Origin of the sequence: uncultured Parabacteroides sp., from assembly GCF_902493135.1 — a bacterium.
Lineage (GTDB): Bacteria > Bacteroidota > Bacteroidia > Bacteroidales > Tannerellaceae > Parabacteroides.
Map to the genome: position 1 here is coordinate 1 of NZ_CABUOD010000010.1, position 115,343 is coordinate 115,343.

Sequence of the window (115,343 nt, forward strand, 5' to 3'; positions counted from 1 at the left end):
AGCGCCCGGAGCGTCTGCTGTTTGAGCGAAGCGAGTTTCAGACGCGACAGCGAACCGGAGGGAACGAAGTAGCGAGACAGGTTAAGCCGTGAACTTTTGGTTACTTTTCTTTCAAGAGAAAAGTAACAGATAAATCATCATTCATATAAACACCATATACCATGAAAACATTATTTATTTTTATATCTCTATTCTTTGCCGTATCATTGTCCGCCCGGCAACGCGATAGCCGGGTCCGTGAATATCTTCCTCCCGTACGCATCGTTTGGCAACAGGAAAGCCGGCTGATAAAGGGGGCAGACCATTTGCTTCTTCCCGGAAACGGACAAACCAATCTTGTGAATCATAACATCTGTAAGCTTTCGAGTACCGACCGGCAACATCCTGCCATCCTCCTTGATTTTGGAAAAGAGCTGCAAGGCGGCTTGCAAATCGTTACCGGTATGCCGGCTTCGCATGAACCTGTCGCCGTCCGCATCCGTTTGGGTGAGTCGGTAAGCGAAGCCATGTGCGATATTGACGGGGTGAACGGCGCTTCCAACGATCATGCCATGCGCGATTTCACCATTCGCCTGCCTTGGTTGGGGGTCATGGAAGTGGGTAATTCCGGATTTCGGTTTGCCCGGATTGATCTTTTGGACGATTCCGCCGAGTTGCATATTAAAGAAATACGTGCCATCTCCGTTTTTAGGGACATCCCATATAAAGGCTCATTTCGTTGCAACGACGAACGGTTGAACCGGATTTGGCAGACCGGTGCTTATACGGTGCATTTGAATATGCAGGAGTATATTTGGGACGGCATCAAACGTGACCGTTTGGTCTGGATTGGCGATTTGCATCCGGAAGTGATGACGGTCAACACTGTTTTCGGATATAACGAGGTGATACCGAAAAGCCTTGACTTGATCCGCGACGCTACGCCGTTGCCCGGATGGATGAACGGGATGTGCAGCTACTCCATCTGGTGGCTGCTGATCCAGCGCGACTGGTACTACTATCAGGGTGACTTGGCTTACTTGAAGGAACAGAAAGACTATCTGACCGGTTTGCTCCGTCTCCTGATCTCCAAAGTCGGTGAAGACGGTGTGGAGAAGCTCGACGGAGGAGGGCGTTTCCTCGATTGGCCGTCCAGTGAAAATCCGGTTGCCATCGATGCCGGCTTGCAAGCCTTGATGCTGCAAGCGATGAAGGCCGGAAACGAACTTTGTGAAGTGCTGGGCGAAGATGCGTTGGCTGCCGAATGCGAAGCTGTTTCTAAGAGAATGGTCAAAGCCGCTTCGAAGGTGATAAAACCTTTCCTGAAATCCGGTGTCGCACCGGACGCGCCGGGATCGAAACAGGCGGCTTCCTTGTTGGCGCTGGCAGGATTGATGAAGCCGGAAGAGGCCGATCGGAAATATCTCTCGGTCAATGGAGGGCATGGGTTCTCTACCTTCTATGGCTATTATATGCTTCGTGCGATGGCCGCCGCCGGCAATTATCAGGGAGCGATCGACGTGATACGCCAATTTTGGGGCGCGATGCTCGATTTGGGTGCAACTACTTTCTGGGAAGATTTCAACTTGGACTGGTTGCCCGGTGCTTCCCGCATCGACGAACCGGTTCCGGCAGGCAAGAAAGACATTCATGGCGGTTACGGGGGGTATTGTTATAAAGGTTTCCGCCATAGCCTTTGTCACGGCTGGGCTTCCGGCCCGACCTCCTGGCTGAGCGAATATGTGTTGGGTGTCCAGGTTGTGGAACCGGGCTGCCACGTTGTCCGGATCACACCGCATTTAGGTGACTTGGAGTGGGTGGAAGGAACGTTCCCGACTCCTTACGGCGTGATCGGCATCCGCCATGAAAAAGGCGCTGATGGGAAAGTCCGGAGCCGGATCGATGCTCCGTCCGAAGTAAAAATAGAACGATAATCAAATCAGAAAAAGATATGGGAAAGAAAAACACATTGTTGATCTGCTCGCTTGCCTTCCTCTCGTTGATAGGTTGTAAAGGTAAAAACGAGCTTACGGTTCCGGTGAACCTGCGAACCGAATACTTGCGCGAACCGATCGGTTTGGATACGAAAAATCCCCGTTTCACCTGGGAATACAAAGGAGGTGAGAAGAACTTCCTGGCTTCCCGTTCGGAAATCCGCATCGGGACCTCGCCGGATAACCTGCAACCCTACACCGGCGATATGGCATTGGAACCGCATACCCGTTACTATTGGAACGTGACGGTATGGGACCGGGACGGAGACATCTGCGAGACTTCGGAAACGGCTACTTTCGAGACAGCCAAGTTCGAGCCGTCCGACTGGTCGGGAAAATGGATAACCGACAGCCACGACAAGGAATTCGAGCCGGCCCCCATGTTCCGCAAAGCCTTTACATTGGGCAAAGAGATCGATGAAGCCCGCGTCTATGTGGCTGCCGCCGGTTACTACGACCTGTTTATCAACGGCAAACGGGTAGGAGAGAACTACCTCGATCCGGGCTATACGCATTTCGACAAACGGATCCTGTACGTGACGCACGATGTATCATCCTTGTTGAAGAAAGGCGAAAATGCTATCGCTTCGGTGTTGGGCAACGGCTGGCACAACGTACAGTCCAAGGCCGTCTGGAATTTCGAGACCGCCCGTTGGCGCAACCGTCCCCGGATGCTCTGCGAACTGCGCCTCCGCTATACCGACGGCACGACCGAGGTCATCGCCACCGACGAAAGCTGGCGTACGGCGACCGGTCCCTATACCTATAACAATATCTATAGTGGCGACAAATACGACGCCACGTTGGAAGAAAACGGTTGGAACGCCGAAGGTTTCGACGACGGCAAATGGGCTCCGGTACAGGTTACGGAAGCTCCGGCACCCTTGTTGGCCGCCCAGCAGATGCCGGGTATCCGGATTACGGAAGAATTGCCGCCTGTCTCGATGAAGAAGTTCAGTGACAAACTCTATGTATTCTCTTTCGAAAAGAACTTTGCCGGCCTGTCCCGCCTGAAAGTGAAAGGCGCTCGCGGCACGCGGATCACCTTGAAGCATGGAGAGTTGCTGAAAGCGGACGGCCGTCTGGAACCGGGAAATATCGATGTCTATTATCATCCCGTGAAACCGGGCGAGGTCTTCCAGATGGATGTCTTCACGCTGAAAGGAACGGGTGAGGAGGAAGTCTTCATGCCTTCGTTCGCCTATCATGGTTTTCAGCATGTGGAAGTCGAGAGCTCGGCTCCTGTAACCCTGACAAAAGAGAGCCTGACCGGACTGTTCATGCATACGGCGGTTCAGCCCGTCGGCTCCTTCGCCTGCTCCGATCCGTTGCTGAACAAGATATGGAAGGCGACCATGGAGGCCTACCGCAGCAACCTGCACAGCATCCCGACCGATTGTCCGCAGCGTGAAAAGAACGGCTGGACGGCCGATGCGCATGTCGCGATCGACCTCGGCCTGTTGGGCTTCGACGGTATCACCTTGTATGAGAAATGGATGAACGACTTCATCGACAACCAGCGCGAAGCCGGTGAAATCTCCGGCATTATCCCGTCAAGCGGCTGGGGATACGGCGAATGGCCCGGTCCGGTATGGGATGCCGCCATGTTTATCATCCCGAACGCCCTGTATAACTATTATGGCGAGACACGCAGTATCGAGAACCTGTATCCTACGATGTTGCGCTATCTGGATTACCTGAAAGCAAAAGAGAAGGACGGCGGCTACCTGACCTTCGGCCTGGGAGACTGGGTGTACTGGAAGTCTACGACCGACAATACCTATACCTCTACCGCCTATTATTATCTGGATTACACCTTGATGGCCCGTTTCGCCGGCCTGTTGGGTAAAGATGCCGCTCCTTACCGGCAGAAAGCCGATGAGTTGAAAGACTTGGTCAACCGTAAATTCTTCAATCCCGAAACGGGAGTCTATGCCGAAGGAACCCAGACGGCACAGGCGATCGCCCTCTATTTGGGTATCGTACCGGAAGGGAAGGAGCAGTTGGTCGCCGATAAACTTTGCGAGGTCGTGCGTGCCAACAACCATTTCCTCGATTTCGGCCTGCTCGGAAGCAAGTCGGTTCCGGCCATGCTGACCCGCTACGGCTATGTCGAGGATGCCATGAAGATGATTACGAAGACGGAAGCTCCTTCCTGGGGCTATTGGGTGGAAACGATGGGATATACGACGCTGCCTGAAACCTGGACATTGAGTCCTGAGTTCCGCGACGCCTCCCTGAACCATGTCTTTATGGGAGATGTCTCTGCCTGGATGATGAACCAGCTTGCCGGTATCAATTACGATGCTGCCGGACCCGGTTTCCGCCATATTCTGATTACCCCTCATTTCGTGGAAGGAATGGATTGGGCGAAAGGTGAGTATCATTCCGTACGCGGATTGATTTCGAGCGAATGGAAACGGGAGGGAGGCAAAGTCACCCTTACCGTGACGATCCCGTCCGGCTGTACGGCGGATATCCGTGTCGGCGATAAGACGGAAACGGTCGGTTCGGGTACGTATGTTAACACTTTTTAGGAAGGGGTGTGTCAACCGAGGCATCCTCACCTGTAGGGAAGCCTCGGTTGACACCTGTGGGGAAGCCTCGGTTGATACCTGTGGGGATCGAGGCTTCCCCACCTATAGGGACACCACGGTCGACACCTATGGGGATCGAGGTACCCCCACCCGCGGGGCACAGGGATCCTCACCTATGCCGCCTTCTTGTTTATGTTGAACTGTAAATTTAGATTAAGATGAGAAAGTATCTATTGCTATTATTGTTGGCCGGGTGGTTCGTTTCCGGCCGGGCCGAATCCGGCTGGAAAGCCCATTGGATCAATACGGAACGTTGCCAGAGCGCGACGAATACCTGGCTGGCTTTCCGTAAAACCGTCCATATAGACAAGGTTCCGCAAACACTTACCGCCCGCATCGCTGCCGATAGCAAATATTGGTTGTGGATAAACGGCCGTTTGGTCGTCTTCGAAGGCGGATTGAAACGGGGACCTTCTCCTTATGATACCTATTACGATCCGGTCGAGATCGCTCCTTATCTGCAAAACGGCGAGAATACGATTGCCGTGCTGGTCTGGCATTTCGGCAAGAGCGGGTTCAGCCATGTGAACAGCGGGCTGGCGGCTTTGCTGTTCGAAGCGGTCGCTCCTGGCATCGAGATCGTTTCCGACAAGAGCTGGCAATGCGCCGTATATGATGCCTATCAGAATACGGGTGCTCCCTATCCGAATTTCCGCCTGCCGGAAAGCAACATCCGTTTCGATGCCCGGATGGAGATGTCCGGATGGAACCGGCCCGGCTATACGGGCAGGATGCCGAATGCCGAGGTGATTTCGCCTGTCGGGGTCGCCCCTTTAGGCAAGTTGGTCGAGCGTCCGATACCCTTATGGAAAGACTACGGCTTGAAACCGTATGTCAGTGTCCGCCGGTCGGCTGCCGGCGATACGCTTTATTGCCGCTTGCCTTATAACAGCCAGGTGACTCCTTACCTGAAGGTGGAAGCTCCTGCCGGCAAGGTGATCCATATCCGGACGGACAACTATGAGGGCGGCTCCCAATACAACGTCCGCGCCGAATATGTCACGCGTGACGGCGTGCAGGAATATGAGAGTTTTGGCTGGATGAACGGCCACGAGATGCTGTATATCCTGCCGGAAGGCGTGAAGGTGTTGGATGTGAAATTCCGGGAGACCGGCTACAATGCCGAATTTACGGGTTCTTTCAGTTGCAACGATCCGTTTATGGACGAACTCTGGAAACGTTCGGCCCGCACCTTGTATATCACGATGCGCGACAGTTATATGGATTGTCCGGATCGCGAACGGGCGCAATGGTGGGGCGACGAGGTGAACGAATTGGGCGAGGCTTTCTATGCCCTTTCTCCCTCCAGCCATAAGCTGGCGCTGAAAGGCATCCACGAGCTGATGAACTGGCAACGCGAAGACGGCGTGATCTTCGCTCCGGCCCCGGCGGGCAACTGGCGGAAGGAACTGCCGTTGCAAATGCTGGCTTCGGTGGGCTGGTACGGTTTCTATACCCAGTATTATTATAGTGGCGACAGCAGTTTCGTCGCCGGTATTTACGACCGCATGCACCGCTACCTGCACGAGGTATGGCAAGTCGACAAGAGCGGCCTGGTCGTCGAGCGCGACGGCGATTGGAGCTGGGGTGACTGGGGCGAGAACATCGACATGGGCGTATTGTCCAATTGCTGGTACTACTTGGCGTTGAAGGCAGAGAAGGCTTTTGCCCTCCAACTCGGCAAGACGGCCGATGCCGGCAAGATCAGCCGCATGATGTACAGCATCGAGAAATGCTTCGACACGAAGTTCTGGACAGGATCAGCCTATCGTTCCCCCGGCTATAAGGGAGAAACGGACGACCGTGCGCAGGCGATGGCTGTCGTTTCCGGCTTGGCTTCCGCCGATAAATACCCTGCCTTAGTTAAAGTCTTGAAGAAGGAATATCATGCCAGCCCGTATATGGAGAAGTATGTGCTCGAAGCCTTGTTCCAGATGAATGAACCGGCGTTTGCCTTAGAGAGGATCAAACAGCGTTATGCGAAAATGATGAATTACCCCGAATATACGACCCTGTTCGAAGGCTGGGGAATCGGCCCGGACGGTTTCGGCGGCGGCACGATCAACCATGCCTGGAGCGGCGGCCCGCTTACGCTGCTGAGCCAGAAAGTATGCGGCATTGAACCAACTTCCCCAGGTTTCCGCTCCTTCAAAGTCTGTCCGCAGATGGGAACTCTGACCGATGCCTCCGCCACGATCGACACGCATTTCGGCAAGATCGAGGTGTCGCTGAAACGGAAGGGAAAAAAGATACAAGTCGCCCTTTCCGTCCCCGAAGGGACGGCTGCCGAAGTCCCGGTGTCGAAAAGCCGGATGAAACGGTTGGAAGCAGGCGAACACTCGTTTGTCATTCCTGTGTTATAATATTGTCATTCCGGAATAAAGTAAGGAAAAGAGGGCGTTCAGCCCTCTTTTTTGCGTATATACACTTTGTGTTTCCCGCTGCCTGAGAAGGTGATCCCGCTGGATGGGGCATGGCGGAAACGTTGTAGTTCCAATGTCGCGCTTGTCCGTTTCAGCCCGGTGATGCGCATATAGTCGGACACGTGCATGACGTGATGCTCATCCAAAAACCGTAAAGCCTGTGCGAGGCGCTCCTCCTCTGCGTAGGGCGACGACTTGATGCGGCTTGTCCCGCCACGCGTGAGCTTGCACCGCCGGTTGGTGTCGCGCACTAATTTCTTGTCCGCCCGGAAGCTGACTCCGTTCACCTTAAGGCTCTGTGCGTTCCGTTGCGGCTCTCCTTCCGCCAACGTGTCTATCTCTTTGTCTTTCACTACACCTAATTTGGGTTTGAACGTCCCGATCCCTTCGAGTGTCACCGACCGTCCGTCAGCCATGCACCGTGCCAGTTGTTCCGCCACGGCGGTCATTACCGACACCACACTTGCCCGGCTCAGCCCCGATCCGGGATAGGCGATCTCATCCATAAATTGGTTCGCGTCGATGTTTTCTTCTATCTTCATCCTGTAGTACACGCGCTTCTCGCCTTTATCGTTGAGGTCGCTCATTTCCTGTGTGATATATCTTGCCATGCCTGCTGTATATGAATTGTTTTGCTTGCTATAGGAATATCCTTTCGCTCCTTGCATACCAATACTTATTTGCCGTATTATTTCCAAATCTTAACCACTGATTATATAATCAGTGCCACAGATTACAGAATAGTTGGGCATAAAAATTTGTTTTTCAGTCCGGATACACACTTTTGCATAAAACAAGAAAGCCTCTCTGGGTGTGTCGGTTGGTGGCATACCCAGAGAGGCTTGTGTGTCATTGCGGGAGCCGGGCTATTCTATCACCCAGCTTTCTATATTCCTGTCTTTCGTGCTGAAGTTTACTCTGACTTTGGTTATCGGCAGATTGCATAAGGCGAACCGGTCCGGGTAGTTTTTCAGATCGATTTGCTTGATGGCATCCCGGGCTGTCCCGTCCAACTTCATTTTCATTATATAGAGGTCGCTCATTGTGCGTATCACTAGGTCTATCCGTCCCTTAGAAGTGTGCACTTCCACATCGGCGTAGGCGCCCAACAAGGTGAAGATGATATATCAATGTCTCCATAGCGTATTTTCTTATATACTCTTACAAAGCTATCATTTATTCCTTACAATACAAATGGTTGTATAAAGATTAACTTTGCAGTGGATGGTAGGGGGAGAATGGTTTGTTTTTGTGGCTTGTGGAAAAAGTTTATGTACTAAAAGTAGTATAGTAACTAAAAAAATGGTAGTTTTGCCATGTCTCCCTCACGCCGAAGCCAGATCTGCTAAGGCTGGCCGGATGGGAGGGACGCATATACATAAAGGCGTTTACTGAACGCTTTGGTTTTGACGCTATAAGAATCTCGCAAATTCAAACTGTTCGTTAATAACAAAGCAATGGTGAATGCCCCTTGGGTGTATTATATACTACCGTGATTGATTCTACGCTTGAAGGCAGGCGTGGAAGCATAAAGGGGTAGGTTATATATTCACATCGGCGTGGGGCTTTCGACGTTGCTCGTTTCGACGAACAGGGCAATGCGAGAGCCTTTATAGCGTGGAACGGGCGACAGGACTGGCTCCACGTTTTGTGTATATAGCTATCTATATTATTATGAATCTTCGCCAAGGTAGCCAAGCGGAATAATCTCGTATTAACGATGAATGACGAAGTATTATTAAACTATTTACAAAAAGCTCGTGAAGAGTATTATTTGTCTGGAAGCGAGACCGAGAAAAATCGTATAGGAACTACCTTACGTTCCTGGGCTAAAAACTTGGATAATGAGCACAACTTCGGATTAAATGATAGTGCTGTCAGTGGTTTATTTAGTCATGGCCGTGTTAAAGTAGATTTGGATCACTCTATTGAAGTCCTAAGTAATAAAATTCAAAGGTCGAACGAATTATGAAGATTAAGATATTATCTTTTAGTTCCACGATCAGCGCATGTTTATCTTTCTTGTTAATGATTGCTTGTGATAATAGCATTCAAAAGAGAGATGGGAGTGGAAATGTGGCGTTCTTAGCTTACCATTTGTCTACTTCGTCCCTTTCTATCATGTGTTGGAAGGGAAAGGGGATTCCTAAAGACACTGACCAGGCTTATGTCTGGTACAAAAAAGCAGCAGATCAAGGTCTCGATGAAGTTAAGTCTATGCTTAAATATTTTAAATAAATTCACAGGGAACATTTGTTTTTTGCACATTTGATTCTTTATTATTAATCTCGCCAAAGTGGCCAAATGATAAAATCTATGGAAGTTATCTTATTGATAATCATAATTTGCTTTGTTGTATATTGTTGTATCAAAGGAATTATTAAGATAGAAAAAAATGAGACAAGGCATCAAGTCTATGATGATATTGAGGAAAAACCTTCTGTAGCTACAGATTACAAGGAGGTTGAAGAAACAATAGATGATCCTGTCCCTGTTTTTCCGGAAATAGAAGAACTTTCCCAAAAAGCGGTGAATGAAATAAGAGATCCGTTTATGATAGAAGAAGATACAGGATATAGTATGTATTTGAATAGTGTTTATAAACTGGAAGTATCCGATATTCAAAAGTTTGCTCGAGAAGAAGCTAAGACCCTACCTCCTCCTCCAGGAAGGGGCAAGATTCCATTGAAAGACGAAATAGAAATGTTTCAATATGTAAAATCGTACGCTAACATGCATTATGCAAAAATTCAATATGCCATTGAAAATCTGATGTGGTGTGAAAATCCGGGTAGTATTCGGATTGTAGATTGGGGGTGCGGTGTAGGATTGGCTACTATTAGTTTCTTAGAGGTAACTCAACTTGATAATTGCTCTTTTTATACGTTGATAGAACCAAGCGAAGTGTCGCTTAAGAGAGCTGCATTACATACAAAGCTGTTTCACGAACAGCAATCTAATCGAAAGTTTGAATGTCGGACGATATGTAAAGAATTTGACGAGTTGTCAGATATTGATGTTATACAATCATTAGAGTTTGGAAATATTACTGTACATTTGTTTTCAAACGTGTTGGATGTGGAAAGCTATGATATGATGCGTTTGGCATATTTGATAAAAAGAACTCAAATAGGGAAAAATGTCTTTATTTGTGTAAGCCCATACCAAACAGTCCAACTTTGTAATCGGATAGATGATTTTGTAATGTCTTTTTCTGATTGTTCCGATTTTCAAATAATTTGTAGTGACGAATCAAAGAAAGAAGATCAGGTATGGTCTTGTAATTCTTTGTTTAAAGGATATCAGTGCTATAATGATTGTGAACAATGTAATAGTAAGTGGACAAAAATAGTCAGAGTGTTTTCTGTTAATTTGTAATTGTATGAATAGTAATAGAAAAGAGATAATGATATTAGAAAGTGGAGAGGCTGTTCCTGTTTTCTCGCCAGTTATAGTTTCAGCTAGTCGTTCTACAGATATACCTGCTTTTTATGCAGATTGGTTTTTCAATCGGTTAAAAGAGGGATATTCTTGTTGGAAAAATCCATTTTGCGGAAATAAAAAGTATGCAATTTCGTATTGCAATACTCGTTTCATTGTTTTTTGGTCAAAAAACCCATTGAATTTATTGAATTATATAAATACCCTTGAAGAACGTCATATAAGTTGTTATATACAATATACTTTGAATGATTATGAAGACGAGAAGTTAGAAAAAGGTGTGCCACCTTTGGTGCAACGTATTGATACATTCAAACGATTAGTTGATCGGCTTGGGGTGGGGCGTGTAGTATGGAGGTTTGACCCATTGATTCTTACAGATAAAATTTCGCAAGAAGATTTATTAAGAAAAATCGAGAACATAGGTGATAAGTTAAAAGGGTATACTGAAAAATTGGTTTTTAGTTATGCTGATATTCTTTTATATGGCCGTGTAGAAAAGAATTTGAGAAAAAATGAGATACAATATATTGATTGGACTCCAAGCATGATGTCCGATTTTGCGCAAAAGTTGTCTTCTCTTAATAAAAAATGGAATTATATATTAGCTACATGCGGTGAAAAAAAGGATTATGAACAATATGGAATAAAAGCCAATAAGTGTATAGATGATGACTTAATAATACGTTTTGCATATAATGACAATGTATTGATGAAACATTTAGGCGTAGAAATTAGAAAAACAGGAATGGATTTGTTTGATAACTCTATTCCTGATGGAGCATTGGATTTGGGCAATGGATTATATGCTCTTAAAAGGTATGAGAAAGCCAAAGGACAGCGTGCTCTTTGTCAGTGCATTGAGAGCAAGGATATAGGAGAATATAATACTTGTCCTCATTTATGTGAATATTGCTATGCGAATGCGAATAAAGATAGTGCCATTCGGAATTATAACGTGCATAAGCAAAATCCATATTCTGAAACAATAACAGGGTACTAATGGATAGAAATATGAGAATGAAAACAGATAAGCCAACGAAAGAAGAACTGATAACTCGCCTAAAGGAAATAGCGAGAGATGACATAATTGTTCATGTGCCGCAAAGGAGTGCGATGTGTTATAGTCCGTGCGCTACGCCTTGGATAGAACACACCTGTGATATTTGCGGTCAATCAGCAGAAATGAGTGGATGGTCTCGTGATTATGAATTGATTAACCAACATGTGCAAGAAATGAATGAACTTGGATATCAGGCAGAGTCGAGAGATATTTGTCCGGAGTGTATGAAAAAGCAAATTCTTAGTAATTCGTACGACACAAAGGATTTGTCACCTGTTTATTGGAGTAATATGTATCGAGCTTTTTACTTTAGAACAGCAGAAAGTGAGCCGTATCATATTGCCCTCTCTTCTGATTTAAATTCATACAGAGCCGTTCTCTATTACTTAAAAGACAATCGTTTTTATTCCAGCGATCATGGTGACATGGAATTGCTAAGGGATAATATAAAGTGCATCGAAAAAATGACAGGCATTCATATAAGCGAAGGTATGCAAGAAGGTAAAACTCCGGAGCAATTAATCGGGGAATTAGAAGAGTCTCTTTCGGAAAAAAAACAATGGGAATCAATACGAGAGCAGAATAAACAGAAGTATAACGAAGAAGACGATTTACCATTCTAATGGCAACTCAAATACCCAAATCAGTCGTTCTTGAATTGACTTATAGATGTAATCACAAGTGCCTTTTTTGTTCATGTCCTTGGTATGCCCCCAATTCAACTTATAATAAAGGAAGAGAACTTTCTCTGGATGAGTGGCAAAAAGCTATATTAAAGTTGTTTAATTTGGAAGTGGAAACGTTCTCTATTTCGGGAGGGGAGGCTTTATTAAAGGAAAATTTAGCGGAAATCTTGACTTATATCCGAGAAGAGGGAGACAAAAGAGGTTTACATTACCCTATAGTGTTGATCTCTAATGGACGGATAATGAATGAGAATTGGCTTCTGCTGTTTAAAAAGCTCGATGTTCAACTGAGTATGAGTCTGCCTGGATATTCGACATTCGCAGAACATACCCAAGTGGATAATGCCGATGGTGTTTTATACTGGTTCTCAAAAGCCAAAGAGATTGGTGTACACGCGATGGTGAATGTTACAGTAACAAAGAAGAATTATGAGGAACTGTTCGAAACCATATCTTTAGGATTGATCAATGGTGCAGACGGACTTTTGCTAAACCGCTTTTTGCCAGGTGGACGGGGATTGGAATATATTGAAGAACTTTCATTGTCTAACGAGCAACTCAATGGTATGCTTGATACCGCTGAAGAGGTACTTTCACTCTCAAATCGCTATGGGCATGTCGGAACTGAGATTGCGTTATGTTCTATTCTTGATCCCCAGAAATACAAAAGATTAGGGATTGGATATCAATGTGCGGCGGTAAAAGGGTTCTTCGTGGTTGGACCATCCGGTGAAATCAGGACATGTAACCATTCGTCTAAAATTGTGGGACATATATTCTCTCAAAGCTTGATTACAGATGTCGATTATTGGAATTTGTTTGCAGATAGTTCTTATAAGCCAAAAGGCTGTTCACTATGCCACAGAGTATCATCATGCGATTGCGGGTGTAGGGAAGTCGCTCGTATCATAAATGGAGATGCAACAGGTGTTGATCCATCGTTAAGGATTGGACCTGTTTGCAGGCTTTGAAAGCCGGGAACATGTGACGGAAGAGATGGTCAGCAGTTTGCAAAATTGGGAGAAGCATAAGTTGGGAAAATAAAACCATGTTAAGCGATATATTACTTTGGAATAAAATCGGGCGAATCGTGACACAAGTGCATAAGGCATTGGACATCACACCTGAAAGAGCTTTTGATCTCTTCTATGAGTCGAAGACCTGCGAGCGGCTACATGATCCGCAGGATTATCTCTATCTGATGGGTGACTTATACATCGTAGACGAACTCATACTGGAATTGCAGGGGAGATGAAATAGGATAAAAACTGCATTTAAACCATCTTTTCTAACAATCCAAACCAATATATATGTTGTACAGCATCCTTATATTGCCTACTTTTGCGCCCAAGTAGGAATAGGTTTTATCAAGAGAGATGGCAAAGAGAAAAAGCGTAAGGAAACCGCGGAAAAAGGTTCAGAAGACTTCAGGCTTCCTTTCCACAGTGAAGTGGATGTTTATGGGGGCGTGTATCGTGGTGGCTTGTTTTATAGGGTTTCTGTTCATATATGATTACTTTGCTCCGGCGACCGGACATGAACCGGCGGCTTTGGAGAAAAAGGGACAGGAGGCAGTTTCATCTAAAAAAGCTGTAAACACTCTGAAAGAAAAGACACCGGAAAAGTCGCCAGTGAAGAAAGTTCCTGCAAAAGAAACCGCTGCCAATAAAGCTCCAGCCAAATCTTCCACAAAGACATTTAAGATCCCCGCAAATACGGAGATACCCCGCTTAAAGGCAAAACGCCGGGAGCAGGTTATCAAGCATGAAGGATATACGGTCTCTTACAATTCCGAATATCGGATTGCCAACTGGGTCGCATACGAACTGACGGCGACGGAGGCCAAAAGCAAAAAGACGGAACGCTCTAACAAGTTTGTGTCCGACCCGCAGGTCAAAGGCGCGACGGCAACCAATGAAGATTATACACGTACCGGTTATGACCGGGGGCATCTGGCTCCGGCAGGCGACATGAAATGGTCTGCTAAAGCCATGCGTGAGTCTTTCTACCTGAGTAATATCTGCCCGCAGAAACCGAAATTGAACCGGGGCATCTGGAAAGACCTGGAGGAACAGTGCCGCTTGTGGGCGTTGGAGAACGGTTCGCTTTTGATCGTTACGGGTCCCGTCATTACAAACGATATGAAACGGTTAGGGAAAAACAGGGTGGCGATCCCCAAATCTTTTTATAAAGTAATATGTTATCATACGGGAGAAGGTTACAAAGGTATCGGATTCCTTTTCGAAAACAGGGATTATAAGGATAATTCACTGAAAACGATGGCAATTCCTATCGATAGCGTGGAGAAGGTGACAGATATTGATTTCTTCCCGTCTATCCCGGACGATCAGGAAAAAGAAATGGAGAAGGCGGTCGATTGGAGCAGTTGGTCGTTTTAATGCATATATCCGAAAAATTATCGGAGGGCAGCCTTTGAAATCCTGTGGAAACCGGAACAATCGATTTTAAAAGAATGTTGTATTCTTAAGGTGTAAAGGCCTGGGTATGCAATTAATAATCAGAATATAATAATGACAAATAACTAAATGAAAGTTATCATGAATGGTAAATTAATCCCCGTTTTTGTATTGGCAGCATTGATGTCGTGTAGTCAGCCGCCGGTGAAGGAGCAAGGTCCCCGTCCGGTGAAGCTGGCGGAAGTGACCTCTTTGAATCTTGTGGAAAAGTCGTTTAGCGGCGTCGTATCGCCGGACCAGTTCAGTGACCTAGCCTTTAAGATGTCCGGACCGCTGATTTCGCTGAATGTGGATGAAGGGCAAAAAGTCCGTACGGGACAGGTCGTGGCAGAGATCGATCCGCAGGATTTCAAATGGGAATATGAAGCGAAGAAAGCCTCTTTCCAAACGGCCGAAGCACAATTGCAACGTGCCAGGAAACTGTTATCCAAACAGGCAATTTCCAAGCAGGAATATGAAACGACCGAAGCCTCTTATTCAAATGCAAAGGCTGCGTTCGAATATGCACAGAACCAGTTGGAACAAACCAAACTGCGTGCTCCGTTCGATGGATTTATCCAGAAGAAATATGTAGAGAATTATCAGAAAGTGCAGGCCGGACAAGGGATCGTTTGCCTCATCAACCCGGACAAGTTGCAGATCCAGTTCACGATGCCGGAGACGAACATCACCTATTTCTCTACTCCTTACCAGATATATGTGGAATTCGACAACTACAAAGGCATCCGTTTCAAAGCGAAGGTCAAGGAATATGTGGAAGCGTCTCCCGATGGTTCGGGCGTTCCCGTCTTCCTGTATATCGACGATCCCGAATTCAATCTGAACAAATACAAGGTCGCCGTTGGTTTTTCTTGCCGCGTGGTCCTGAATATCGAAAGCGAGAGCTTTAACGAGGGAGCGGTGTTGGCACCTCTCTCGGCTATTGTCGCCAGTGAAGAAAACAACGACAAATTTGTGTTTGTCTATAATGCCCAGTCGCAAAAGGTGGAACGTCGCCGGATTGAAGAAGCCGGACTGGTCGGAAAAGACGATGTTATCGTTCTCAAGGGCCTGAATGCCGGCGAACAGGTGGTTTCCGCCGGAGCTACCCGTCTGGTTGAAGGGCAACAGGTAAAAGTATTAACAGATTAAGTTGATAAATAATGAATCTTCCAGTATATTCCTTAGAGAATAAGAAGATTATATATTTCTTTTTGGCCATCATGCTGATCGGGGGTATATATTCTTTCTTTAAATTGCCGAAGAAGGAGGACTCGCCTTTCGTAATCAAGCAGGCTGTTTTGGTTACGCAATATCCGGGCGCTACTCCTCAAGAGGTGGAGAAATTGATAACGGAGCCTATCGAACGGGAAATTCAGTCCATGTCGGATGTCTTTCAGATCAAGTCTGAATCTTATTTCGGCATGTCGAAGATCTCGATCGAATTGCAGCCGACTTTGGCGCCGGATTACATGCCGGTCAAATGGGACGAGTTGCGTCGTAAAGTGGCGAATATCCAGCCCCGCCTTCCGAGTGGCGCCTCCGCCATTAATGTGAGTGACGACTTCGGGGACGTGTTCGGTATCTATTACGCTCTGACTGCCGATGAAGGCTTTACCTACGACGATATGCGCGATTGGGCGCAGAAGATCAAGACCGAGCTGACGCCTATCCAGGGCGTGCAGAAGGTCTATCTGTTTGCAGAACAGACGCAGGTCGTGAATGTGCGTATCTCCGTACCCAAGCTGGCAAACTTGGGGATCGACCCGAACTCGATCCAGCAGGTCCTGCAAACCCAGAACCTGTTGGTCAACACGGGTGAGATCATGACCGGGACCTATCAGCTTCGCGTGCGTGCCGAAGGTACGTATAAAAGTATACAGGACATACGCGACCAGTTGATTGTCACCAAAGGCGGCGGCGAAGTCCGTCTGGGTGATATCGCCACTATCGAACGGGGCTATATGGACCCGCCTACCAACCTGATGCGCGTGGATGGCAAACGGGCCATCGGCATCGGTGTGGCTACGGGAGCGAAAGATGACGTCGTGGCAGTCGGTAATGCGGTTGCCGCCCATCTGAAAGAGATGGAGCAACTTTTCCCGATCGGTATGGACTTGAAAACCATCTATCCGGAAAACCAGATTGCCAACGAAGCGAATAACGGGTTTATCCTGAACCTGATCGAATCGTTGCTCATCGTAATTGTGATTATCTTCCTGGTGATGGGATCGCGTGCCGGTATGCTGGTGGGCAGTTCGCTGCTTTTCTCGGTTGGCGGCACGTTGCTGATCATGTTGATCTGGGGCGTCGGACTGAACCGTACGTCGCTTGCGGCTTTCATCATTGCGATGGGTATGTTGGTGGATAACGCGATCGTGGTGACCGATAATGCGCAGGTCGGCATCAAGCGCGGCCTGTCACGCTACCAGGCGTTGGTCGACGGGGCTACCAAGCCGCAATGGGCGTTGCTGGGTGCGACCTTCATCGCTGTTTGCTCTTTCCTGCCGATGTACTTGGCGCCGGCTTCCGTGGCCGAGATTGTCAAGCCGTTGTTTATCGTGCTTGCCGTGTCTCTCGGACTGAGCTGGGTATTGGCTTTGACGCAGACAACGACTTTCGGTAGCTTTATCCTGAAGGAAGCCAAGCCGGGAGAGGCAAAAGACCCGTACGACACGAAGTTGTACCATAAGTTCGAGCATGTGTTGGGCCGCCTGATCAAGCGTCGTTATCTGACGCTCGCTTCGGTTGTGGCGACTTTGTTTCTGTCCTTGTTCATCATGGGGATTATGCCGCAGAGCTTCTTCCCGATCATGAACAAGCCCTATTTCCGTGCCGACCTGATCTTCCCGGAAGGGTATGGGATCGACGATGTGGAAAGGAATGTGATCAAGATAGAGGAATATCTTAAGAATAACGAGAATATCAAATCCTATTCGTTCACGTTGGGGGGCTCGCCGGTGCGTTATTACCTGGCAAGTTCATCTATCGGTCCGAAACCGAACTTCGCCAATGTCTTGATCGAGACCAAGAACGCGAAGGATGCGCAGAGCGAGGAAAACAAGTTCTATGAATATATGGTAGCCAACTATCCGGACATCCTGACGCGTTCCGCTTTGTTCGCATTGTCTCCAGTGCCTGATGCAGCCATCGAGATCGGCTTCGTCGGCGATAATATCGATACGTTGGTGGCGTTGACGCAGCGTGCGCAGGAGATCGCCCGCAAGAACGACATGGTGATGGAAGTGCGTAACAGTTGGGGAAACAAGGTTCCGGTATGGAAGCCGTTGTACTCGCAGGAAAAAGGTCTCCGCTTGGGTATCACCCGCCAGCAGATGGCCTATTCGCTTCGTTCGGCTACCAACGGCGTGCCTTTAGGCGAATATCGCGAGGGGGATGTGTTTATGCCGATCCTGCTGAAAGATGCCGACCGGGATTCCATGAACCTGAACGACATCAAGACCTTGCCGGTCTACAGCGCCAAAGGGCGTTCTGTCAAAGTAGAGCAGGTGATCGACGATTTCTCGCTCGATTACGAGTACAGTGTCGTGAAGCGTTACAATCGCCAACGTTATATGATGATGCAATGCGAACCGAAACGCGGCGCCAATACGATGGCTGCTTTCAACCAGTTGTGGCAGGAGATCCAGCAGGAGGTACAGGTTCCCGAAGGATATAAACTGCAATACTTCGGCGAACAGTCCGAACAGGATAAGGGCAACAAGGCGATTGCCGCCAATATCCCGTTGATGTTCGGCCTGATCTATGTCACCCTGTTGTTCCTCTTCCCGAAATATTACCGGAAGCCGGTCTTGATCATGTGTATGTTGCCGTTGATCTTCATCGGTGTGGTACTGGGATTGCTGGTGTTCGGCAAGTCGCTCGATTTCTTTGCCATGCTCGGTCTGTTAGGTCTGATCGGTATGAATATCAAGAATGCGATCGTACTGGTGGACGAAATCGGATTGCAGCTCAACAGTGGCTTGGCGCCGGTCAATGCTGTTATCGAGGCTACGAAGACGCGTATCGTTCCGGTGACGATGGCTTCGGGAACGACGATCTTAGGTATGTTGCCGTTGTTGGGCGATGCCATGTTTGCCGGTATGGCGGCGACGATTATGGGAGGTCTGTTCGTTTCGACCATCCTGACCATTTTCGTGCTTCCGGTGACCTATTGTATATTCTTTAAGATTAAATCGGTATAATAAAATGAGAACTCAAATAATTATCGGTTGCATGCTGTTGGGGGGGTTATCTGTGGGAGCACAGGAAAAGCCTGTCACGGCTGCAGACTACAAGCAGAAAGTGCTTGAGTATAGCCGTCAGATCAAACAGAGTGCGGAAGAACGTATTGCGATGCAGCATGCTATCAAGGCGGCCAAGACCGCTTTCTTCCCGGCTGTCGATTTCTCCGGCAGCTACCAGTATCGTATCAATAAGTACGACTTGGATTTCGGGCCGGGCATGTCGGTCGAAATGGATCACAACACCTATAGCTTGGGAGCTACCGTAAGCCAGCCGATCTATGCCGGCGGACAAATCTACAACAATTACAAGGCCGCCCAGATACAGGGAGAGATCGCTTCCGAAGCGGAAGACCTGACGACGGATAATATCGTGTATGCCGCCGACCTGAACTACTGGTCTGCCGCTGCCCGTAAGGGCATGTACGATGTCATGTGCCAGTATGTCGATATCGTGCAGGAACTGGCAAACGTGCTGACTACCCGTTTCAATGACGGACAGATCAGCAAGACCGACCTCTTGCAGGTACAGTCCCGTTTGAAAGAAGCGGAATTGAACAAAAGTGCTGCCTACAAGGACTATCAGATCGCCTTGCAGAACCTCAACGTGCTGATGGGGGTTCCTCCTATGACGCCGGTAGAGATTGCCGATGCCATCACGATGGTCCAGCCGTTGCCTATGCACATAGGGGAGGAGGCCGCTTTGCAGAACCGGCCGGATTTCACGATCTCCCGATTGAATATCGAATACCAGAAACGGCAGATCAACTTGTCGAAAGCCAAATATAATCCGACACTGGCGATCGGTTTCCAGGGAACCTGGGGCACTCCGATGCTGAACGTGAAAGGTTCCGACCAGCTTTGGACACCAGCCGTGTTCGCCTCCCTCAAGATACCTTTGTTCCGTTGGGGCGCCCGTTTCAAAGAGGTCAATTCCCAGAAAGCCATCTTGCGCAGCAAGGAGTATGCGATGGATTATGTACGTGACCAGATTTCCCAGGAGGTAGCCAATTCCTGGACCAGCCTGACGGAAAACACGAAGCAGATCGATGTCGCCGAAGAGGCCTGCAAGATCGCCGAAGAAAACCTCGACCTGAATACGTTCAGCTATAACGAGGGGAAACTTCCGATCCTCGACGTCCTTTCCGCCCAGCTTTCCTGGATTCAGTCTTATAGCAGCCTGATCCAGACCTGGTATCAGCAGAAAGCATCCCTTGCCCAGTATAATAAGGCGGTGGGTATTCGTCGCTTGCAGTAATCGGAAAACACCTTTATTACAATTTTTTAGGCACGGATTTCACGGAAAACACGGATGAATTTATTTTCTTTCCGTGTTTTCCGTGAAATCCGTGCCTAAATTATATTCGCTCAGCGAGTGGACTTTAGTCTGATAATGATTGATTACCGGAACTCTTTTTTCAGTTCCGTGACCCATTTCAGGATGCGTTCTTCCGTCTGCTCGGACTGGTTCTCGATGTCGAGGGCGAGTCCCAGGAAATGCCCTTCCTTGACGGCTCGTGATTGGGTGAAGTGGTAATCGCTGACAGGCATGAAGCCGACCAGTTCCGCGTTGCTCTTGATAAAGGCTTCCGCCAGAATGCCGATTCCATCGACAAAATTGTCGGGATAGCGTTCCTGGTCGCCGAGGCCGAAGAGGGCGACTTTCTTGCCCGTCATGTCGATGGATTCTATTTCCGGTAGAAACTCGTCCCAGTAGGTCGGCAGTTCCCCGTCGAACCAGGTGGAAGTTCCGGCAATGATGTTGTCGAACGATTCGAATTCCTCGCGTGTCGCCCCTTCGATCGGGATCAGGACGACCTCGTTTTCCGCGAAGGCTTCTTGTATTTTCAAGGCGACTACGGCTGTTTTAGCGGTTATGCCACCATAGAATAAACCTATTTTCTTCATTCTGTGTACTGTTTATAAGAGACGGATTGCCCCGTCTCTTTCATTAATATTCTAATAATGTTTTTGCAGCGTTGTAGATCCGTTCTTCACCCGGCAGGATCGCCTTTTCGAGGACCGGATGGAAACCGACAGGGGTAAAGGTGGAACCGACGCGCTGGATCGGAGCGTCCAGATAGCGGAACATCTCCGTCCCGATGATTCCGGCTATTTCCGCACCGAAACCGGAGAACACCTTGTCTTCATGTACGATCAGCACCTTGCCGGTCTTTTTCACGGAGGCGAAGATCGTTTCCGTATCGAGCGGGATCAGCGAGCGGATGTCGATCACTTCCACCTCCCAGTCATGCTCTTTCTTCAGCTTTTCGGCGACAGTCAGGCAGAAATGTGTCGTATTGCCATACGTGATCACGCTCAGGTCGCTACCCGGCCGGCGGATGCGGGCTTTTCCGAAAGGAACTTCGAAGTCTTCCGGCACGAAACCGGCCGCTTCAACCGAATTATATTGCGCTTTCGGTTCGAGAAAGACGGTGAAGCCCTTCGAACGTATGCTGGTGCGCAACAATCCAGCCGCATCGTCGGCAAACGAAGGATAGACGATGCGGGCCCCCGGAATGGAGGTCAGCGCTCCTTCGATCGTCTGCGAATGGTAGAGTCCGCCGCCGATATAACCGCCCGATGCCAGGCGGAGCGTCAGGTTAGGGGTGAACTGCCCGTTGCTTCGCCAGTATTCGTGTGTACATTCGACGTATTGCTCGATGGCCGGCCAGAAGTAATCGGCAAATTCGGCTCCTTCTACCACGACGTGTATTTTCGGGTCGAAGCGGCACATGCCGTTGGCCGTGCCCACAATGTAGTCTTCGGCGATGGGAGCATTGAAGATACGTTTCGGCCCGAACTCCTGTTGCATGCCTTTGGTGACGTTGAACACGCCGCCTTTGTCTTTGTTAGCCACGTCCTGTCCCCACAGGAATGTATTCGGGTTATGGCGGAATTCAGCTTTTAGTGTTTCGTTGATTGCGGTTACCAGTGTTTTCTTTTCGCCATTTTCTTCTTTGTGTGTGCCGTCTGTATATTTCTGCGGTTGGTAAGGTTCGGGCAGGACATAGTCGTAGATCGTTGCAGGATCGGGTTCGGGAGCCGCCATCGCTTTGCGGTTGGCAGCGCTCAGGTCTTTTTTCGCCTGCGCTTCTATCTGCTTCAGTTCCTCTTCGGTCAGGCGATTGTAACGGAGCAGCATACGGCGGAATTTTTGCAGCGGATCGGCTGTTTTCACGTAGGCAAGTTCGTTTTCATCGCGATACAAAGTCTGCTTGTCGGAGTTCGAATGGGAGCCGATGCGCACGCAGTTTGCATGGACGATCACCGGATTATGCGTATTGATCGCATGTTCGCGGGCTTCGGTCATGGCGTTCATCGAGTCGAAAACGTCTTTCCCGTTGCAGTGGATGATGCGCAGGTTCTTGAAGCCGGAGAAGTTGTCGGCTACCTTGCGGTTGGCCGTCTGGTCCTTTTTGGGGACGGAGATGCCGTAGCCGTTGTCCTGCAAGACGAAGATAACGGGGAGCTGCTCGTTGCTCGCCCCGTTGATGGCTTCGTAGACGTAGCCTTCGGAAGTGGCGGACTCGCCGTGCGAAGTGATCGCAACGCCCTTATGATCGTAATAGACCATTGCGCGGGCGACACCTACGGCGTGCAGGTCGTGTGTCCCGGTCGCCGAGGATATGTTCTCGATATGCCACTCCGGCTTGGCGAAATGGTTGGACATGTGCCGTCCGCCGCTGGACGGATCGGTCGCTTTCGAGATGCCGTTCAGGATGATTTCTTCCGCCGTCATTCCGGCGGACAGGACGGTCAGCATATCGCGGTAATAGGGAAAGAGGTAATCCTCTCCCTGGTGGAATACCTGCCCGATGGCGAGCTGGATGCCGTCATGTCCGGCATAAGGGGCATGATAGGACCAGCCTAAGGACTGGAGCAGGTAAGAAGGCGCCTTTTCATCGAGCGCCCTGCCGAGACTCATCAGGTAATACCATTTGCGAAGGGTCTCGGTATCGGTCGTTTTTATATCGTATCGTTTCATACTTTATTATTTTAGTTGTTTACAGTTTCCTCGGTAAGAAACTTTTATTTCCTCGGCAGGGAACTCTCGTTTCCCAGGCAGGAAATTGTAGTTCCCTCGGCAGGAAACGCGAGTTTCCTACAGAGGGGAACTATAATATGTTGTTTGTTAGCGATTAATATCCTACTTATCCCACTCTTCCAGATAATCCGCAACCCGCCGCAAGAACTCGCCGCCGAGGGCGCCGTTGATGATCCGGTGATCGTACGACAGGGACAGGTACATCTTGTGGCGGATTGCGATCGTATCTCCTTCGGGTGTCTCCACGACGGCCGGTTTCTTTTCGATGAAGCCGACGCCTAAGATGGCCACCTGCGGCTGGTTGATGATCGGCGTACCGAACAGGCTCTTGAACGAACCGAAGTTGGTGATCGTGAAAGTTCCGCCTTGTATATCGTCCGGCATCAGTTTACCCGTGCGTGCTTTGGCGGCAAGGCTGTCGATGCTGCCGGCAAGGCCGTTCAGATTCAACTTGTCCGCATCGTGTATGACCGGAACGATCAGGTTGCCGTCCGGCAGCGACACGGCGATACCCAGGTTGATATGCTTTTTCAGAATGACCTTGTAACCGTCTACCGATGCGTTCACGTATGGGAATTCAGCCAATGCCTTGGCCGTGGCTTCGGCAATGGCAGGCATATAGGTGAGCGCCACGCCTTCGCGTTTGAAGAAGGCCTCTTTCACGCGGCTGCGCCATTTGACGAGGCGGGTAACGTCGGCTTCGACAACGGTCGTAACGTGAGGAGACACTTTTTTCGACATTACCATGTGGTCGGATATGATACGGGCAACGTGGTCCATTTCGACCGTTTCGTCTCCGGTGACAGATGCCGGATTGCGTTGATCGTCGATGGTGGGCGGCGTTGACTGGTGACGGTGTCCACCGTCGACCGTTGACGACGCGTTGCGTTGATCGTTGACGGTGGGCTGCGTCGACGGTTGGCGCAAGTTTTCGGTTTCACTTTGTGGAGCTACTCCGCTTTTCTTCGTCGTTATATAGTCTTTGATATCTTTTTTGCTGAGACGCCCTTCGTAGCCGGTTCCCGGAATGGCATCCAGTTCGGCTTGCGATATTTTGGCTTCCTTCGCCAGTTGCAGCACGATGGGAGAATACCATCTTCCGTCTTCTTCCTTGGATGATTTGACGGGCGGGGCGGGTTCTGCCGGGGCAGACTGTACCGTTGTGCTTTCGTTGCTTTTGGCCGCTGCGGGAGCGGGGCTTTCGGGAGCTTCTTCCTCTTCGCCTTCCAACCGGATCAGGGCGACGGTTGTGCCGACGGCCACCGTATCGCCTTCGGCAAACAGCAGTTCGAGCACTTTTCCGGCTACCGGAGAGGGGATTTCGGCACTGACTTTGGCGGTGCTCACTTCAAAGAGGACATCGTCCTCCTGAACAGTGTCGCCTACTTTGACGGACCAGGAGACGATCGTCCCTTCCGTGATGCTTTCGCCCAGTTTGGGCATTTTTATTTCAAATGTCGACATAGTTTTAATGTGTATTTTATGTTCTGATATTGAAGGTCCAGGCCGGCGTCGCATATTTGTTGTCACGCAGGGACCGGATGGCGTTCAAATCGTTTTCAGTGAATGAATAGGGACGGGGGGCCGTCCTGTTTTCCGTAAAATAGTTCAGAAGCGCGTCTCTGAATTCTCCGATAGATATCGCTTTGCGGGTATAGGTGCATATATTGGTGACCGGGCTTTTTACGGACTTGACATAAAAAGGAGCGGGCTTCACCTCATTTATCTCCGGCCTCCGCCTTGTACTTTTGAGGGCGGTCGCCAGGTGATAGAGGTCGGTGGAGAAAAGGAGGGTGGCGTGGTGCAAGAGCCTGCCTTTGTGGATGGATTGCGCACTGCCCGATATTTTCAGCCCGTCGATCGTGAGTGCCTGCCGTTCGTCAGCTTCCGCCCGGATGCCGAATGTGGCAAGGAAGGCGATCAGCCGGGCTGTGAAGGTGGCGGATGCAAGTTCCTTGCTGTTTTGTATGAAGGTGACATTCAGGTTGCCGGAATCGTGATAGACGGCCCCGCCGCCGGAATAACGGCGTACGACTTTGATGTGCTTCTCCTCTATATAGTTATGGTTTATCTCGTCCCATACGTTCTGATGCTTCCCGATGATGACGGACGGTTCGTTCTGCCACAACATGAAGATGTCGTCCGAAAAGTTCTTGAGCAGATACTCTTCGGCCGCCAGGTTGAACCAGGCATCGGTGTATGGATTGTCGATATAAAGCATAAATCAGAGGTAGAGGCTTTCATGTATCACCTCTCCGACAGTCGGATGGGGGAATACGGTTTTCTTGAATTCATCGACCGTATAACCGTGCTCGACGGCGATACCGGCAATGACGATGATCTCCGATGCCGGATTTCCCAACAGGTGGCAACCGATGATCCGGCCGTTCACGTTTGTCAGGAGCTTGCATAGCCCGTTGCCGGTTTCGTTTTCGGCGACAAAACGGCCGGAGTAGGTCATGGGGATCTTGACAAGGTTGTAGTATTCTCCGTTCGCCTTCAATTCCTCTTCCGTCTTGCCGACACCCGCCACTTCGGGATTGGTGTAGACGACGGCGGGAATGGCCCTGTAGTCCATCCAATCCTCATGCCCTAAGATATGGTTGACGGCAACCTCGCCTTCCCGATAGGCCGTATGGGCCAGTTGCGAGAATCCTGTGATGTCGCCGGCTGCATACACGTGCGGATGGGAGGTCTGCATATATTCGTTCACCCGGACACCCCGTCGGTCCGTCTCGATGGAAAGGCTTTCCAGGCCTAAACCGTTGGTGATGGCCCGGCGTCCTACGCTCACCAGGATTCTGTCCGCCGGGATCGCATTCGTCTTGCCGTCTTTCTCGACAATGACCTCTTTCGGGTTGACCTCGATCACTCTTGTACCGAGATGGAATTCCACGCCTTTCTTGGCATATTCGCTCCGGAGCATGGCGGAGGCCTCTTTGTCCATCGCGCCGAGTATTTCCGGCATCATCTCGATCACCTTCACTTTTACTCCCATGCTGGTAAAGAAAGAGGCGAACTCGATCCCGATCACGCCGCCGCCTATGATGGCAAGTTCTTCGGGAAGCTCTTTACTGTCGAGCGCTTCCCGCGAAGTCCAGTAGTCTACGTCCGAGAGTCCCTCGATGGGAGGGATTACCGTTTCGGAACCGGTACAGAGGAGTACGTTTTTGACGGTGAAAAGGTCGTTTCCGCAGTCTAAGCGGATCCTTCCGTCCGTTTCCCCGTTCAACACGGCAGTACCCTCGACGATCGTGATCCCGCTTGAAGTGAGTCGCATCTTCACGCCGGATGTCAGCTTTTTGACCGTCCGGTTCTTACGCCCGATGATCTTGTCCATGTCGAAAGACGGCGTCCCTTCCGGTGAAATGCCGTATTTGGAGGCTGTTTTGAAACTGTCCAGTATCTTGGCGGAGTATAATAACGTTTTTGTGGGAATGCAGCCTTCGTTCAGGCAGACGCCCCCGATGGCGTTCTTTTCGAAGAGGACGGTCTTCAAGCCCCCTTCGGCTGCCCGTTCGGCGGCGGTATAGCCCGCCGGCCCTCCCCCTATGATTGCAATATCGTAATTCATGTTTGTGCTTAATTTAGTTTGACATTAAAAAGAGAAAGATGCTCCGTTGCCATTTCGACAGCAAAAAGAGGGGTATCGCTTCCAAATAGAAACGTTAAAAAATATTACCCTTGCTACTAATTCCATTTATATGCACTACTAATCCGATTTAGATGGGGGCGTAGTGACATTTTGCTAATGGGCCACTTTCTCTTTTACCCGAAAACCAGGACTCTTTTGTCCAGCGGCTTGTACTCTTTCGGTCCGGGTCCTTCCGTCGGCGTCCCGAAAGGCATCTGGGCAACCAGTTCCCATTTCGGGTCGAGTTTCCACTCCGCACATACGGTTTCGTCGATCAGCGGGTTGTAATGTTGGAGGGATGCGCCTAAGCCGGCATCTTCCAGCATAGTCCAGATAGCCAGTTGGTGCATGGCGGAGGTTTGCTGTGCCCAAACCGGGAATTTGTCGTAGTAAGTAGGGAAGGAGTCTTGCAACTGTTCGACGACCGCTTTGTCTTCGTAGAACAGGATCGTCCCGTAGCCGGCGGCCAGGCTTCCGTCTATTTTAGCTTCCGTTCCTTTGAAGACTTCCGCGGAGACAATTCTCTTCAATGTCTCTTTCGTGATCTCCCAAAGTCTTTTATGGTTCTTGCCTAACAGCAATACGATGCGGGTCGATTGCGAATTGAAGGCGGAAGGGACGTTCATGACCGCGAAGTCTATGATTTCTTTGATCTGTTCGTCTGATATCGGGGAACTGTCCGTGATGTGATAGTAAGTTCTGCGATGTTTCAATGCTTCTTTAAAATCTTGTGCCATAATGAATACGTTTTTATTTTATGTTTCTTTGAAAAGAAAACCATCAGGAGTCTGGTTTTGTTGCAAATACGGCTTGTTGTTTCACGAATAGCCCGATAGAATTAATCTATCGTGGGCGGATTACCGGTGAAAAGGCTGTATCTTTGTCTCCCAAAAAGAGTGAAAGAGGAATGATTGGAAAAAAATTGCCGGCTGTTTTTCGGGTTATGTTTGCCATATGGGTGATCCTGCAGGTTTGCCTGGTGGTTAAATATTGGGATATGCCCAACCACGATGATGCTTTGGCTTACGTGAAACTGGCTTCGGAATGTGTCGCGAGGGGCACTTGGTATCCGGACGTGCATAACCGATATGACGATTTTGTTTTCGGTCCGGGCTATGTGAACCTTTTGATCGGGATCTATCATCTTTTCGGATCTTTCTCTTTTGTCCGGTTGCTGAATTTATGGATGAATATTGCAATGGTATTTGAAATACGGGAGTTGGCCGGACGGATGTTTTCGAATAAAACGGGGTATTACGCCGCTATTTTATATATGTCGATTTTTTCGAACCTATATGCCCCGATAGCCGTATTGACTGATTTGCCTTTTACTTTCCTGTTGTTGACAGCCTTGCTGTTGTGCAACTTTCGCCGGCTGTTTCCTGTGGCTGTCGCCGGGGTGTTGATCGCCCTGGCTAACTGGTTCCGTCCGCTGGCAATTGTCTTTTTATGCGTTATTTTGCTCCTTTTCATCGTGCAAAAGCGCCGCTGGCAGTCTTATGTCGCTTTGGCCCTTCCGCTTGTCTTGACTGTTTTTCTGATCGGGCAGAGTGCGAAGATGAGAACCGGTCATTTTGTCTATCAGGCGGTGTCCGGAGGCTATAACTTGGCCATGAGTTCTTTTGATGAAGCAAACGGTTTGGTCAATTTCAACGGCTTCAGTGATCCGGACAATTATATTTGCCTTCCTCCCGGAGATTATACCTATATGGAGCGGGACAGCCTGTTGAAGCGTGCTGCGATCCGCTGGATATCGGAGCACCCGTTTCAATATATTTCCCAACTGCCTTTCAAGTTGGCCGCTTTATATTGTGAAGATACCTGGACGGAGCGTGTGAAGCCGGATATGGGATTTAGAGTAGTACTTTCAACGGTACAGGGTAACGATTTGAAATTGATGGAGTTGATGGCTGTTCTGGCATTGAAAAGCATTGTCTATTACACCGTGCTTTTGCTATTTCTTTATTACGTTTGGACGAACCGGCGCGATCTGCTACGGGAACGGAATGTCTATCTCCTGATCCCTGTTTTAGGTACGGCTGTAACGGTTTTGTTCGTGATCACTTCCCGCTATCATTATCCTTATTTGTTTGCGATGACAATCTATGCGGCGGCGGGGCTTGACATTCTCATACAGAATAAATTAAAGAAAAATAGCAGAAAGTGCTGATTTATTTGTCGATTTCTTGTGCGTGAATCAAAATAATTTGTACCTTTGTGCCCCGTAAAAGAAGAGAAACTCTATTAGAATCTTTGTTTTTGTTCAAGATGCAGTTCAAAAAGGGAAGACAGATAGCAGGAGTTGACTTAAATTTCGTAATATTAAAAAGAAAGATTAGCGATGTCTAAAATTTGTCAAATTACCGGAAAGAAAGCAATGGTTGGCAACAACGTTTCTCACTCTAAGAGAAGAACGAAACGTAAGTTTGATGTGAACCTGTTTACTAAAAAGTTCTACTGGGTAGAACAGGATTGTTGGGTTAGCCTGAATATTTCAGCCGCTGGCTTGCGTACTATCAATAAACTTGGTTTGGATGCAGCCATTAAGAAAGCTGCTGAAAAAGGTTATTTAAACGCTTAATTTGAGGAGGAAATAAGAAATGGCAAAGAAAGCAAAAGGTAACAGAGTTCAGGTGATTCTTGAATGCACGGAACACAAAGAAAGTGGTATGCCGGGTACTTCTCGTTATATTACTACAAAGAACAGAAAGAATACAACTCAGAGATTGGAGCTGATGAAGTACAATCCTATCCTGAAGAAGATGACGTTACACAAAGAAATTAAGTAAGAGGAGATTAAACAATGGCAAAAAAAGCGGTTGCAACATTTAAGAAAGGTGACGGTCGTACCTATTCTAAAGTAATCAAGATGGTTAAGTCCCCGAAGACCGGTGCTTACATCTTCCAGGAAGAAATGATTCCTAACGAAGCTGTTAAAGATTATTTCACTAAATAACAGAGCGTAATATCAAGATACGAAGAGAGGTTCTTCTCCATGGCGGGAAGGACCTCTTTTTTTATCTCCATTCGGGCGGTTATATGGAATATTTTCATAATTTTGTGTGGGCGAATCCGCGGCTGTCCGATTGGGGACTGTCTGTGAGTCGGACCTACAACACGTTGATAAATAATAAATAGAAACAAATAAATAATTAAGAACCATGAGATTTGATGTATCCAGCACAGCGCTGTTATCACGTTTGCAATCTATTAGCAAAGTCATTGCTTCTAAGAATTCATTACCGATCCTGGACAGTTTCCTTTTCAACCTGGAAGGTAATAAACTCACCATAACAGCTTCGGATGCTGAAACACGTCTGGTTACATCCGTTGACGTGATGAATGCACAGGGAAGCGGGCTTTTCGCCGTCTCGGCAAAAATCTTGCTCGATCCGTTGAAGGAGTTGCCCGAACAACCGCTGACTTTTGATATTAACGACGATAACCTGGAGATCTTTATCCATTTCCAGAACGGTAAATATAATTTTATCGGCCAGAAGGGAGACACGTATCCGCAGCAGAAACCGCTGAATGAGAATGCGATCTCCATCATGATGGACGCGCAGATGTTGCTGAACGGTATCAGCCGTTCACTGTTTGCAACGGCTGACGACGAACTTCGTCCGGTCATGAACGGTATTTATTTCGATATTCACACGGACGATTTGACATTCGTGGCTTCCGACGGTCATAAGCTGGTGCGCCTGCGCAACCTTTCGGTGCAATCATCGGAAAGAGCTTCTTTCATTTTGCCGAAGAAGCCCGCCAACCTGTTGAAGGGTCTTTTATCGAAGGAAGGGGAGATGGTCAGCATCAAGTTCGATGATAACAATGCCTATGTCAACTGTGCTAATTTCGAAATGGTCTGTCGCCTGATCGAAGGCCGTTATCCGAATTATAACAGCGTGATCCCGCAGGAAAATCCTTTCAAGGTGACGATCGACCGTATCTCTTTCCTGAATGCCTTGAAGCGTGTTTCCGTCTTCTCCAATCCGGCCAGCAGCCTTGTCAAGTTGCAGTTGAAGGAGAGCGAAATGCTTGTTTCCGCACAGGATATCGATTTTTCCACTTCCGCAGAAGAGAAAATTGTTTGCAGCTTTGACGGAACCGAATTAAGCATCGGTTTCAAGGCTACTTACCTGATTGAAATACTGAGCAACATCAATTCGGAAGAGGTGATACTCGAATTGGCTGATCCTTCGCGTGCCGGTCTGATCGTTCCTTCTGAAAACGAAGAGAACGAAGATCTGCTGATGCTGCTGATGCCTATGATGTTGAATGATTAAAATATAAGAAATGCAGTTAAACCTGAAAAACCCGTTGGTCTTCTTCGACTTGGAGACGACGGGTATTAATATTGTTAAAGACCGTATCGTGGAAATCTCTTTTGTCAAGGTTTACCCGAATGGAAAAGAAGAATCTAAAACGAGACGCATCAATCCGGAAATGCCCATTCCACCGGAATCGACCGCGATCCACGGCATCACCGACGAAGATGTAAAAGACTGTCCTACCTTTAAAGAAATAGCCAAATCGCTGGCCGCCCAGATAGAAGGGTGCGATCTGGCCGGATATAACTCCAATCGTTTCGATATCCCTTTGCTGGCGGAAGAGTTTCTGCGTGCAGGTGTCGATATCGATTTGAACAAACGTAAGTTCGTAGACGTACAGACCATTTTTCATAAGATGGAACAGCGCACGCTTTCGGCTGCCTATAAGTTCTACTGTGACAAGAGCCTTGAAAACGCCCATACGGCGGAGGCCGATACGATGGCGACCTATGAAGTGCTGAAGGCGCAGTTGGACCGGTATCCGGAGTTGCAGAATGATATCAATTTCCTTTCCCAATATTCAAGCTACAATAACAATGTGGACTTTGCCGGGCGTATGGTATATAACGACAAAGGGGAGGAGGTGATAAACTTTGGCAAATATAAAGGCCGTCTGGTAGAGGAAGTGCTGAAGAACGATCCCGGATATTATTCCTGGATAATGAATGGCGACTTCCCTCTGAACACCAAGAAAATACTGACTGAAATAAAATTGAGAGGTTTTAATTCGAAATAAGGACCATGAATAATTTTGAGTTTTGTAACCCTGTAAAGGTTGTTTTCGGCAAAGGTTCCATAGCCCGTTTGTCCGCTTTGATTCCGGAAGGAAGTAAAGTGCTGATGGTGTATGGCGGCGGGAGCATAAAGAAAAACGGCATCTACGGCCAGGTGACGAAGGCGTTGGAAGGATTTGAAGTGACCGAGTTTCCGGGTATCGAAGCAAATCCGCACTATGAAACCTGCATGAAGGCCGTGGAGGTCGTCAAAGAGAAGAAGATCGATTTTCTGCTGGCCGTAGGCGGAGGTTCGGTGATCGACGCTACAAAGTTCATCGCGGTATCCGTCGGTTTCGAAGGCGATCCGTGGGATATCCTTTCGAAAGGCGGCCGGATAAAGAGCGCTTTGCCTTTGGGGACGGTGCTTACATTGGCCGCGACCGGTTCGGAGATGAACGAACGTTCGGTGATCTCCCGTGCCGCGACTCGCGAGAAGCTGAATTTCGCCAGTCCGCTGGTATTCCCGAAATTCTCCGTGTTGGATCCGGAAGTGACTTATTCACTCCCTGCCCGGCAGGTGGCGAACGGGGTGGTCGATTCTTTTATTCATGTAGTGGAACAGTATCTGACCTACCCGGTCAATGCGAAGGTGCAGGATGCCTTCTCGGAAGGGCTGATGCGCGTCATCCATGAAGAGGGACTGAAGGTCTTGGATAATCCGAACGACTACGATATCCGTGCCAACCTGATGTGGGCGGCGACCAATGCGTTGAATGTCTGGATCGGTCAGGGAGTTCCGCAGGACTGGTCTTCCCACCGCATGGGCTATTCGCTGACGGCCCGGTTCGGCCTGGATCATGCACAGACGCTGGCGATTCTTTTGCCGGGCGTCATGACGTATATGTTTAAAGAGAAGCAGGCCAAGTTGGCTCGTATGGGAGAAGTCGTTTTTGGCATTGCGGATGGAACGGAAGAGGAAAAGGCACGCAAGACAATTGCGGCCTGTGAGGATTTCTTCCGCCGGATGGGACTGAAAACGCGCCTCGGTGAATGTGGCATTACGGAAAAGGATCTGGATGCCCTTGCCGCTCCTGTGGACAAACAGGGCTGGAAATTGGGTGAACATCACAATATCGACAGCCGTGTGGCACGCGAGATAATGGCGTCGCGCTTGTAATTTCATGCTTACGAAATTTCGGTTTTAACCGGAAGTATATATAAATAGGTTATGGGAAATAGTCTGAAAGGTAAACATATCATATTGGGGATAACAGGGAGCATCGCTGCCTATAAAGCCGCCTATATCATCCGTGCCCTGGTGAAGAAAGGGGCGGAGGTTCAAGTTGTTATTACCCCGGCGGGAAAAGAATTCATAACGCCGCTCACGTTATCCACGTTGAGCAGCCATCCGGTGATCAGCGAGTTTTTCTCGAATCGCGACGGCACGTGGAACAGCCATGTCGATCTCGGCCTCTGGGCCGATGCCATGCTGGTCGCACCGGCCACTGCTTCGACAATCGGAAAGATGGCGAATGGCATTGCCGACAATATGCTGGTCACGACATACCTGTCATGCAAAGCTCCGGTTTTTGTCGCTCCGGCGATGGATTTGGATATGTTTGCGCATCCTTCCACCGGTCAGAATTTAGACCGGCTCCGTTCGTTCGGCAACCGTATCATCGAACCTGCCGAAGGGGAACTTGCCAGTCATCTGGTGGGTAAAGGGCGTATGGAAGAACCGGATAGGATCGTGGCGGTCCTGGAAGATTTCTTCGCTTCCCAAACCCGGCTTGAAAAAAAAAAGATCGTAATAACTGCCGGGCCGACATATGAAAAGATAGATCCCGTACGTTTTATAGGTAACTATTCTTCCGGAAAGATGGGCTTTGCATTGGCGGAAGCGTGTGCGGAGCAGGGAGCCGAGGTGACATTGATCGCTGGGCCGGTGTCTTTGAAGGCGGTTCATCCGAATATCAAACGGATCGATGTCGAGTCGGCCGAAGAAATGTATCAGGCGGCCATGACGGCCTTTCCGGAGGCGGATGCCGGTATCCTTTGTGCCGCCGTGGCGGATTATCGCCCGGATGAGCAGGCAAGCGAAAAGATCAAACGGGAGACGAAAGGGGAAATGACGCTCCGTCTGGTTCCGAATAAGGATATCGCGGCCTCGCTGGGAGCGATCAAGCGTGAAAACCAGGTCCTGGTAGGTTTCGCATTGGAAACAAATGATGAAACGGCTCATGCGGAAGGAAAGTTGAAGCGGAAAAACCTCGATTTCATCGTGCTGAATTCTTTGAGGGATGCAGGCGCCGGTTTCCGTTGCGACACGAATAAGATCACGATCATCGACAAGGAAGGCGGGGCGACTGCTTATCCGTTGAAGAGTAAACAGGGGGTGGCCGTTGATATTGTAAATAAATTGGCAACATTATTAAAATGAGAATGATTAAGAAATTGTTATGCATATGCTTGTTGGGAGCCGTTCCTTTTATGGGCAAGGCGCAGGAGTTGAATGCCCGCATCACCATAAACAGTGATAAGGTGCAGAGTACGAATAAACAGGTATTCAAAACCTTGCAGGATGCATTGAACGATTTCGTCAACAACAAAAAGTGGACGGATGCCACTTTCGCCCTGAACGAACGTATCGACTGTTCAATGACTCTCATCATCAACGAAATGGTATCGGACAATAGTTTTAAAGGCGAGATACAGGTGCAGGCCCGCCGTCCGGTATATAATTCCAGCTATACGACTACGTTGCTGAATTATCGTGATACGGAACTCTCTTTCGACTATACCGAATTCGAACCGTTGGAATATACGGAAAATACGTTGAACAGTAATCTGATCGCAACTGTTGTTTTCTATATTTATACGATCCTCGGACTGGATTTCGACAGCTTTTCCCCGAAAGGAGGCACTGCTTTCCTCGGGCAGGCCATGCAGATCGTGAGCCTGGCACAGGCGCAACCTACTTGGACCGGTTGGAAAGCTTTTGAAAACGACCGTAACCGCCATGCTTTGGCAACGGCTCTGACGGACAATACTTCGGAGCTGTTCCGGGACATGTGGTATAACTATCATCGTAAGGGACTCGATGAAATGGCCGCAAATCCGGATCGTGGACGTACGACCATAATCGGTTTGCTTCCGGTTTTGGAGCAGGTGAAAAGTGCCCGGCCGACATCACCGTTGCTTCAGATGTTCGCCGATTCCAAACTGGATGAAGTCGTTTTGATTTATTCGAAAGCTACTACGCCGGAGAAGCAGGAAGGCTATAAGAGGTTGTCCAATCTGTATCCTGCCCTCACGACACGTATGGAAGCGCTTAAAAAGTAATCTGGAATAGCTATGCTGAAATCTTTGTTCATACGGAACTTTGTTCTGATAGACAGCCTGGACATTAAGTTCGATAAAGGTTTTTCTGTGATAACCGGCGAGACGGGGGCAGGAAAGTCTATTATATTGGGGGCTCTTTCCTTAGTCTTGGGACAGCGTGCGGATGGAAAGAGCATTAAGAACGGTTCCGAAAAATGTGTGATAGAAGCTGTCTTCGATGTCTCCCGCTATAAGCTGGAAGAATTTTTTCTCACGAATGACTTGGAGTATGATGCGGAGATTTGCATTCTTCGCCGGGAATTGTTTGCATCGGGAAAGTCCCGTGCTTTTGTAAACGATTCGCCGGTCCCGCTTTCCGTGGTGAAGGAATTGGGGAGCCGGCTGATCGATATCCATTCGCAACACCAGAATCTGTTGTTGGGGGATAACCGGTTTCAGCTGAAAGTAATCGATGTAATGGCTGAAAACGATATCCTCCTGATCCTTTACCGGAAGGAATACAACCGTTATCTGTTTTTGAAAAAGGAACTGAAAGAACTGACCGAAAAAGCTCTCCAGACCAAGCAGGAGGAAGACTATGTGCGTTTTCAGTTGGAGCAGTTGACCGATGCCGGTCTGGTCGCCGGTGAACAGGAGGAACTGGAACAGGAACTGGAAACCCTTTCCCATGCCGAAGAGATAAAAGGTTCGCTTTATAAGATAACCCAACTGCTGGACGGAGAGGAACAGGGAGCGGTCCAACTGATAAAAGAAGCCCTTTCCACCGCAGACAGCCTGGAACGCTATTATCCGAAAGCGAAGGAAATAGCCGAGCGTCTGCGTTCCGCCTATATCGATATGAACGACCTGGCTTCCGAAACGGAAGTCTTGAAAGAGGATATAGAATTTAATCCTGAACGCTTGGATTGGGTGAACGAACGTCTCAATACATTATACACCCTGGAACAAAAACACCGGGTTTCCAAAGTCGAAGAACTGATGGAATTGCAGGATAAATATAACGAGCAGCTGAAGGAGATCGATTCTTTTGATGAACAGATCGAATCGTTGAAAAAGCAGTTGGAGGTCTCTCACCGGGAATTGCTTCAACAGGCAGCCGTGTTGAGCGAGCAGCGTAAGATCGCCTCGAAAGCCATCGCATCCCAATTGGTGGAGATGGTTGTTCCGCTGGGTATGCCGAATACGCGTTTTGCAATCGATTTTGTACCTAAACAGGAACCGGAAAGCGATGGAATGGACGAAATCCGGTTTATGTTTTCCGCCAATAAGAGTGCGGAACTGCAACCGGTGGCCCAGACGGCATCCGGAGGCGAGATCTCCCGCCTGATGTTATGCATCAAGGCGATGATTGCCGGATTTACGGCGTTGCCTGCCATCATTTTTGATGAAGTGGATACGGGTGTTTCCGGGGATATTGCCGATAAAATGGGGGATATCATGCAGGAATTAGGTACGAAGATGCAGGTTTTTGCCATTACCCATCTTCCCCAGATCGCGGCAAAAGGAAAAGATCATTATTTTGTTTATAAGGAGGATACGGATGAACGGACGGTTACCCGTATCCGGAAAATGAATAAGGAGGAACGCGTGAAGGAGATTGCGCGTATGCTGAGCGGTGCTTCGTTGACCAGTGCTTCTATTGCAAATGCAAAAGAACTGTTGAAGGCGAAGAATTAAACCTTTTCACCGCTATCCGGTCATAATAGCAACCGAATATAATTGCTAATTTAAAATTGAGTGACATGAAGAGATTGAGTATTATATTAATGGTGGTCCTTTTTTGCAGCTTGCAGGGCCATGCGCAATTTTGGATCAGTTTCGGATGGAATGAACCCCATTGCCAGAACTGCCTTTGGATGGAACAGGCAATCCGCATGACGAACCGTCAGGCTGCCGAGTATCATAAGATCATTCATCGATACGGGGAAAAGATCGAGCGTGAAGCACGCAAGCATTATCGCTATTGGGACCAGTCCGCCCAGAAGATCTATAAGTTGCGTATGGAGCGGGACCGGAAATTGCAACGTCTCCTTTCACCTTCGCAGTTCCGCTTATATGTGCGTTTCGTCCGTGAGACACCGACGCGCATCCACGACTGGAGAGGTTGGTATAATAACCCGCATTATCCGAACTACCGTCCGTCCAGTTCCTGCCATCGTTATGAAGATCATTACTGGCATTGCCGGTGGGAATATACGAACAATAGATGGTTCGACCGCTTTGACGACGGCAAATGGTATCCCGGTAAGTATGATCGTCCGCAACCGAATCATAACAATGGCCGTCCGCACCATGACAATGGACAATGGAAACCGGACAAATACGATCGTCCGAACCATCCGGGAAGCCGTCCCGGTTCCGATAATCATAAGGTTAAACCCAATAGGGATAAGCGTGATAAGGACAAATATGACAAGAAACGTCCGAATCGGGATAAAAACAGACATTACGATAAGGACAAAAAAGAGGACAAACGCTCCGACAAGGATCGCACGAATAGCCGCCAGCGTACGAGCAACAGGCGGGGCATAGAGAAAAGTATCTGACAATGGGATTTAGAGTAAACCGACGCACCCTGCTTCTGATTGCCGGGTGCGTTTGGATAATAGCAGGCATCAATATCTTAAGGATCGGTATCGTCACGTGGTTGAACGATGCCCATTACTGGCTGTTCAAAGTCGGAGAGGCCATTGTCGTTTTCCTGCTTTTCTTCCAGTTTGTCTTTCGTCGTTTGTTTGTTAAACATTCCGAGCGGATCTCACAGAAAGGGGAAAAGAACTGTCCTTTTTCATTTTTCGACGTGAAAGGCTGGGTCGTGATGATCTTTATGATTACTTTCGGCGTTACGATCCGTCATTTCCAATTGCTACCCAACTCCTTTATTTCGGTATTTTATACCGGACTTTCGTCTGCCTTGATTATTACCGGCATCTTATTCCTGATCCGGGCTTATTCTTCGTCCTACCATAAGCCGAAAAGCGATAGCTAAGATAAAGTTGGCCATATAACATATGTTTGTTTGTTTTTGAATGCCACCCGAAGGTATATAATAAAAGCGTAAATCTTCGTATCTTTGTCCACATAAAGCCGGAATAAACGAATAGCCCGGTGGTAAAAAACGGAAAAGAGATAGAATAATGAAAGAAAACGAAATGGTGTTCGGCATCCGTGCCGTGATCGAGGCAATCCAGGCCGGTAAGGAAATTGATAAAATATTGGTAAAACGTGAACTGCAGGGAGACCTGTCTCGTGAACTGTTCGAAGTTCTGAAAGGACGCGACATACCTGTACAGCGTGTGCCTGCCGAACGTCTCGACCGTTTGACGCGCAAGAATCATCAGGGAGTAATAGCCTTTATCCCGGCTATCACGTACGAGCGGCTGGAAAATATTATTCCGTTTGTATATGAGCAGGGAAAGAATCCTTTTATCGTGTTGTTGGATGGGGTTACGGATGTCCGTAACTTTGGTGCGATTGCCCGTACCTGCGAATGTGCCGGCGTGGATGCGATCGTGATTCCTTCAAAGGGAAGCGTGACGGTGAATGCCGATGCGATCAAGACCTCGGCAGGTGCGCTCCATGTATTGCCTGTCTGCAAAGAAAAAAGCATTACGGAGGCCATCCGTTTCTTACAGGCGTCCGGAGTAAAAGTCTATGCAGCCAGTGAAAAAGCCTTTGAGAATTATACGGCTGTCAAATATGACGGACCTGTGGCTATCGTAATGGGAGCCGAAGATACGGGAGTTTCGATGGATAATCTTCGTATCTGCGACAGCATGGTGAAGATCCCGCAGTTCGGTACGATCGGTTCGCTGAACGTATCGGTCGCCTCTTCCATCCTGATCTATGAAGTGGTTCGCCAGCGGATGAATGAACAAGCACAATAACGTTATAAAAATAAAGAAACAATGAAGAAAGTTATCGCAACAAAAAACGCACCGGCCGCTATCGGTCCGTACAGCCAGGCTGTGCAAGTAGGAAATATGCTGTTTGCTTCCGGCCAGTTGGGGCTTGACCCCGCAACAGGCAATTTCGCGGAAGGCGGAGTGAAAGAACAGACCGTACAGGCATTCAAGAATGTACATGCAATTCTGGAAGAAGCAGGTCTTAGCATCAACGATGTCGTAAAGACAACCGTATTCCTGGCCGATATGAGTGATTTCGCTGCTATGAACGAAGTATATGCTTCCCAGTTTGAAGGAACTTTCCCAGCCCGTTCAGCCGTTGCTGTCAAGACATTGCCGAAGAATGGTCTGGTGGAGATTGAAGTGATTGCCGTAAAGGAATAAGTTGTATTTAGGGAAAAGTCAAGACGCGGATAGGACGGCCGTTCTATCCGTGTCATTTGCGTACCCGGCTCTTTATGTGTATATCGCTTGGCAACTTACTTTCCAAACAACCTTCCTATTAAATCCTTTTTCCCGATTCGTTGCAATGCTTGTGTGATCTGGCGGCGGAACTCCGGTTTATACCAGAAAAAGAACTGACGCTGTGCCAGTTTTTGTTCTTTCGTACGGGCCGTATATACCTTTTCCAATGTATAGGGATGATAGCCCGTGTAGTACATCTCCGTTGCCAGCGTCATGGGGGTGGGGGTGAAATCCTGTACCTGTTCGAGTTGGAAATGCAACTTCTTGGTCTGGATAGCCAAGTTTGCCATATCCGCCTCGGTGCAACCGGGATGGCTGGATATGAAATAAGGGATTAATTGCTGGTTCAATCCGTGTTGTTTGTTTACACGATCGAATATCTTTTTGAATTGTCCGAAAAGCTCGAATGAAGGTTTGCGCATCATCTTCAGGACATTGTCTTCCGTATGTTCGGGTGCGACTTTGAGACGGCCGGAGACATGGCGGGCTATCAGTTCCTCCATATAGGTATGGGCGGCCTTGTTCAGATTGTCGTCCGCATACCGGTGCAAGAGCAGGTCATAGCGGACGCCGCTACCGATAAACGAACGTTTGATTTCCGGCATGCTGTCCACTTCTTTGTATATATCTAACAGCGGCGTATGATCCGCGTTCAGATTCTTGCAGACGACAGGGGAGATGCAAGACGGTTTCTTGCACTGGGCACAGATATCCGGATTCTTCCCTTTCATCCGGTACATATTGGCCGAAGGACCGCCGAGGTCGCTCAGATATCCTTTGAAGTCCGGCATTTGGGTAATCTCTTTCACTTCTTTCAGTATCGATTCTTTACTTCGTGAGGCGATAAACTTTCCCTGATGCGCCGAGATGGTGCAGAAGGCGCATCCTCCGAAACATCCCCGGTGGATATTTACAGAAAACTTGATCATCTCGAAAGCTGGTATCGTCTTCCCTTTGTACTTGGGATGGGGCAGGCGGGTGTAGGGCAGGTCGAACGACGCATCTATCTCTTCTTCCGTCATAGGCGGGAAAGGAGGATTGACGACTATTGTTTGCTTGCCTGCCTTTTGCAGGATACGGGAAGCCTGCTGTTTGTTGGATTCTTCCTCTATGTGTTTGAAGTTCTTGGCCTGTTTCAGCTTGTCGCGCAGGCATTCTTCATGGGAAAAGAGGTGGACATCGTTTGGTAGCGGCTCTACCGCGTCCGTCAGATAGGCCGTTTGCCGTATATCTTTGATCTCATGGAAGGGAATACCCGCCTGCAACCGGTTGACCAGTTCTTTCAGGGGAAGTTCCCCCATGCCGTATATCAACAAATCTGCCGGGCTGTCTTTCAGGATTCCGGGGAGCAGCTTGTCCTGCCAATAATCGTAATGGGTGACCCGGCGCAGGGATGCCTCTATACCTCCCAGTACGATAGGGATATCCGGATAGATTTCCTTTAATATCTTCGTGTAAACGATACTCGGATAATCGGGGCGCATGCCGGCACGGCGGTCCGGTGTATAAGCATCATCGCTGCGCAGGCGTTTGTTGGCCGTATAGTGGTTGATCATCGAATCCATCGCTCCGGCAGAGACACCGAAGAAGAGGCGTGGCGCTCCCAGTTTCTTAAAATCGCGATAATCCCCACGCCAGTCCGGTTGCGGAACGATTGCTACGCGCAATCCCATCGCTTCGAGTGTCCGCCCGATGACGGCAGCCCCGAATGAGGGATGGTCCACATAGGCATCTCCGCTGAAAAGTATCACATCTATATAGTCCCATCCGCGGGCTTCAACTTCTTTCTTGGTAGTAGGCAGCCATGCCTCCGGTCTGAATGTTCTCATGCCTGCAAAGATACGAATTATATTCAGTCTGTCATGATAGGCCCAAGTTATAACTTTTGCTTATGGGTGATAGGAATTAATGATGTACAAGGGGTATGGAAATCTTTTACCTTTGCAAACAAAAGGAAAAATAAGGTTTGCAAGCGAACTTTATAGTTGCCGGGAATGTTTCAGTAAAAGACATATCATTAAAAAAACAATACAATATGAAAACATTGACAGACGAAAAGCTCACGATCGTAGGGGCAGCAGGTATGATTGGTTCAAACATGGCTCAGACAGCCATCATGATGGGACTTACTTCTAATATTTGTTTGTATGATCCGTATGCTCCGGGGTTGGAAGGAGTGGCCGAAGAATTGTTCCATTGCGGCTTCGAAGGCGTTAATATCACGTTTACTTCCGATATCAAAGAAGCCCTGACAGGTGCCAAATATATCGTAAACTCAGGTGGGGCAGCCCGTAAGGCAGGCATGACCCGTGAAGACTTGCTGAAAGGAAATGCCGCCATTGCCGAAGAATTCGGTAAGAACGTAAAGGCTTATTGTCCGGATGTCAAGCATATCGTAGTTATTTTCAATCCGGCTGACATCACAGGTTTGATCACATTGTTGTATTCAGGTTTGAAACCTTCGCAGGTGACGACTTTGGCAGCTCTGGATTCTACCCGTCTGCGTAGCGAACTGGCTAAACATTTCGGTGTCTCTATGGATGTTGTCGAGAATTGCCGTACATACGGCGGTCATGGTGAACAAATGGCTGTTTATGCTTCTACTGCGAAAGTGGATGGCAAGCCGTTGGCCGGTATGATCGGCACGGATGCCTTGACCAAGGAACAGTGGGCTGAAATCCAGACGAAGGTGACGAAAGGTGGCGCCAACATCATTGCTTTGCGCGGCCGTTCTTCTTTCCAGAGCCCGTCTTATGTCTCTATCGAGATGATTGCTGCCGCGATGGGTGGTAAACCGTTCCGCTGGCCGGCTGGCGCTTATGTATCCAACGGCAAGTTCGACCACATCATGATGGCTTGGGAAACTTCCATTACAAAAGACGGTGTAGTTTTGAAAGAGGTGAAAGGCACTCCGGAAGAAGAAGCTGCTTTGGAAAAGAGCTACAAGCATCTCTGTGCGTTGCGCGACGAAGTGATTGCAATGGGTGTTTTGCCTCCGATCTCCGAGTGGCACGCATTGAATCCGAATATTAAATGAAGGGATAGGTAAAAAGATTTAGGTTATCAGGTTATAGATATTTATTAAAAGAGTATGCCGAAAGGATTTTCCATTCCTTCTTTGGCATACTCTTTTTTATTGATTACGGTGCAGTTTGATTATCCGATAATTTCCGGATAAGTTCAGCAACGTTTCGTCCGTCCATAAGCCCATGATGTGCACAGACCGAAATGGGCAACAAGTATTTGCCATCCTCCTGCATCAATTTACCTGTGGAAATGCGGGGTGCGGAGTCTCCGTTCTTGAAAGAGGTCGCATGTTTCATTTCCGAGAAAGCGAACCAGGGTAATGCCGAATAGCGGATAACATCCGGTCTGCCGGTATCTTCCGAAAATGACAATCCTGACCCATTTTTAACCCTTTCCATTTCCTGTATCGCGTTTCGAATAAACAGATCGATATTCATATCGTATTCAAAGAAGCCGAAACCGAAAGTCCCGTCTTCACGCCCGATGGTCGGAGAGATATGGATCGTATCATAACGGACTACCGAGTCTTTTTCTATTCGTAATTTGAATGCATCGGTTTCGTTTACACACTTCAATAAGAAATGAAGGGAATAAAGAAAAAAAGAGACATTCTGTTCTTTACTTTGTTTGTAGACATCGGTGAAATCCACAAGAGTTGTAACCCCGAAAAAAGGGTCGTCGAATGCAGAAAAGAAAGCGAAATGCTCTTTTCTGTTCCAATTGTCTAAATCGATAACTTGCTTCATCTGGTCCTTTTTTATAAATGTCTTTCCGGATAAAGCGCATCCCACCATTGCGGTTCGTCTTTCAGGTATTTGGCGAACCAGGCGAAGATGGTATTCTGCCATTCGAGACGTTTCTTGTAATCCGCAACGCCATGATCCTCGCCGTCTACCTGTACGAACTCGACTGTTTTTCCAAGTAGTTTCAAAGCCAGGAACATCTGGATGCTTTCCCCGATGGGCACGTTCGTATCTGCATTCCCGTGAAGCAGCAGGAGAGGGGTTTTGATCTTGTCGGCATTGAACAACGGACTGTGCTTGGTATAGAACTCCGGATTATTCCACGGGTAAGTGCCCGTATTGGCAACCGAGCAATATCCATACCCCCAATATCCTTCTCCCCAATAACTGCTCAGGGCGCTGATACCTGCATGGCTGACAGCGGCAGCAAACAGGTCGGTCTTTGTTTGCAGATATTGTGTCATGAAACCGCCGTAGCTGGCACCGGCACAACCGATTTTCTTCGGGTTGACGAACGGATGTTCTTTGCAGAACAGTTCTGTTCCCTGGATGATTTCATCGGCAGTCTTGTCTCCCCAGGCGTTTACGTGACGGGCGGCAAACTCTTGTCCGAAGCCGGTCGTGCCGCTTGGGTTCAACGTGTAGACCACATAGCCGAGGGCTGCATACATATGCATGGAGTAACTGAATTCCAGCGCACGGTTAGTGGGAGAGGTTCCGCTGTAGTAGTAGACGATCATCGGATATTTCCGGGATGCGTCGAAGTTGGGCGGGAGATAATAGCGGCCCTGAATGACAGTCCCGTCGGTAGAGGTGAAATTCCAGTCGCGCACTTCTCCGAATTGGATGTCTTTCAGTTTGTCGGCCGACAAGTCGTAGATCAGTTGCGTCTTCTTGCTCTTGGTGTTGTAACTGTACAGGCGGTTGGCGTTGGATACGCTCTGTCCGTAGTAATACATGACCGGAGCGGCTTCGGCCAGCGAGTAATTGTAAATGACGTCTTCCGGCAGGTCGAGGCGGCGGATTTTCCCATTGGCCGGATTGCAGGTATAGACACGCTGGTAATCCTGATCTTCCGTCAACATATAGATCTGTCCGTCGAATTTGTTCCATTGTGCACTTGTGACGTTCGGATTGAAGTCTTTGGTAAGCGCTTTCGCTTTCCGCGTTGCCGGATCGTACAGGAAAAGCTGTCCGTCGTAGGTGTTGGATATCTGTCCCTCTTTGATGTTCAGGCCGATATTGTCGAAGGCATTGCCGGAACCGAACACCATCAACTGCTTCCCGTCCGGTGAGAAGGTCGCCCCATTGATGTATTTGGCCCTTTCCCATAAGGTGTCGACCGCCATGCTCTGCAAATCCAACTTATACATGGAATTGCTGGAGTGGGGCAGTGAAGTGTAATCCTGGTCGCTGGTGCTGAACAGCAGGTAACGGCTGTCGGCACTGACATCATTAACAAAGGTATTGTTATGTCCGTATGTCAGCTGCTCGTACAGGCCGGTTTGAAGGTCGTAACGCCAGATGAAGTAACGGTTGCGGAATCCCGGCAGGCGATCGTTCGGTTCCAGGATACGAAGCATATCCGGCCCGTCTTTAGGCCCCTCTTCCCGGATGGTATAGAGCAATGTCTTTTCATCCGGAGTGAAGCTGAAACTGCCTTCCGGCAGGTTTTCCGCCAGGACTTCCTCCTGCATGGTGGCCGGATCGACGGTTACCAGCTCTTTCCCATTCATTCCGGTACGGGTGAAATACATCTTGCTGCTCGTCGGCATCCAGTCGGCAGTCAGGATAAACCCTTTGTCCTGCAATAAAATCCGTCCGGTCGCCGCATCCCGCAATTGGGCGTATTGTTCGCTTTTCCCACCTTCCAGGCGGGTGTAATATTTTACCAGTACATATTTCCCGTCAGGTGAAACGCTCGTTCCCCGGAATTGCGTTCCTTCCAGGATATCGCGTGATGTATATCGCTTTTCCGGATCGAGAGAAGCTATGACTTGTGCTTCCTCTTCGCTCTTGAACTTGGCTGCCAGCGTGGACGGACAGGTATCGGTGTCGGCTGTCAGATATTTGATTACTACTTCATAGCGGTGCGGTTCCAAGGTCAATTCGGAAGTGGCGCCGACCGGTTTATTGTTGACGAACACTTCGAACGTCCCCGGTCCGGAGACTTCCAGCGAGCCTTTCGTATAGCGGTCGCTGTTCAGGTAGAACGAATAGAGATGCAAGGCATATCCTTTTTCGGGCGTCGGGACGGTAATCAGTCCGGCGGTGTCCGCATCGACCACGCCCGCGTTGCTTAGGGCACGGTCGAACGGGATGGTCGACTTGACCAGGTTTTTCGCTTCGAAAGGTTTGCCATTGACGTTCAGGCTGTCTGCCAGGATCGGTTTGTTGACCGTTATCGGCCCGGCATGAAGGTACTGCATCACTTTAACGTCTTCCGCCGTTTGTGTGGCGAAAGCCGAAAAGAGGAGTAACGGGATAAGTTTAATCTTCTGATTCATGTATCGTATATATTTAGAATGTCTGTTTGCGGGTGGCGCTGATCATATACAGCCGGTCACTGTCTTCCATCGTGTTGACAGTGAAGAAAGGGGATAACATGCGTGCCAACTCTTCCACGGGAGGCAATCCTTCCGAGAGTTTTCCGGCATGTTTGTCATGATGCCCGTTAATCTTGTCGCGGCTTTCGCTGTGGCAGATCACCAGTTCGCCGCCAGCCGGCAGCAGTCCGGCTAAATGGGAGATCAGTTTCTCCGGTTCCTGGAAATGGGGGAAAACACTATAAGCAATGATATAGTCGAAAGATTCTCCCCGTATGTCCCGTACGTCCTGGCAACGGAAGTCGACGATTGGTGTCGCGTATTTGCCTCGTGCCTTTTCGATCATCCCCGGAGAGATATCCACTCCCACGATTTGCAGGGGAGAATGGGGCAGGAGATAACTTTCCAATACGCCTGTCCCGCATCCTATGTCCAGTATGCGGAGCCCTTTCCGCAAGCCGGTTCGTTGCAGGATGTCGTTCAGCTTTTCCGGATCATGGTAGCAAAGCTCGTCCCACCGGTCGGCAAGGGTGTCGAAGAAGTCCGCTACCTTGTTCATGGCAGTTGTCCCTCCCAGACAAAACAACCGGCAAACAAGCCTTTGAGGTCTGTCGCCTCTTTGAACAGTCCGAACACGGAAGAGCCGGATCCGGACATGGATGCATAGACGGCTCCCTTTTCATACAGCGTTTCTTTAATCCCGGCAATGACCGGATGTTTCGGGAAGACGCTTTTCTCGAAATCGTTTACCATTCGTTCTTTCCATTCTCCGACCGGTCTCCTGATGATTTCCTTCAAAGAGGTTCGCGGAGCAGCGGGTGTCACCATCGAATAGGCTTCCGGTGTCGAGACGGCGACATCCGGCTTGACAAGACAGAGATGATATCCCGTCAGCGACAATTCAACCGTTTCGAAGATATTTCCCGTGCCGGATGCGAATACCGGCGTATTGCGGATAAAGAACGGGCAGTCCGCCCCGATGGAAGAAGCAAGCTCTTCCAAGCCGTCTTCCGGGATGTGAAGCCCGCAATAGTCGTTCAGCAACTTCAGCATAAAAGCGGCATCGGCCGAGCCTCCGCCAAGTCCGGCCCCGAAAGGAATGGCTTTCAGCAGATGGACTTCCAGTTCGGGAATTTCATACCGTGACTTCAGCAGGTTCAACGCTTTGACAACCAGGTTCTTTTCAATTGGGGCATCTACCGGTATTCCCGTCTGTGTGAAAGAGAATGTATCGGCTCCGACTATTTCCAGCGCATCTTTCACCGGGATCGGATAGAAGATAGTTTCGATATTATGATAGCCATCGGGACGTTTGCTCACGACATTCAGCCCCAGGTTTATTTTGGCATTAGGAAAACAGATCATACGTTTCTTTTTTAATGATTGGCAAATGTAAGTATTAATACAAACTTTTCCATACAAATCAAGTGGTAACTGTGGCAAATTATGGCTGGTGGAATGTGAATCTGATAAGTTTGCAGAAGAGGGGAATACTGACTTAGTTCGTTATGAACTATGGTTATACTGCTCACAAAGATAGTAAATATCCTGTAAGTGCTTATAAATAGTTGTTATTTATCAGGTGTTTTCTGTGTTTATTTTGCCTGTGGACGGATTAAATTATACTTAGAATCTCCGGTTAGGGTATAAACAAGGGTGACTAATCGCTGGTATTTTATCGTCTTTCCCTTTATTGTAGCCGATTTCAAGAGACATATCAGGCCTTGATTTTTAGTAATCGACTTAGTTCATAACGGACTAATTAAATTAAAATATCATGGCAAACGAACCTAAAAAGCGCAGTATTACAGGCAAATTGGTAGCCAACGTACTGACCGAACGTGAGGACGACTTCACATGTAATGTAACCTATGTCGCAAACCGCTCTATCAAAGACCTTTGCCGGATAAGAGCGGCTAAAGGAAGCAAGTACACTGCCGCCGAGTATGAGAGCATGTACAACGATCTTGAAGAAACGGCGAAAGAAGAGATGTACTCAGGTTCTACCGTAGAATTTGGCTTTACGAACAACTCTCTTGGAGTCGACGGGCCGTTTATCGGACCGGGAGCCGCTTTCGATCCTGCAAAGAACAATGTATCCATCCGTAGCACCACCCGCTCTGTTTTCCGTGAAGATCTGAAGAGCATAAATGTAATCATTTCAGGTGTCGAGGAAAATCTACCCACGATCACCACCGTTACCGATGTCGTGACCGAAAAGGTCAACTCGCAACTCACCCCGTTAGGCAATCTCAACGGCGAAGGCAAGCGTGTCAAAGTGGTCGGTTCGGAAGGATCGACCGTCGGTTTCTTTTTTATCAATGTCGATACGGAAGAAGAAACTGCCGTTCCGAAAACTTCTGTTTCCCGTAACGATCCGTCGTTCTTCTCCTTTACGATTCCGCAACTGGCGAAAGGCTACTACTATCTCGAGATCGCGACCCAATATGGAGGTAACAGTAAAACGATCCTTAAAGAGGTACGCCGTAACCGTTTCCCCTATAAGCTGAGGGTAGGCGAGGATGAGGAAAGACCGGGCGAACTCTGATGCTCCCTTTTTTTACGATGACCGTAACAGAGGGGTTACGGTCATCGTAAAGCCTCTGTTACGACCATCGTAATAGGGTTGTTACGATCTCCGTAAAGCCTTTGTTACGGTAGCCGTAATAAAACAAGTGCGACATATCTATAAACTACATAATAATTATTGCATATGAAAAAGAGATACTTAAAGAACATGACAGCTCGTGTGACGGCACTGATGCTGTCTTTTTTATGTCTGGCTGGAAGCCAGGCCGTAATGGCGCAAAGCCTTAGTATGGGAGGAGGAGCGTCTTCGAGCGGTAGTAGCCTTTCCGGAAATATCGATTCTAATAAAAACAAGTTCCATTCACCTATGACAAAAAGTGGGAAAACTGTCGATATAACAGTAAACGGAATAAGTTATACGGATTGGGATTCTGCCCTCACAGCAATCAACCAATCGGCAGAAACAAATTTCGATATCGTTTTAAATGCAGATCTGACAGTGGGAGAAATGCCGGCAAAAGCATGCGTATTTAGTAGCAGTGATCCTGCCGATCCAAAAACTTTTCACTTTTATAATAGTAATAATACGGGTAATGAATATCGAATGTCAATGCAAGGAGCTGTTGCCTTCAAGAATATCAAGTTGAATATATTTCAAATATTAGCAAATGGGCATACACTTACGTTTGATGAAGGGACAGATTGCAGTGCTTCCGGATATAACACTAATGATGGACAAAATTCATATACGGGAATATGTAATGTCTGGGGAGGTGGTAATACCGAGAATGTTGAGAATACGAACATCATCATCAAAAGCGGCCAGTTCGGATGGGTACTTGGCGGTAGCGCTTCTACCGGAGCTGTCACCGGAATCGCTAAAGTAACGATGAGTGGCGGAACGGTTAATGGTGCTATTTTCGGTGGAGGTTATGATGGTGTCTGTGGAAATACGGAAGTGAGAATTTCAGGTGGAACATTTATCGGTGAAATATATGGGGGTGGCGAGTTGGGAACTGTGACCGGAGCTACATATGTAGAAATCGACGCTGCTCATATCGTACCCACAGTAATAGGCCCTGGAACCTATAGCGGAGGAGGCATTTATGGCGGCGGTTTTGGAGAAGTGGCAGAAAGTGACAAAGGAAAAGTCGGCTCTGCACAAGTCCTTATCAAAAGCCTTGCAGGGGATAGCCGTAATGTAACTGTCTTTGGCGGCGGCCTGTATTCAAATGTAGGAGGAAATACGCAAGTAACGGTCGAAGGAGGAAATATCAATGCCGTCTACGGGGGCGGTTATAACTATACCAACACAAGCGGTAGCGTTGCCGGCAATGTAGACGTGCTTATCAAAGGCGGAACAATCATGACTGTTGGTGCAGCCAGAGGGCAGGAGTCCGGAAAAGCCGTTCCTGTTAGCGGAAATATGAATGTCACGATTGAAGGGGGAGAAGTGACGTATATGATACAATCTGGCAATGAACCTCGTGGAAGCGAGTATAAATCTTGTACGTTGACGATCCGGAATCTGGGTTCGGAGAGTGCTCCTTTTATGTTGCCGGGGATATATGCTATTACCGATCTTGTACTTGAGAACTCGACTGTGAAACTCAAACCTATTGAGCAGTTGGTTTCGGGTGCTTACGAAGTGCATAGTTTCATTTTGTATAAGGACCATCCGCTAAATATAAGCGGGGATGGGAAACTTGTCGGGACCGATATTCTTCTTGATAAGTTCGGGACAGAGAACTTGCCGGAAAACCTCCCGTTAGTAATTGCAAGCAACCTTCCCAAAACCACTACATTCGCCAAATATGTAAAACTGGAAGCCGGCAGTGCCGTTACTTCCCCCGTCTACAAAGCCGGAAACACCTATCGCGTGAAAAAAGATGGCGAAACCCTTTATACGGTAAAGATCACGGAACCGGACCGGAAATTCGGAACTTTGTCTGTCGTATGGGATAAGTTTAAAGAGCAAGATGTCGAGTTGGAAGATGGCGACCAAGCTCCGGAGAATACCCAGTTGACTGTTACCGTCACCCCGGCGGATGCAGGTATTGCCGCTATCCTTAAAAACAATGGCCAAACGATAACGAGCGGCGAAAAACTGACCTTGTCCGCCGATGCCGATATAACGGTGGAAACAGAAATCCAACCGTTGGATTTGTCCCAGCGAAGCGATGATGTCACGATCTCGAAGGATGGCGATGCTTGGAAATATACGGAAGCCGCCATTACAAAAGCCGCTACGGCAGCAGCCTCTTTCAACGGTACAATCAAGAACACCCTTGCCGATGGCAAACGCATGTTGATCGATAACACCGCACAGGGCGTTTTGACCTTCGAGAGCGCAAAGATCAACTCGACATCGACCGCGGCTCCGGCATTGACAATCGAGAACGGAGCGAACGTTTCCTTTAGCGGAAGCTTGGAAGTAAAGACAAGCAATGCCGACCAATACGGTATCCTGAATAACGGTAACCTGACCATTACAGGTACATCGACAACGATCACATCGACCAATACGAATGGAAGTAGCGATAAGGGGATTCAAGTCGGCAATGGTGCGGTCATTGTGTCTGAAACAGGCACTACTCTTACCACTTCCGGTCTGAGCAATGAAGGAACTGTTGTCGTGAAAGAGGGTGCTGAGGCCAGAAACGCAGGAGGACAGGATTTGCAAAAGACTTATCTGGTTACGATCGCCGATCCGGGTAACGGCCATACCTTTACGGTAAAAGCCGGAGATATCGAAATCAAGTCTAACGACAAGGTAGCCGATAAGACGATATTGACAGTCCAGGTAATCCCGGCAAACGGCTATCGGTTGGAAACGATCACTGCCACTCCCAAAGACGGGCAGGCAGTGACATTGGCAAACAACGGAACCTATGTGATGCCTGAAAATGAAGTGACCTTCAAGGCTGCCTTCAAAAGCACGTATGTCCCGCCTGTCCCGACTTACTATACCGTTACCCTCCCCGAAGTGGAAGGTGTCACCACCAATCCGAAAGCCGGTATGCGGACTGTCGAGGAAGGCTATTCGTTCAGCTTTACCCTGACGCTTCATGAAGGTTACGAAAACTCCCGGCCGGTAGTAAAAGCTAACGGCATAGTAGTAGAACCTCGTGAAAGCGATGGCAAATACATCATTCGGAATATAGAGGAAGATACGGAAATAACGATCGAAGGCATCATAAAGGACGATCCGACGGGCAATGCAACGATTGAAGGAGAGATAAAGGTCCAGGCTATCGGTTCTACCCTGCATATCTACCTCCCGAAAGCGGAAACCATCAGCGTCTATACGCTTTCCGGGCTTCTGTACGAGCAACAGGATGTATCCGCAGGAAGTACGCAGATGCAATTGGGTAGAGGCATGTATCTTGTGAAGATCGGAGAGAAGACATATAAGATCGTAATCCGGTAACAAAAAAAGGAAGGTGTTCCCAAGCACCTTCCTTTTAATCTTTTTGGCATGGAGTTCTTTTTATCTCTGCCCTTCTCCGATCATCTCTTCTGCCAGTACTTTGTCGGCGTCTTTCTGGATGTTCGGAAGTTCCAGGCCGTAACCTTTGATGCGGTCTTCACGTTTCAGCAACAGTGAAATGACAAGTGCCAAAACACCGAAGCAGGTGAAGATCAACATCGGGATCGTATAGTCGTAGGTCGGTTTGCCGTTGATCTCTCCGGTAATGCAATATTGATCCAAAACGATGCCGATCATATACGGAACCCCCATCAGCCCCCAGTTCTGTACCCAGAATATCAGAGCGTAGGCAGTCCCTAATTTGTTTTCCGGAATGATCTTCGGAACGGAAGGCCACATGGCGGACGGAACCAGCGAGAAGGCGATACCCAACAGCAGGATCAGGCCCAGGGCGATCAACCAGTTGTTCAGCATCGGGATGGAGAATGTGAGGTGGATGAATATCAGCATGATGGAGCCGATAATCATGATGGTGGCTCCCTTTCCCTTACGGTCGTACAAGTTCCCGAAGAACGGAGTTAAAAGGATGTTGCCGAACGGCAACAAGGCCGGAATGACACCGGACCATTCCGGATCGATCCCGAACTTATTGATCATCAGGTTCGGAGCGTATTTCAGGAAGGGGAAGACAGCCGAATAGAACAGGACGCAGAGGAGCGCCATATACCAGAAGCCTTTTAACGTGATGATATCCAGGATATCGCCGAAACGGAACGGCTCTTCCGCTTCTTCTTCTCCGGTAGCGTCGGCTGCATCTTCCGCATCACGTTTCTTATCCATGATTACGAATACGATGAAGGATAATAAACCGATGCAAAGCAGGATCAGACCGATGAAGATCGGCATGCTGATGGAGTTGCCGAACGCGCGGCTCAACAAAGGCGTAACGCCGATCGCCAACCCCGTACCGATACGGGCACAAGCCATTTCCAGACCCATTGCCAAGGCCATCTCTTTGCCTTTGAACCATTTTACGATGATCTTCGAAACGGTGATACCGGCAATCTCGATGCCGACGCCGAACAAAGCATATCCTAATGAAGCCACTACCAATGGATATCCGTATTCCGAACCGAAAACGGTGACGGTTGCACCGTCGAAGTTGTGTGATATACCGAACCATTTAATAAATACGCCGATCAGCATGATGCTGGTCGCCATCAAACCGGTGAAACGTACGCCCATCTTGTCCAGGATCATACCTCCGAAGATCAGCATCAGGAAGAATACGTTGAACCAACCGTAGGCGCTGGTGAATTTGCCGTATTCATTGGCTGTCCATCCCAGTCCGCCTCCTTCGACGGGGGTTTGTAGTAAGTCTTGTAGCGGAGCCATCATGTCTGTGATGAAGTACCCGCAGAGCATTGTGAATGCGACGAGCGCCAGTACGGACCATCGTGCCGTTTTTGATTCGCTCAGTTTTCTCTGAATTTGTTCTGTCATGATATTTGTTTTTGAATTATGTTATTTGTTTTCTTTCAAGAATAAGGGCAAGGCATCCGCCACGATGAAAGTGCTTCCGCCGATAAAGATGAGGTCGTCCTGTCCGGCTTGCGCCAATGCTTTTTCCACGGCTTCCGGCACGGAATCGCAGATCGTGCCCGGCAAACCGTGCCGTGCCGCCTTTTCCGCAAACTTTTCCGCAGGCATTGCCCGTTGCACGGATGCTTGGGTGAAGAAATAGAACGCCTTTTCAGGCATCAGCTCCAATACGCCGTCGATATCTTTGTCGTTGACCATGCCGACGACCATGAAGAGCCGTTTGTGGCGTTTCAACTCTCCTGTCAGGTGGAAGCCTAAATATTGCCAGGCGCCTGTGTTGTGCCCCGTGTCGCAAATCACGGTCGGTTGCTTTTGTAATGTTTGCCAACGGCCCATCAAGCCGGTCAGTTCGACTACGTGCTCGAAACCCTCACGGACGGCTTGGCGCGTGATCATCGTGCCATTCTCCTTCAAAATACGGAGAGCCGTCAATACGGTGGCTGCGTTTTTCCCTTGTACGGCGCCGCCCAGTTCACCGAAGAGCTGCCCGTAGTCGGTACTGTCGTAATACCATTCGTTTGATTCATCCAAATAGGCGTCACGAAGCACTTTTTCAAATTGCGGCAAAAACAATTTAGATCCGATATCTTGGGCCTTTCTAAGGAAGATGGGCAGGAGGCCCGCCTGGTCGATTTCGCCGATTACGGCCGGGACCCCTTTCTTGATGATGCCTGCTTTCTCGACGGCTATCTTCTCGACCGTGTCTCCTAAGAACTGCGTATGGTCCAAACTGATGTTCGTGATGATGCTCAGTATGGGAGTGATGATATTGGTGCTGTCCAAGCGGCCGCCCATGCCCACTTCGATAACGGCATAATCCACCTTCTCGGCGCGGAAATAGTCGAAAGCCATGCTGGAAGTCAGTTCGAAGAAGGAAGGATCGAGAGTTTCGAAGAAGGAACGGTGGCGTTCTACGAAATCCATGACATATTCCTTCGGTATCTTTTGTCCGTTTACCCGTATCCGTTCGCGGAAGTCGATCAGGTGCGGGGAGGTGTAAAGCCCGACCTTATATCCCGACTGGCGCAGGATGGCGGCCAGCAGGTGACTGACGGAGCCTTTGCCGTTTGTACCGGCTACGTGTATCGTTTTGTAGGCTTTATGCGGATTGCCTAAATGGTCGTCCAGTGCGATACTGGTTCCTAATCCGGGTTTGTAGGCTGAAGGTCCGGCATTCTGAAAAACAGGAATACTGGTATATAGATAGTGTAGCGTCTCTTCGTATGTCATGCTGTTGTTATTTATATTTCGCAAAGTTAGGTACAAATCTTTTAGGAAAAAAGGAATTGGTTAAAATGATAGGTGGAATAAACAAGAAAAGGATACCCGAAACCGGATATCCTTTTCAATTTAGCTTTTATAATTCTGTGGAATTAATTTCTTGGGATTGCTTCTTTTACAACCATCTGACGGCCTTCGTACGTAGCTCCGTTCAAATCTCTGATTGCATTTTGTGCTTCGGATTCTTCCGGCATTTCGACAAACGCAAAGCCTTTGGATCTTCTTGTGTCGCGGTCTATGATCAGTTTAACTGAATCAACTGTTCCGAACTCTTCCATTACATCTCTCAAATCCGATTCCTTAACGTTATAGCTAAGGTTACCAATATACATGTTCATAAATATAAAAATAAAAAAATTAATAATTCAACAATCGAATTTAAGGAAGTTATTTATCAGAGATGAAAATGCTCAATATATAATTGAGAAGATACATGTGAAAAATCAAATCGATATAATCTCTCATTGTTTGTTGATACAAAGGAAAGCATTCTTTTCGGATAAAGCATCCTACTTCCCGATATATCTTGAATAATTTGTTTCTTTTGTGAAATTAGACCAATACTTAAGGATTGGCGGTTGTCTTAAATTATTCTATCTTTGTGGCCCGTTACAGAATTTATATAGAAGCAGAAAAGGATGAATAGACAACGTGTTACTTATACTCCGACCGGCGGGGTATGTTCTAAAATGATGATTGTCGACTCGGAAGACAACGTGATTAAAAATGTACAGATCATTGGCGGTTGCCAGGGAAATACACAAGGTTTGTCCAGGTTGCTGGTCGGAATGGAGGTCGGCGATGCGATCCGGCGGCTCGAAGGCATCGATTGCCGTGAGCGCGGGACCTCGTGCCCGGACCAGTTGGCACAGGCATTGAAGCAGATCAGTCGATGATCAGCTTATAACCGATCCCGCGTACGTTCAGTATTTTGATCGATTCGTCTTTCGACAGTTTATGCCTCAACTTGGTTATGAATACGTGCAGGCTGCGGGCATTGAAGAACGAATCGTCTCCCCAAAGTTCCAACAGGACGTCTTTCATGGGCAGCACATGGTCTTTGTTTTCGCATAAGCGCTTCAGTATTTCGGATTCGCGGTTGCTCAGCAATTGCTTTTCTCCGCAGTACTGAAGCGTTTGCGTGATGGAGTCGAATGTATATTGTCCGAGCGTGAAGTTGCTGCTTTCTTCTTTACGGACGCTTATTTTGTTCAATAATGCTTTGATACGGATGATAAGTTCCGCCATCCCGAACGGTTTTTTCAGGTAATCGTTGCCTCCCAGTTCGAAACCTTCGACCACGTCGTTGGCTGCTGAACGGGCGGAAAGGAAAAGGACCGGTATCTGCCGGTCCGTTTTCCGTATGTGCCGGACCATCGTGAAGCCGTCTATTTTCGGCATCATGATGTCTGTGACGATGATGTCCGGCTTTGTCTCTCTATATCGTGACAATCCTTCTTCTCCGTTTGCGGCGAGAATCACTTCAAATTCTTCACCGTCCAGAGTGTCTTTTATAATCATGGCGAGCGTCGGCTCGTCTTCAACCAATAATACTCTGATCTTATCCATTGTCGTTAATTCTTAAAATGAAGGGTGAATGTGGAACCTTTTCCCGGCTGGCTCTTGACGGTAACATTTCCGCCGTGCTTGGACATCATATCGTGTACATAATATAACCCAAGCCCGAACCCTTTTACGTCATGCAAGTTGCCGTTGGGGACGCGGTAGAATTTGTCAAAAATCCTTTTCAGGTTAGCCTCGCTGATGCCGATTCCTTCGTCTGTAACTGAAAGAACTGTTTCTTTGGGCGATACGGCACCTCTGATTGTGATTCGGCAGGGCTTCTCGCCAGAATATTTGATTGCATTCCCGATCAGATTGCTGAGCATATTGTACAGATGGGTCCGGTCGGCCGTTACCACTAATTTAGCCGGTATCTCTGTCGTCAGGTCGATGGGTCTGTCCGTCTTCAGTTTGAATTGCTCGATAAGCGGAATGAGCAGTTCCGGTACCAGTATCGGTTCGGGCCGTAGGCGGAAAGTATTCCTGTTTTCGACAGAAAGGGTCAATATTTGTTCGACAAGTCCGGATAGGTGGTTGAGTTGTTCCCGTACGATACTCAAATATTTCTTTTGCTTCTCGTTAGTGGTGTCACTGTAATTCAGCAGCACGTCATTGGCGGCATAGGCTACCGATATCGGCGTTTTCAGTTCATGCGTCATGTTGTTGGTGAAGTCTGTTTTCAGTTCCTCTATCGTTTTCTGCCGGAGGATGGTATAAAGGAGGTAGATGAAGGCTATCAGAATAATAACGATAAGCAGGAATGAAGATGTCAGGATGCCTGCCATTTGACGGAATACGATCCGGTCGGGGGATGGTAGTTTCAGGCTGTAATAATACTGTTCCGGCTCGATCGTGTGGGTAAAACAGACCGCATTCTTCCAGGGTTGTTTTCTATATAGCGAATCACCGCCGGCGTAAATGACGGAGTCGGTTGCTCCCTGCCGGATCACTTGCAGGACGAACGGTGCTGCAATTCCTCTTTCCTGCAATTCCATTTGCAGCAAGTTCTTATATTGCGCGTAATCAATAGGCAGTAGTGAGTCTATTTTCTGGTGCATCATGATCTGGACGCCTCTTTCCATTGTACTGATCATCTGCAGGTATTCTTTGAGGGTCTCGGCTGCTGCTATATATTGGACTGTAGTGGCAGGGGAAGGCGATAGAGTTTGATCCTGACTGAGGGAATCCTTTTTGTCTTCCCAATCCGTATCCCGGCTGATCGAAATCCTGGGTGAGATTTCTTCATGATAATTATTTTGGCTAAGCGAATCCAGGCGTAGGAATAATTCCATATAATCGGCCATCCGCATGGATTCTTCTATCTTCTCCCACGTGCTTTTCTTATTTGAAACATACAAACCTTTTAGCCAGTAACCCTGCGATATCAGTAACCCGGCAAGAGAAAGGCAGATGAGTGCCGCTATTATCTTAAATCGGAGACGTGTCTTCATCCCAGTCATATTATTATCTGATTGGCTCATTATTCCTTATAAAGACCGGATTGTTTCTTCGCTTAAGCCGGTGCATTTCGCTATGGTAGCAATATCTACGCCCGTATCTTTCATCTTAAAAGCGACTTGGCGCATACCTTCGGCAAGGCCTTCCGCTTTCCCCTCGGCTTTCCCTTTCGCTTCTCCTTCGGCAAGACCTTCAGCCTTACCTTCGGCGAGGCCCTCTATTCTCCCTTCCAATTTGGCCGTGTCGATCACGTCGTTTTGGATCATGATGGCGTCGAGATGCCGGTCGTAGATAAGACGTTCCTGGGGCGACATGGAGTAGTATTTTAACTTCTCGCGTGCCTCTTTCAGACCCGGTGCGGTCGTGTCGGGGCGGATCGTGCCGTCTTTCAGGTATTCGATCCATTCGTCCAAAGGGGTAAGAGCCGCTTTGTCGAACTCGTTCACGCGGATCAGGATGTATTCGGGGAAGATTTCAGCAGGAAGGTGCGGGACGAGGACATCACGCTCGCGCACGTTTACACGCAACTGGTCGCCTGTATGCACACCGATGAAATGGTTCTGGCCGTGATAGAAATAGTCCGCTCCGATGCCGATGTCGAAATAAAGGATGCTGATGGAGTAGACTTTCTTGATTTTCCGGTAGCCTTCACCAAGAGAAATATGTTCGGTGATCGTTTTGGCCACGCCGTAGAGGATGCGCTCCAAGTAATGCAGTTCGCGTGTGTTCTGGATCTCGACGATGATGATCTCCCCTTTGCTGTTCAAGGCTTTGATGTCGACGCGGTTGTACTTGTCGTCGGCACTTTCCTGGTTGCCTTCGCTCTCGAGGATTTCGACGATCTTGATCTCTTCGTTCAGCATGACGGTCAGGAAGCCGTCGAGCACATCGAAGTTGGCTTTCTGGCGCAACAAGCGCTTGATGGCCCAATCAAAACGGATATATCTGTCCTGCAACTCTTTTCTTTCCATCTCTTCCATGATTTTCAGATCTGACTCTTCTTTTTTCATAGTTACTGTTGATTTTAATTGTTACGTAATTCGCAAATATACGCATTATTTATGAACGGGAGGGCGGATTGGGTAAAATGTTTTCTAAAATCTAATAACCGGAATATGCAATGATAATAGAAAATATGAGCATTGAGGAAATTCAAAAAGAAATTCAGCGAGATTAGACCCTATACCGAAATAATCGCAATTTACCGTTCGCAGTCAATAAATACACCGGAGATGTTGATGAAATTCCTTTGTTTTGTCAGGTAACCGGCGATAAGACTAAATAACACTTCGTAAGCGAGTGATAACACAGTTTCTCCCCGGAAGGCTTTTCCTTTGTAGTGTTAATTAAAAAACAAACGAAAATGAAACGAATACTTTATTACTCTTTGGCTTTACTTGTTGCCGGTAGCGGGATGGTACAGGCGCAGGATTGGATTCATGGAAAGGTGGTCGATAAAAGAGAACAGCCGGTAGATGGAGTGGCTGTCGTGTTGCAAACATTGGATTCTACTTATATGGATGCGGTCGTCACGGATAGCTTGGGGCTGTTTTTACTGAATAAGGAAGCCGACCGGGAATACCGTTTGCTGTTCCAGCATTTGTTATATGAACCGGTCTGTAAAGAAATTTCTACCTCAGATGTCGGTAGGGTACAACTGACCGAAAAAGAGAACGAACTGGATGGTGTTGTGGTAAAGGCCGAACGTCCGCAGGTGAAAGTGGAAAATGGCAAATTAAAATATGATGTCCCCCAATTGATGAAAGATAAGGCGGTCAGTAATGCGTTCGAAGTGGTGAAACAGATACCCGGTGTGATCGGTACGGACGATGCCGTCCAACTGTTGGGCGCCGGCAGTCCGAGCATTGTGATCAATGGGCAGTTGACCACGATGTCGATCGATCAGTTGGTCGGTTTGCTGAAGACAATCCCGGCTTCGAGGGTAAGTAACGTAGAGATCATGTATAATGCACCCGCCAAATATAATATCAAAGGAGCTATGATCAATGTCGTATTGGATAAGGAAACTGCCGAAAAGAATATTCTTCAAGGAGAAACCGGTGCCGATTATTTGCAGCGCCATTACGCGGAGGGGAGAGTTCATGGCAACCTGCTTTACTCCACCTCCCGTTTCAATATAGACTTCTTAGCCGATGGGGCTAAGGGACGGAACTACATGGGAGAGGAGATTCTGGCCCGTCATACCCTGGAAGAACGGGTAACGGAGGTCAACCAATCGGGACGCGGCACCCGGAACGGCATAGATGGAACGGTGCGTTTAGGCATGGACTATACTTTCAAAAATGATGACAGGCTTTCTGCCGCTTATTATCTTACGGCTGGCAAATCCGATATCGAGCGGATAGCCGCCACAACCTTCCAGGCATTGAAATCCGGACAGCCGGTGGAAGAACGCCTGAGCCGTACCTATGTGGAAGGAAACAATGCGTTGCATAATGTCCGTATTCAGTATGACGGCAACTCCGGACTGATGGCGGGAGCGGATTTTACGCGTTATCATTCACCCGGTTTCCAGACATTTGTCGATCAAAGCCTTGAAACGACGGTGACGGATATGCAGAACAATTCCAAGCAAGATATTTCACAAGGAGCACTATTTATTAACCATAGCCGCACTTTTGAAACCGGGTGGGCGCTGAATTACGGTGTCCACGGCGGTTTCACTTCTTCGAAGACCTATATCGATTATCTATATAATAAAGGTAACGGCTATGAATTGGCTCTTGATGAACTTGAAAATAACCGCCAGAAAGAGTATAGTGGAAATACATTCTTGGAGGTGTCCAAGGATTTCGGTTCTCATTTCTCCGCAACTGCTTCCCTGAAAGTTGAATACTTCAAATCGGATTATACCTCTAACGGTGTGAAGTCCACACTTTGGAATGACTGGACTTTATTCCCGAATGCGACTCTCAGCTATACGATCAATCCGATGCACATCATTCAACTGGATATAAGCAGCGACAAAACCTATCCGTCTTATTGGGATGTGACACCGCAGGCAAGTCCGATCAACTCTTATTCCGTTGTCTTGGGCAATCCTTCCCTGAAGCCTTACCCTTCTTATAGCGGACAGTTGATTTATATCCTGAAGCAAAAATATACGATCCTCGCTTTTTGTGACTATGTGCCCGATTACTTCGTCCAATTGCCTTATCAGAATACCTCGGAACTGAAAAACGTATTCCGGTATGAGAACATGGACTACCTGTTGCAATTCGGAATCGGGGCGATCGTCCCTTTCCGTGTCGGTGAGTTCTGGAACAGCCAGGTAACCTTGTCAGGTCAGCGTATTCAAGAGAAGTTGGACCATTTTCATGATCTGTCTTTTCATAATGAGAAATACACCGGACAGTTCAAGATGGACAATACGTTCACCCTTTCCAAGAGCCGTCCGAATTTGAAACTGGATTTGAATGCCTATTTCGTGACCGGAGCCGTGCAGGGAATCTATGATCTCGGCTACCTCTATGACGTGTCTTCCGCACTGAAATGGCAGTTTGCCGACGATCGCGCTACTTTGATCCTGAAATGTAATAACATTTTCCGTAGCAATATGCCTCATACAATGGAAATCAACCAGTCCGGTCAATATAGCCGCCTTTGGAAACTGGACGACCAACGTTGTGTAACCGTTTCTTTTGTCTGGAAATTCGGAGGTTATAAGAAAAAGCACCATGAAGCGGTGGATGCTTCCCGGTTCGGCAAATCGATGTGACCTGCTCTTTTGACATTTAGATCGGGAAATGGGATATTTGCTATCAAATGGAATGTTAAAAAATATTACCCTTGCGGGTAATTTCAAATAGATGGGGTATAAATCCGATTTTCACGGGATCATGCTGTCTTTTTGATAAAAGAAGATTCAGGGTGTATAAATGGGATTCTCTTTTGCGAGGTTCGGAGAACCGGATAAAAAGTATTACATTTGGTGCCCGATAACAAATTAGAATAATGGCAGAAAAAGGAAAAAATACAGGAGGCAAAGGAAGGCAGAAGCCGGTCGTAGTGCCCGATATGGGGCGCTTGCAACCGCAAGCCCGTGAGTTGGAAGAGGCGGTGTTGGGCGCTCTGATGCTTGAAAAAGATGCTTATTCCATGGTCAGTGAAATATTGAAACCGGAATGTTTCTATGAGAAGGCGCATGAGAAAATTTATGCCGCCATCGTAGACCTGGCGATCAGCCAGCGTCCGGTGGATATGCTGACTGTCACCGAGCAGTTGAAGAAGCGCGGTGAACTGGAAGAGGTGGGCGGCCCGTTCTATATATCCCAACTGACCGGCAAGGTAGCCAGTAGCGCCCACATCGAATACCATGCCCGTATTATCGCACAGAAATACCTGGCGCGTGAATTGATTTCCTTTACAGCCATGATACAGGGCAAGGCTTTTGACGAGACGATCGATGTGGAAGACCTGATGCAGGAAGCCGAAGGAAAACTTTTTGAGATTTCCCAGCGCAACGTGAAGAAAGACGTCACCCAGATCAATCCGGTAATCAAGGAAGCGATGGTGCTGCTTGAGAAGGCGGCCAATCAAAAAGAAGGGCTGAGCGGCCTGCGCACCGGTTTTGAAGGACTGGACAAGATGACTTCCGGATGGCAGAATTCCGACCTTATCATCATTGCCGCCCGTCCTGCGATGGGTAAGACGGCGTTCGTCCTCTCTATGGCCAAGAATATGGCGGTGAACCATAATACGCCGGTCGCCCTGTTCTCTCTTGAAATGAGCAACGTCCAGCTTGTCAACCGTCTGATCGTGAACGTATGCGAGATTCCGGGCGAGAAGATCAAGAGCGGACGTCTGGAAAACTACGAATGGGAACAGTTGGACTTCAAGATAAAGGAGTTGTACGACGCGCCGATCTATGTGGACGATACGCCGAGCCTTTCGGTGTTCGAACTGCGTACGAAGGCCCGCCGCCTGGTGCGTGAACACGGTATAAAGATCATCATCATCGACTACCTTCAGCTGATGAACGCGAGCGGCATGAGTTTCGGCAGCCGTGAACAGGAAGTCAGTACCATTTCACGGTCGTTGAAAGGGCTGGCGAAGGAACTGAACATTCCGATCATTGCCCTGTCGCAGTTGAACCGTGGCGTCGAGGCGCGTCAGGGAGCGGAAGGGAAACGCCCGCAGTTGGCCGACTTGCGTGAATCCGGCGCTATCGAGCAGGATGCGGATATGGTTTGTTTCATCCATCGTCCGGAATATTATAAGATAACGGAAGACGAGCGGGGTAATTCCCTGATCGGCCTGGCCGAGATCATTATTGCCAAGCACCGTAACGGTGCGGTCGGGGATGTACGCCTTCGTTTCAAGAGCGAATTTGCCAAGTTCATGAATGTGGACGAAGATGTTCCGGTCCGTGAGTTCTCTTCCAATATGAACGGTTCGGGTCCGATGGAAACTATGCCGCCCATACCACCGGCCGGGGCTGATTTCCTGGCTCCCGCTCCGAGGAATAATGAGGTGCCGTTTTGAATCTGCACTAATTAGATTATTCATGCAAGGCGCCTTCCGCCCGGTTCTTCCCTCTACCCGGCCGGAGGCTATGCTTATCAGCGGGAAAAATTGCGGACGGTTATTTACCGTCAGATGAATCTTTTCCGCTGATATCCAGTATATCTTTGACTATGTGCCAAATAACGAACAATATCATGACGCATCCGATCATGATGCCTCCGACTTTTATGACTGTGCCAATATATTCTTCCATGTTTCCCAAGTATAATTTTCGTAAATATAGGAATAATATAATCACTTACCTGTTTTGGAAGAATAAAAGAGTAGCATTTCCTATATTCGGATACTCGGCAGTCAGGCAAACGCCGCGATACCTGTCCCTATCAGGTTGGCGTTCTTCATGTCGTTGATCCGTACTTCTATATCTTTTAATGCAAATTCATCGAGCAGTTCCCGCAATTTTTCCATGACAAGGGTACTATAGTTCTTGTCCTTCCGGTTCTCGCTCCAGAAGAGGCTGCCTTCGGCGACCAGGCAGATTTTCCGTATCTCTTTATTATAGGATCTCAACAACAGGATAAGTCCTGCGAGCGAAGCGGCTGTCAGCTGTGCCGACCGGTTGTAAATCCAGTGTGCGACTTGTACATACACGTCTTTGTGAATGTCCGGATAGTTCATGATCGCCGTCAGTTTACGGGCATCGAATTTGTCTTCGAACTCATCTAATGAGAAAGTGGCTTTCAGAATATCTCCCAGATACAGGCCTGAGATCGCTTTTTCAAAACGCTGTTTCCCCAAACTGCCCGAAATGGCATCGACCATGTCGTCGACGGCAGTCAGGAAGGGCGGGTGAAAATTACCGGATTCCAGGTTAACCGGGATCAAGCCCTGCATCTTGTATGCCGGATTCAGTTTGGTTATTTTATCCGCCGGAACGAATGTAGCCATGTTTGTCCCCGTCCCTACGATCAGTCCGATATAGGCATCGTAACTGCTGTCTGTCAAACCTGCAAATAAACTGGCTATCGTGTCGTTTAAGACCTTAATACCCGTAAATTTGATTTTGCTGCGTTCATTCAGATAGTCGAGCAGAGGTTTCCCGACCAACTGCCCGACCATCTCTTTGATGTCCACTCCTTTTGTCCAGCGTAGCAATTTGGCATCGCCGTCCGGTACCGACTCTGCCGGATAAGAGAAACAGTAACCGATTGGTATCTCTTCATCACGTTTTATCCCGACAATCATGTCAGCCAGTTCCTTGAAAAGTTCTTCGCGGGTGTAGCCCGGCGACTTCATGACCGACATGTCTTTTTTCCAACCGTTATCGGGATGGATGGCGGGTGCTCCGTCGCCGAAGTCGACGGTTGCCACCCGGTAGTTGGTGCCTCCTAAATCGAGAACCAATGCTTTGCCCTTGATATGGCCGGCATCAGGCGCAATAAAAGTGGGGATACACTGTATTTCCGCATTTTCCCTGTTCAACCCCTCTTCGACCTTTTCCCTGAACGAGCGGGCTATCTCTTTGAGCTGGCTGTTATCCAGCCAGAAAATGTTCTTCTCCATAAGATTGTTTTATTGTAATAACAATCGAGGAGGAAGATTTGCTCAAAAAGGAAATTTGTTACAATGCCGGCAGGATATGTTCCCAGATCAGGTTGATTTCAGCCTGCATATCGTTGATCTTGGCGGTCGTCACGATTACAGCGTCTTTATCGGGGAGGAGGATGATATACTGGCCGGCTGCACCATCGGCACGGACACCGTTATGCCGGCAACGCCACATTTGATAGCCATATCCTTGCAGCCAATCGCTGTCTTCGGGCTTCATCCGGAGATTTTCCGGCCGCATACCGGCGGGTAAAGAGGCTATTTTGGAGGTTGTCGCCTCTTTGATCCAGGATTCGGGCAACAGCGGCTTGCCGTTCCATTTCCCTTTTTGCAGGAAGAGTTGTCCCATCTTTGCCAAGTCTTCCGTTTTGAGGTATAATCCCCAGCCTCCGCAATTGATCCCCTGCGGGCTTTTATCCCAGGAAACGCCAGTGATTCCCAATGGTTGGAACAGGCGCGGGGTCAGGTAGTCGAGAACTGTCCGGCCGGTCACCTTCTGGATGATGGCGGAAAGCATATAGGAGCCGAGGCTGTTGTACACGAAGAATGTCCCCGGTTTATGTTCTACGGGCGTTGCCAGGAATTCCTGCACCCAGTTCGCATCCTTTTGCTGGCGGATCCGGTTGGTCGGGTCTGTGTCGTGTCCGCATGACATTGTCAGAAGATGGCGTATTTCCATTTCTTTCAGATAAGGGCTGATTTCTGCCGGGAGCTTGTCGGGGAAGAAGGATACGACCTTGTCCGTGACTTTCAGTTTCCCTTCGGCTACGGCAAAACCGATGGCGGTAGCCGTAAAGGTTTTACTGACAGAGTTCAATATATGGGGTTTGTCTGCGGCCCCTTCGCCCAGCCATTTCTCTGCAATTACCTTGCCGTGCTGGAGAACCATGATGCTGTGCAAATCCTGTTTGGCGACGTTCACGGCATCCAGGTAGTTGTCTATGGCTTTTTTCATTGTTTGAGGAGCCGCGGTCCGGGGGAGTTTCGTCCCGTTATCCGTTGCGGTCTGTTCCATACTTTTTCTCCCGGTGTTCTCCGGGTGGATATTGGCCTGTCCTGGCATAGGAAGTACCGACGCATATACCATACAGCCGAAAATCAGTTTGCTTACTTTGTTTTTCATAATATATGATAGTTGTTTTTATGAATCTCAACAAAGATAAATAAAATCTATATCGAATGGCATACTGAGGCCAATAAAACAAAAACAATGAGGTGAATATCCGCTGAATATGGTTTTTCGATTATCATAATTGACAGGTATTCTGTCAATTTTATAACAATATATCACGGTTAACTTCTTATTTTTGTTCCTGTAATTCTTAATTTTTTAATATTATGATGATTCCGTTTAAGGTGAAGGCCTTCTCTTTCCTGTTGGCTTGTGCCTGCTCGACAGCAGGGATGGCGCAAGTCGTCAATGATTCTCCTGTAAGACAGGTAAAAATATCCGGTTATGTTGGGACTCGAATAGCTGATTGTATCGAACATCGTGTGAAAGCGCAGGATGTGGATCATTTGGTCGAACCGTTCCGCCACCAGGACGAGAAGACGCGTTGGCAAAGTGAGTTCTGGGGAAAATGGATACAGGGGGCGATCGCTTCTTATCGTTATAACCGGGATCCGGAACTGTACCGGATCATAAAGGAGGCGGCCGAATCGCTTATGGCGACGCAGCTGCCGAACGGCTATATCGGGAATTATGCACCGGAATGCCAGTTGCAGCAATGGGATGTCTGGGGACGTAAATATACTTCGCTGGGATTGATTGCCTGGTACGATCTGTCGGGTGACAAAAAAGCCTTGGAGGCAGCCTGTAAAGTGGTCGACCATCTGATGACGCAGGTCGGTCCCGGAAAGGCGGATATCGTCTCGACCGGCAATTATGTCGGTATGCCGAGTTCGTCCATCCTCGAACCGGTCATGTATCTGTATAACCGGACGAAAGAGGGGCGTTATCTCGACTTTGCCCAATACATTGTCGGACAGTGGGAGACACCCGGCGGTCCGCAACTGATCAGCAAAGCAATTGCCGATGTGCCTGTAGCCAACCGTTTCCCGCATCCGAAAACCTGGTTTTCGAGGGAGAACGGACAGAAAGCCTATGAAATGATGTCCTGCTATGAAGGGCTGCTCGAATTATATAAGGTAACAGGCAATCCGCTCTATCTCTCTGTCGTGGAAAAGACAGTCGGGCATATCGTACGCGAAGAGATCAACGTGGCCGGATCAGGTAGTGCATTCGAATGCTGGTATGGCGGGAAGGAACGGCAGACACAACCGACTTACCATACGATGGAAACCTGCGTGACTTTTACCTGGATGCAACTTTGCAACCGCTTGTTGCAGATGACGGGCAACTCCCTGTATGCCGATTATATGGAAACGGCTATCTATAATGCTTTGATGGCTTCTTTGAAAGCGGATGCTTCTCAGATAGCCAAATACAGTCCGTTGGAAGGATGGCGGCATGAAGGGGAGGAGCAATGCGGCATGCACATCAACTGTTGCAATGCGAACGGCCCGCGTGCTTTTGCCATGATTCCTCAATTCGCCTATCAGGTTCAGGACGATTGCGTCCGGGTGAATTTTTATGCTCCCTCGGAAGCGGAGTTGGTATTGCCGGGCAAGAAACCGGTACGGTTGAAGCAAACGACCGAATATCCGCAGACTGATCAGATCGAGATAGAGGTCGATCCGGCGAAAGAGACGGTTTTCACCATTGCCTTGCGTATCCCGGCATGGAGCAAGATTGCGACGGTTTCCGTGAACGGACAACCGCAGGGCGGTGTCCTGCAAGGCGCTTACTTGCCGGTGGACCGTAAGTGGAAAAAGGGCGACCGGATCACTGTCAAGCTCGATTTGCGTGCCCGTCTGGTGGAAAAGAACCAGGCGCAGGCTATTGTGCGGGGTCCGCTGGTCTTGGCCCGTGACAGCCGTTTCGGGGATGGCTTTGTCGATGAAGCCTCTGTTGTCGTGAGCAAGGACGGGTATGTGGAGTTAACGCCTGTGGAGGCTCCAGATTTTGCCTGGCTGGCTTTTACCGCCCCGATGGTGTTGGGAACGGACCTGGAAAGCAACCGGGCTCCGAAGCAGATCCATTTCTGCGATTTTGCCTCTGCCGGGAATACTTGGGATAAAACGCAGCGTTACCGGGTGTGGTTGCCGAAGACATTGAATGTGATGCATTCGCCTTATAAGCCGTATAACCAATAGATAAATAAAAATTCGTACCTTTGTATTCTTAAAAATACAAGATACGTGGAAGAATATCTGCAACAATTGAATGAAAGTCAGCGCGAAGCGGTTGTCTATACCGACGGGCCTTCGCTTGTGGTAGCCGGAGCCGGGTCGGGAAAGACACGCGTGCTGACCTACAAGATAGCTTATCTTTTGCAACAAGGGTTGCCACCCCAAAGTATTCTGGCGCTTACTTTTACCAATAAGGCGGCACGCGAGATGAAAGAGCGTGTTGCCTCCCTGACGGACGAACAGACGGCACGGCGGTTGTGGATGGGGACGTTCCATTCCATCTTTTCCCGCATACTCCGCTACGAGGCGGAGCGTATCGGCTATCCGTCCGATTTTACCATTTATGATGCGACCGATTCTAAAAGCCTGCTCCGTTCCATCATGAAGGAGATGCAGCTTGACGACAAGACGTACCGGCCGGGAATGGTGCAGAGCCGCATCTCGAATGCAAAAAATGCGCTTGTCACCTATAAGGCGTACGAGCAGAACAAGGAGTTGGTACAACATGATATGGATTCGAAAGTCCCTTTGCTACGTGAGATATATAAGCGGTATCAGAACCGTTGCCTGCAAGCGGGGGCGATGGATTTCGACGATTTGCTGCTGCAAACGAATATCCTTTTCCGTGATCATCCGGACGTATTGGAGAAGTACAGGAACTTTTTCCAATTTGTGTTGGTGGACGAGTACCAGGATACGAACTTTGCCCAGCATCAGATCGTGCAGCGCTTATGCGAAATGCACCGGCGTATCTGCGTGGTTGGGGATGATGCGCAAAGCATCTATTCTTTCCGGGGAGCCAATATCGATAATATCCTGCAATTCAAGAACCAGTATCCGGGTTGCCGCATTTTCAAACTGGAACGGAATTACCGTTCGACGCAGAATATCGTAAATGCGGCGAACAGCCTGATCCATAAGAACACGAAGCAGATCCGGAAAACCGTCTATTCGGAAAAGGAAGTGGGCAGCAAGTTGACCGTTTGTTCGTCCTATTCCGATTATGAAGAGGGATATGCCGTTGCCGGTAGGATTAACGAAATGAGGATGCGGGATTATGATTATGCCGATTTTGCCATCCTCTATCGGACAAATGCGCAGTCCCGTATTTTGGAAGAGGCTTTGCGTAAAAGGGGAATCCCTTATAAGATATACGGTGGCCTGTCTTTTTACCAGCGGAAAGAAGTGAAGGATGTCATCTCCTATCTTCGCCTGATTATAAACCCGCATGACGAGGAGGCTTTCAAACGTGTGATAAACTATCCGGCTCGCGGGATAGGAAATACGACATTGGATAAGTTGACGGCTGCCGCCACGAAACATAATATCAGCTTGTGGACCGTGTTGAACGATCCTGTCGGGTACGCCCTGCCGATTAATAACGGCACAGCGAAAAAGCTAAGCGATTTCCGGGAACTTATTTCCGGTTTTATCGAACGGAATGTCAAACTCTCTGCCGAAGAAATCGCCTCTGTGGTGGTGAAGGAAAGCGGCATTGTCGGTGTCTTGTTTCAGGATCGTTCGGTGGAAGGAATCAGCAAGCAGGAAAACTTGCAGGAGTTGTTGAAAGGTATTGCCGAGTTTTGCGAGATACGCCGTGAGGAAGGGGCGGAACACGTCTCGCTTGCCGACTTCCTGTCTGAGGTATCGCTGTTGACAGATCAGGATAACGATAAGGAAGAACAGGCAAACAAGGTGACGATGATGACGGTGCATGCAGCCAAAGGGCTGGAGTTCAGGAATGTTTTCATTGTCGGGCTGGAAGAGGACCTGTTCCCATCCGCCATGTCGAAAGACAATCCGAGGGCGGTGGAGGAAGAACGCCGCCTCTTTTACGTTGCCATTACCCGTGCGGAAGAAAATTGTGTGCTGACATACGCCAAAAGCCGTTACCGGAATGGCCAGAGTGCGATGTGCTCACCCAGCCGCTTCTTGAAAGACATCGATGCCCAATATATTTATACGTCGGCAGATACCGTTGCCGATGATTTGTTTGCTGGCACTCGTCGTCCTTCGGCTTTTTCCTCTGCTTTCCGGCAACCGAAGGCTATGGAAGAAGATGCTTATGTCTCTCCGGTCGCTCAGGCAGTCGGACGGCAGGCACGTCTGACACAGATGGAAACGGCTTCTTCGTCTCCGGCCTCGTCTCTGTCTTCTGCCCCGGCCCTGTCGGGCTTGCATGTCGGGGCTAAAGTCCGGCACGACCGTTTCGGGGATGGTGAGGTGACTGCCATTGAAGGCGAAGGTGGCAATGCGAAAGCAACCGTTTCGTTTGCCCATTTCGGCCAGAAACAACTGCTTTTGAAGTTTGCACGCTTGACAATTGTCGAATAAAAATATCTCCCTTTCTGAGAGGAGCGTGGGGCATGTGATCTTCCTTTATCGCCTGGCAGCATTTTTGAAGATTGCATGCCTTTTTTGTGTCCTGCTCAAAAAGGGAAATACTGTCTTAGGTTACTGTAACCGGTAAGTTAACGGGACGGTATATTGCACACGGACAACTTTTCCGTCTTTCATCTTTCCCGGAGTCCATTTGGGCATTGAGTTGACAACCCGTAAAGCTTCTTCGTCCAATGAGGGATATAGGGCTTGTATTACTTTGGCATTTGTAATGCTTCCGTCTTTTTCAACAATAAATGTGACAGTCACTTTTCCCTGCTTTCCCTGTTGCTGGGCTTTTACCGGATATTTTATGCTTTTAGCAAGAAACTGCAATAATGCACTTTGCCCACCTGGAAATTCGGGCATGATATCACACGTTTCATGAATCTTGTCCTTGTCCGGTGGAAGCGGATCGGCAGTTTCCATTTCGAAAACAGTGGTTGCTGCGAGAGAAGCCGGCTGTTGGATAACCTCTGCTACCTTTTCATTCAATACACGTGCCATCGCATCGATATTATTGAGCAATAGCAAGCCTGCGGCCATTGGAACCAGCGCCAGGTATTTCACTTTTCTGGCGTTGTTCGTCCTTTTTTTGTTTAACATAGTAATTCTCTTTTTAAGTGGTAAGACACTGAAATTGTTATATAAACTTGTAATAGCCGTATTGGGATGTTTTACTCCGATCAGATGGTACTGGTATTCTTTCTTGTCGAATCCGGCAAGCATGACCTGCTCATCTGCGATAAATTCATGATTTATGCTGATTTCTTTCTTTAGCCACCAGGCAAACGGGTTTATCCAGCAGACTATACAGACGATCTCACCGGCCATCATGTCGACCGAATGCCATTGGCGGACGTGCGTTTGTTCATGGATCAGGATGTCATCGAGCCTTTCCCTTTGTTGCGGGTCGGATGAAATGAAAATCCAACCGAAGAAAGAGTAGGAGGCTTCCGCTTCCGGCAGGATACAAACTTCGGTGTCGTTCAAAGTGATTTTCCTGCATTTCGCGTGTAAACGGAAAACGGTGGACAACTCCGCCAGACATCTGAACAGCAACAGGCCGGCTCCTGCCAGCCAGATAGCTTGCAGGACCCTGAGCCCGGTTTCTTTCCAGTCGGAGGCGGCTATTTCATCACTTGCCGCCAGAACCGTTTCTTTAGGTAGCAACCCCGAATAGTAGCCGACTATACCCGCTACGCTTGTCTGGGTCGACAACCAACCGCTCAAGTCCGGCAAAGGGTAAAGGAATGCGATCAGGTAAATCGACAATAACACCCCTCTGCGTAACCTGAAGAACGTATCGTCGCGGAACAGGAGGCGATAACAGATGTATAAAAATGCCAACGCCAGATTTACCTTAAGGAAGTAGATAAGTATCGGAGTTATCATATCGATATCTTTATAATAATAGATTATTCTTCTTTTTCGATCTGATCCATCAGGTCCTGCAAATCGCTTTTGGATAATTTGCGGTCGCGGACGAAGAAGGAGACCATTTCCTTATAAGAACCGGTGAAATAATTTTGTACGACATTCGACATGAAGGTACGCTTGTATTCCGCTTCTTTTACGAGTGGGGAAAAGAGTGTGATCGTCCCGAATTTCTTCGGTGTGACATATTTCTTTTTTTCAAGATTCCGGACCACCGATGCCACGCTGGTATAGGGCGGTTTCGGATCGGGCATTTCGTTCAGTATGTCACGGATGAAACACGATCCTAATTTCCAGATATACAACATGACACTTTCTTCTTGTGCTGTCAGTCTTTCCATTGCTTTGTTGTTTTTTGAATTACAGTTTACTATCTTTTCGCAAATCTACTTTTTTTTAGTAGATAAAGGTATGCGTTTTGTGGTAATAATTGTTAATGAAGAGAAAAGAGGCGATAAGCCCCTCACTTGTTTTTCGCTTTTTATTCCGTATCTTTGTCCGACAGAATTAAAGAAAAATACTTACCGGATGATAGATTTCAATATGATACCATCCCCCTGTTATGTGATGGAAGAAGAGTTGCTTCGCCGTAATTTGTCACTGATCAAGAGGGTGAAGGAAAGGGCTGGCGTTAATATAATCTTGGCTTTTAAGGCATTTGCGATGTGGAAAGCATTTCCTATCGTACGTGAATATATCCCGTATTCGACAGCCAGTTCGAAGTTTGAAGCCAGGCTGGCTTTTGAAGAGATGGGCAGCCGGGCGCATACCTATTCGCCGGCATATACGGAAGCGGATTTCCCGGAGATTTTAAGATACAGCAGCCATGTGACGTTCAACTCGCTCACGCAGTTCGAACGTTTCTATCCGATGGTGCAAGCGGACGGCAACCGCGTGTCGTGCGGCCTGCGCATCAATCCGGAATACTCGGATGTCGGAACGGATTTGTACAATCCTTGTGCGCCGGGGTCCCGGATGGGAGTGGTCAGCGACCTTTTGGGCGACAAGTTGCCTGACGGTGTCGAAGGCTTGCATTTTCATACGCTTTGCGAGTCGAACTCGTATGATTTGGAAAAGACGTTGGGAGAAGTGGAGAAACGTTTCGGCCGTTTCCTGCCGCATATCAAATGGTTGAATATGGGAGGCGGCCACCTGATGACGCGAAAAGGCTATGACACGGAGCATCTGATCGGATTGTTGCGGTCGTTCAAGGCCAAATATCCAAATCTCGAAATCATCATGGAGCCGGGAAGCGCATTTGCGTGGCAAACCGGATTCTTGCTGACGACGGTGGTGGATATCGTGGAGAATCATGGCATCAAGACCGCGATCATAGACGCTTCTTTCACTTGCCACATGCCCGATTGTCTGGAAATGCCCTATAAACCGGTGATTCGCGGGGCTATAGAGCCGGAGGAAGGGAAGCCGGTTTATCGTATCGGGGGAAACAGCTGCCTGAGCGGTGACTACATGGGCGACTGGTCTTTCGAGCAGCCCTTGAAAGTGGGTGATAAATTGATATTCGAAGATATGATCCATTATACCGTTGTCAAAACGACCATGTTCAACGGGATCCCGCATCCTTCCTTGGCTTTGTGGAGCAAGGAAGACCGGCTCGTGATGTACAGGGAGTTCGGTTACGAAGACTACAAGGAGAGAATGGACTGAGAAATTGAAAATTGAGAATTATTTAGTAATTTAGCGCACTCATTCAGAAAAGAAATAAATTAAGCAATATAAGATATGGGTATTTTTAGCTTTTTCAGTAAGGAAAAAAAGGAAACTCTGGACAAAGGGTTATCTAAAACAAAAGAAAATGTATTTTCTAAGATTACCAGGGCTATTGCCGGCAAGAGCAAGGTGGACGATGAAGTCCTGGACAATCTGGAAGAGGTGCTGATCACTTCCGATGTCGGAGTAGATACTACGCTGAAAATCATTTCCCGTATCGAAGACCGCGTAGCCAGAGACAAATATGTGACGACCGGCGAGCTGACGGCGATCTTGCGTGAAGAGATCGCCTCCCTGCTTACGGAGAACCATACGGAAGATCTGGAGTCGTTTACGGTTCCGGAAGACAAGAAACCGTATGTCATCATGGTCGTTGGTGTGAACGGTGTAGGCAAGACGACCACGATCGGCAAACTGGCTTATCAGTTCAAGAAAGCCGGCAAGAATGTGTATTTAGGAGCTGCCGATACATTCCGCGCTGCAGCCGTGGAGCAATTGGTGATTTGGAGTGAACGGGTGGGAGTGCCTGTCGTGAAGCAGAAGATGGGCTCTGACCCTGCTTCGGTGGCATTCGACACGTTGAGTTCGGCAAAGGCGAACGGGGCGGATGTGGTTATCATCGATACCGCCGGTCGCCTGCATAACAAAATCAATCTTATGAATGAACTGACCAAGATCAAGAATGTGATGAAGAAAGTGGTTCCCGATGCACCGCACGAAGTCTTGTTGGTTTTGGACGGCTCTACCGGACAAAATGCATTTGAACAAGCCAAGCAGTTTACAGCCGCAACCGAGGTGAACGCGTTGGCGGTTACCAAACTGGACGGTACAGCCAAAGGCGGCGTAGTGATCGGCATTTCAGATCATTTCCGTATCCCTGTCAAGTACATCGGCTTGGGAGAAGGAATGGAAGACCTTCAGGTGTTCAATCGGAAAGAATTTGTAAACTCCCTTTTCGGAGAATAAAAGGGTGTTTGTACCATCAATATGAGAAAAAATAAAGTAGACATTATAACGCTGGGTTGTTCGAAGAACCTGGTGGATTCGGAGCAACTTATGCGTCAGTTCGTGGCGAACGGGTACGACGTCGAACATGATCCTCACAGGATCAACGGTGAAATCGTCGTTGTGAACACGTGCGGCTTTATCGGGGATGCCCAGGAAGAGTCGATCAATATGATACTCGATCTGGGAGAAGCCAAGAAGAAAGGGAAGATCGGCAAACTGTTTGTCATGGGATGCCTTTCCGAACGGTTCCTGAAAGACCTGGAAAACGAATTGCCCGAAGTCGATCGTTTCTATGGGAAGTTCAACTGGAAAGAGCTGCTCGACGATTTGGGCAAATCCTACCATCGCGAATTGGCTGCCGACCGTGTCTTGACCACTCCCCTGCATTACGCCTACCTGAAGATCGCCGAAGGGTGTGACCGTACCTGTTCGTACTGCGCCATTCCGATCAGCACGGGGCGTTACCAGTCCGTACCGATGGAAGAGGTTGAGAAGGAAGTCCGCCTGTTGGTGAAACAGGGTGTGAAAGAATTTCAAGTGATCGCTCAGGATTTGACTTATTACGGTTTGGATTTGTATAAGCGCCATGCATTGCCGGAACTGGTGGAGCGCATCTCCGATATTCCGGGAGTGGAATGGATTCGCTTGCATTATGGTTATCCGTCTCATTTCCCTTATGATTTGCTCCGGGTTATGCGTGAACGCGGTAATGTCTGCAAATACATGGATATCGCCCTTCAGCATATCAGCGACCCGATGTTGAAGAAAATGCGCCGTAACATCACGAAAGAAGAAACATACGCCTTGATACGCCGGATGCGGGAAGAAGTCCCAGGCATTCATCTGCGTACGACTTTGATGGTCGGCCATCCGGGGGAAACCGAACAGGACTTTGAAGAGCTGGTCGGATTCGTAAAGGAAATCCGTTTCGAACGCATGGGCGCTTTTGCCTACAGCCATGAGGATGGGACCTATTCGTTTAAGCATTATGCCGATGATATCGATCCGGAAGTCAAGCAAGAGCGTTTGGATTATTTAATGCGCGTCCAGGAAGGCATATCGGCGGAAGTAAACAATTCCAAGATCGGAAAGGAATTCAAGGTGATGATCGACCGGGAAGAAGAAGACTTCTATGTCGGCCGTACGGAATTCGACTCACCGGAGGTCGATCCGGAGATTCTTGTCTCTAAAGAGAAACCGTTGATCCCCGGAACGTTTTATAATGTACGGATTGACGATGCGCAGGCATTCGACCTGTATGGAAGTGTATTTTAATTTGATGTAAAAACTGCAAATAAGTTTGCCGGTTTACGAAAAAATAACTAATATAGCTGCATAATCTATTAATGGATGCGGATATGAAAAATAAGGAACTGGTTACCGAACTTGCTGCCCGTATGGGCTGGAGTGCACAGGAAGTCGCAGAAACGCTTTCTGTCCTGAGTACCGTAGTCAGTTCGCGCCTGGTCGATAACGACACCATATACCTGCAGGGTTTCGGCCAGTTCGAGGTGAAAAAGAAAGCGGAACGGATTTCGGTCAATCCTTCAAACGGCAAACGGTATTTGGTTCCTCCCAAACTTGTTCCGGTGTTTAAGCCCGGAACGACCGTCAAGAATAAACTAAAAGAGTTAGGCGACCATGAATAACCGGCTGACAATACAGGATTTGGCCGGTCTGTTGGCCGAATATACAGGGAAAGACAAGAGTAGTTCCGAGCGCTTTTTGAGGGAATTCATAGCGGTCGTGTCGGAAGGGGTCTATACGGATAAGCTGGTAAAGGTCAAGGGGCTCGGCACTTTTAAAATCATACCTGTGGAGAAACGTGAAAGTATTCATGTGAATACGGGTGAACGTTTCGTGATCCCGGAACATTATAAGTTTTCTTTCCTGCCGGATAAGGATCTGCGGGAACTTGTCAATAAGCCGTTCTCTTTTTTTGAAACGACAGAACTGGGGGAGAATGTCGATTTTACCGATATGGATATCGTACCCGACGAACCGGAAATAAAAGAGACGGAAGACGAATCGATCGAGGAGGTGATGCCTGAAGAGAAACGCTTGCTTGAGGAAGAGGTGATTCTTGATAGGACGGAAATCCCGGAAACTCCTGAAATTCCTGAAATCTCTGAAACTCCTGAAACCTCTGAAACTCCTGAAACCTCTGAAACTCCCGATGTGTTCGAGCCTGCTGGAAGTTTTGATGAAACTTCGAAGATTCTCGGATTTTCGGCAGAGACTCCTGGAACTCCGGATGCAGGCCAACCGGCTTATTCTGTAAAAGAAGAGGGTGAAATAGCCCGCTATTCGGAGACAAGCGTAGGGGTGGATATGTCCCGTAACAAACTGAAATTGATTATTTGGGTAATCGTTATTTTTCTGGCTTGTTTCGGGATTTGTTTGTCCCTGAATATTTTCTTCTTTTCTAAAGAGGACAAGGAGATGCTTGATTTAAAGAAGAAGGTGGCTCTTTGGGAGAATGATACTGCCGTGGGAGATTCCGTTTCTTTGGTTGAAGATACTGCTGTTGTCAAGGAGGATGGCCTTCCTTTGCTGGAAGACACGCTTTCCGTATCATCTGATTTTGGCGCTCCGCAAGCAGAAGAACCTGTGATAGCAGCTCGTCCCGATACGTTGGATACGTCAACGAAGCCGGAGACCGCTTCGCCTAAAGTCATTGCCCGCGTCAAGATAGAGCCGGGGAGCCGTCTGACGCTGATCTCGTTGAAGTATTACGGAAGCAAATTGTTCTGGGTATATCTGTATGAGTACAACAAAAACGTCATAAAAGACCCGAACAACGTGCCTATCGGCACTGTGATCGAGGTGCCTGCGCCGGAAATGTATGGCATCGACCGTCGTGACCGTTCTTCTGTCGAAAAAGCCGCTGCCCGCCAGACCGAGATACTGAATGGCAAACTGTAACGAAAACCCTCCCTTTTAAGTAAAATAAAACAAAATAGTTCTGCGCAGGTTAGTATTATTTAACTGCGAAAGTGCAGAATACGAATTTAACATTTCTAATTTTGTGCATCTTAAAAAAGCACGTAAAAATAGTAACAATATAATTGAAGAAAATCTATGAGTCAGACAGTAGACATTCGTGAGTTGAACGAGCGAATTGAAAGTAAAAGTTCGTTTGTGAACATGATTACGATGGGTATGGACCAGGTAATTGTTGGACAGAAACATTTGGTTGAATCATTATTGATCGGTCTGCTTTCAGATGGCCATATCCTGCTGGAAGGTGTGCCGGGATTGGCAAAAACATTGGCCATTAAGACGCTGGCATCATTGATCGATGCGAAATATAGCCGTATCCAGTTCACGCCGGACTTGTTGCCGGCCGACGTAATCGGTACGATGATTTATAGTCAGAAAAGCGAAGAATTCCAAGTCAAACAAGGTCCCGTCTTCGCTAATTTTGTGTTGGCGGATGAAATCAACCGTGCTCCGGCAAAGGTGCAGAGCGCCCTTCTGGAAGCGATGCAGGAACGTCAGGTGACCATCAGCGAAAACACATACAAGTTGCCGTCTCCTTTCCTGGTAATGGCGACCCAGAACCCGATCGAGCAGGAAGGTACCTACCCGTTGCCTGAAGCACAGGTGGACCGTTTCATGCTGAAAGTCATCATCAACTATCCGAAGAAAGAGGAAGAAAAGCTGATTATCCGTCAGAATATCTCCGGAGTGAAGCCGGATATCAAACCGATCCTGACGAAAGATGAGATCCTCGAAGCCCGCAAGGTTGTCAGGGAGGTTTATCTGGATGAAAAGATCGAACGCTATATCGTGGATATCGTGTTTGCTACCCGTTTCCCGCAGGAACATGGTTTGGCAAACCTAGCTAACATGATCTCCTTCGGAGCCTCTCCGCGTGCGTCCATCAACTTGGCATTGGCTGCCCGTGCATATGCCTTTATCAAACGCAGAGGGTATGTGATCCCCGAAGATATCCGTGCAGTGTGCCACGATGTGATGCGTCACCGTATCGGTTTGAGCTATGAAGCGGAAGCCAATAACCTGACATCCGAAGAGGTGATCAGCGAAATTCTGAATAAGGTAGAAGTCCCTTAAAAAACCTTTCTGTCTTTTCGGGACTTGCCGGAAATCCGGGAACCGGAGGAAGGCAGTTTTTAATTGTCAGCAATAAGAAAAATGGAAACAAGTGAACTATTAAAGAAGGTTCGACGGATTGAGATAAAGACGCGCGGCTTGTCACGCAATATCTTTGCCGGGCAATACCATTCGGCGTTCAAAGGGCGCGGTATGGCGTTCAGCGAAGTGCGCGAGTATCAATACGGAGACGATATCCGCGATATCGACTGGAACGTGACCGCCCGTTACGTCCGCCCATACGTGAAGGTGTTCGAAGAAGAACGGGAGTTGACGGTGATGTTGCTGATCGATGTGTCGGGCAGCAGGGACTTCGGTTCCGTGAATGTAATGAAGAAAGAAATCATTACGGAGATCGCGGCGACACTGGCCTTCTCGGCTATCCAGAACAACGACAAGATCGGCGTGGTGTTCTTCTCCGACAAGATAGAGAAATTTATTCCTCCTCAGAAAGGGAAGAAACATATCTTGTATATCATTCGCGAACTGATCGACTTCCAGCCGGATGAAAAGCAGACCAATATCGCACAGGCATTGAAATATCTGACCAATGCGATCAAGAAGCGCTGTACGGCTTTCCTGATCTCCGACTTTATCGACAAGGACGGGTTCAAGGATGCCTTGACCATCGCCAACCGCAAGCATGACGTGGTGGCCATACAGGTGTACGACCGCCGCGAGACGGAACTGCCGGCTGTCGGGTTGATGAAGATCAAGGATGCGGAGACGGGACAGGAACGCTGGATAGACAGCTCGTCCGCCCGTGTACGGGCCGCCTATAAGGAGTGGTGGGACCGCCGGCAGGCTGCTATGAGCGATTCGTTCAAGAAGTGCCGCGTCGATTCGGTTTCCGTCCGTACGGAAGATGATTATGTGAAAGCATTGATTGCTCTTTTTGACAAACGTAATTAAAGCAAACAAATGAAATTAATAAAGAAAAGCATTCTGTTACTTGCACTTGCCGGTGGAACATTCCTGTCTGGCGGGAAAGCGTATGCGCAGCAGACGCTCGTTGACGTCCGTGTCGACTCTGCCGCCATACTGATCGGAGAGCAGACTGTTTTACATTTGACGGTAACGACAGACAAAGATAAAGCCGTCCGGCTCGTCATTCCGCGCGACACGTTGATGGCAGGAGTGGAGGTGCTGGAAATCCCGAAAGCGGACTCCACCTTGATCGAAAACGACCGCCTGCTGATCAAGCAGGACTTGCTGGTGACCTCTTTCGACTCTTCCCTTTATCTGTTGCCTCCGTTTATGGTGATCGACGGGCCGGATACCGTTTACTCCAACCAGGTGGCCTTGAAGGTGTCGACAGTTCCTGTCAATGCCGACAAACCGGAGGAGTTTTACGATATCAAAAGCGTCTGGAAGCCGCCTTTTGTATTGGCCGATTACTATCCCTGGATATTCGGCGTGTTGCTGACTCTGTTCCTGATTTGTGTGGTTGCCTACGTGATCAAACGTATGCGTAATCGTCAATCCATCCTGCCGTTCAAGAAGCCGGAACCGAAACTTCCGCCTCACGAGCAGGCGATCAAGGAACTCGACGAGATCAAGCAGCAGAAGCTCTGGCAACAGGGGCGCAGCAAGGAGTATTATACATTGATTACAGATACGTTGCGCCGCTATATCGTGGACCGCTTCGGCATCAGTGCGATGGAAATGACTTCCGGAGAGATACTCGATATCATCCGTAAGCAGCAGGAGGCGACTTCTGTCTATGAAAGCCTGAAACAGATCATGCAACTGGCCGATTTCGTGAAGTTCGCGAAGATGAATCCGCTGCCTGATGAGAACGACTTGAGCTTGATGAACGCTTATCTGTTCATCAACCAGACGAAGGTGGAAACCGTTGCCGAACCGGAACAGGATGTCCCGTCCGGGCAAGACGCAATCCATCGTCTCGACGAGACGCAGCGCGTCATCTCGCCTGAACGTAACGCATCTTCTCGCCTGAACGGCGGGCACCGTCTCGACGAGACGCAAACTGATACAATAAACGATTCAAATAGAAGTAAAGAATAAGATGATATTTGCAAATCCTACATATCTGTATTTGTTATTGTTGCTGATCCCGATGATCGGATGGTACGTCTACAAACTGAGCAAGAATCAGGCAAGTTTGCAGGTATCGTCTACGGAAGGTTTCGATGCTCCGGGAGCAAGCTCTTGGAAAGTCTGGCTCCGGCATGTCCCCTTCATCTTGCGTATGGCGGCGGTAGCTGTCCTGATCGTGATATTGGCGCGTCCGCAGTCGACTAACAGTTGGCAGAATTCCTCGACGGAAGGTATCGACATCGTGCTGGCAATGGATATCTCGACCAGTATGATGGCGCAGGACTTGAAACCGAACCGCTTGGAAGCATCCAAAGATGTGGCGTCCTCTTTCATCAACGGCCGTCCGAACGATAATATCGGTTTGGTCGTGTTCGCGGCAGAGAGTTTCACGCAATGTCCTTTGACAACCGACCATACGGTTCTGCTGAACCTCTTCAAGGATGTCCAGCCGGGCATTATCCAGGATGGGACGGCGATCGGTCTGGGGTTGGCGAATGCCGTCAGCCGTATAAAGGACAGCCAGGCCAAGTCGAAGGTAATTATCCTGTTGACGGATGGTGTGAATAACCAGGGCGAGATCGCTCCGGTGACGGCCGCCGAGATAGCCAAGACGTTCGGGGTCCGTGTTTATACGATCGGCGTCGGAACGCAGGGCAAGGCGCCTTATCCGTTCCAGACAGCTTTCGGTGTCCAGTATATGGATGTCGACGTGGAGATCGACGAACCGACTCTGAAACAGATTGCTGCTACGACCGGCGGACAGTATTTCCGTGCGACGGATAATGCCAGCCTGAAAGAGATCTATTCGGAAATCGACAAGATGGAGAAGACGAAGATCAGCGTCCAGGAATACAGTAAAAAACAGGAAGAGTACAAGAATTGGGCGATTCTGCTGTTCTCGCTTTTGCTGGTCGAGATATTATTGAGAAATACATTGTTAAGAAATATACCGTAAATATAAAAGGCTTATGTTTCGTTTTGCACATCCGGACTTTTTATACTTGCTCTTTCTGCTTCCCGTACTGGTTGCATTCTATGTGTATGCAATCATCTTGAAGAAGAAGGCGATAAAGAAATATGGTAATCCCGAATTGTTGGCAGAGTTGATGCCGGAGGTATCTCCCAAGCGCCAGCATCTGAAGTTTTGGCTGTTGTTCGGAGCCATTACGATGGTTATCATAGTTATGGCCGGGCCGCAGTTCGGTTCCAAACTGGAGACAGTGAAGCGTCAGGGCGTGGAGATCATGGTCTGTCTGGACGTATCCAATTCGATGTTGGCGGAAGATGTTTCGCCCGATCGTCTGTCCAAGGCCAAACAGATGTTGTCTAAGTTGACTGACGGTTTTTCAAATGATAAGGTCGGACTGATCGTATTCGCAGGAGATGCTTTCACGCAACTTCCCATCACTTCCGATTATGTCTCGGCCAAGATGTTTCTTTCGTCCATCAACCCGTCGATGGTCTCGACGCAAGGTACGGCTATCGGCGCTGCCATCAACCTAGCGGTGCGTTCCTTTACGCCGAGCGAGACATCGGACAAAGCGATTATCCTGATTACCGATGGTGAGAACCACGAAGACGATGCCGTGAAAGCCGCCGCTGCCGCCGCAGAAAAAGGCATTCATGTGAACATTGTCGGCATGGGTGATCCGAAAGGTTCTCCGATCCCTGTGGACGGTAGCAACAACTACATGAAGGACAAGGAAGGAAATGTGGTGATCACGAAACTGAATGAAGAGATGTGCCAGGAGATTGCGGCTGCCGGTCATGGGACGTATGTCCGTGCCGACAACACCAATTCTGCGCTTCGTGCACTTCAGAAAGAGATCGATAAAATGAATAAATCGGAACTGGACAGCAAAGTCTATTCGGAATATGACGAACGTTTCCAGACATTTGCCTGGATTGCATTGATTCTGCTTTTGGTGGACTTCATGACGCTGGACCGCAAGAACCGTATATTCAGAAAAGTAAAATTATTCTCTTAATGCTATGGACAAGATGAAACGTATGCGAAAATCGATTATATGGATGGCGGCATTCATGTTCTGCAGTGGAGTTGTGTTTGCCCAGAAAGCGGAACGTAAGAATGTGCGGGAGGGGAATAAACTTTATGAGACGGAGAAGTTTACCGAGGCGGAAATCGCCTACCGGAAAAGCTTGGAAGTGAATCCGCGTTCATCCGAAGGAACTTATAATTTGGGGAACGCCCTGTATAAGCAGAAGAAATTTCCTGAAGCAGCCGAGCAGTACCAGTTGATAGCCGGACAGGGAGAGAAGATGATCGAAACTCCCGAAGGCAAAGCCCGCTTGGCGGAAATTTATCATAATGTCGGAAATATTGGCATGCAGAATAAAGAGTATGCCAAAAGTGTCGAAGCTTACAAACAATCTTTGCGGCTGAACCCGAAAGACGATGAAACCCGTTATAATTTGGCTTTGGCACAAAAATTGTTGCAGGATCAGCAGAATCAGCAAAATGAAGATCAGAATCAGGATCAGAACGAGGACAAGAAGGAAGATCAGGATAAACAGGATCAACAGCAGCAGAATCAGGACCAGCAACAACAGCAGGATGACAAGAAGCAGGATAAGACACAAGAGCAACAACCGCAGCAGCAAGAACAGATGAGCAAGGACAACGCTCAGCAGATGTTGGATGCCTTCCTGCAGGATGAAAAGGACACTCAGGAGAAGGTGAAGAAAGCGCAGGCTCAGCAGCAACAGCGCCGTCGCACGGATAAGGAGTGGTAGTTGAAAATTAAGAATTAAGAAGTAAGAATTAAAAAATAAGGATTGAGGAATGAGGAAATTAGTTTTCTTATTTGTTCTCTTTGCAACTTTCGGAGTGGTAGCCGGAGCGACGGATGTGACGTTCAAGGCTTCTGCTCCGGAAGCTGTCGTTATGGGAGAAACTTTCAGATTGTCGTACACGGTGAATGCGGAAGGTAAGGATATACGTGTACCGGAAATTCCGGACTTCGAGGTATTGATCGGGCCGTCTACTTCCACAAATATGAGTACCCAGATTATTAACGGTAAAATGACCACCGAAACGTCATTGACGTTTACCTATATCCTCCAACCGAAGAAAGAGGGTACTTTCAACATCGCGCCGGCAACAATCAAGGTCAAAGGCGCCAATTACACATCTAACGCATTGGTTGTAAAAGTACTTCCTCCCGATAAGGCGGAAGAGGCTTCGGCGCAGGGCGGGGGAAATGCTTCTGCTTCTTCGGCTGTTGGCAAGAATGATCTTTTCATAACTGCCAATATTTCTAAGAAGAATGTCTATGAACAGGAAGGATTTCTGATTACCTATAAATTGTATGCGAATCCAAGAAAGGCAAATGTGGTCGGTATTAATCAAGTAAAATTGCCGGAGTTTGAAGGGTTTTTGACTCAAGAAGTTGAATTGCCTCAAAATCGGCAGTTGACATTGGAAAACTACAATGGGACGAACTATGGAACGATTATCATCAAACAAGCAGTGCTTTTTCCGCAGCGTTCCGGCAAAATAACGATACCGAGCGGTAGTCTGGATGTCGCTATGCGTGTCCAGGTCCAGTCGCAAAGACCGAGAAGCGTTTTCGATTTCTTTGAAGATGCCGGATATGTGGATGTAAATAGAACAGTTCCTATTTCTCCTGTCAGTATTGAAGTAAAACCGTTGCCTTCCGGTAAACCAGCCTCGTTCTCGGGTGCAGTCGGAAACTATTCGATGACATCCAGTATCAGTTCGAATAATGTAAAGACAGATGATGCGGTTACGATAAAAGTAACTATTTCCGGCAATGGGAACATCAAGTTGATAAAGAACCCGGAAGTTGTCTTCCCGAACGATTTCGACGTGTACGATCCGAAAGTGGAGGTAGACATCAAGACTACCACGGCTGGATCTTCCGGTACGAAGACGATCGAATACATGGCCATCCCGCGTTATGCAGGCGATTTTGAAATTCCGGCTATCGCATTCTCTTATTTCGACACGAAGACCGATTCTTATAAGACGATTACATCCGAACCCTACAAGTTGCACGTAGAGCAGGGCAAGGGGGGGGGAACATCTCCTGTCGTTTCTAACTTCAGCAACAAGGAAAGCGTTAAGTACTTAGGCAAGGATATCCGCTACCTGAAAGTGAACGATATCCATTTTGTTCCGAATAATGAACTGTTCTTCGGTTCGTTCATGTACTATATGTGTTATTTGATCCCGTCAATACTGTTCGTAGTCTTTTTCTTCATCTACCGCAAGCAAGTGAAAGAGAATTCCAACTTGGCATTGGTGCGTACGAAGAAAGCCAATAAGATGGCTGTAAGACGTCTGAAAAATGCCGGCAAGTTGATGAAGGAAAACAAGAAAGAAGAATTCTATGACGAAGTGCTTCGCGCCTTGTGGGGCTACCTGAGCGACAAACTGAGCATCCCGCAGGCCAACCTGACAAAGGATAATGTCGAAACGGAACTGGCGAAATACGGTGTGGACGACGCTTTGATCAAAGAATTTATGGATATCCTGAACACGTGCGAGTTTGCCCGCTATGCTCCGGCACAGGCTTCGGATGCGATGGATAAGTTATATGAACTGACAGTGGATGCCATTGGCAAAATGGAAAATACAATTAAAAAGTAACGCGATGAAGATGAATATAAATATGAAAAAGATCGTATTCTTCCTCCTGGTTCAATTCGTTGCCTTAGGTGCATTTGCTCAGGAGGCGGTGATCAAAGAAGCGGAAGCTGCCTATACGAAAGAAGACTATGGCAAGGCTATCGAACTCTACGAAGGGCTTCTGAAAACGCATGGCGAATCGGCCGAGATTTACTATAACTTAGGGAATGCCTATTATAAGGAGAACAAGATTGCTCCTGCCATCCTGAATTACGAGCGGGCTTTGTTGCTGGATCCGGGAGACGGGGATATCCGTTTCAACTTGCAGCTGGCACGTCAGAAGTCAGTCGATAAGATCGAGCCGGTGGGCGATTTCTTCCTCCACCGTTGGTTCGACAAGGTTCAGAACATGGGGGCTGCCGATTCGTGGGCGCAGACCGGTATCGTTTGCTTTATCCTGTTCATCGGATGCCTGATCCTGTTCTTCTTCTCCAAATGGATCCATTTGAAAAAGATCGGGTTTTATCTGGGACTGGTATTCCTGGTGTTGGTCATCTTTGCCAATATCTTTGCCGGTAACCAGAAGGACGAGCTGGTAAACCGGAAGAGCGCCATCGTGTTTGCTCCGACAGTGACAGTGAAAAGTTCTCCCGATGCAAGCGGAACCGACTTGTTTATTCTGCATGAAGGAACAAAAGTTTCCATCAAAAGCAAGTTGGGAGACTGGAATGAAATAGAAATGGAAGATGGAAATGTCGGATGGATGCCGAGCAAAGACATGGAAATCATTTAAAATTTATGATTTATGATTTATCATCGACGCATAAATCATAAATTGTAAATCACAAATCTCCTTTTTCAATGGTTGAAAAAATACTGATTTACGAACGCGACGCGTTCTTTGCGCTTAACGGCAGCGACTCTGCTTTTCTGGATCGTTTTATGTGGATTTTCACAGGAAAGGCAGTTTGGCTGCCGTTGGCCTTTCTGATCCTGCTGGTCCTGATCTATAAAAAAAACTGGCGCGAATCCTTTCTGATCCTGTTGGCGATCGTATTGGTCGTTACGTTGTGCGACCAGTTTGCTTCCCATATCTGTAAGCCTATCTTTACCCGTTTCCGCCCGACTCATCATCCTGATTTTATGGATCAGGTGAAAACGGTCTTCGGATACCGGGGAGGACTTTACGGATTTATCTCCAGCCATGCTGCGAACGCTTTCGGCTTCGCAACCCTTATGGCATTGATTATGCGGGATAAGCTGTTCGGTTGGACGATCTTTCTCTGGGCGGCCCTTACCGCTTATACGCGGGTTTATCTCGGAGTCCATTTCATTTCGGATATCGTGCCGGGTGCCATTTCGGGCGTGTTCTTCGGCTACCTGGTTTATAAGCTCTATTCTTTCAGCCGTTCAAAGCTATTGCCTGCGGCAGCGAACAACCGGGAACCGCTATATTCGAAGAAACGTATCCGTCTCATAGTCTATGCGATATATGTGACGATCCTGATTATTGTCATTTTTAATGTACCGCTTGCGGCTTGCCTGCACAAGTGATACATGTCGTAAAGCATAATTATTTACACGAAATAATTTTGTTGCTGTAATTTATAATGACTAAGTTAGTGGCACGAAATAAAACAAAGTAATTAACCTTCAAAATAAGGAAGCCATGACAAGAACTATTACATTTAATGAACTTCGCAGACTGAAAGACAGCCTGCCTGACGGAAGTACTCACCGTATTGCTGATGAACTGGGAATCTCTGTTGAAACGGTTCGCAACTACTTCGGCGGGCATAATTTTAAAGATGGCAAAAGTTGTGGAATACATATTGAACCGGGACCTGACGGAGGTCTGGTAGTATTGGACGATACCACAATATTCGAACGTGCTTTGCAGATACTTGCTGAAAACGAAGAAGTATCGGAAGCACAGCAAGCGTAAAGAAATTCATTCTCACAAAGAAATCCCATAGCTGAATCTAAAAAGACGCTGTGGGATTTTTTTTTACTCAACATTCAGTGATTTCCGATTGTTTAACTCATAAAAACACACGAGTATGGAAGATAAATTAGTAACGTTAGCGATTCACACGTTCGAGAAAGCTCAGATTCTCAAGACGATGCTTGAAACAGAGGGGATTGAAGTCTACATACATAATGTAAACCAAATCCAACCGGTAGTTTCGGCTGGTGTACGTGTGCGAATTAAAGAAAGCGATCTGCCTCATGCCTTGCGTATCATCGAAGACAGCAAATGGCTCAGCGAAGATGCCGGACAAGAGGAAAAAGCCGGTCCGCAGGAAAAGAAGATATTGATACCGATAGACTTTTCCGACTACTCTATCAAAGCGTGTGAATTGGGAATCAACTATGCCCATAAAGTCGGAGCCGAAGTGATGATCATGCACGCTTATTTCAGTCCCTATTTCCCGTCCGCCATTCCGATGGGCGACACGCTGGCTTACCAGGTGAACGAGGAAGAGACGGCACAGAATGTCCTGAAGCGTGTCCAGATCGATATGGAAAACATCTGTACGTTGATCAGCCGCAAGATACACTCTGGCGAACTTCCCAAAGTGAAATACAATTATGTGCTCCGCGAAGGTTTGCCGGAAGAAGAGATCATCGCTTACAGCAAGGAATACCATCCGTCGTTGATCGTGATGGGGACTCGTGGAAAGAGCCAGAAAGACATGGATCTGATCGGCAGCGTCACGGGTGAAGTGATCGAGGTGAATAAGGTGCCCGTCCTGGCCATTCCTGAAAACGTGCCGTTTGATGATTTGGGCGAAGCCAAGAATATAGCCTTTGCCACTTCCTTCAACCAGCGCGACCTGGTGGCGTTCGATGAGTTTATGGAGATCATCAAACCGTACGATGTGCACATCCACCTGTTCAATATCTCGACAAGCAAAGACGAGTGGAATGAAATCCGCCTGACCGGAGTCAACGAGTATTTCAAGAAGCAGTATCCGGAGGCCCATATCACCCATACGGTGCTGGCCGATGGCGACCTGCTGCTGGCGATCGAAAAGTTTGTGCGGGACGAACATATCGATGTGATAGCGCTCAGCACCTATCGCCGGAATATCCTGGCACGCATGTTCAACCCCTCTATCGCCCGTAAGATGCTGTTCCACACCGACACACCGTTGCTGGTGATGCATGCTTGAGGCATAGTGATCTGAAGCAGGCCTGATTTGAGAGGTGTTCAGACACCTTGATCATGATCTTTTAGGCACGGATTACACATCTGTGCCTAAATTATGGCTATTGGTGAACAGGATTTTGTTTTGAGAATTATTCCGTTTCCGGATGCGTGACGGGGAGCGTACACCAGAACGTCGATCCTTTCCCCAGTTCCGATTCCGCTCCGATCTTGCCTCCCAAGTTCTGTATGATCAGCTCACAGATCGAAAGTCCCAGGCCGGTCCCTTGTACGAAGGCATCGAATTTGGCGAAACGTTCGAACACGTGCGGAAGGTCTTTTTTATCGATGCCTTTTCCGGTATCGGTCACGAAGAAATAAACTTCTTTTTCATCCACTTCATATCCGGCCGTTATGGAACCTTCGGAGGTGTATTTGCAAGCATTGCTGATGAAATTGGACAGGACTTGTATCAGCCGGTTTTTTTCGGTATGCAGGATGAACGGTTCTCGGGGCAGCTCTAAAGATAGATGAACTCCTTCCTTTATTTTGAAGCGGAAGGTATATGCCAGGTTCTGGAAGATGTCGCTGAGATTGACGTCCGAATACTTGAAATCCATCTGTCCGGATTCGATCTTCGACATATCCAGAATATCATTGATCAAGTGGAGGAGCAGGTCGTTATTTCCCTGTATGATCCGGCTGAATTCGGCCCTTTCTTCTTTGTTTTCTGTTTCGGCCATGAGCGAGGAGAAACCGACGATGGCATTGAGGGGAGTCCGTATTTCATGGCTCATATTGGCAAGGAAAGCGCTTTTGAGGCGGTTCGACTCTTCGGCTTTTTCGCGCAGGCGGATTAGTTCCTCGTTATGTTTCTGTTCTGTGATGTCATGCTTGAGGCCGATGATGTGGGTGACTTGCCCTTCCTCGTTTTTCCGGTAAACGACACCTTGCATTTCAAACCATTTGTATTCGTTCCGGAGTTCTGACCTTGTTCGTATTTGTATGATCATCAGTTGGCTGTTCCCATAAACCATATCGTCAATTCCATCGATCAGGAGGTCGCGGTCGGAAGGATGTATAAAATGCAGGAGTTCATCGATCCGTATCGAGCTGCGGGAAGCATAATATTGTTGTGCGAAATTATCGCTTACGTTAAATACCTGCTTTGCGGCATCATATTCCCAAGGCATGATCTTGACGGCATTGAAGATAAAATCCAGCATTTGCTGGTTCTTTTCAAAATCTTGTTTCTGTTTCATTTCCTCGGAGATGTTGTGCTCCGTCCCGATGATATGGCCGATTTTCCCGGTCTCGTCTTGCAGGCCGATGGCATGTACGTCATACCAGTTTTCTTCTTCTTTGAAATTGAGGCGGAAGATTCCGCTGACCCTTTCTTGCTGGGCGGAGATTAATTTGTCGAAAAAGTCATCATATTTTTTGCGGTCTTTCGGATGTATCCGGTCTTTCATCTCTTTTTTCGTCATACCTTTTTCAGGGATCGTGGCACGGTGCAATGATCTGAATCTGTCTTTTTTGACATTGTAGCGCCATACGGACATATAGCCGGCATCGAGTGCGATGGCCAGTTCGGTACGAATCTTACGCAGTTCTTTTTTGTGCCGACGTTCTTTCATTATATACAGGACGAGAAGGAAGGTCGTGAAACTGATCCCGGCAATTTCAAAAGGGTAAACCTCTAAAAACGACGGGCGTTCGGTGTATTCGCCGGTACCTGTGGTGTGTGCTTCCTGTTTGTGCCTGCTGAATATGGAACCGTTGGCAAGCATTGCATGGAATACGAAGATCAGAAGAAAGAAAACCCTATACTTATTCGTTTTATATGCAGAAATAGCCATGATCTTATTGTTATTGATTAATGTGTAACTGTGTTTTGAGGGTAAAGCTATAGTGGCGCGTTCCGGCGCCTTCTAAGGCGCTGTACAGCGCCGCCTGTGTTGGTCGACAGCGCCTTCTAAGGCGCTGAACGGCGCCTTAGAAGGCGCCGGGGATTTTATAACTCTCCGGGGCGTTCATCTTCTCCTCCCCCGTTGCCAACTGTCAGTTGGTAGGGATAACGGTTACGACGTACTTCTTTCAGCAAACTGCCCTTTTTGCCGCCCGAAAAGCGTGTCGCTACTTCTAAGTAATAAGTGCCATCGGCCAATTGCGGGATAAGCATTGAGAAGTTTGACGGATCGTTGCGGGAGAGGGAAGTTTTGGAAACGGCTGTTTCTGCCTTCGTTTCGGTGTTGACGAAAAAGAATCCGACGGGATCGCTTTCTTCGCCGTCAATCTTGGTACGTTCGCCTTTGCCGTTGAGAAGGCCGCCGGGAGTCAGTTTGTCATTAATCGTGCCACTGGTGATATCTGTAATCTCCTTGATCGTTGGCAGGTTGACTGCAATCTCGCCGATAATGACGCTGATCTTTTTCAGATCTTCCTTGATTTCCGCCCGGACAGAGGTGCGGAGCGTGACGCTGTTGACTGCTGGATCGAACGACGGTCTGGTGCCGATGAGCGGACCGTCGACGCCGATCGAGTTGTTGGTAAAACCGAATTCGACGGTAGAAGAGGAGTAGACTTCTTCCTTGGCTGTCTCGAATAAATCCATATACATCGACTCGTATTGGGCGGCAGTGTATTTGCTGCCCTTGTTGGCGGTCAATTTACAAATGTCTTTGATGGAGCGGTTTGCAAGGTATGTGACGTTGAAATTGTAGTCGTCATCACGTTCGGTTAGCATCAGAGGAGTCAGTGTGCCGGTAATGCTGTGCATCTTGGGATCTTTTTCTGCCATAATAGAATTGCGTTATTGAGTTCTTGATGGACTATGGTATTACTGAAATAATTGAAAAAACAAGTTCCCGGAACCGCCTGCAGACTATGTTTTGTGCAAAGATGTTAACCGGCCGTTTCTGTTTAGTATAAAATTAGGTTATCGTTTCAGGTCTGAAATACCGAAATAGGACAATTATTCGGGTCTCCGGGATAAGGGGATAAAAAAGAAATTATGCGATAGATTTTAATTTTAAAGGGAGATTGAGCTATTGTAAGTGGAAAACATTTATCTTTGTCCTCATTAATAACCTGAGTCCATCAAGAACTAACGTATTTGTTTATAATGTAATATTGTTTTTATCTGTCCTATTTTTAATTAAAGTGTGGACGGACCTCTTTTAGCCTTGCTCCAGGCTCCGTTCCCTTTGTTCCGGTTCAGGTAGAAGAACCCACGGATTACATTCAGGTTCATGAAGATGAAATAGTAAGGGACGAACAACAGTTTGTTTCTCAGGTTCCGTCGCTCCAGCCGGTAGCCTGCATAAGCGGAGACGTAAAACAAGAGTTGCAGGATGAGTGTCCCTATATAGAAAGGGCTTCCCGACAGGGCGAGGACGAGGTTAACCGGCAGCAGCAGGAAAAGCATCAACGGTGTAAGCGTCCAACGCAACACGCGATGGCTGACATACTGGAAACTGAGCGTGCCGTAGCGGAAAATGTTGAACAAGCTTTTCAGGCGCCAGACCGATTGCAGGCCGCCGGCTGCTATCCGTATCTTCCGTTTCTCTTCTTCTTTCATGTTCAGGGAGGCAGTTTCGGTGGCGTATGCTTTCTTGCAATAGGCTATCTTATAACCTAGGGCGGCAATGCGGAGGGAAAGGATAAAGTCGTCTAACAGGGTGTCCGGCGGCATTTGTTCGAACAGGCGGCTCCGGATGGCGAACAGTTCGCCTGCCGCACCGACAGCCGAATAAAGGCGGTCGTCCAAATCTTTCAAGGCAGACTCGTATTTCCAATAAAGGCCTTCCCCGGCTGTCGCTCCCTGGGCGGACTGGGTATCGACCCTTTTTTCGCCTGCCACGCAGCCGACTTCAGGGTCCGAAAAACAACGGACGATCTCTTTAATGGCATCCGCATTGAGCATCGTGTTGGCATCCGTAAAAACGACATAGGGCGTCGAGACGTATTGCATTCCCCGGTTCAGGGCTGCCGTTTTGCCCCGGCGTTCGGGGCTGAACAGGACGGTAGCGTCTTTGTACTCTGCCAGCTTCTCATTCGTATGGTCGTCCGACCCGTCTGTCACCCAAACGATATGTAGTTTGCCGGCCGGATAGGAGAGGCTCCGGCAGTTTTCCATCTTTTTGCCGATAATGTCTTCTTCATTGTAGGCGGCGATGAAAAGCGTGACGTCCGGCAATGGTTCGGGCAGGACAAGCGCCGCTTTCTTGCCGAACAGTTCTTTTATGCGGACCAGGGCATAGAGCAAAATGCCATATCCTATATAAGTATAGAAGACAATGAACAATCCGAACCAGAATAAAAAGACAAAAAGAGGAGATATGTGTTCCATGGTGTTTTGCATAAATTATATTACAAACTGCGCAAATGTAATTATTTTTTCTTTCCTCCTCTCTAAATGCCTTGCTGATATTTGAAAAATGCCGCGCTCTTTCATCTATGATTCCTTTTCCTTACTCGGATCGGAGGTATTTCTGGAAAACAAGAGGGAGGGCAAATGAGAGAACTGTAATAAAAAAGCTATAATAATCAAGATACTTCTGGAATTGTCAAAAAATAAATTATTACATTTGCCCGTTGTTAGGCTTTTAAATTAAATAAACAAATACTAAGGGTAAAACATGAAATCGATATTGGTGACTGGCGGAGCAGGATTTATAGGATCTCATTTGTGCAAGCGGCTGTTGAAGGAAGGAAACAGGGTAACCTGTCTGGATAACTATTTTACAGGTTCCGAAAGCATTGTCCGAGAACTGCTTGCAGAGCCTAATTTCCAGATGGTCGAGCATGATGTCACAATCCCGTATCACACGGCATCGGCTATTGACGAGATCTACAATCTGGCCTGTCCGGCTTCTCCGATCCATTACCAGTATGATCCGATCAAGACGATCAAGACTTCTATCTTAGGCGCGATGAACATGCTTGAATTGGCCGAGGCGCATGATGCCCGGATTCTTCAGGCTTCCACGAGCGAAGTGTATGGCGACCCGTTTATCCATCCGCAGCCGGAGAGCTACTGGGGAAATGTGAATACGGTCGGTGTCCGCAGTTGCTATGACGAGGGGAAAAGAGCATCCGAAACGCTTTTCATGGATTACCACCGGCAGAAAAAGCTGAAGATAAAGATCATCCGTATCTTTAACACCTATGGTCCGAATATGGCGGTCAATGACGGCCGTGTCGTTTCTAATTTTATAGTCCAGGCGTTGCGGAACGAGAATATCACGGTCTATGGCGATGGCCGGCAAACCCGCAGTTTCCAGTATGTGGATGACCTGGTGGAAGGTATGGCCCGCATGATGGCAACAGAGGATAGTTTCACGGGGCCTGTCAACCTCGGTAATCCCAAAGAATTTACGATGCTCGAGCTGGCGCAGCATATCATCCGTCTCACGGGTTCCCGTTCGGAGATCGTTTTCCGCCCTTTGCCGTCCGACGATCCGAAACAGCGGAAGCCCGACATCACGCTTGCCAGGGAGAAACTCGGCGGATGGACCCCGTCCGTGCCACTTGAAGAGGGACTGAAAAGGACTATCCGGTATTTTCAAAGTTTGTAGAGGGAAGGATATGATAATGCTGCTGAAGGTATTGGAGATCATACTGTTTGTCTGTTTCTCCGTCAACATACTTTATTTATTTGTTTTCAGCCTGGCTTCTTTGCGTAGAAGGCGGAAGGAAAGAGGGAGGGGAAGTGTGCCTTTCCGCCGGATTGCCATATTGATACCTGCTTATAAGGAGGACCGGGTGATTATGGAATGTGTGGAGTCCTGTCTGCAACAGGATTATCCGCGTGACCTGTATGATATCGTCGTCATTTCCGATCAGATGAATCCCGAAACGAACGGGAGGCTGGCCGCATTGCCAGTTACCCTGGAAATCGTCCGTTTCGAAAACAGTACGAAGGCGAAAGCGCTGAATTTGGCGATGAGCCGCTTAACGGGCTATGATCTTGCTTTGATCTTGGATGCGGATAACACCATAGGCCCCGGCTATCTTCGCCAAATCAATGCGGTTCCTTTCACCGGGGACATCGTCGGCTACCAGACGCACCGGACAGCCAAGAATAAGAACACGAGCCTTGCTTACCTCGATGCCGTAAGCGAAGAGATCAATAACAGTATTTTCCGGCAAGGGCACGTGAATGTAGGGTTGTCGGCTGCCCTGATCGGTTCGGGTATGGTCTTTGATTTCGAATTGATAAAGAAGGTGTTGTCCGATATACATGCGATCGGCGGTTTCGACCGTGCCTTGGAACTTACGTTGTTTAAAGCCGGTAAACGCATCGATTATTTGTCGGATGCTTTTGTTTTGGATGAGAAGGTGCAGAACCGCCGGGACTTTGCCCGCCAACGCAGGCGTTGGCTGTCGGCCCAAATTCATTACCTGCAGGAGTTCATTGGCGATGTGCCGGATGCCTTGTTGAGCAGGAATTGGAATTTTTGTGATAAGTTGTTCCAGCAGATGAGCATTCCCCGTTTGCTCCTGTTGGGTGAAACGTTTACGATAGCTTTGGTCATTACATGTATTTCCTGGCCGGTCTCTCTGAAATGGTGGGGCTTATTCTGCTTGCTGGTAGTTTCTTTGTTACTGGCTGTCCCAAAGAGGTTATATACAAGGCAACTACTTGTCGCCGTCATGGAATTGCCGGAGACATTTTTCAGCATGTTCCTGAATCTTTTCCGCTTGAAGGGGGCTAACAAGAGGTTTATCCATACGGAACATGGGGTAAGATTAAAAAAGAAAGAATATTGATATGTTTGTCGGATATTGGAATAAAGAGGGGGAACTACCGGAGATGCAACAGGTTGAACTGGAAGAAGGGATGGCCTATAAGGCAAATTGCCAGTTTTGCCGACGGGATAGTGTGCGTATTTGGTTTTTCGGTGAGCTATATAATAAAAAGGAATTAGGATATGGCTCGGTAGACGATGCGGAAACATTTTTTGCCATATATGACCGGAAAGGAGTTCGGGAACTTGCCTCTTTAGATGGGGCTTTTACCTGTGTCGTGAAAACTCCAGATTCGGTATCGATCGTTCGCGACCGGCATGGCTTGGCCGACCAAGTGTATTATACGGACAGGTATTTTGCCTCTTCTCTTTCTCTTTTGAAATCAACAAAGGGGTTCGAATCTACGCCTGATTACCAAGCATTGAGTACTTTCTTGTCGATCGGTTATATCTCAACTCCTTTATCTGCCTTTTCAAATGTGCGGAAATTAGGTGCTGGCGAAGTCTTAACATACAGAGACGGGCATATTGGATCTATCTCTTTGTATCCAACGGATGTCGTAATTCCGGTTCCATCCGGAGAAAAGACATTGGATGAGTATGCCGAAGAATATGCCGCATTACATGCCGGGGCAATAAAAAAGCGTATCGGTAAAAGTATGAATGTCGGTATTCTTTTGAGTGGTGGATATGATTCCGGGTGTAATCTGGCTGCACTACGTTCTTTATATAATGGAGATATCCGTTCTTATTCAATCGGATTTAAGGGCGATAATTGGACGGAATTGCCTTTGGCACGATGTATGTCTGAAACATTCCGGACAATTCATACCGAATATGAAATAGACGGAAGTGAGATAGAAGCTCTCCCGGATCTGGTTGAACAGTTGGGAGATCCTTTTGTGGAAGGCGGATTAATGGTGAACTATGCTGTTATGCGTCTGATAGGACAGGATAAGCCGGATGTGATATTGGGGGGAGATGGCAGTGATCAATATTTCGGAACTTCCGGGCGCGAGATTGCCTTACATTATCTGATATCCCGCTGTGGAATGAAGCCTGCCGTGAATCTTTTATATAAGGTGCTCAACCGGCCTGCCTTTGATAAAGATGCAAGCCTTTACCGGATACGTTTCTACTTGGATAAGATATTGCATATTTTGGAAGGGGATTTGTTTGGCTTTCCTGCGTTTCAGTTGGAGAAATTGCTCAAAGACCATTCTTTTCTTCATTCTTCTCCGCAATCGCATCCAGATACGCATAGTTTCGAGTATTTATATACTCAACATGCCTATAAGACTGATGTAGAAAAAATTATTAATCAGGTTATTTTGTTTAAGGCTTCTAAAATTGCTGATATGTTCGGCAACCATCTGGTATTTCCATATATGGATCTGGATTTATATACGTTCCTGATGCAATTGCCGGTTCGCTATAAATGTAAAGGAGATAGTGTCTTTCGAATAGCCAAAGGGGAAGCTACGGCTAAATATTTATTGAAATATTATTATAAATCTATGCTTCCGGAGATAATTACCGCAAAGAAAAAGCAAGGGGGATTTGCTCCTATGCCGATCTTTTTCAAGGATGACAAACAGCGTGCGCGGATTGCTGACTATATCCTTAGCTCTTCTCTTGTTTTCGATTTCTTGAATAGGGGCTATGTGGAGAAGTTTATCGCTTCATACGACAGGGAATCGCATGAAGTTGGTAATTGGTTTTGGTATAAGCAGAATAGAGCTATACAGTATTTTAATTTGCTGGCTTTGTCTGTCTGGTGGGAAAAGTTTGTTAAACGGGGCAATTAATTTTTCTAATCTTATTTGATCTAAAGATGAAAGTTTCTATAATCATACCTGTTTATAATGTCTCCAAATATGTCGAGCGTTGCTTAAGATCCGCTCTCGACCAGACTTGGAAAGATCTGGAGATTATCCTGGTCGATGACTGTACCCCTGATGATTCGATGGATATTATCTTGAGTGTATTAGAGACTTCCTCCCGAAGTGATATTGTTACTATTCTGAAACATGAGAAAAACAGAGGCCTTTCGGCTGCTCGTAATACCGGTATCCAACAGGCTGCTGGCGATTATCTTTACTTTCTGGACAGTGACGACTATTTACCAGCAAATAGCATCGAACTGTTGGCGAATGCGGCGATCCAGTATGATGTTGACTTTGTAATCGGCAATTATGAAATAATAGGTTCACCTCGTTGGGCTCCTCCTTTGTTGCTGGGTACATGTTTGTTAGCTAATAACAAGGAGATATTATCCGCTTATTCTAAAGATAAATGGTATGTTATGGCTTGGAATAAGTTGGTAAGGAAATCATTTGTAAACGATAATACCCTTTTTTTTCAAGAAGGGATTATACATGAAGATGATCTCTGGTCTTTTATGTTGGCTTGCAAAGCCCGGAAGGCTTATTGTGTGAATCAGACGACTTATTATTATACGATTCAGGCAAATTCCATAATGGGTAAGCCGTCAATACGTACCCTTGAATGCAGGGTGAAAATAGTTGGATATTTATATGATTACATAAATTTGTATCCGGAATTAAAAGAGAACCCTCATGTTTATATATTGTTTGAGTCTTTAAAAGTCAAATATTTTGATAGGATCCTTTATTTTTCAAAAGATAAAGATTTTCAATATGTTGCGTATGTCTTATTCCGTACGCTAACTTATATTTCTCCCATAAAAGCATTATTCGTTTTTAATCCTGGCGTTAAACTTTGCTTTTGTAATATTCATAAGCTACTTCCTGAAAAAACGGGCTTTGTATATTTTAAAGCATTTGTATATATGTCGTATAAGTTATTAATAGTATCTATAAAACTAAGACAATGGAGCGGTCGGGAATAAATGGGACACAAAGGTGTAAGATTTCAGTTATCGTACCTGTATATAAAGCAGAGGAGACTCTGTCTAAATGTATAAGCAGCATTTTAGAACAGTCTTTTCCAGATTTCGAATTGTTATTAATAAATGATGGGAGTCCAGATGATTCAGGCCTTATTTGTGAAGACTGGGGCGGTAAAGACAAACGAATCCGTGTTTTTCATCAACTAAATACCGGTGTTAGTGCTGCCCGTAATAAGGGATTAGTTGAAGCTACCGGCCAGTATGTTTGCTTTGTGGATTCGGACGATTGGATAAAAACTGATTATTTGAAAGATTTATATGATGCCTTATTATCAGATAATAGTAAGTCTGGGTTAATCATACATGGCTTTGCCGAATGTTCTCTTGATGGCCGGGTAATTTCGGAAACCAAATTGCAAGATAAAATCTTGTATGAAAAACAATTTGCCGAAGCCTTTATTCAGGATGATATATGCAGATTAGGGTATATATGCTCTAAATTGTACCGGAAAGATTTGCTTGATAAGTATGATATTACTTTTAATACAGAAGTCGCATGTTGTGAAGATTTACTCTTTATGCTGGAATATTTGCTGCATTGCGACTATATTGTATATGGAAAAAGCATTCATTATATTTATATCAAATATGACAGATCGTTGTCCATTCGAGTAAATCCTTTTGAATCGGAATACATCTGTTTATTACAATATATGTCATTAGCTGAACGGATCAAGCATAAGTATGATTTATCTTCCGAAGAGATGGAGGCGGTTTATCGTTCTTTGATGATTTGCTTTCGCAGAGCTTTGAAAACCGACTATCAACCCGGCAATCCCGTTTTCAGAAAAGAAAGGCTTATGCATTTGAAAAAATTAGTAGATACACGTCAGGAAGTGATACGCTTCTATTATCGTCCGGTATATAAAATAGACCAGTTCGGAAAATATCTATTATTACATCGTATGTTTTATTTATACGATTTATTGATAACAACTGTTTTTGCTTTAGGCATACGATCTGTTTTTTTAGGTCCTAAAAAGGAGGCTTTATGATAAACTATTCAATTATAATACCCCATAAGAATATCCCGGTTCTATTACAGCGTTGTCTGGATTCCATTCCGAAGCGTGAGGATATACAGATTATTGTTGTAGATGATAATAGTGACCCGGAAATTGTCGATTTTGACCGGTTCCCTGGAAATGAAGATGAACGCTTGGAAATAATCTTTACGAAAGAGGGGAAAGGGGCCGGGTATGCTCGGAATGTAGGGTTAAAGAAAGCAAGAGGACGTTGGTTGTTGTTTGCTGATGCGGATGATTTCTTTTCGAACCGCTTTTTATCTCTGGTAGATTTGTATAAAGATGCAGATGCGGATATCATTTTTTTTGATTCGGATGGGGTACATTCCGATACGTTGAAACCTGTAGGTCCCCGTATTGCATCTATGAAACGATATGTACTGGAAAAAAATGAAGAGGGGCTTCGTTACGAATACCCGGTTCCTTGGGGGAAAATGTTTGACCGTTCTTTTGTCATGTTACATGGTTTTACTTTTGACGAAACAACGGTTGCGAATGATGTCATGTTCTCCCTTTATACTGGCTATTGTGCACAAAAAATAAATGTTTGTCCTGAAATTCTGTATTATTCTACGGAGAGGGATAATTCTTTATGGCATGGCGCAACCTTCGATTCCCTGTTGACCCGAATTGCCGTCGCTTGCCGGTATAATCGATTTTTGAGAAAACATGGATTGATCAATCGACATCGTTTTTATGTATATGGTTTCGTACATTCTTGTAGGGCATTTGGTGTTTGCGTTTATCTGAAAGCGTTGATTCTGTATTTCAGAAATGAACAGATAAAATATATTTGTGTGGATTTTTTACGATTAATAAAGGTGAAAATAAAGAAGTGATATGTCAGAGTCCCGCGTACGAAAAAGCGTATTAAATGCCCGTGTGAATGTGCTTTTCTATTTTGCCACATTGATTGTTTCATTTTTCTCCAGAAAAGTATTTCTTGATTGTTTAGGTGTGGATTTTGTAGGTTTGACAGGAACGCTCCTTAACTTATTAGGTTTTTTGAATCTTGCAGAATTAGGAATAGGAGCCTCTATCGGTTATGTGTTGTATAAGCCTATTTTCGAAAAACAACAGGCGAAAATAAATGAAATAATCTCTGTGTTAGGATATTTATACCGGTATGTTGGTATTGTCATTGCTGTATCCGGCGTTGTGCTATCTTTCTTTTTACCTTTGATTTTTAAGAAGACTATATTTGAACTGAATGTTATCTATCTGGTATATTATAGTTTCTTGTTATCATCCCTGATTGGTTATTTTATCAATTACAGGCAAACTTTGCTGGGAGCTGATCAGAAAAATTATATTGTAACAATTTATTTCCAAACTGTTGGTTTGATAAAGACGTTAGTACAGATGGCAATTGCTTATTATTGGGGAAACTATTATGCTTGGATATTGATAGAACTGGTATTTGGCATTATTTATTCTATTGTATTAAATTACAAAATAAACAAAGTATATCCTTGGTTGAAGACCGGTGTAGCGATCGGTAAACAAAAATATCCTGAGAATAAAATTATCATAACAAAGGCCAAGCAAATGTTTGTACATTTGTTAGCAGGTACAGGTCGTAATCAATTACTTCCTTTTCTTATTTATGCTTTTGCGTCATTAAAAATTGTGGCATATTATGGTAATTATATGCTAATTATCACCAAAATCAATTTGTTGGTAAACAATTTGTTGGGAAGTACTGGCGCAGGTGTGGGAAATTTAATTGCTGAAGGGGATCATTCTAAGATTCAACGTGTTTATTGGGAGTTGACCTCACTTCGGTTTCTTGTTGCTGGCTTTCTCACTTTTTCTCTTTATCATTTGGTTGATCCTTTTATATCTATTTGGCTGGGGCATGAATATATTCTGAATCAAGTAGTGTTAGTCATTATTATGGGAAATTTTTTTATTAGTCAGTTTCGGGGTACAAATGATCAATTCATTCAAGGATATGGATTATTCCATGATACTTGGGCTCCTCTTGTTACCTTGGCTATCACAATTTTTGTGGCATTAGTTGGAGGATATTTTTGGGGATTGCCAGGGGTGTTAGTGGGAGATATTGCCAGTTCATTGACAATTATCTGTGTCTGGAAATCTTATTTTTTATATAAGGAAGGGTTTCATTTATCTGTTTTTGAATATTGGAAACAAATCTTTAAGTATCTGGGAATATTGGTAGTTTGCTGGTTAGCATCAGATTTTTTGCTATCTATCTTTCCGATAGTTAATCCTTATACAGGTTACATGAATTGGTTTTTATTTGCAATTTGTAGTTCTGCTTTGTTTCTGCTACTTTATGTATGTTCTTTGTATTATTTTTCGAAAGGTATCAGAAATCTATTTCTCCGGGTAAGAAAATTAATTTGATTTTTCGGGCAATTTGCGGGGTAAGGTTCCTAAAAAGAGCATGCTTGAAATTTTCCACTTCTTACACACTTTTTCGACCAAAATAGGACAGAAAGTAGCGATACATCCTGCAAAAATAAATATAAAGAATTCGTTTTGTATGCCTATGCGTGAAAGGATAATACGACCTCCGGATGTACCAAAGCCATGATATAGATAGATTGTATATGCATATTGGGCTAACCAGATAAAAAAACGATTGTTTAGTTTTAAATTGACCAGAAATGAGGAGGAGAGAATACCTATTATGATTGATAAATGAAATTTGGCATAAAACGTTGTAAGGTGTGGATAAAAGAAATTTATTTGTTGCAAACCTATTCCTATAATGAGACTTGCTAAATATATTTTGAGCATTACTGGACTTGATAATTTTTCTCTAAACCTGACAATACCTACACCGGTAAGGAAGAAAGGCGATAAATAGAACGCATTTTTAAACGCAAAATAATTAGGAACAGATCTTGGAATTATACCTGTTAATTCGGAATAACATAATATACATGCAACAATCATAAGAAGACACCATCCGAATATGGTATTCAGATATTTTTTTATATCACAAATGGCAATACCGATAAAAACAAGAAAAAGAGCAGGTAAATACCAGTATATACTATAAGGAAATACATAAATTCTCCATATATCGGATAATGCCATTTTGTTGTTTGTTCCAGGAATAATATATTGAAGCAGGAAATATAAGGAGCCAACAAATATCATTGGAAACAATAGACGTCTGACCTTTTTCCTTAAAAAAATAAATATATTATCTGATTTTACAGGATGTAAAGCATATACCCATCCTGAGATAACAGTAAATAGAGGCATTCTAATATTGACAAAAAGTTCGTATAAATATCTGAAGAACGAATCGTTGGCAACTTTCATTCCTCCTTCCGATGTAGAACCGATGACGTGACCCAGCACAACAAGTAAAATAGCAATTCCACGTAAAGTTTCTATGTGGCAGGATTTTTGTTTTATCATAAGAAGCCTCTATTGAGTTATATTTTTCTGATCAAATTTCTAAGTTTTAAGATTCCATTCCGGATAAAGGGTAATGATTGACCATTTTTTATATTGTACAGTGTAGATTGTGAGTTAAAAATCATTTCAAAATTTTCTGTACATAAAACGGGTTTCCCTGTAATTTTGTTTATTTCAACAGCTTGTGACAGAGAACTTTCTATAAACAATTTATACTGATTGAGTTTATATTCGTTTGCTTTATGTGAGGCATGGCAATTGGCTTTTTGCCTGGCTTCTTTGCTTGGCAGGTCCAACATAACTAATTTATTGTATTTTACCTTGTTGGCTTCTAACCATATTTCTGTTTCCGTCCTGTATTTTTCCAAGCGGGAAGTCACCAATGTCCCAATTTGGGCTCCTGGAATGAACAGGGGTTGCGCATGAAGAACAAAATCTTTATATTGTTCTCCATCGTCATTTTGTTCAGGTAAAGGGTCCACACATAAAACACCGTCTATATCCATACAAGCTTTTTCCAATACGGTATGATTTAAAATATTCCATTGAAAATAACGGGGAAGAGGAACGATATCAAAAGCATAGTCGACCATATTTTCTTTACCGGGGATAGCATAAACGACACAATATTGAATATTAAATTCATTTTTCAGATGCTTGACTTGTTCTTTACATTTTAGCATAGCCGAACCGGACGAGATGCTGTCATCAACGATCAATATCTTTTTGTATTGCCGAGAATCAAAAAATTGCCCTCTTTCTCCTGCTTTGTAAATATGGCCATTGATAAATGAGCCGAGGTCAGTGACTGGTTTATTCAGATAAAGGGCAAGGAGATTTGCCGGGAACATTCCACTTCGAGGAATGCCGACAACCAGGTCTATATCCCTGGGAATGATATATAAACGCTTTAATATGATCTGGTTCAGATCGGAGATGTTTCTATAGTTCATAATTCCTCCTTTTGAAATTGTTCGATAATATTATATATCTTCTGTACGCTATGTCCCCAACTGTGTGTTTCTGCGAAACAGATGCGTTCTTCTTTTTTTATAGGATCGTTTGTTTCTTTCAGAGCCTGGTCCAAGGCTTGGAGGTATTCGTCTTTATTTATCGGAAGATATGTGTGCATCGAAAAAATATCCCGCATGGTATGGGTACTGGTTGCAACAACCGGTTTCCCCATAGCCAAATATTCGTCTATTTTTAATGGATAATTTCCATTTGTAATATCGTTGACCATTTGGGGATTGATACAGACATCGTAGCTATTGATATAAGCCGGCAAAACTTCAACCTGCTTTTTGCCTAAAAAATAGACATTAGGGAGCCGGTGTATCGGATGTTTACTGAACGCTTCGTCTTCGGGACCTGTAAAAACAAAGTTGTATGCAGGTCGTTCTTTTGCAATTTGTAGAAGTAAGTTGCTATCCAAACGGGTACTGTTGACTGTTCCGACATAACCAATTATGGGATGGGGTATGGGCTTTATATCTTCCGGTATCAGCCATTTTTTCCGACCATCGTACAGGGATAGATTGACTCCGGTTTCGATGGAGAAAGTACGACAGTTATATTGACGGAAACGTTCGGCAAAGTGTGTAGAGTTTGCCAAGACAATATCCGATTTGGCGGCCAATAGTGGCTCAAGTCGCGCCCCGTTCTTTTTCCAATAGGATTCCCCAATGACGAAATCTCTACAATAATAGATAGAAAGAGAGGAATTTAGATATTCCTTTAAATATTGACTGCGATAGATATCCGTATCTATCAGATGTATATAATTATTGAAGTTCAATTGAACCGTTATTTGGCGGATGTAGTTTGCTATTTTCCGATTATTGATCTTATTTATCCAATCGAATAGGCGAGTAGTCGGTAATCCTCCTACCGGCAAGATACAAAATGGACAATCCGCAATCCACATTTGTTTGTTAATTTGACGGATGGAAGAGGCTTGTTTCTTTATCACATCCATCCTACGAATCCAGGCTTTATTTTTACTACCTCGTAATCGTGTGGAATAATCCATCGGGGTATTTATATATAAGACACGATTCGTTTTGGAAATCTCCAAAGCCGTGTTTTTGATAGTACTGCCTATTTCGATATCCCAGGGTTGTAAGCTGGTAATAATAAAGTCGCGATTCTGCATGGTGATATTATTTAGATTCGACAGTCGATTGATATAGTTTTAAGAGTTCACGGGCTGTCTGTTCCCATGAAAAACATTTGGCGCGTCCGAGCCCGTAAGCTGATTGTTTTTGATAATATTCTTTATCCCGTTCCAACAAAAGAAGTTGATCTGCTATCGACCGTTCGTCTGTCGGGTCCGTCAGAATAGCGCCTTCTCCTCCGACTTCCGGCATGGATGACGTGTTGGAGGTTATTACCGGGATGCCGCAAGCCATAGCTTCCAGTAAAGGGATGCCGAAACTTTCCCGCAAGGATGTATAGAGGAAAGCAAAAGCCCCATTGTATATGAATGGCAAATCGGTGTTGGGTATGTAACCCGGCAAATGGAGGTAAGGACGGATATCCTCCAAACCTGTTTCTTTTAAAATCTCATCTACATATTCCGGTTTCAGGTCTGCAACCAACAGGGGGCGTTTTTCTTTGGATTGTTGCAGATACAAATGATAGGCTTTCAATGTGCGGGGTGTATTTTTCTTGGGGTCGGTATTCCCTAAGAAGAACAGATAGCCGGTTGACGGTATATATTTTCGTATGACTGCCTTTATGTCATTCAACGGCTGAAAATGATTGCTAAAACCATTATAGATGGCCATGATCTTGTTTTCCGGCAAATGAAGCGTTTCCCGTATCCGGTTGCATTCAAAGTGAGATACGGTGATTATTTTTCGGCATTTAGGCAAAATACGAGGTACAACCAGACGCCTGTAATGCCATCCCATATTTTGATATAGAGATTTGCTGCTGCTTTGTCTATTTTCCAAAAAAATGATGTCATGAAGAGTCAGGATGAAAGGAACCTGAATATATAAAGGTGCCGTATTGCTTGTGCAATGAAGCAAATCCGGTTTGAGTTTATTTATCGCACGTGGCAATGCCCATTGTTCCCAAAGGGGATAGCTGGGACATTTCACTTCGATGATATGTACATTATCCGTTTCTTCCAGACAGTGATCTGTTCCCGGACTTACAAAAATGAAATATTCGTTTTCCTTATCGATCTTCTGTAGTTCGCGTACGGTTTCAAGGACTACGAAATCCATTCCGTGCTTATTCGGGCGGAAAATGCGTTGGGCTTCTATCGCGATTTTCATTTTGTCGGGGTTTTATATTAATTCTTATCGGATGAATGGTCACTATGTACCGTGTGAATAAATTCTTTGCTTGCTCCTCTCAAACGGAAAAGATTGAAGAACATCAAAAGGAATAAAAGCGGCAGGCTGATAATGGCTTTCCGGAAACGATGGTCTACCAGATAATCCGGGATCGCCATGAAAAACGAGACGATCAGTATGAAGGTGATTCCCCACCATTTAAGGGATAAAGTCCAGTCATACCAAGTGGTTACAAACGAAAGTATCACCAGAAAACCGAATAAAATCACCCGTGGAGGCATCATCCATTGTAAGAGTTTGTCACAATAATCCCAGTTTCCCGAAAAAAATGCTCCGGGTAGTTTCCACAGGCCGGAAAACAGATTCGTGAATTGTGTAGCGATCCATCTGCGGCGTTGTTCGTAAAACTGCCCCTTCTTTTCGATTTTTTCATCGTAAGTGTAAACGTCTTCCAGAAATTCGATATAAATATTTTGTGAAAGCAACATGCTTTCGAGTTGCTTATCTACTCCGACATGAGCGGCTTTGTAAATATACTGTCTAAGCCAATCATAATCAAAAGCCATACCGGAGCCTATCAATGCGGAAGAGAACCCCAGACGGGTATGTCCGGAACGGAAAATGGAATTATTGATCTCTTCGCTGACCGCGTCCAGAACGGCCGTATTGGTATTCCTGTTTTTGGCAACCCGGTGTGTTTGGATGGCAAGGCATCCGGAATAATAGGCATCATTCAATTTATTCAGAAAAGACGTGTTCACGATATTGTCCGCATCCATGATTACAACCATATCGCATTTTTCAGTTTTCGTACTCAGGTAATCCATAGCAAGGCGGAGTGCATTCGTTTTGGTACTCTGAGCATAATTTGCTTCCAATACCGTGATGGATGGTAATGCTTTCAGGGTCTGAACTGTTCTTTCCTGCATCTTGTCTGCTATCACGATAACCTCATACAAATAGGACGGGTAATCCTGTTCCAGAAATGAACATACAGAATTAACAATGACGGCATCTTCCTGGTAAGCAGGAAAAAGAACGACAAAGCGGTGCTTTTTCCGGGCGGGAGGATATTTGTTTCTCGTCTTTTTCAAAGAAGCCAATGAAAAAATAAAAATATACAATACAGCTATCAGAAACAAAAGGAATATGATTGCATCTGCATATTCTATCAGTTTGTCTCCGTTGGAGACCCACCATTTGTTTATTTCATATTCAAAATCCATCTTATAATGTATTTATATTGGGTTCTAACTTTGTTTGTTCTGTTAATTCATTATCATACGATTTTCCTAAAACAAGAAAAGTCTGAAATATATACACGATATATCCTGTCGGGTACTGCCAGAAAAAATTATTGCCGTATGCACTAAGCATGATGCCCCATAGACCGCAATTCATGGCTATCAGCATGCCTTTCAATTCCCTGTTTCGTATGCGGAACATGATCAGATAAGCACTGTATGCAATGACAAACAATAAAATGGCGATATGCAGGCATAATCCGACAACTCCAAACTGTACCCAAATACTGACATAGTGCGAGTCTGTTGGTATTTCGGTTGTAAAACGACGAGAAAAACGCCTTCCTTCCATACCAGCCAAACCAACTCCTTCTCCGAATGGTTTATGAACCATATATTCGGCAAGTCGTTTCTGATTGGCTTTCCGAACCAGGTAGGATGCATCTTTTTCCGGATGAAAAGCTGTGCGCATACGATGTATCTGCTTGTTTGAATCCAAAATATGTGTTTGAGCGAAAAAGACATAGATAAAAAGTAAACAGATTGCTCCGCTTACAATATAGCGGGTATTTTTATTGAGAAGAATAAACATTGCTAATCCTCCAAGAGGAACAATCATAGCGCCACGCGTGCCAGACATTATTAATCCATAAGCGGCAAGTAAAGACACGAATCTGTAATAATACCGGAGTCTCTTATTGGAGATATAAAAAGATAAAATCATATAAACGACAACTGCCATTCCCATATTAGAACCAAAATTTCCGGCATCCGAGAAAATAGAAAAATAACGGGTTCCACTTGGCAAGAGATGTGTTTTATAGCTTTCACTTCTTATTAACCAAGCACTTTCACCGGCATCAAATCCTATATAACGTTGAATAAGTGCTTTTGTGATCGCTATCAAGGTAAAGACGGATAACAGGAATAATATTTTTTTGATATCTTGTACTCTATTCAATAGTAGAGAGGTTAATAGTACTAATAGCGTGAAATTATAAAAAGAACTGCGAGTAAATACCCAGGCTTCTACAACTGCGGATGGATTGAACAATTCAAAAAAAACATAGATCATCCATGCAATTGATATGTAAAACAGTTTATTGTTGGCCCTTTGCCAAGGTATTTTTCCTCCACATAAAGCATAAAGGAATATACAGATTAATAGAAAAATAATAAAGATATCCATCAGTACACTACTGTTTTGAACATTTACGTAACGCAGGATACCGATAAAAAAGTAATTCACCGTAAATAACGTTATAAATCCCCAATAAGGTTTATTAAGCACAGTCACAATATAAAAGGTAAGAAAAGGGATTACCACTACTACTGCTGCCATCAGCCATATTTGCCGTAATAACGCATAGGCAAATAATATAAGCCCTATTGCCAATAGGGGATAGGGGCTGAAAGAAGTAGTATTTCCTTTTATTCCTTCCATTTTTATGCTTTATTGGCTGTGATACCGAATTGATTTAGACGGAATACCAGATTCTTCAATCCAGAATAGGGAGGAAGCTGCCCGGTAAAATCTTCTACAAATTCCCGTTCCGTACGATTCAACAGCAAGTAAAGGGGTTTGTCCTTTATCTGTTTTTTGAAATGCTCCAAAAGCAGTGTATCGCTGGTTGTCCATACCCGGCAGGCATCTGCGACTAACAGATTGACTTGTGCTTCCTGTAATAATGCAGTAGAGATAGGATTTTCTCTTAAAGGAGGATATTTGACTATCAGGATATCTGGATTTTCTTCTCCGTATGGTGGTTCGTAAATGTGGAAAATACTATTTGCCTGGGCATATACCATCGATTGCGAATTAAAGTCTTTGTCGTAAGATATGATTTTGACATTGAACCCCAAGTCTTCCCAATATTCCTGTAAATAAGACGCAATAAAACTTTTCCCCTCTTGTTCTCCAAAACTGATCAGATTAATGATCGATGTGCGGCCAAGTTGCAGGAATACGTTCAATTGATTACAGCAGTAAGCGGCGACAACTCTGTTCGATGCTTTTGTAAATCCTCGATATCTTAGATTTATATGCCCGGTAAATGCTGCCAGGACCGGAAGCCCGGTGAGCCGTTTGGCACGATCGGCGTCCCGTAGGGTACGATCCAATAATTCTATCAGCAGATTGAATCCGATAATGAAAAGTATACTACCAAAAAAAGAAGCTATCACCAGTAATGAACGTTTACTTTTGTCACTAAGAATGGGAAATGTCGGTTCGGAAATCAATCTTAACGTTGCAGAAGTTAATTGTATATCCTTTTGTTTCATTTTCGCCATATTCAGTGCATGTAACATCTGCAAGTAGGATTGTTCTAATACTTTAATTTCACGTTGCTGCCTGTCTATCTGAGTCCCGATGGGAGAATAAATCTTGTATTGTTCATCATAGACTTTTCTTCTTTTATCTAAAACATCCAATTCTGCCTTTGCTTTTGTCTTCACAATCGTTTGCCTTAACCATTCATCTACAAGTCCGTTGATGGCAATACCTTCTTTACTTTCTTTGTAACTGTTTATCATGGTTGTCAAAGATGCTATCTTCTGTTCGGCATTTTTTAGTTGTACTTTGTATTCTTGAAGTTCTGTATTTTTAGCCTGCATTTCTTCCGAACTGAATGTTTCGATTTCGGTTATTTTTCCATTGATGGTAGATATTTCATTCAAAGCTTGGATAAAATCATCGTTTGCTTTTACCAGTTTTGTCCGGATATTCATATATTGTTCCATATCTTGAATGACTTTGTCTGCACTTTCGTAAGCTCTTCGGGTTGCTTCGTAGCGGTTTTCAAATTCAGAATATGAGTTGGCTATGGCCTTAGTTTGTTCTGGGTAGTTAATGACGCTGTTTGCTACATTGTAGTTAACTAATTTGTCTTCCAAACTTGATAGTTTTGTCTGTTGCCGATTGAGCTCTTTTTCGTAATAAGCTACGATATCATTGGTGGTTTTATAACGTATGTCTTCATAGGCATCTCGTAATTCGTCATATATGAGTTTGATTGTGTTTAAAGTGATGCCAGGGTCTGTAGTCTGATAAGAAATCTCTATAAGATCGCTGTTGTCCAGCCTCTTTGCGACAAGAGAGGATAGCTTGTTATAACTATAAAACGGTCCGTTGCCATTCAATAATCCATATAAAAAATTTTCAGGATCATTTTTCATGTATTTCATGAAATTATCGATTGTTTTTTCTTCAGAGTTTTTGTCAACCAGTTGCAATAAATCTTCCGGTATAATTTTTATTAGGTCCTGATAATTCTTGGCTCTTATATAAACGTTGTCTTGATCGAGATCGCCGTGGACGAGATTTATAGCGAGTAATTTGATTGCGATATTTTTCTGTATACCTTTTTCCTGAGTCAATTTGACAAGATTATCAAACATATTTTCTACAGATTTCCAGTTGGCCGGCTGTTGGTCACTATTTAAACCGGTATCTGAGACAATACCTGTATAAATAGTCGCTTTTACAGTATAAGTTTTAGGTATGAAGCGGGAAAAATAGATAACTAACCCTGTAATAATAACAGAGCCGAATATCAGTTGATATCTAATCCGGTAAAGAAAACGTATTATATATAATGTGATATTCATTATTCTTCCTGGCTGCTTCTGTTGATAATCTTCACATTCGTAAGCATTTCCAATAATGTGACGGCATTATGCAAGGCGGCACGGCCTTCTTGGTAGGTAATGACTGCACTTGAACGGCGTCCTCTTTCAAGAGAGAGAGCGGTAATATCTATTTTCCCGTTAATGAAATCCTGTTCGGATATTTTCATTTGGGCATTATATAATGCGGCTGCATCAGATTTGGCTTTTAGCGTTGCCAATTGCTGGAGTACATTATTATATGCTTGTAAAATCATCAATTTTCGTTCTTCTATCGACATTTCATATTGAGATTGCAGTTGAGCATATCGTGCTTTCTTTACTTTGTTTTTTTGTTTTCTACTCACCAAGTCGCCGATCGGGATACTGACGGATACCCCTGCATTATATAAATTCTGGTTGTTTCCCACATTACTGATTATGGGATCTCCATCTGTAGAGGAAGTAGAATAGAGATTATTTCGCCCGTATTGATATGTGCCTTGTAACCTTAGGTAGCTAAGCCATTCCCGTTGGGTAATTGTTCTTTCCGCATTAGCCTCGTCCCGTTTCGCTTCGTATATTTTGACCGAAGGATGCTCATAAACGGATTGAAGAAACACTGAAAGGGGAGGCAATTGAACGCGTTCGTAGTCATCCAACATAGCCTGTATGGAGTCGGATTCGGACTTGGCGCCGACTTCTACAACTGTGGCATTGTCCGTATAGCTTTTACGTTTTTGTGCTACACAATGTATGGTGCTGAATATCAATAATAATATAAGTGTTGTTTTCATGTTGTTCCTCCTCGGGATTTAGACATTTTCGTCTTGGATGAAAGCCGTAAAAGTGCGGAAGATGATTTTCATATCCAAACTGAAAGAAAAAGTCCGGGCATATTTAATGTCCAGTTGTTTACGTTCTTCGGGAGATAAGTTGCCTCCGTTCCCTCTCTTTTCCACTTGCCAAAGGCCGGTCAGCCCGGAGGGAGCCATGAAGCGTTCTATGTAATTGTCCGAAGTCAATTGTTCCGCCTCGTAAATGGGTAGAGGCCGGTTGCCAACGACAGACATGTCTCCTTTTAAGATATTGAATAATTGCGGAAGTTCATCGATACTGTATTTCCTCAGAATCCGGCCTATACGGGTGACACGCGGGTCGTTTTCCATTTTAAAGAAAGTATTGGCGCGTTCCGTCGATTTATTTTTTAGATAATCATGCTCTGTCGTGCTAAAATTATCGGAATATAGAAGAGCGCCTGTCAATCGATCATTTGCTAATGGAGTCTGCTGCAGTGCAGCAGAGATAGAAGGGGTTAGCCCTTCTATCTCTACGTTATACTGATTTTGAGCTTTATATTCAGCCAGCCTTTTATCAGCATCGGGATACATGGATCTGAACTTGTAAAAATCGAATATTTTATAGTTGCTTCCTACCCGTTTGGACCTATAGATGACAGGACCTTGGCTTTCCAACTCTATAGCGATAGCGGTGATAATGAAAACAGGAGATAAACAAAGTATGGCTCCTAAAGATGAGACGATATCAAAAGCCCGTTTCCAAAAAGGCAACCGGAAAGAGTATAATCTGTCCGCTTTTTCGTCCTTCTTCTCGCAGATTGCTTTTTTATTTAGGAAGTCTTCGGCAATCGCAAGTAAACGCAGCAATTCTTCTTTTGTTATGTTTTCTGTGATTACGCAGTTGACGCCTGCTTTGATATATGCAATTTTATCTTCTTTATCTAAAGGACCACTGAATAAAATGATATATGCGAACATATAAAGTTGGCGTAATTTCCGAATCGTGTCCAAATCTGCCTTAATGTTATCCCTTTCCAGAAAGACACAACAGTTGACAGTGTTAACATGTACCATTGCCTGGCAAAATTCCGTGAGCGTCGGACATTCTACGACTGTTTGATTCAAGGCTCTCTCCAACCTGCCGGGCAGAGAGGTGTGATTACCAAAAAAGATATATTCCATATCTGTTATTTTACAAGTCTTTTTACCCTAATCCTCAATTCTTCGGGGTTAAAGGGTTTTACGATAAAATCTTCAGCCCCATCTTCTAACAGCTGTATTCTTTTAGCGCTGCTTTCTTCGCTCGATAATACTAAAATAGGGATATGATTAAAAAGATCATTTCCTTTCAAATAACGAACAAATTCTTCCCCACTCATTTCAGGCATATTCAAATCAGAGATTATGCCGTCCGGAATATTACCTTCATCCATCCATGATATGGCTTTTACAGGATTTTCCTTGTAAACCACCTGATAGGAACTGGATAAGTAGATCATAACGATTTTTGCTATTTCCGGTTTATCATCAACAATTAGAATTAATTTCATTTTTGGCTTTTTAGTGTGTACCCTGCGTCAATTATAATCTTCTATTTGATTTTGCAATCTTGGAACCACCGTCATAAAAACACATAACCCCAGCCTAATCTGATTCTTAGGATAGGGTTAGAACGTTTGATTTCATTGGGATGATAACTCCTTATTGCATAAATCTCGATACAAAATTAAAGAAAACTTTTGATTTTCAAAGAAAATTTGGAACATAAATTTCAAAAGAAGTGTGTTTTATACCATGTTATTCGAATTTTCTTTCAATGTATGTCTGGCAGGTCAAGCCTGCCAGAACAGAATGGAGTTTTGACAGCCTCTCCGTTATTTATTCTTCTACTTGTACTTTTACGATCACTTTGCGAATATTTCCTTGCCCGATACCGGGAGCATGTCCGTCTTCCGGGAAATAGATTGCGAATTGTCCCGGATAAATTTTCGTGTAAGCTGTCGGACGGTCTATATAAAAAGTAATGTCTTTCTGCTCGTTGTAGGGAGAGGATTCTTCCTGCAATTCACATCCCGGTTTCCAACCGATCTTTTCGACACCCAACAAAGGCATCTGGATATCGATGTATTTTTTGTGTGTTTCGATAGCGGCATCTTTCTTTTCCTTACCGAAGATACTGGCAACGTTTACATATAAACGGGAACCTTCCAGTTCATACTTACCATCTTCCATTTTAGAGAAGTCCGTCGATTTCAGGTAGTCGAATGCTTTTTTAAATAAAGGATGCAGGCATTCGATTTTTTCAGTGTTGTTCAATGAATCAAGTATCATACGTCTTATTTTTTAATTCGTTCATTCGTTTGATTACCGGACAAAGGTCGCATATTCGAATGTTAAATAATAGCCTCTTTCTGCAAATAATTCTATTAAAATCAAAGAATATTTATTTGGTTCCAAAATAACCGAATAAACCGTATCTTTGTTATACTAATGAAACAAATTTGACATTTGAACGCGATATGAGAGAAACAGAAACAAAGGTATTGCCTGTTCTTGAAATGAGTTGTGCCGTTTGTGCGGCGAACGTGGAGAGTACGGTGCAGGCGTTGCCCGGTGTGGAGAAGGCAAGCGTGAATTTCGCTGCCAATACGTTGACGGTAACTTATAAACCGTCCGTTATCACTTTGGAGGATATGCAAACAGCTGTGCAGGCTGCCGGATATGATCTGATAGTGGAAGCGGAAGACCCTGTAGCCATGCAGGAAGAGATGGCGCGAAAGCATTATAAGATATTGAAGAGGAATACCATAGGAGCATGGGTGCTGTCTATTCCGTTGGCGCTTTTGGGGATGGTGTTCATGCATATGCCGTTTGGGAACTGGATCATGATGGTCTTGGCTTTGGCCATTATGGTCTTTTTCGGACGCTCGTTTTACGTGAACGGTGTACGGCATGCCCTCAAGGGAAAAGCCAATATGGACACATTGGTCGCACTCAGTACCTCGATTGCTTTTCTGTTCAGCCTTTTCAATACCTTATGTCCCGGATTCTGGCTGGAGAAAGGTTTGGAGCCGCATGTTTATTATGAGGCCTCTGGCGTGATCATCGCGTTCGTTTTGTTGGGCAAACTGATGGAAGAGCGGGCAAAGAACAGTACCTCTTCGGCTATAAAAGGATTGATGGGATTGCAACCTAAGACAGCCCGTTTGGTAACGGACGGGAGAGAAGAGGAAGTTCCTATTTCTGCTCTTCAGGTCGGCAATATAGTCAGTGTACGGCCGGGTGAAAAGATTCCGGTGGACGGGACACTTTTGCAGGGGAGTTCTTCGGTGGACGAAAGCATGTTGAGCGGAGAACCGATTCCGGTGGAGAAAAATGCCGGTGATCGGGTGTTGGCCGGAACGATCAACCAGAAGGGCGCCTTCACGATGGAGGCGACAGGTGTCGGGGAGACGACCGTGCTGGCCCAGATCGTGCAGATGGTACAGTCGGCACAGGGAAGTAAGGCTCCCGTTCAGCGGATTGTAGACAAAATAAGTGGCATATTTGTCCCTGTCGTCGTATTGCTTTCGCTTCTCACCTTTGTTTGTTGGCTGGTGATAGGGGGAGGAAACTATTTCTCGTATGCATTGCTGTCTGCCGTCTCGGTTCTGGTGATTGCTTGCCCGTGTGCGTTGGGATTGGCTACGCCGACGGCCTTGATGGTCGGAATGGGAAAAGGAGCCGAACGGCATATCCTGATCAAGGATGCCTTTGCACTGGAAAATCTATGCAAGGTCGATACGGTTGTTTTGGATAAGACCGGGACATTGACGGAAGGTGTGCCGGTTGTCACGGATTCATACTGGATTTCAGATGGCAATACCCGTTATTCGGATATCCTGTACACGGCTGAGCAGAAGTCCGAACATCCACTGGCATCCGCTATT

The 115,343-nt window shown here is 46.5% G+C and carries 97 protein-coding genes and 1 pseudogene (1 of these 98 running past the window's edge); 60 read left to right on the top strand and 38 right to left on the bottom strand.

Going from position 1 to position 115,343, the window contains the following annotated elements; all coding sequences use genetic code 11:
- Window positions 1–161: 161 nt before the first annotated feature.
- From RDN79_RS06315 to RDN79_RS06325, 3 genes are all read left to right on the top strand, one after another.
- Window positions 162–1,913: an alpha-L-rhamnosidase C-terminal domain-containing protein gene (locus tag RDN79_RS06315; protein ID WP_298552373.1), complete on the top strand. Its 1,752-nt coding sequence runs from the start codon at window positions 162–164 to the stop codon at window positions 1,911–1,913.
- Between the two features lie 17 nt (window positions 1,914–1,930).
- Window positions 1,931–4,510 (top strand): family 78 glycoside hydrolase catalytic domain, encoded by a 2,580-nt coding sequence (locus RDN79_RS06320; protein ID WP_298552376.1) that lies wholly within the window; start codon window positions 1,931–1,933, stop codon window positions 4,508–4,510.
- A 218-nt stretch (window positions 4,511–4,728) separates the two neighbouring features.
- On the top strand, window positions 4,729–6,933 hold the full coding sequence (locus RDN79_RS06325; protein ID WP_298552378.1) for an alpha-L-rhamnosidase C-terminal domain-containing protein: 2,205 nt from the start codon (window positions 4,729–4,731) through the stop codon (window positions 6,931–6,933).
- A gap of 38 nt (window positions 6,934–6,971) precedes the next feature.
- Here the strand turns inward: RDN79_RS06325 and RDN79_RS06330 are convergent, their stop codons facing one another.
- A complete protein-coding gene (locus RDN79_RS06330; RefSeq protein ID WP_298552380.1) occupies window positions 6,972–7,604 on the bottom strand; it encodes an HU family DNA-binding protein in 633 nt (210 codons plus the stop codon).
- A 255-nt stretch (window positions 7,605–7,859) separates the two neighbouring features.
- Window positions 7,860–8,105 (bottom strand): PD-(D/E)XK nuclease domain-containing protein, encoded by a 246-nt coding sequence (locus tag RDN79_RS06335; RefSeq protein ID WP_374044493.1) that lies wholly within the window; start codon window positions 8,103–8,105, stop codon window positions 7,860–7,862.
- 608 nt (window positions 8,106–8,713) lie between these two features.
- On the opposite strand from RDN79_RS06335, the gene RDN79_RS06340 reads away from it, so the two are divergent.
- From RDN79_RS06340 to RDN79_RS06390, 11 genes are all read left to right on the top strand, one after another.
- A complete protein-coding gene (locus RDN79_RS06340; protein ID WP_298552382.1) occupies window positions 8,714–8,965 on the top strand; it encodes a hypothetical protein in 252 nt (83 codons plus the stop codon).
- Window positions 8,962–9,231 (top strand): SEL1-like repeat protein, encoded by a 270-nt coding sequence (locus RDN79_RS06345; RefSeq protein ID WP_308572990.1) that lies wholly within the window; start codon window positions 8,962–8,964, stop codon window positions 9,229–9,231. Before RDN79_RS06340 ends, RDN79_RS06345 begins: the two co-directional genes overlap by 4 nt.
- Window positions 9,232–9,309: 78 nt before the next feature.
- Window positions 9,310–10,371: a hypothetical protein gene (locus RDN79_RS06350; protein WP_298552384.1), complete on the top strand. Its 1,062-nt coding sequence runs from the start codon at window positions 9,310–9,312 to the stop codon at window positions 10,369–10,371.
- 4 nt (window positions 10,372–10,375) lie between these two features.
- Complete coding sequence (locus RDN79_RS06355) at window positions 10,376–11,437, top strand: DUF1848 domain-containing protein (RefSeq protein WP_298552386.1); 1,062 nt, start codon at window positions 10,376–10,378, stop codon at window positions 11,435–11,437.
- Entirely contained in the window at window positions 11,437–12,120 is a 684-nt protein-coding gene (locus RDN79_RS06360; RefSeq protein WP_308572993.1) for a hypothetical protein, read from the top strand. Before RDN79_RS06355 ends, RDN79_RS06360 begins: the two co-directional genes overlap by 1 nt.
- The gene (locus RDN79_RS06365; RefSeq protein WP_298552391.1) at window positions 12,120–13,154 is read left to right on the top strand and encodes a radical SAM protein; all 1,035 of its coding nucleotides are present in this window, start codon (window positions 12,120–12,122) and stop codon (window positions 13,152–13,154) included. Before RDN79_RS06360 ends, RDN79_RS06365 begins: the two co-directional genes overlap by 1 nt.
- Window positions 13,155–13,273: 119 nt before the next feature.
- Window positions 13,274–13,438, top strand: a complete 165-nt coding sequence (locus tag RDN79_RS06370; protein ID WP_308572995.1) for a DUF3791 domain-containing protein — start codon at window positions 13,274–13,276, stop codon at window positions 13,436–13,438.
- Window positions 13,439–13,559: 121 nt separating this feature from the next.
- Window positions 13,560–14,582: a DNA/RNA non-specific endonuclease gene (locus tag RDN79_RS06375; protein WP_298552395.1), complete on the top strand. Its 1,023-nt coding sequence runs from the start codon at window positions 13,560–13,562 to the stop codon at window positions 14,580–14,582.
- Window positions 14,583–14,741: 159 nt separating this feature from the next.
- Window positions 14,742–15,791: an efflux RND transporter periplasmic adaptor subunit gene (locus tag RDN79_RS06380; RefSeq protein ID WP_298552397.1), complete on the top strand. Its 1,050-nt coding sequence runs from the start codon at window positions 14,742–14,744 to the stop codon at window positions 15,789–15,791.
- A gap of 11 nt (window positions 15,792–15,802) precedes the next feature.
- On the top strand, window positions 15,803–18,844 hold the full coding sequence (locus tag RDN79_RS06385) for an efflux RND transporter permease subunit (RefSeq protein WP_298552399.1): 3,042 nt from the start codon (window positions 15,803–15,805) through the stop codon (window positions 18,842–18,844).
- 4 nt (window positions 18,845–18,848) lie between these two features.
- Window positions 18,849–20,141, top strand: a complete 1,293-nt coding sequence (locus tag RDN79_RS06390; protein WP_298552401.1) for a TolC family protein — start codon at window positions 18,849–18,851, stop codon at window positions 20,139–20,141.
- A gap of 143 nt (window positions 20,142–20,284) precedes the next feature.
- Here RDN79_RS06390 and RDN79_RS06395 read toward each other — a convergent pair whose 3' ends face one another.
- The 6 genes from RDN79_RS06395 to RDN79_RS06420 form a co-directional block, all read right to left on the bottom strand.
- Window positions 20,285–20,791, bottom strand: a complete 507-nt coding sequence (locus RDN79_RS06395; protein ID WP_298552404.1) for a flavodoxin — start codon at window positions 20,789–20,791, stop codon at window positions 20,285–20,287.
- Window positions 20,792–20,834: 43 nt separating this feature from the next.
- The gene (locus RDN79_RS06400; RefSeq protein ID WP_298552406.1) at window positions 20,835–22,871 is read right to left on the bottom strand and encodes a thiamine pyrophosphate-dependent enzyme; all 2,037 of its coding nucleotides are present in this window, start codon (window positions 22,869–22,871) and stop codon (window positions 20,835–20,837) included.
- Between the two features lie 162 nt (window positions 22,872–23,033).
- On the bottom strand, window positions 23,034–24,395 hold the full coding sequence (locus RDN79_RS06405; RefSeq protein ID WP_298552408.1) for a dihydrolipoamide acetyltransferase family protein: 1,362 nt from the start codon (window positions 24,393–24,395) through the stop codon (window positions 23,034–23,036).
- A 16-nt stretch (window positions 24,396–24,411) separates the two neighbouring features.
- Complete coding sequence (locus RDN79_RS06410) at window positions 24,412–25,152, bottom strand: lipoate--protein ligase family protein (RefSeq protein WP_298552410.1); 741 nt, start codon at window positions 25,150–25,152, stop codon at window positions 24,412–24,414.
- Window positions 25,153–25,155: 3 nt separating this feature from the next.
- Window positions 25,156–26,505 (bottom strand): dihydrolipoyl dehydrogenase, encoded by a 1,350-nt coding sequence (gene lpdA / locus RDN79_RS06415; protein ID WP_298552412.1) that lies wholly within the window; start codon window positions 26,503–26,505, stop codon window positions 25,156–25,158.
- 194 nt (window positions 26,506–26,699) lie between these two features.
- A complete protein-coding gene (locus RDN79_RS06420) occupies window positions 26,700–27,302 on the bottom strand; it encodes a nitroreductase family protein (RefSeq protein WP_298552413.1) in 603 nt (200 codons plus the stop codon).
- A 170-nt stretch (window positions 27,303–27,472) separates the two neighbouring features.
- On the opposite strand from RDN79_RS06420, the gene RDN79_RS06425 reads away from it, so the two are divergent.
- The 14 genes from RDN79_RS06425 (at window position 27,473) to RDN79_RS06490 (ending at window position 39,243) form a co-directional block, all read left to right on the top strand.
- On the top strand, window positions 27,473–28,735 hold the full coding sequence (locus RDN79_RS06425; RefSeq protein ID WP_298552414.1) for a hypothetical protein: 1,263 nt from the start codon (window positions 27,473–27,475) through the stop codon (window positions 28,733–28,735).
- A gap of 171 nt (window positions 28,736–28,906) precedes the next feature.
- Window positions 28,907–29,146: a 50S ribosomal protein L28 gene (gene rpmB, locus RDN79_RS06430; protein ID WP_005638129.1), complete on the top strand. Its 240-nt coding sequence runs from the start codon at window positions 28,907–28,909 to the stop codon at window positions 29,144–29,146.
- Between the two features lie 19 nt (window positions 29,147–29,165).
- Complete coding sequence (gene rpmG, locus RDN79_RS06435; protein ID WP_005642977.1) at window positions 29,166–29,354, top strand: 50S ribosomal protein L33; 189 nt, start codon at window positions 29,166–29,168, stop codon at window positions 29,352–29,354.
- A gap of 14 nt (window positions 29,355–29,368) precedes the next feature.
- Window positions 29,369–29,521 (top strand): DUF4295 domain-containing protein, encoded by a 153-nt coding sequence (locus tag RDN79_RS06440; protein ID WP_298552416.1) that lies wholly within the window; start codon window positions 29,369–29,371, stop codon window positions 29,519–29,521.
- Window positions 29,522–29,726: 205 nt separating this feature from the next.
- On the top strand, window positions 29,727–30,851 hold the full coding sequence (gene dnaN, locus RDN79_RS06445) for a DNA polymerase III subunit beta (RefSeq protein ID WP_298552417.1): 1,125 nt from the start codon (window positions 29,727–29,729) through the stop codon (window positions 30,849–30,851).
- A 10-nt stretch (window positions 30,852–30,861) separates the two neighbouring features.
- Window positions 30,862–31,632, top strand: a complete 771-nt coding sequence (locus RDN79_RS06450) for a 3'-5' exonuclease (protein ID WP_298552419.1) — start codon at window positions 30,862–30,864, stop codon at window positions 31,630–31,632.
- 5 nt (window positions 31,633–31,637) lie between these two features.
- Window positions 31,638–32,789: an iron-containing alcohol dehydrogenase gene (locus RDN79_RS06455; protein ID WP_298552420.1), complete on the top strand. Its 1,152-nt coding sequence runs from the start codon at window positions 31,638–31,640 to the stop codon at window positions 32,787–32,789.
- A gap of 51 nt (window positions 32,790–32,840) precedes the next feature.
- Window positions 32,841–34,052 (top strand): bifunctional phosphopantothenoylcysteine decarboxylase/phosphopantothenate--cysteine ligase CoaBC, encoded by a 1,212-nt coding sequence (gene coaBC / locus RDN79_RS06460; protein WP_298552421.1) that lies wholly within the window; start codon window positions 32,841–32,843, stop codon window positions 34,050–34,052.
- The gene (locus RDN79_RS06465) at window positions 34,049–34,954 is read left to right on the top strand and encodes a DUF4835 family protein (protein WP_298552422.1); all 906 of its coding nucleotides are present in this window, start codon (window positions 34,049–34,051) and stop codon (window positions 34,952–34,954) included. The genes coaBC and RDN79_RS06465 overlap by 4 nt, the downstream gene beginning before the upstream one ends.
- Before the next feature lie 12 nt (window positions 34,955–34,966).
- The gene (recN, locus tag RDN79_RS06470; RefSeq protein WP_298552423.1) at window positions 34,967–36,631 is read left to right on the top strand and encodes a DNA repair protein RecN; all 1,665 of its coding nucleotides are present in this window, start codon (window positions 34,967–34,969) and stop codon (window positions 36,629–36,631) included.
- A 65-nt stretch (window positions 36,632–36,696) separates the two neighbouring features.
- The gene (locus RDN79_RS06475; protein WP_298552424.1) at window positions 36,697–37,500 is read left to right on the top strand and encodes a hypothetical protein; all 804 of its coding nucleotides are present in this window, start codon (window positions 36,697–36,699) and stop codon (window positions 37,498–37,500) included.
- A gap of 2 nt (window positions 37,501–37,502) precedes the next feature.
- Window positions 37,503–37,943, top strand: a complete 441-nt coding sequence (locus RDN79_RS06480) for a hypothetical protein (RefSeq protein WP_298552427.1) — start codon at window positions 37,503–37,505, stop codon at window positions 37,941–37,943.
- Window positions 37,944–38,091: 148 nt separating this feature from the next.
- Window positions 38,092–38,841 (top strand): 23S rRNA (guanosine(2251)-2'-O)-methyltransferase RlmB, encoded by a 750-nt coding sequence (gene rlmB, locus RDN79_RS06485; protein ID WP_298552429.1) that lies wholly within the window; start codon window positions 38,092–38,094, stop codon window positions 38,839–38,841.
- Between the two features lie 21 nt (window positions 38,842–38,862).
- Window positions 38,863–39,243 carry a RidA family protein gene (locus RDN79_RS06490; RefSeq protein WP_005638101.1) on the top strand — a complete coding sequence of 127 codons (381 nt, stop codon included), beginning with the start codon at window positions 38,863–38,865 and terminating at the stop codon, window positions 39,241–39,243.
- Between the two features lie 95 nt (window positions 39,244–39,338).
- On the opposite strand, the gene RDN79_RS06495 is transcribed toward RDN79_RS06490, so the two are convergent.
- A complete protein-coding gene (locus RDN79_RS06495) occupies window positions 39,339–41,153 on the bottom strand; it encodes a YgiQ family radical SAM protein (protein ID WP_298552432.1) in 1,815 nt (604 codons plus the stop codon).
- Between the two features lie 206 nt (window positions 41,154–41,359).
- On the opposite strand from RDN79_RS06495, the gene RDN79_RS06500 reads away from it, so the two are divergent.
- Window positions 41,360–42,361, top strand: coding sequence for a malate dehydrogenase (locus RDN79_RS06500; RefSeq protein WP_298552434.1), 1,002 nt, complete (start codon window positions 41,360–41,362; stop codon window positions 42,359–42,361).
- 103 nt (window positions 42,362–42,464) lie between these two features.
- On the opposite strand, the gene RDN79_RS06505 is transcribed toward RDN79_RS06500, so the two are convergent.
- From RDN79_RS06505 to ispE, 4 genes are read right to left on the bottom strand one after another with little or no spacing between them, the layout of a single operon-like run.
- Window positions 42,465–43,097, bottom strand: coding sequence for a chloramphenicol acetyltransferase (locus RDN79_RS06505; protein ID WP_298552436.1), 633 nt, complete (start codon window positions 43,095–43,097; stop codon window positions 42,465–42,467).
- An 11-nt stretch (window positions 43,098–43,108) separates the two neighbouring features.
- Window positions 43,109–45,601 carry a prolyl oligopeptidase family serine peptidase gene (locus RDN79_RS06510; RefSeq protein WP_298552437.1) on the bottom strand — a complete coding sequence of 831 codons (2,493 nt, stop codon included), beginning with the start codon at window positions 45,599–45,601 and terminating at the stop codon, window positions 43,109–43,111.
- Between the two features lie 13 nt (window positions 45,602–45,614).
- Entirely contained in the window at window positions 45,615–46,199 is a 585-nt protein-coding gene (locus RDN79_RS06515; protein WP_298552439.1) for a class I SAM-dependent methyltransferase, read from the bottom strand.
- Complete coding sequence (gene ispE, locus RDN79_RS06520; protein ID WP_298552442.1) at window positions 46,196–47,005, bottom strand: 4-(cytidine 5'-diphospho)-2-C-methyl-D-erythritol kinase; 810 nt, start codon at window positions 47,003–47,005, stop codon at window positions 46,196–46,198. The genes RDN79_RS06515 and ispE overlap by 4 nt, the downstream gene beginning before the upstream one ends.
- A gap of 412 nt (window positions 47,006–47,417) precedes the next feature.
- Here ispE and RDN79_RS06525 point away from each other — a divergent pair, with 412 nt between their 5' ends.
- Window positions 47,418–48,188 (top strand): DUF4469 domain-containing protein, encoded by a 771-nt coding sequence (locus tag RDN79_RS06525; protein WP_298552444.1) that lies wholly within the window; start codon window positions 47,418–47,420, stop codon window positions 48,186–48,188.
- Window positions 48,189–48,353: 165 nt separating this feature from the next.
- On the top strand, window positions 48,354–51,599 hold the full coding sequence (locus RDN79_RS06530) for a hypothetical protein (protein ID WP_298552448.1): 3,246 nt from the start codon (window positions 48,354–48,356) through the stop codon (window positions 51,597–51,599).
- Between the two features lie 60 nt (window positions 51,600–51,659).
- Here the strand turns inward: RDN79_RS06530 and RDN79_RS06535 are convergent, their stop codons facing one another.
- The 3 genes from RDN79_RS06535 to RDN79_RS06545 all read right to left on the bottom strand — a co-directional run bounded on the left by RDN79_RS06535 (window position 51,660) and on the right by RDN79_RS06545 (window position 54,820).
- Window positions 51,660–53,102, bottom strand: a complete 1,443-nt coding sequence (locus tag RDN79_RS06535; protein ID WP_298552449.1) for an MFS transporter — start codon at window positions 53,100–53,102, stop codon at window positions 51,660–51,662.
- A gap of 21 nt (window positions 53,103–53,123) precedes the next feature.
- Window positions 53,124–54,431 carry a folylpolyglutamate synthase/dihydrofolate synthase family protein gene (locus RDN79_RS06540; protein ID WP_298552451.1) on the bottom strand — a complete coding sequence of 436 codons (1,308 nt, stop codon included), beginning with the start codon at window positions 54,429–54,431 and terminating at the stop codon, window positions 53,124–53,126.
- Window positions 54,432–54,574: 143 nt separating this feature from the next.
- Window positions 54,575–54,820 (bottom strand): RNA-binding protein, encoded by a 246-nt coding sequence (locus RDN79_RS06545; protein ID WP_298552453.1) that lies wholly within the window; start codon window positions 54,818–54,820, stop codon window positions 54,575–54,577.
- A gap of 300 nt (window positions 54,821–55,120) precedes the next feature.
- Here RDN79_RS06545 and RDN79_RS06550 point away from each other — a divergent pair, with 300 nt between their 5' ends.
- Window positions 55,121–55,378, top strand: a complete 258-nt coding sequence (locus tag RDN79_RS06550) for a TIGR03905 family TSCPD domain-containing protein (protein WP_298552456.1) — start codon at window positions 55,121–55,123, stop codon at window positions 55,376–55,378.
- Here RDN79_RS06550 and RDN79_RS06555 read toward each other — a convergent pair.
- From RDN79_RS06555 to RDN79_RS06565, 3 genes are read right to left on the bottom strand one after another with little or no spacing between them, the layout of a single operon-like run.
- Complete coding sequence (locus tag RDN79_RS06555) at window positions 55,368–56,051, bottom strand: response regulator transcription factor (protein ID WP_298552458.1); 684 nt, start codon at window positions 56,049–56,051, stop codon at window positions 55,368–55,370. The two genes, RDN79_RS06550 and RDN79_RS06555, sit on opposite strands and share 11 nt — an antisense overlap.
- Window positions 56,052–56,056: 5 nt before the next feature.
- A complete protein-coding gene (locus RDN79_RS06560) occupies window positions 56,057–57,496 on the bottom strand; it encodes a sensor histidine kinase KdpD (RefSeq protein WP_298552460.1) in 1,440 nt (479 codons plus the stop codon).
- Window positions 57,497–57,532: 36 nt separating this feature from the next.
- Window positions 57,533–58,513, bottom strand: coding sequence for a PD-(D/E)XK nuclease family transposase (locus RDN79_RS06565; protein WP_298552462.1), 981 nt, complete (start codon window positions 58,511–58,513; stop codon window positions 57,533–57,535).
- Between the two features lie 353 nt (window positions 58,514–58,866).
- Between RDN79_RS06565 and RDN79_RS06570 the strand changes: the two genes are divergently transcribed.
- Both RDN79_RS06570 and dnaB read left to right on the top strand, forming a co-directional pair.
- Window positions 58,867–61,242: an outer membrane beta-barrel protein gene (locus RDN79_RS06570; protein ID WP_298552464.1), complete on the top strand. Its 2,376-nt coding sequence runs from the start codon at window positions 58,867–58,869 to the stop codon at window positions 61,240–61,242.
- A gap of 236 nt (window positions 61,243–61,478) precedes the next feature.
- Window positions 61,479–63,008 carry a replicative DNA helicase gene (gene dnaB, locus RDN79_RS06575; RefSeq protein WP_298552466.1) on the top strand — a complete coding sequence of 510 codons (1,530 nt, stop codon included), beginning with the start codon at window positions 61,479–61,481 and terminating at the stop codon, window positions 63,006–63,008.
- Between the two features lie 100 nt (window positions 63,009–63,108).
- Here the strand turns inward: dnaB and RDN79_RS06580 are convergent, their stop codons facing one another.
- The 3 genes and pseudogenes from RDN79_RS06580 to RDN79_RS06590 all read right to left on the bottom strand — a co-directional run.
- Window positions 63,109–63,243, bottom strand: coding sequence for a hypothetical protein (locus RDN79_RS06580; protein WP_298552468.1), 135 nt, complete (start codon window positions 63,241–63,243; stop codon window positions 63,109–63,111).
- 101 nt (window positions 63,244–63,344) lie between these two features.
- Complete coding sequence (locus RDN79_RS06585; RefSeq protein ID WP_298552470.1) at window positions 63,345–64,553, bottom strand: hexokinase; 1,209 nt, start codon at window positions 64,551–64,553, stop codon at window positions 63,345–63,347.
- A 58-nt stretch (window positions 64,554–64,611) separates the two neighbouring features.
- Window positions 64,612–65,583 (bottom strand): annotated as a pseudogene (locus RDN79_RS06590) (serine hydrolase domain-containing protein); the annotation flags it as partial.
- A 353-nt stretch (window positions 65,584–65,936) separates the two neighbouring features.
- Between RDN79_RS06590 and RDN79_RS06595 the strand changes: the two are divergent.
- Together RDN79_RS06595 and RDN79_RS06600 are read left to right on the top strand one after the other, a co-directional pair.
- A complete protein-coding gene (locus RDN79_RS06595) occupies window positions 65,937–67,814 on the top strand; it encodes a glycoside hydrolase family 127 protein (RefSeq protein ID WP_298552472.1) in 1,878 nt (625 codons plus the stop codon).
- A 45-nt stretch (window positions 67,815–67,859) separates the two neighbouring features.
- Window positions 67,860–70,184 carry an ATP-dependent helicase gene (locus RDN79_RS06600; RefSeq protein WP_298552474.1) on the top strand — a complete coding sequence of 775 codons (2,325 nt, stop codon included), beginning with the start codon at window positions 67,860–67,862 and terminating at the stop codon, window positions 70,182–70,184.
- A gap of 120 nt (window positions 70,185–70,304) precedes the next feature.
- Here the strand turns inward: RDN79_RS06600 and RDN79_RS06605 are convergent, their stop codons facing one another.
- Window positions 70,305–71,624: a M56 family metallopeptidase gene (locus RDN79_RS06605; RefSeq protein WP_298552476.1), complete on the bottom strand. Its 1,320-nt coding sequence runs from the start codon at window positions 71,622–71,624 to the stop codon at window positions 70,305–70,307.
- A gap of 23 nt (window positions 71,625–71,647) precedes the next feature.
- On the bottom strand, window positions 71,648–72,007 hold the full coding sequence (locus tag RDN79_RS06610) for a BlaI/MecI/CopY family transcriptional regulator (RefSeq protein ID WP_298552478.1): 360 nt from the start codon (window positions 72,005–72,007) through the stop codon (window positions 71,648–71,650).
- Between the two features lie 187 nt (window positions 72,008–72,194).
- Here RDN79_RS06610 and nspC point away from each other — a divergent pair, with 187 nt between their 5' ends.
- The 16 genes from nspC to RDN79_RS06690 all read left to right on the top strand — a co-directional run bounded on the left by nspC (window position 72,195) and on the right by RDN79_RS06690 (window position 88,370).
- Complete coding sequence (gene nspC / locus RDN79_RS06615; protein ID WP_298552480.1) at window positions 72,195–73,334, top strand: carboxynorspermidine decarboxylase; 1,140 nt, start codon at window positions 72,195–72,197, stop codon at window positions 73,332–73,334.
- Window positions 73,335–73,409: 75 nt separating this feature from the next.
- The gene (gene ftsY / locus RDN79_RS06620) at window positions 73,410–74,363 is read left to right on the top strand and encodes a signal recognition particle-docking protein FtsY (RefSeq protein ID WP_298552482.1); all 954 of its coding nucleotides are present in this window, start codon (window positions 73,410–73,412) and stop codon (window positions 74,361–74,363) included.
- A gap of 21 nt (window positions 74,364–74,384) precedes the next feature.
- On the top strand, window positions 74,385–75,680 hold the full coding sequence (rimO, locus tag RDN79_RS06625; protein ID WP_298552484.1) for a 30S ribosomal protein S12 methylthiotransferase RimO: 1,296 nt from the start codon (window positions 74,385–74,387) through the stop codon (window positions 75,678–75,680).
- An 83-nt stretch (window positions 75,681–75,763) separates the two neighbouring features.
- Window positions 75,764–76,054, top strand: a complete 291-nt coding sequence (locus RDN79_RS06630; RefSeq protein WP_298552487.1) for an HU family DNA-binding protein — start codon at window positions 75,764–75,766, stop codon at window positions 76,052–76,054.
- Window positions 76,047–77,330: an HU family DNA-binding protein gene (locus tag RDN79_RS06635; protein WP_298552489.1), complete on the top strand. Its 1,284-nt coding sequence runs from the start codon at window positions 76,047–76,049 to the stop codon at window positions 77,328–77,330. The genes RDN79_RS06630 and RDN79_RS06635 overlap by 8 nt, the downstream gene beginning before the upstream one ends.
- A 156-nt stretch (window positions 77,331–77,486) precedes the next feature.
- Window positions 77,487–78,482, top strand: a complete 996-nt coding sequence (locus tag RDN79_RS06640; protein ID WP_298552491.1) for a MoxR family ATPase — start codon at window positions 77,487–77,489, stop codon at window positions 78,480–78,482.
- Window positions 78,483–78,563: 81 nt separating this feature from the next.
- Window positions 78,564–79,433 (top strand): DUF58 domain-containing protein, encoded by an 870-nt coding sequence (locus RDN79_RS06645; RefSeq protein WP_298552494.1) that lies wholly within the window; start codon window positions 78,564–78,566, stop codon window positions 79,431–79,433.
- Between the two features lie 9 nt (window positions 79,434–79,442).
- Complete coding sequence (locus tag RDN79_RS06650; RefSeq protein WP_298552496.1) at window positions 79,443–80,549, top strand: hypothetical protein; 1,107 nt, start codon at window positions 79,443–79,445, stop codon at window positions 80,547–80,549.
- Between the two features lies 1 nt (window position 80,550).
- Window positions 80,551–81,537, top strand: coding sequence for a VWA domain-containing protein (locus RDN79_RS06655; protein ID WP_298552498.1), 987 nt, complete (start codon window positions 80,551–80,553; stop codon window positions 81,535–81,537).
- Between the two features lie 13 nt (window positions 81,538–81,550).
- Complete coding sequence (locus RDN79_RS06660) at window positions 81,551–82,570, top strand: VWA domain-containing protein (protein WP_298552501.1); 1,020 nt, start codon at window positions 81,551–81,553, stop codon at window positions 82,568–82,570.
- A 13-nt stretch (window positions 82,571–82,583) separates the two neighbouring features.
- Complete coding sequence (locus tag RDN79_RS06665; protein ID WP_298552579.1) at window positions 82,584–83,336, top strand: tetratricopeptide repeat protein; 753 nt, start codon at window positions 82,584–82,586, stop codon at window positions 83,334–83,336.
- 49 nt (window positions 83,337–83,385) lie between these two features.
- Complete coding sequence (locus RDN79_RS06670) at window positions 83,386–85,215, top strand: BatD family protein (RefSeq protein ID WP_298552503.1); 1,830 nt, start codon at window positions 83,386–83,388, stop codon at window positions 85,213–85,215.
- Window positions 85,216–85,219: 4 nt separating this feature from the next.
- Window positions 85,220–85,987: a tetratricopeptide repeat protein gene (locus tag RDN79_RS06675; protein WP_298552505.1), complete on the top strand. Its 768-nt coding sequence runs from the start codon at window positions 85,220–85,222 to the stop codon at window positions 85,985–85,987.
- Between the two features lie 68 nt (window positions 85,988–86,055).
- Window positions 86,056–86,748, top strand: coding sequence for a phosphatase PAP2 family protein (locus RDN79_RS06680; RefSeq protein ID WP_298552507.1), 693 nt, complete (start codon window positions 86,056–86,058; stop codon window positions 86,746–86,748).
- A 115-nt stretch (window positions 86,749–86,863) separates the two neighbouring features.
- On the top strand, window positions 86,864–87,139 hold the full coding sequence (locus RDN79_RS06685) for a DNA-binding protein (protein ID WP_298552509.1): 276 nt from the start codon (window positions 86,864–86,866) through the stop codon (window positions 87,137–87,139).
- Window positions 87,140–87,254: 115 nt separating this feature from the next.
- Window positions 87,255–88,370 (top strand): universal stress protein, encoded by a 1,116-nt coding sequence (locus RDN79_RS06690; protein WP_298552511.1) that lies wholly within the window; start codon window positions 87,255–87,257, stop codon window positions 88,368–88,370.
- A gap of 127 nt (window positions 88,371–88,497) precedes the next feature.
- Here the strand turns inward: RDN79_RS06690 and RDN79_RS06695 are convergent, their stop codons facing one another.
- The 3 genes from RDN79_RS06695 to RDN79_RS06705 all read right to left on the bottom strand — a co-directional run bounded on the left by RDN79_RS06695 (window position 88,498) and on the right by RDN79_RS06705 (window position 92,708).
- A complete protein-coding gene (locus RDN79_RS06695; protein WP_298552513.1) occupies window positions 88,498–90,204 on the bottom strand; it encodes a PAS domain-containing sensor histidine kinase in 1,707 nt (568 codons plus the stop codon).
- A 155-nt stretch (window positions 90,205–90,359) separates the two neighbouring features.
- Complete coding sequence (locus RDN79_RS06700; RefSeq protein WP_298552515.1) at window positions 90,360–91,145, bottom strand: DUF4469 domain-containing protein; 786 nt, start codon at window positions 91,143–91,145, stop codon at window positions 90,360–90,362.
- A gap of 357 nt (window positions 91,146–91,502) precedes the next feature.
- The gene (locus RDN79_RS06705; RefSeq protein WP_374044494.1) at window positions 91,503–92,708 is read right to left on the bottom strand and encodes a glycosyltransferase family 2 protein; all 1,206 of its coding nucleotides are present in this window, start codon (window positions 92,706–92,708) and stop codon (window positions 91,503–91,505) included.
- Between the two features lie 277 nt (window positions 92,709–92,985).
- Between RDN79_RS06705 and RDN79_RS06710 the strand changes: the two genes are divergently transcribed.
- From RDN79_RS06710 to RDN79_RS06740, 7 genes are read left to right on the top strand one after another with little or no spacing between them, the layout of a single operon-like run.
- Complete coding sequence (locus tag RDN79_RS06710; protein WP_298552520.1) at window positions 92,986–93,924, top strand: UDP-glucuronic acid decarboxylase family protein; 939 nt, start codon at window positions 92,986–92,988, stop codon at window positions 93,922–93,924.
- 10 nt (window positions 93,925–93,934) lie between these two features.
- On the top strand, window positions 93,935–95,119 hold the full coding sequence (locus RDN79_RS06715; protein ID WP_298552522.1) for a glycosyltransferase: 1,185 nt from the start codon (window positions 93,935–93,937) through the stop codon (window positions 95,117–95,119).
- 1 nt (window position 95,120) lies between these two features.
- Window positions 95,121–96,905: an asparagine synthetase B family protein gene (locus tag RDN79_RS06720; protein ID WP_298552523.1), complete on the top strand. Its 1,785-nt coding sequence runs from the start codon at window positions 95,121–95,123 to the stop codon at window positions 96,903–96,905.
- A gap of 26 nt (window positions 96,906–96,931) precedes the next feature.
- Window positions 96,932–97,969: a glycosyltransferase family 2 protein gene (locus tag RDN79_RS06725; protein ID WP_298552525.1), complete on the top strand. Its 1,038-nt coding sequence runs from the start codon at window positions 96,932–96,934 to the stop codon at window positions 97,967–97,969.
- Window positions 97,951–99,024, top strand: a complete 1,074-nt coding sequence (locus RDN79_RS06730; RefSeq protein WP_298552527.1) for a glycosyltransferase family 2 protein — start codon at window positions 97,951–97,953, stop codon at window positions 99,022–99,024. The genes RDN79_RS06725 and RDN79_RS06730 overlap by 19 nt, the downstream gene beginning before the upstream one ends.
- On the top strand, window positions 99,021–99,893 hold the full coding sequence (locus RDN79_RS06735) for a glycosyltransferase family 2 protein (RefSeq protein ID WP_298552529.1): 873 nt from the start codon (window positions 99,021–99,023) through the stop codon (window positions 99,891–99,893). Before RDN79_RS06730 ends, RDN79_RS06735 begins: the two co-directional genes overlap by 4 nt.
- Window position 99,894: 1 nt before the next feature.
- On the top strand, window positions 99,895–101,427 hold the full coding sequence (locus tag RDN79_RS06740; RefSeq protein ID WP_298552532.1) for a lipopolysaccharide biosynthesis protein: 1,533 nt from the start codon (window positions 99,895–99,897) through the stop codon (window positions 101,425–101,427).
- Here RDN79_RS06740 and RDN79_RS06745 read toward each other — a convergent pair.
- The 11 genes from RDN79_RS06745 to RDN79_RS06795 form a co-directional block, all read right to left on the bottom strand.
- The gene (locus RDN79_RS06745) at window positions 101,419–102,456 is read right to left on the bottom strand and encodes an acyltransferase family protein (RefSeq protein WP_298552534.1); all 1,038 of its coding nucleotides are present in this window, start codon (window positions 102,454–102,456) and stop codon (window positions 101,419–101,421) included. The genes RDN79_RS06740 and RDN79_RS06745 overlap by 9 nt on opposite strands.
- Window positions 102,457–102,473: 17 nt before the next feature.
- A complete protein-coding gene (locus RDN79_RS06750; RefSeq protein WP_298552536.1) occupies window positions 102,474–103,409 on the bottom strand; it encodes a phosphoribosyltransferase in 936 nt (311 codons plus the stop codon).
- Window positions 103,406–104,611: a glycosyltransferase gene (locus tag RDN79_RS06755; protein WP_298552538.1), complete on the bottom strand. Its 1,206-nt coding sequence runs from the start codon at window positions 104,609–104,611 to the stop codon at window positions 103,406–103,408. Before RDN79_RS06755 ends, RDN79_RS06750 begins: the two co-directional genes overlap by 4 nt.
- 7 nt (window positions 104,612–104,618) lie before the next feature.
- Complete coding sequence (locus tag RDN79_RS06760) at window positions 104,619–105,743, bottom strand: glycosyltransferase family 1 protein (RefSeq protein ID WP_298552540.1); 1,125 nt, start codon at window positions 105,741–105,743, stop codon at window positions 104,619–104,621.
- Window positions 105,744–105,760: 17 nt separating this feature from the next.
- Complete coding sequence (locus RDN79_RS06765; RefSeq protein WP_298552542.1) at window positions 105,761–106,990, bottom strand: glycosyltransferase family 2 protein; 1,230 nt, start codon at window positions 106,988–106,990, stop codon at window positions 105,761–105,763.
- 1 nt (window position 106,991) lies between these two features.
- Window positions 106,992–108,452 carry an O-antigen ligase gene (locus RDN79_RS06770; protein ID WP_298552545.1) on the bottom strand — a complete coding sequence of 487 codons (1,461 nt, stop codon included), beginning with the start codon at window positions 108,450–108,452 and terminating at the stop codon, window positions 106,992–106,994.
- A gap of 2 nt (window positions 108,453–108,454) precedes the next feature.
- Window positions 108,455–110,617, bottom strand: coding sequence for a hypothetical protein (locus RDN79_RS06775; RefSeq protein ID WP_298552547.1), 2,163 nt, complete (start codon window positions 110,615–110,617; stop codon window positions 108,455–108,457).
- Window positions 110,617–111,411: a TolC family protein gene (locus RDN79_RS06780; protein ID WP_298552551.1), complete on the bottom strand. Its 795-nt coding sequence runs from the start codon at window positions 111,409–111,411 to the stop codon at window positions 110,617–110,619. Before RDN79_RS06780 ends, RDN79_RS06775 begins: the two co-directional genes overlap by 1 nt.
- 18 nt (window positions 111,412–111,429) lie before the next feature.
- Window positions 111,430–112,596 (bottom strand): sugar transferase, encoded by a 1,167-nt coding sequence (locus tag RDN79_RS06785; protein WP_298552553.1) that lies wholly within the window; start codon window positions 112,594–112,596, stop codon window positions 111,430–111,432.
- Window positions 112,597–112,601: 5 nt separating this feature from the next.
- A complete protein-coding gene (locus tag RDN79_RS06790; protein ID WP_298552555.1) occupies window positions 112,602–112,964 on the bottom strand; it encodes a PleD family two-component system response regulator in 363 nt (120 codons plus the stop codon).
- A 328-nt stretch (window positions 112,965–113,292) separates the two neighbouring features.
- Window positions 113,293–113,745 (bottom strand): YhcH/YjgK/YiaL family protein, encoded by a 453-nt coding sequence (locus RDN79_RS06795; RefSeq protein WP_298552557.1) that lies wholly within the window; start codon window positions 113,743–113,745, stop codon window positions 113,293–113,295.
- 188 nt (window positions 113,746–113,933) lie between these two features.
- Here RDN79_RS06795 and RDN79_RS06800 point away from each other — a divergent pair, with 188 nt between their 5' ends.
- A protein-coding gene (locus RDN79_RS06800; RefSeq protein ID WP_298552560.1) for a cation-translocating P-type ATPase crosses the window boundary here: on the top strand, window positions 113,934–115,343 show its 5' portion. 801 nt of this gene lie beyond the right edge of the window; the window shows 1,410 of its 2,211 coding nt (coding positions 1–1,410); its start codon is at window positions 113,934–113,936; its stop codon lies off the right edge, out of view.

Excerpts from the sequence above, each read along its gene's own strand:
- RDN79_RS06425 (WP_298552414.1), top strand. The coding sequence starts at position 27,473 with ATGATTGGAAAAAAATTGCCGGCTGTTTTTCGGGTTATGTTTGCCATA.
- RDN79_RS06715 (WP_298552522.1), top strand. The coding sequence starts at position 93,935 with ATGATAATGCTGCTGAAGGTATTGGAGATCATACTGTTTGTCTGTTTC.
- RDN79_RS06585 (WP_298552470.1), bottom strand. The coding sequence starts at position 64,553 with ATGGAGAAGAACATTTTCTGGCTGGATAACAGCCAGCTCAAAGAGATA.
- RDN79_RS06390 (WP_298552401.1), top strand. The coding sequence starts at position 18,849 with ATGAGAACTCAAATAATTATCGGTTGCATGCTGTTGGGGGGGTTATCT.
- RDN79_RS06405 (WP_298552408.1), bottom strand. The coding sequence starts at position 24,395 with ATGTCGACATTTGAAATAAAAATGCCCAAACTGGGCGAAAGCATCACG.
- RDN79_RS06640 (WP_298552491.1), top strand. The coding sequence starts at position 77,487 with ATGAGTCAGACAGTAGACATTCGTGAGTTGAACGAGCGAATTGAAAGT.
- RDN79_RS06725 (WP_298552525.1), top strand. The coding sequence starts at position 96,932 with ATGAAAGTTTCTATAATCATACCTGTTTATAATGTCTCCAAATATGTC.
- RDN79_RS06755 (WP_298552538.1), bottom strand. The coding sequence starts at position 104,611 with ATGCAGAATCGCGACTTTATTATTACCAGCTTACAACCCTGGGATATC.
- RDN79_RS06570 (WP_298552464.1), top strand. The coding sequence starts at position 58,867 with ATGAAACGAATACTTTATTACTCTTTGGCTTTACTTGTTGCCGGTAGC.
- dnaN (WP_298552417.1), top strand. The coding sequence starts at position 29,727 with ATGAGATTTGATGTATCCAGCACAGCGCTGTTATCACGTTTGCAATCT.
- RDN79_RS06710 (WP_298552520.1), top strand. The coding sequence starts at position 92,986 with ATGAAATCGATATTGGTGACTGGCGGAGCAGGATTTATAGGATCTCAT.
- rpmG (WP_005642977.1), top strand. The coding sequence starts at position 29,166 with ATGGCAAAGAAAGCAAAAGGTAACAGAGTTCAGGTGATTCTTGAATGC.
- RDN79_RS06750 (WP_298552536.1), bottom strand. The coding sequence starts at position 103,409 with ATGAACTATAGAAACATCTCCGATCTGAACCAGATCATATTAAAGCGT.
- RDN79_RS06740 (WP_298552532.1), top strand. The coding sequence starts at position 99,895 with ATGTCAGAGTCCCGCGTACGAAAAAGCGTATTAAATGCCCGTGTGAAT.
- RDN79_RS06670 (WP_298552503.1), top strand. The coding sequence starts at position 83,386 with ATGAGGAAATTAGTTTTCTTATTTGTTCTCTTTGCAACTTTCGGAGTG.
- RDN79_RS06775 (WP_298552547.1), bottom strand. The coding sequence starts at position 110,617 with ATGAATATCACATTATATATAATACGTTTTCTTTACCGGATTAGATAT.
- coaBC (WP_298552421.1), top strand. The coding sequence starts at position 32,841 with ATGGGAAATAGTCTGAAAGGTAAACATATCATATTGGGGATAACAGGG.
- RDN79_RS06535 (WP_298552449.1), bottom strand. The coding sequence starts at position 53,102 with ATGACAGAACAAATTCAGAGAAAACTGAGCGAATCAAAAACGGCACGA.
- RDN79_RS06785 (WP_298552553.1), bottom strand. The coding sequence starts at position 112,596 with ATGGAATATATCTTTTTTGGTAATCACACCTCTCTGCCCGGCAGGTTG.
- RDN79_RS06455 (WP_298552420.1), top strand. The coding sequence starts at position 31,638 with ATGAATAATTTTGAGTTTTGTAACCCTGTAAAGGTTGTTTTCGGCAAA.
- RDN79_RS06530 (WP_298552448.1), top strand. The coding sequence starts at position 48,354 with ATGAAAAAGAGATACTTAAAGAACATGACAGCTCGTGTGACGGCACTG.
- RDN79_RS06325 (WP_298552378.1), top strand. The coding sequence starts at position 4,729 with ATGAGAAAGTATCTATTGCTATTATTGTTGGCCGGGTGGTTCGTTTCC.
- RDN79_RS06610 (WP_298552478.1), bottom strand. The coding sequence starts at position 72,007 with ATGGAAAGACTGACAGCACAAGAAGAAAGTGTCATGTTGTATATCTGG.
- RDN79_RS06395 (WP_298552404.1), bottom strand. The coding sequence starts at position 20,791 with ATGAAGAAAATAGGTTTATTCTATGGTGGCATAACCGCTAAAACAGCC.
- RDN79_RS06420 (WP_298552413.1), bottom strand. The coding sequence starts at position 27,302 with ATGGCACAAGATTTTAAAGAAGCATTGAAACATCGCAGAACTTACTAT.
- RDN79_RS06510 (WP_298552437.1), bottom strand. The coding sequence starts at position 45,601 with ATGAATCAGAAGATTAAACTTATCCCGTTACTCCTCTTTTCGGCTTTC.
- RDN79_RS06355 (WP_298552386.1), top strand. The coding sequence starts at position 10,376 with ATGAATAGTAATAGAAAAGAGATAATGATATTAGAAAGTGGAGAGGCT.
- RDN79_RS06380 (WP_298552397.1), top strand. The coding sequence starts at position 14,742 with ATGAATGGTAAATTAATCCCCGTTTTTGTATTGGCAGCATTGATGTCG.
- RDN79_RS06505 (WP_298552436.1), bottom strand. The coding sequence starts at position 43,097 with ATGAAGCAAGTTATCGATTTAGACAATTGGAACAGAAAAGAGCATTTC.
- rimO (WP_298552484.1), top strand. The coding sequence starts at position 74,385 with ATGAGAAAAAATAAAGTAGACATTATAACGCTGGGTTGTTCGAAGAAC.
- RDN79_RS06375 (WP_298552395.1), top strand. The coding sequence starts at position 13,560 with ATGGCAAAGAGAAAAAGCGTAAGGAAACCGCGGAAAAAGGTTCAGAAG.
- RDN79_RS06475 (WP_298552424.1), top strand. The coding sequence starts at position 36,697 with ATGAAGAGATTGAGTATTATATTAATGGTGGTCCTTTTTTGCAGCTTG.
- rlmB (WP_298552429.1), top strand. The coding sequence starts at position 38,092 with ATGAAAGAAAACGAAATGGTGTTCGGCATCCGTGCCGTGATCGAGGCA.
- RDN79_RS06665 (WP_298552579.1), top strand. The coding sequence starts at position 82,584 with ATGAAACGTATGCGAAAATCGATTATATGGATGGCGGCATTCATGTTC.
- RDN79_RS06495 (WP_298552432.1), bottom strand. The coding sequence starts at position 41,153 with ATGAGAACATTCAGACCGGAGGCATGGCTGCCTACTACCAAGAAAGAA.
- RDN79_RS06410 (WP_298552410.1), bottom strand. The coding sequence starts at position 25,152 with ATGCTTTATATCGACAATCCATACACCGATGCCTGGTTCAACCTGGCG.
- RDN79_RS06345 (WP_308572990.1), top strand. The coding sequence starts at position 8,962 with ATGAAGATTAAGATATTATCTTTTAGTTCCACGATCAGCGCATGTTTA.
- RDN79_RS06595 (WP_298552472.1), top strand. The coding sequence starts at position 65,937 with ATGATGATTCCGTTTAAGGTGAAGGCCTTCTCTTTCCTGTTGGCTTGT.
- RDN79_RS06560 (WP_298552460.1), bottom strand. The coding sequence starts at position 57,496 with ATGAAGACACGTCTCCGATTTAAGATAATAGCGGCACTCATCTGCCTT.
- RDN79_RS06465 (WP_298552422.1), top strand. The coding sequence starts at position 34,049 with ATGAGAATGATTAAGAAATTGTTATGCATATGCTTGTTGGGAGCCGTT.
- RDN79_RS06720 (WP_298552523.1), top strand. The coding sequence starts at position 95,121 with ATGTTTGTCGGATATTGGAATAAAGAGGGGGAACTACCGGAGATGCAA.
- RDN79_RS06360 (WP_308572993.1), top strand. The coding sequence starts at position 11,437 with ATGGATAGAAATATGAGAATGAAAACAGATAAGCCAACGAAAGAAGAA.
- RDN79_RS06330 (WP_298552380.1), bottom strand. The coding sequence starts at position 7,604 with ATGGCAAGATATATCACACAGGAAATGAGCGACCTCAACGATAAAGGC.
- RDN79_RS06385 (WP_298552399.1), top strand. The coding sequence starts at position 15,803 with ATGAATCTTCCAGTATATTCCTTAGAGAATAAGAAGATTATATATTTC.
- RDN79_RS06400 (WP_298552406.1), bottom strand. The coding sequence starts at position 22,871 with ATGAAACGATACGATATAAAAACGACCGATACCGAGACCCTTCGCAAA.
- RDN79_RS06440 (WP_298552416.1), top strand. The coding sequence starts at position 29,369 with ATGGCAAAAAAAGCGGTTGCAACATTTAAGAAAGGTGACGGTCGTACC.
- RDN79_RS06655 (WP_298552498.1), top strand. The coding sequence starts at position 80,551 with ATGATATTTGCAAATCCTACATATCTGTATTTGTTATTGTTGCTGATC.
- RDN79_RS06545 (WP_298552453.1), bottom strand. The coding sequence starts at position 54,820 with ATGAACATGTATATTGGTAACCTTAGCTATAACGTTAAGGAATCGGAT.
- RDN79_RS06645 (WP_298552494.1), top strand. The coding sequence starts at position 78,564 with ATGGAAACAAGTGAACTATTAAAGAAGGTTCGACGGATTGAGATAAAG.
- RDN79_RS06450 (WP_298552419.1), top strand. The coding sequence starts at position 30,862 with ATGCAGTTAAACCTGAAAAACCCGTTGGTCTTCTTCGACTTGGAGACG.
- RDN79_RS06550 (WP_298552456.1), top strand. The coding sequence starts at position 55,121 with ATGAATAGACAACGTGTTACTTATACTCCGACCGGCGGGGTATGTTCT.
- RDN79_RS06515 (WP_298552439.1), bottom strand. The coding sequence starts at position 46,199 with ATGAACAAGGTAGCGGACTTCTTCGACACCCTTGCCGACCGGTGGGAC.
- ispE (WP_298552442.1), bottom strand. The coding sequence starts at position 47,005 with ATGATCTGTTTTCCTAATGCCAAAATAAACCTGGGGCTGAATGTCGTG.
- RDN79_RS06760 (WP_298552540.1), bottom strand. The coding sequence starts at position 105,743 with ATGAAAATCGCGATAGAAGCCCAACGCATTTTCCGCCCGAATAAGCAC.
- RDN79_RS06770 (WP_298552545.1), bottom strand. The coding sequence starts at position 108,452 with ATGGAAGGAATAAAAGGAAATACTACTTCTTTCAGCCCCTATCCCCTA.
- RDN79_RS06340 (WP_298552382.1), top strand. The coding sequence starts at position 8,714 with ATGAATGACGAAGTATTATTAAACTATTTACAAAAAGCTCGTGAAGAG.
- RDN79_RS06675 (WP_298552505.1), top strand. The coding sequence starts at position 85,220 with ATGAAGATGAATATAAATATGAAAAAGATCGTATTCTTCCTCCTGGTT.
- RDN79_RS06480 (WP_298552427.1), top strand. The coding sequence starts at position 37,503 with ATGGGATTTAGAGTAAACCGACGCACCCTGCTTCTGATTGCCGGGTGC.
- RDN79_RS06765 (WP_298552542.1), bottom strand. The coding sequence starts at position 106,990 with ATGGATTTTGAATATGAAATAAACAAATGGTGGGTCTCCAACGGAGAC.
- RDN79_RS06565 (WP_298552462.1), bottom strand. The coding sequence starts at position 58,513 with ATGAAAAAAGAAGAGTCAGATCTGAAAATCATGGAAGAGATGGAAAGA.
- RDN79_RS06490 (WP_005638101.1), top strand. The coding sequence starts at position 38,863 with ATGAAGAAAGTTATCGCAACAAAAAACGCACCGGCCGCTATCGGTCCG.
- RDN79_RS06700 (WP_298552515.1), bottom strand. The coding sequence starts at position 91,145 with ATGGCAGAAAAAGATCCCAAGATGCACAGCATTACCGGCACACTGACT.
- RDN79_RS06730 (WP_298552527.1), top strand. The coding sequence starts at position 97,951 with ATGGAGCGGTCGGGAATAAATGGGACACAAAGGTGTAAGATTTCAGTT.
- RDN79_RS06695 (WP_298552513.1), bottom strand. The coding sequence starts at position 90,204 with ATGGCTATTTCTGCATATAAAACGAATAAGTATAGGGTTTTCTTTCTT.
- lpdA (WP_298552412.1), bottom strand. The coding sequence starts at position 26,505 with ATGAATTACGATATTGCAATCATAGGGGGAGGGCCGGCGGGCTATACC.
- RDN79_RS06320 (WP_298552376.1), top strand. The coding sequence starts at position 1,931 with ATGGGAAAGAAAAACACATTGTTGATCTGCTCGCTTGCCTTCCTCTCG.
- RDN79_RS06525 (WP_298552444.1), top strand. The coding sequence starts at position 47,418 with ATGGCAAACGAACCTAAAAAGCGCAGTATTACAGGCAAATTGGTAGCC.
- RDN79_RS06705 (WP_374044494.1), bottom strand. The coding sequence starts at position 92,708 with ATGCAAAACACCATGGAACACATATCTCCTCTTTTTGTCTTTTTATTC.
- RDN79_RS06555 (WP_298552458.1), bottom strand. The coding sequence starts at position 56,051 with ATGGATAAGATCAGAGTATTATTGGTTGAAGACGAGCCGACGCTCGCC.
- RDN79_RS06635 (WP_298552489.1), top strand. The coding sequence starts at position 76,047 with ATGAATAACCGGCTGACAATACAGGATTTGGCCGGTCTGTTGGCCGAA.
- RDN79_RS06605 (WP_298552476.1), bottom strand. The coding sequence starts at position 71,624 with ATGATAACTCCGATACTTATCTACTTCCTTAAGGTAAATCTGGCGTTG.
- RDN79_RS06540 (WP_298552451.1), bottom strand. The coding sequence starts at position 54,431 with ATGACATACGAAGAGACGCTACACTATCTATATACCAGTATTCCTGTT.
- RDN79_RS06650 (WP_298552496.1), top strand. The coding sequence starts at position 79,443 with ATGAAATTAATAAAGAAAAGCATTCTGTTACTTGCACTTGCCGGTGGA.
- RDN79_RS06780 (WP_298552551.1), bottom strand. The coding sequence starts at position 111,411 with ATGAAAACAACACTTATATTATTATTGATATTCAGCACCATACATTGT.
- ftsY (WP_298552482.1), top strand. The coding sequence starts at position 73,410 with ATGGGTATTTTTAGCTTTTTCAGTAAGGAAAAAAAGGAAACTCTGGAC.
- dnaB (WP_298552466.1), top strand. The coding sequence starts at position 61,479 with ATGGCAGAAAAAGGAAAAAATACAGGAGGCAAAGGAAGGCAGAAGCCG.
- RDN79_RS06790 (WP_298552555.1), bottom strand. The coding sequence starts at position 112,964 with ATGAAATTAATTCTAATTGTTGATGATAAACCGGAAATAGCAAAAATC.
- RDN79_RS06680 (WP_298552507.1), top strand. The coding sequence starts at position 86,056 with ATGGTTGAAAAAATACTGATTTACGAACGCGACGCGTTCTTTGCGCTT.
- RDN79_RS06735 (WP_298552529.1), top strand. The coding sequence starts at position 99,021 with ATGATAAACTATTCAATTATAATACCCCATAAGAATATCCCGGTTCTA.
- nspC (WP_298552480.1), top strand. The coding sequence starts at position 72,195 with ATGATAGATTTCAATATGATACCATCCCCCTGTTATGTGATGGAAGAA.
- RDN79_RS06350 (WP_298552384.1), top strand. The coding sequence starts at position 9,310 with ATGGAAGTTATCTTATTGATAATCATAATTTGCTTTGTTGTATATTGT.
- RDN79_RS06365 (WP_298552391.1), top strand. The coding sequence starts at position 12,120 with ATGGCAACTCAAATACCCAAATCAGTCGTTCTTGAATTGACTTATAGA.
- RDN79_RS06660 (WP_298552501.1), top strand. The coding sequence starts at position 81,551 with ATGTTTCGTTTTGCACATCCGGACTTTTTATACTTGCTCTTTCTGCTT.
- RDN79_RS06685 (WP_298552509.1), top strand. The coding sequence starts at position 86,864 with ATGACAAGAACTATTACATTTAATGAACTTCGCAGACTGAAAGACAGC.
- recN (WP_298552423.1), top strand. The coding sequence starts at position 34,967 with ATGCTGAAATCTTTGTTCATACGGAACTTTGTTCTGATAGACAGCCTG.
- RDN79_RS06745 (WP_298552534.1), bottom strand. The coding sequence starts at position 102,456 with ATGATAAAACAAAAATCCTGCCACATAGAAACTTTACGTGGAATTGCT.
- RDN79_RS06500 (WP_298552434.1), top strand. The coding sequence starts at position 41,360 with ATGAAAACATTGACAGACGAAAAGCTCACGATCGTAGGGGCAGCAGGT.
- RDN79_RS06580 (WP_298552468.1), bottom strand. The coding sequence starts at position 63,243 with ATGGAAGAATATATTGGCACAGTCATAAAAGTCGGAGGCATCATGATC.
- RDN79_RS06690 (WP_298552511.1), top strand. The coding sequence starts at position 87,255 with ATGGAAGATAAATTAGTAACGTTAGCGATTCACACGTTCGAGAAAGCT.
- rpmB (WP_005638129.1), top strand. The coding sequence starts at position 28,907 with ATGTCTAAAATTTGTCAAATTACCGGAAAGAAAGCAATGGTTGGCAAC.
- RDN79_RS06795 (WP_298552557.1), bottom strand. The coding sequence starts at position 113,745 with ATGATACTTGATTCATTGAACAACACTGAAAAAATCGAATGCCTGCAT.
- RDN79_RS06315 (WP_298552373.1), top strand. The coding sequence starts at position 162 with ATGAAAACATTATTTATTTTTATATCTCTATTCTTTGCCGTATCATTG.
- RDN79_RS06630 (WP_298552487.1), top strand. The coding sequence starts at position 75,764 with ATGAAAAATAAGGAACTGGTTACCGAACTTGCTGCCCGTATGGGCTGG.